This window comes from Streptomyces sp. NPDC058335 (assembly GCF_042723915.1).
Taxonomy (GTDB): domain Bacteria; phylum Actinomycetota; class Actinomycetes; order Streptomycetales; family Streptomycetaceae; genus Streptomyces.
On sequence record NZ_JBHXHX010000011.1, the window covers coordinates 212,288 to 299,101 of the forward strand.

Annotated in this window: 69 protein-coding genes and 8 pseudogenes; 34 read left to right on the forward strand and 43 right to left on the reverse strand. The window is 69.5% G+C overall.

The window, feature by feature from the left end:
- Together ACFWJX_RS23115 and ACFWJX_RS23120 are read right to left on the reverse strand one after the other, a co-directional pair.
- A partial coding sequence (locus ACFWJX_RS23115) for an RICIN domain-containing protein (RefSeq protein WP_383246202.1) occupies positions 1 to 1,281 on the reverse strand: 1,281 nt, incomplete at its 3' end.
- 67 nt (positions 1,282 to 1,348) lie between these two features.
- Positions 1,349 to 2,068, reverse strand: a complete 720-nt coding sequence (locus ACFWJX_RS23120) for a hypothetical protein (RefSeq protein ID WP_383246205.1) — start codon at positions 2,066 to 2,068, stop codon at positions 1,349 to 1,351.
- Positions 2,069 to 2,463: 395 nt separating this feature from the next.
- Here ACFWJX_RS23120 and ACFWJX_RS23125 point away from each other — a divergent pair, with 395 nt between their 5' ends.
- Both ACFWJX_RS23125 and ACFWJX_RS23130 read left to right on the forward strand, forming a co-directional pair.
- Positions 2,464 to 3,564: a hypothetical protein gene (locus ACFWJX_RS23125; RefSeq protein ID WP_383246208.1), complete on the forward strand. Its 1,101-nt coding sequence runs from the start codon at positions 2,464 to 2,466 to the stop codon at positions 3,562 to 3,564.
- Positions 3,565 to 3,607: 43 nt separating this feature from the next.
- On the forward strand, positions 3,608 to 4,111 hold the full coding sequence (locus ACFWJX_RS23130) for a hypothetical protein (RefSeq protein WP_383246211.1): 504 nt from the start codon (positions 3,608 to 3,610) through the stop codon (positions 4,109 to 4,111).
- Positions 4,112 to 4,162: 51 nt separating this feature from the next.
- Here the strand turns inward: ACFWJX_RS23130 and ACFWJX_RS23135 are convergent, their stop codons facing one another.
- The 3 genes from ACFWJX_RS23135 to ACFWJX_RS23145 all read right to left on the reverse strand — a co-directional run bounded on the left by ACFWJX_RS23135 (position 4,163) and on the right by ACFWJX_RS23145 (position 7,505).
- Positions 4,163 to 5,521 carry an RICIN domain-containing protein gene (locus tag ACFWJX_RS23135; protein ID WP_383246214.1) on the reverse strand — a complete coding sequence of 453 codons (1,359 nt, stop codon included), beginning with the start codon at positions 5,519 to 5,521 and terminating at the stop codon, positions 4,163 to 4,165.
- Between the two features lie 876 nt (positions 5,522 to 6,397).
- On the reverse strand, positions 6,398 to 6,736 hold the full coding sequence (locus ACFWJX_RS23140) for a thioredoxin family protein (RefSeq protein WP_383246216.1): 339 nt from the start codon (positions 6,734 to 6,736) through the stop codon (positions 6,398 to 6,400).
- Positions 6,737 to 7,136: 400 nt separating this feature from the next.
- Positions 7,137 to 7,505, reverse strand: a complete 369-nt coding sequence (locus ACFWJX_RS23145) for a hypothetical protein (protein ID WP_383246219.1) — start codon at positions 7,503 to 7,505, stop codon at positions 7,137 to 7,139.
- Between the two features lie 72 nt (positions 7,506 to 7,577).
- Here ACFWJX_RS23145 and ACFWJX_RS23150 point away from each other — a divergent pair, with 72 nt between their 5' ends.
- On the forward strand, positions 7,578 to 8,087 hold the full coding sequence (locus ACFWJX_RS23150; RefSeq protein ID WP_383246222.1) for a hypothetical protein: 510 nt from the start codon (positions 7,578 to 7,580) through the stop codon (positions 8,085 to 8,087).
- Between the two features lie 417 nt (positions 8,088 to 8,504).
- Here the strand turns inward: ACFWJX_RS23150 and ACFWJX_RS23155 are convergent.
- Both ACFWJX_RS23155 and ACFWJX_RS23160 read right to left on the reverse strand, forming a co-directional pair.
- A pseudogene (locus ACFWJX_RS23155) lies at positions 8,505 to 8,806 on the reverse strand (hypothetical protein); the annotation flags it as partial.
- Positions 8,800 to 8,937: pseudogene (locus tag ACFWJX_RS23160) on the reverse strand (XRE family transcriptional regulator); the annotation flags it as partial. The pseudogenes ACFWJX_RS23155 and ACFWJX_RS23160, both read right to left, overlap by 7 nt.
- A gap of 393 nt (positions 8,938 to 9,330) precedes the next feature.
- Between ACFWJX_RS23160 and ACFWJX_RS23165 the strand changes: the two are divergent.
- The gene (locus ACFWJX_RS23165) at positions 9,331 to 9,852 is read left to right on the forward strand and encodes an O-methyltransferase (RefSeq protein WP_383246225.1); all 522 of its coding nucleotides are present in this window, start codon (positions 9,331 to 9,333) and stop codon (positions 9,850 to 9,852) included.
- A 310-nt stretch (positions 9,853 to 10,162) separates the two neighbouring features.
- Here the strand turns inward: ACFWJX_RS23165 and ACFWJX_RS23170 are convergent, their stop codons facing one another.
- Both ACFWJX_RS23170 and ACFWJX_RS23175 read right to left on the reverse strand, forming a co-directional pair.
- On the reverse strand, positions 10,163 to 10,885 hold the full coding sequence (locus tag ACFWJX_RS23170; RefSeq protein WP_383246228.1) for a dienelactone hydrolase family protein: 723 nt from the start codon (positions 10,883 to 10,885) through the stop codon (positions 10,163 to 10,165).
- A gap of 565 nt (positions 10,886 to 11,450) precedes the next feature.
- Positions 11,451 to 15,032: an NACHT domain-containing protein gene (locus tag ACFWJX_RS23175; RefSeq protein WP_383246231.1), complete on the reverse strand. Its 3,582-nt coding sequence runs from the start codon at positions 15,030 to 15,032 to the stop codon at positions 11,451 to 11,453.
- Positions 15,033 to 15,839: 807 nt separating this feature from the next.
- Here ACFWJX_RS23175 and ACFWJX_RS23180 point away from each other — a divergent pair.
- Positions 15,840 to 17,231 carry a Mucin-2 gene (locus ACFWJX_RS23180; RefSeq protein ID WP_383246234.1) on the forward strand — a complete coding sequence of 464 codons (1,392 nt, stop codon included), beginning with the start codon at positions 15,840 to 15,842 and terminating at the stop codon, positions 17,229 to 17,231.
- A gap of 217 nt (positions 17,232 to 17,448) precedes the next feature.
- On the opposite strand, the pseudogene ACFWJX_RS23185 reads toward ACFWJX_RS23180, so the two are convergent.
- From ACFWJX_RS23185 to ACFWJX_RS23195, 3 genes and pseudogenes are all read right to left on the reverse strand, one after another.
- Positions 17,449 to 17,559: pseudogene (locus ACFWJX_RS23185) on the reverse strand (transposase); the annotation flags it as partial.
- A 106-nt stretch (positions 17,560 to 17,665) separates the two neighbouring features.
- Positions 17,666 to 19,105 carry a hydrolase gene (locus ACFWJX_RS23190; RefSeq protein WP_383246237.1) on the reverse strand — a complete coding sequence of 480 codons (1,440 nt, stop codon included), beginning with the start codon at positions 19,103 to 19,105 and terminating at the stop codon, positions 17,666 to 17,668.
- 143 nt (positions 19,106 to 19,248) lie between these two features.
- Positions 19,249 to 19,383 carry a hypothetical protein gene (locus ACFWJX_RS23195; RefSeq protein ID WP_383246240.1) on the reverse strand — a complete coding sequence of 45 codons (135 nt, stop codon included), beginning with the start codon at positions 19,381 to 19,383 and terminating at the stop codon, positions 19,249 to 19,251.
- A gap of 402 nt (positions 19,384 to 19,785) precedes the next feature.
- Between ACFWJX_RS23195 and ACFWJX_RS23200 the strand changes: the two genes are divergently transcribed.
- Positions 19,786 to 21,615 carry a subtype B tannase gene (locus tag ACFWJX_RS23200; protein WP_383246242.1) on the forward strand — a complete coding sequence of 610 codons (1,830 nt, stop codon included), beginning with the start codon at positions 19,786 to 19,788 and terminating at the stop codon, positions 21,613 to 21,615.
- A gap of 221 nt (positions 21,616 to 21,836) precedes the next feature.
- Here ACFWJX_RS23200 and ACFWJX_RS23205 read toward each other — a convergent pair whose 3' ends face one another.
- Positions 21,837 to 22,562 (reverse strand): hypothetical protein, encoded by a 726-nt coding sequence (locus ACFWJX_RS23205; RefSeq protein ID WP_383246245.1) that lies wholly within the window; start codon positions 22,560 to 22,562, stop codon positions 21,837 to 21,839.
- Positions 22,563 to 22,590: 28 nt separating this feature from the next.
- The gene (locus ACFWJX_RS23210) at positions 22,591 to 23,796 is read right to left on the reverse strand and encodes a macrolide family glycosyltransferase (RefSeq protein ID WP_383246248.1); all 1,206 of its coding nucleotides are present in this window, start codon (positions 23,794 to 23,796) and stop codon (positions 22,591 to 22,593) included.
- Between the two features lie 215 nt (positions 23,797 to 24,011).
- On the opposite strand from ACFWJX_RS23210, the gene ACFWJX_RS23215 reads away from it, so the two are divergent.
- From ACFWJX_RS23215 to ACFWJX_RS23230, 4 genes are read left to right on the forward strand one after another with little or no spacing between them, the layout of a single operon-like run.
- Entirely contained in the window at positions 24,012 to 24,944 is a 933-nt protein-coding gene (locus ACFWJX_RS23215) for an ABC transporter ATP-binding protein (RefSeq protein ID WP_383246251.1), read from the forward strand.
- A 5-nt stretch (positions 24,945 to 24,949) separates the two neighbouring features.
- Positions 24,950 to 25,726 carry an ABC transporter permease gene (locus tag ACFWJX_RS23220; protein WP_383246253.1) on the forward strand — a complete coding sequence of 259 codons (777 nt, stop codon included), beginning with the start codon at positions 24,950 to 24,952 and terminating at the stop codon, positions 25,724 to 25,726.
- 30 nt (positions 25,727 to 25,756) lie between these two features.
- Positions 25,757 to 26,542 (forward strand): ABC transporter permease, encoded by a 786-nt coding sequence (locus ACFWJX_RS23225; protein WP_383246256.1) that lies wholly within the window; start codon positions 25,757 to 25,759, stop codon positions 26,540 to 26,542.
- 43 nt (positions 26,543 to 26,585) lie between these two features.
- Positions 26,586 to 28,472 (forward strand): condensation domain-containing protein, encoded by a 1,887-nt coding sequence (locus tag ACFWJX_RS23230; protein WP_383246259.1) that lies wholly within the window; start codon positions 26,586 to 26,588, stop codon positions 28,470 to 28,472.
- Here the strand turns inward: ACFWJX_RS23230 and ACFWJX_RS23235 are convergent.
- The 4 genes and pseudogenes from ACFWJX_RS23235 to ACFWJX_RS23250 form a co-directional block, all read right to left on the reverse strand.
- Positions 28,445 to 30,094 carry a carbamoyltransferase C-terminal domain-containing protein gene (locus ACFWJX_RS23235; protein ID WP_383246262.1) on the reverse strand — a complete coding sequence of 550 codons (1,650 nt, stop codon included), beginning with the start codon at positions 30,092 to 30,094 and terminating at the stop codon, positions 28,445 to 28,447. The two genes, ACFWJX_RS23230 and ACFWJX_RS23235, sit on opposite strands and share 28 nt — an antisense overlap.
- Positions 30,095 to 30,175: 81 nt before the next feature.
- Entirely contained in the window at positions 30,176 to 32,062 is a 1,887-nt protein-coding gene (locus ACFWJX_RS23240) for a condensation domain-containing protein (protein WP_383246265.1), read from the reverse strand.
- Between the two features lie 644 nt (positions 32,063 to 32,706).
- Positions 32,707 to 32,934 carry a hypothetical protein gene (locus tag ACFWJX_RS23245; protein WP_383246423.1) on the reverse strand — a complete coding sequence of 76 codons (228 nt, stop codon included), beginning with the start codon at positions 32,932 to 32,934 and terminating at the stop codon, positions 32,707 to 32,709.
- Positions 32,908 to 33,091, reverse strand: a pseudogene (locus ACFWJX_RS23250) (AAA family ATPase); the annotation flags it as partial. The gene ACFWJX_RS23245 and the pseudogene ACFWJX_RS23250, both read right to left, overlap by 27 nt.
- A gap of 1,145 nt (positions 33,092 to 34,236) precedes the next feature.
- On the opposite strand from ACFWJX_RS23250, the gene ACFWJX_RS23255 reads away from it, so the two are divergent.
- Positions 34,237 to 37,152 carry a glycosyl hydrolase 115 family protein gene (locus ACFWJX_RS23255; protein WP_383246268.1) on the forward strand — a complete coding sequence of 972 codons (2,916 nt, stop codon included), beginning with the start codon at positions 34,237 to 34,239 and terminating at the stop codon, positions 37,150 to 37,152.
- Between the two features lie 266 nt (positions 37,153 to 37,418).
- On the opposite strand, the gene ACFWJX_RS23260 is transcribed toward ACFWJX_RS23255, so the two are convergent.
- The gene (locus ACFWJX_RS23260) at positions 37,419 to 38,366 is read right to left on the reverse strand and encodes a LysR family transcriptional regulator (protein ID WP_383246271.1); all 948 of its coding nucleotides are present in this window, start codon (positions 38,364 to 38,366) and stop codon (positions 37,419 to 37,421) included.
- Positions 38,367 to 38,668: 302 nt separating this feature from the next.
- Between ACFWJX_RS23260 and ACFWJX_RS23265 the strand changes: the two genes are divergently transcribed.
- Positions 38,669 to 38,971: a DUF6355 family natural product biosynthesis protein gene (locus tag ACFWJX_RS23265; protein ID WP_383246273.1), complete on the forward strand. Its 303-nt coding sequence runs from the start codon at positions 38,669 to 38,671 to the stop codon at positions 38,969 to 38,971.
- Between the two features lie 953 nt (positions 38,972 to 39,924).
- Here ACFWJX_RS23265 and ACFWJX_RS23270 read toward each other — a convergent pair.
- Positions 39,925 to 41,409 carry a peptidoglycan-binding protein gene (locus tag ACFWJX_RS23270; protein WP_383246275.1) on the reverse strand — a complete coding sequence of 495 codons (1,485 nt, stop codon included), beginning with the start codon at positions 41,407 to 41,409 and terminating at the stop codon, positions 39,925 to 39,927.
- A 452-nt stretch (positions 41,410 to 41,861) separates the two neighbouring features.
- Between ACFWJX_RS23270 and ACFWJX_RS23275 the strand changes: the two genes are divergently transcribed.
- Together ACFWJX_RS23275 and ACFWJX_RS23280 are read left to right on the forward strand one after the other, a co-directional pair.
- Positions 41,862 to 42,542, forward strand: coding sequence for a class I SAM-dependent methyltransferase (locus ACFWJX_RS23275; protein ID WP_383246278.1), 681 nt, complete (start codon positions 41,862 to 41,864; stop codon positions 42,540 to 42,542).
- 138 nt (positions 42,543 to 42,680) lie between these two features.
- A pseudogene (locus ACFWJX_RS23280) lies at positions 42,681 to 42,914 on the forward strand (ISAzo13 family transposase); the annotation flags it as partial.
- Between the two features lie 4 nt (positions 42,915 to 42,918).
- On the opposite strand, the gene ACFWJX_RS23285 reads toward ACFWJX_RS23280, so the two are convergent.
- Positions 42,919 to 43,815: a helix-turn-helix transcriptional regulator gene (locus ACFWJX_RS23285; RefSeq protein WP_383246281.1), complete on the reverse strand. Its 897-nt coding sequence runs from the start codon at positions 43,813 to 43,815 to the stop codon at positions 42,919 to 42,921.
- A gap of 232 nt (positions 43,816 to 44,047) precedes the next feature.
- Between ACFWJX_RS23285 and ACFWJX_RS23290 the strand changes: the two genes are divergently transcribed.
- From ACFWJX_RS23290 to ACFWJX_RS23305, 4 genes are all read left to right on the forward strand, one after another.
- Entirely contained in the window at positions 44,048 to 44,890 is an 843-nt protein-coding gene (locus ACFWJX_RS23290; RefSeq protein ID WP_383246407.1) for an SDR family oxidoreductase, read from the forward strand.
- A gap of 36 nt (positions 44,891 to 44,926) precedes the next feature.
- Positions 44,927 to 45,331, forward strand: a complete 405-nt coding sequence (locus ACFWJX_RS23295) for a cupin domain-containing protein (protein WP_383246284.1) — start codon at positions 44,927 to 44,929, stop codon at positions 45,329 to 45,331.
- 188 nt (positions 45,332 to 45,519) lie between these two features.
- Positions 45,520 to 45,846 (forward strand): carboxymuconolactone decarboxylase family protein, encoded by a 327-nt coding sequence (locus ACFWJX_RS23300; RefSeq protein ID WP_383246287.1) that lies wholly within the window; start codon positions 45,520 to 45,522, stop codon positions 45,844 to 45,846.
- A gap of 282 nt (positions 45,847 to 46,128) precedes the next feature.
- Positions 46,129 to 46,854, forward strand: a complete 726-nt coding sequence (locus ACFWJX_RS23305) for an SDR family NAD(P)-dependent oxidoreductase (protein WP_383246290.1) — start codon at positions 46,129 to 46,131, stop codon at positions 46,852 to 46,854.
- Positions 46,855 to 46,995: 141 nt separating this feature from the next.
- Here ACFWJX_RS23305 and ACFWJX_RS23310 read toward each other — a convergent pair whose 3' ends face one another.
- The 5 genes from ACFWJX_RS23310 to ACFWJX_RS23330 all read right to left on the reverse strand — a co-directional run bounded on the left by ACFWJX_RS23310 (position 46,996) and on the right by ACFWJX_RS23330 (position 52,804).
- Positions 46,996 to 47,166 (reverse strand): SDR family oxidoreductase, encoded by a 171-nt coding sequence (locus tag ACFWJX_RS23310; RefSeq protein WP_383246292.1) that lies wholly within the window; start codon positions 47,164 to 47,166, stop codon positions 46,996 to 46,998.
- A 758-nt stretch (positions 47,167 to 47,924) separates the two neighbouring features.
- Positions 47,925 to 49,367, reverse strand: a complete 1,443-nt coding sequence (locus tag ACFWJX_RS23315) for a GH1 family beta-glucosidase (RefSeq protein ID WP_383246295.1) — start codon at positions 49,365 to 49,367, stop codon at positions 47,925 to 47,927.
- A gap of 103 nt (positions 49,368 to 49,470) precedes the next feature.
- Complete coding sequence (locus ACFWJX_RS23320; protein WP_383246298.1) at positions 49,471 to 50,394, reverse strand: carbohydrate ABC transporter permease; 924 nt, start codon at positions 50,392 to 50,394, stop codon at positions 49,471 to 49,473.
- Between the two features lie 12 nt (positions 50,395 to 50,406).
- A complete protein-coding gene (locus ACFWJX_RS23325; RefSeq protein ID WP_383246301.1) occupies positions 50,407 to 51,402 on the reverse strand; it encodes a carbohydrate ABC transporter permease in 996 nt (331 codons plus the stop codon).
- An 88-nt stretch (positions 51,403 to 51,490) separates the two neighbouring features.
- Complete coding sequence (locus ACFWJX_RS23330; protein WP_383246304.1) at positions 51,491 to 52,804, reverse strand: ABC transporter substrate-binding protein; 1,314 nt, start codon at positions 52,802 to 52,804, stop codon at positions 51,491 to 51,493.
- A 303-nt stretch (positions 52,805 to 53,107) separates the two neighbouring features.
- Here ACFWJX_RS23330 and ACFWJX_RS23335 point away from each other — a divergent pair, with 303 nt between their 5' ends.
- Positions 53,108 to 54,121, forward strand: coding sequence for a LacI family DNA-binding transcriptional regulator (locus ACFWJX_RS23335; RefSeq protein WP_383246306.1), 1,014 nt, complete (start codon positions 53,108 to 53,110; stop codon positions 54,119 to 54,121).
- Positions 54,122 to 54,919: 798 nt separating this feature from the next.
- A complete protein-coding gene (locus tag ACFWJX_RS23340; RefSeq protein ID WP_383246410.1) occupies positions 54,920 to 55,483 on the forward strand; it encodes a cysteine hydrolase family protein in 564 nt (187 codons plus the stop codon).
- Between the two features lie 91 nt (positions 55,484 to 55,574).
- Here the strand turns inward: ACFWJX_RS23340 and ACFWJX_RS23345 are convergent, their stop codons facing one another.
- Positions 55,575 to 56,135 (reverse strand): hypothetical protein, encoded by a 561-nt coding sequence (locus tag ACFWJX_RS23345; RefSeq protein WP_383246309.1) that lies wholly within the window; start codon positions 56,133 to 56,135, stop codon positions 55,575 to 55,577.
- A 452-nt stretch (positions 56,136 to 56,587) separates the two neighbouring features.
- On the opposite strand from ACFWJX_RS23345, the gene ACFWJX_RS23350 reads away from it, so the two are divergent.
- Positions 56,588 to 57,463, forward strand: a complete 876-nt coding sequence (locus ACFWJX_RS23350) for an esterase/lipase family protein (RefSeq protein ID WP_383246312.1) — start codon at positions 56,588 to 56,590, stop codon at positions 57,461 to 57,463.
- A gap of 314 nt (positions 57,464 to 57,777) precedes the next feature.
- On the opposite strand, the pseudogene ACFWJX_RS23355 reads toward ACFWJX_RS23350, so the two are convergent.
- From ACFWJX_RS23355 to ACFWJX_RS23375, 5 genes and pseudogenes are all read right to left on the reverse strand, one after another.
- Positions 57,778 to 57,969, reverse strand: a pseudogene (locus ACFWJX_RS23355) (DUF6069 family protein); the annotation flags it as partial.
- Positions 57,970 to 58,314: 345 nt separating this feature from the next.
- Complete coding sequence (locus ACFWJX_RS23360) at positions 58,315 to 59,313, reverse strand: RNA polymerase subunit sigma-70 (protein WP_383246413.1); 999 nt, start codon at positions 59,311 to 59,313, stop codon at positions 58,315 to 58,317.
- A 72-nt stretch (positions 59,314 to 59,385) separates the two neighbouring features.
- Positions 59,386 to 59,741, reverse strand: a pseudogene (locus tag ACFWJX_RS23365) (transposase family protein); the annotation flags it as partial.
- A 23-nt stretch (positions 59,742 to 59,764) separates the two neighbouring features.
- Positions 59,765 to 60,439 carry a class F sortase gene (locus tag ACFWJX_RS23370; protein WP_383246314.1) on the reverse strand — a complete coding sequence of 225 codons (675 nt, stop codon included), beginning with the start codon at positions 60,437 to 60,439 and terminating at the stop codon, positions 59,765 to 59,767.
- 103 nt (positions 60,440 to 60,542) lie between these two features.
- Positions 60,543 to 61,034, reverse strand: a complete 492-nt coding sequence (locus tag ACFWJX_RS23375; RefSeq protein WP_383246317.1) for a sortase — start codon at positions 61,032 to 61,034, stop codon at positions 60,543 to 60,545.
- A gap of 855 nt (positions 61,035 to 61,889) precedes the next feature.
- On the opposite strand from ACFWJX_RS23375, the gene ACFWJX_RS23380 reads away from it, so the two are divergent.
- Positions 61,890 to 62,339, forward strand: coding sequence for a spore-associated protein (locus ACFWJX_RS23380; protein ID WP_383246320.1), 450 nt, complete (start codon positions 61,890 to 61,892; stop codon positions 62,337 to 62,339).
- Between the two features lie 300 nt (positions 62,340 to 62,639).
- Here ACFWJX_RS23380 and ACFWJX_RS23385 read toward each other — a convergent pair whose 3' ends face one another.
- Complete coding sequence (locus ACFWJX_RS23385; RefSeq protein WP_383246323.1) at positions 62,640 to 63,629, reverse strand: ornithine cyclodeaminase family protein; 990 nt, start codon at positions 63,627 to 63,629, stop codon at positions 62,640 to 62,642.
- Between the two features lie 535 nt (positions 63,630 to 64,164).
- Between ACFWJX_RS23385 and ACFWJX_RS23390 the strand changes: the two genes are divergently transcribed.
- Both ACFWJX_RS23390 and ACFWJX_RS23395 read left to right on the forward strand, forming a co-directional pair.
- A complete protein-coding gene (locus ACFWJX_RS23390; protein ID WP_383246326.1) occupies positions 64,165 to 65,238 on the forward strand; it encodes an arabinan endo-1,5-alpha-L-arabinosidase in 1,074 nt (357 codons plus the stop codon).
- A gap of 489 nt (positions 65,239 to 65,727) precedes the next feature.
- The gene (locus ACFWJX_RS23395; RefSeq protein ID WP_383246329.1) at positions 65,728 to 66,321 is read left to right on the forward strand and encodes a GNAT family N-acetyltransferase; all 594 of its coding nucleotides are present in this window, start codon (positions 65,728 to 65,730) and stop codon (positions 66,319 to 66,321) included.
- Between the two features lie 691 nt (positions 66,322 to 67,012).
- On the opposite strand, the gene ACFWJX_RS23400 is transcribed toward ACFWJX_RS23395, so the two are convergent.
- The 4 genes from ACFWJX_RS23400 to ACFWJX_RS23415 all read right to left on the reverse strand — a co-directional run bounded on the left by ACFWJX_RS23400 (position 67,013) and on the right by ACFWJX_RS23415 (position 70,308).
- Positions 67,013 to 67,846, reverse strand: a complete 834-nt coding sequence (locus ACFWJX_RS23400) for a PIG-L family deacetylase (protein WP_383246332.1) — start codon at positions 67,844 to 67,846, stop codon at positions 67,013 to 67,015.
- A gap of 563 nt (positions 67,847 to 68,409) precedes the next feature.
- Positions 68,410 to 69,198 (reverse strand): sulfite exporter TauE/SafE family protein, encoded by a 789-nt coding sequence (locus tag ACFWJX_RS23405; protein ID WP_383246335.1) that lies wholly within the window; start codon positions 69,196 to 69,198, stop codon positions 68,410 to 68,412.
- A 73-nt stretch (positions 69,199 to 69,271) separates the two neighbouring features.
- The gene (locus ACFWJX_RS23410; RefSeq protein WP_383246338.1) at positions 69,272 to 69,973 is read right to left on the reverse strand and encodes a cation transporter; all 702 of its coding nucleotides are present in this window, start codon (positions 69,971 to 69,973) and stop codon (positions 69,272 to 69,274) included.
- The gene (locus ACFWJX_RS23415) at positions 69,973 to 70,308 is read right to left on the reverse strand and encodes an ArsR/SmtB family transcription factor (RefSeq protein ID WP_383246341.1); all 336 of its coding nucleotides are present in this window, start codon (positions 70,306 to 70,308) and stop codon (positions 69,973 to 69,975) included. The genes ACFWJX_RS23410 and ACFWJX_RS23415 overlap by 1 nt, the downstream gene beginning before the upstream one ends.
- A 99-nt stretch (positions 70,309 to 70,407) precedes the next feature.
- Here ACFWJX_RS23415 and ACFWJX_RS23420 point away from each other — a divergent pair, with 99 nt between their 5' ends.
- The gene (locus ACFWJX_RS23420; protein ID WP_383246344.1) at positions 70,408 to 70,539 is read left to right on the forward strand and encodes a hypothetical protein; all 132 of its coding nucleotides are present in this window, start codon (positions 70,408 to 70,410) and stop codon (positions 70,537 to 70,539) included.
- A gap of 593 nt (positions 70,540 to 71,132) precedes the next feature.
- The gene (locus tag ACFWJX_RS23425) at positions 71,133 to 71,561 is read left to right on the forward strand and encodes a hypothetical protein (RefSeq protein WP_383246347.1); all 429 of its coding nucleotides are present in this window, start codon (positions 71,133 to 71,135) and stop codon (positions 71,559 to 71,561) included.
- 919 nt (positions 71,562 to 72,480) lie between these two features.
- On the opposite strand, the gene ACFWJX_RS23430 is transcribed toward ACFWJX_RS23425, so the two are convergent.
- Complete coding sequence (locus ACFWJX_RS23430) at positions 72,481 to 73,176, reverse strand: LysR substrate-binding domain-containing protein (protein ID WP_383246349.1); 696 nt, start codon at positions 73,174 to 73,176, stop codon at positions 72,481 to 72,483.
- A gap of 354 nt (positions 73,177 to 73,530) precedes the next feature.
- Between ACFWJX_RS23430 and ACFWJX_RS23435 the strand changes: the two genes are divergently transcribed.
- Both ACFWJX_RS23435 and ACFWJX_RS23440 read left to right on the forward strand, forming a co-directional pair.
- A complete protein-coding gene (locus ACFWJX_RS23435; protein WP_383246352.1) occupies positions 73,531 to 74,049 on the forward strand; it encodes an SRPBCC family protein in 519 nt (172 codons plus the stop codon).
- Positions 74,050 to 74,087: 38 nt separating this feature from the next.
- Positions 74,088 to 76,421, forward strand: a complete 2,334-nt coding sequence (locus ACFWJX_RS23440; protein WP_383246354.1) for an FdhF/YdeP family oxidoreductase — start codon at positions 74,088 to 74,090, stop codon at positions 76,419 to 76,421.
- Positions 76,422 to 76,805: 384 nt separating this feature from the next.
- Here the strand turns inward: ACFWJX_RS23440 and ACFWJX_RS23445 are convergent, their stop codons facing one another.
- Positions 76,806 to 77,549: an SDR family oxidoreductase gene (locus ACFWJX_RS23445; RefSeq protein ID WP_383246357.1), complete on the reverse strand. Its 744-nt coding sequence runs from the start codon at positions 77,547 to 77,549 to the stop codon at positions 76,806 to 76,808.
- A gap of 104 nt (positions 77,550 to 77,653) precedes the next feature.
- Here ACFWJX_RS23445 and ACFWJX_RS23450 point away from each other — a divergent pair, with 104 nt between their 5' ends.
- Complete coding sequence (locus ACFWJX_RS23450) at positions 77,654 to 78,502, forward strand: LysR family transcriptional regulator (RefSeq protein ID WP_383246360.1); 849 nt, start codon at positions 77,654 to 77,656, stop codon at positions 78,500 to 78,502.
- Positions 78,503 to 78,533: 31 nt separating this feature from the next.
- Here ACFWJX_RS23450 and ACFWJX_RS23455 read toward each other — a convergent pair whose 3' ends face one another.
- Positions 78,534 to 79,148, reverse strand: coding sequence for an aquaporin (locus tag ACFWJX_RS23455; RefSeq protein WP_383246362.1), 615 nt, complete (start codon positions 79,146 to 79,148; stop codon positions 78,534 to 78,536).
- Between the two features lie 334 nt (positions 79,149 to 79,482).
- Here ACFWJX_RS23455 and ACFWJX_RS23460 point away from each other — a divergent pair, with 334 nt between their 5' ends.
- The 4 genes from ACFWJX_RS23460 (at position 79,483) to ACFWJX_RS23475 (ending at position 81,999) form a co-directional block, all read left to right on the forward strand.
- The gene (locus ACFWJX_RS23460) at positions 79,483 to 80,826 is read left to right on the forward strand and encodes a YbfB/YjiJ family MFS transporter (protein WP_383246365.1); all 1,344 of its coding nucleotides are present in this window, start codon (positions 79,483 to 79,485) and stop codon (positions 80,824 to 80,826) included.
- A 9-nt stretch (positions 80,827 to 80,835) separates the two neighbouring features.
- Entirely contained in the window at positions 80,836 to 81,048 is a 213-nt protein-coding gene (locus ACFWJX_RS23465) for an OsmC family protein (protein ID WP_383246367.1), read from the forward strand.
- 13 nt (positions 81,049 to 81,061) lie between these two features.
- On the forward strand, positions 81,062 to 81,250 hold the full coding sequence (locus ACFWJX_RS23470) for a hypothetical protein (protein ID WP_383246371.1): 189 nt from the start codon (positions 81,062 to 81,064) through the stop codon (positions 81,248 to 81,250).
- A 101-nt stretch (positions 81,251 to 81,351) separates the two neighbouring features.
- The gene (locus tag ACFWJX_RS23475) at positions 81,352 to 81,999 is read left to right on the forward strand and encodes an HD domain-containing protein (protein ID WP_383246374.1); all 648 of its coding nucleotides are present in this window, start codon (positions 81,352 to 81,354) and stop codon (positions 81,997 to 81,999) included.
- A 75-nt stretch (positions 82,000 to 82,074) separates the two neighbouring features.
- On the opposite strand, the gene ACFWJX_RS23480 is transcribed toward ACFWJX_RS23475, so the two are convergent.
- Both ACFWJX_RS23480 and ACFWJX_RS23485 read right to left on the reverse strand, forming a co-directional pair.
- Positions 82,075 to 83,889 (reverse strand): glycoside hydrolase family 15 protein, encoded by a 1,815-nt coding sequence (locus ACFWJX_RS23480; RefSeq protein ID WP_383246377.1) that lies wholly within the window; start codon positions 83,887 to 83,889, stop codon positions 82,075 to 82,077.
- A 451-nt stretch (positions 83,890 to 84,340) separates the two neighbouring features.
- A complete protein-coding gene (locus ACFWJX_RS23485) occupies positions 84,341 to 85,315 on the reverse strand; it encodes a GlxA family transcriptional regulator (RefSeq protein WP_383246380.1) in 975 nt (324 codons plus the stop codon).
- A 427-nt stretch (positions 85,316 to 85,742) separates the two neighbouring features.
- Here ACFWJX_RS23485 and leuE point away from each other — a divergent pair, with 427 nt between their 5' ends.
- On the forward strand, positions 85,743 to 86,393 hold the full coding sequence (gene leuE, locus ACFWJX_RS23490; RefSeq protein WP_383246416.1) for a leucine efflux protein LeuE: 651 nt from the start codon (positions 85,743 to 85,745) through the stop codon (positions 86,391 to 86,393).
- 311 nt (positions 86,394 to 86,704) lie between these two features.
- On the opposite strand, the pseudogene ACFWJX_RS23495 reads toward leuE, so the two are convergent.
- Positions 86,705 to 86,814: pseudogene (locus ACFWJX_RS23495) on the reverse strand (MerR family transcriptional regulator); the annotation flags it as partial.

Below are 86,814 nucleotides of genomic sequence, written 5' to 3' on the forward strand. Positions count from 1 at the left end.
GCCGTCGTCGTGGCAGCCGACGATGTCGGCGCGTCCGTCACCGGTGGTGTCCGCGAGGAATCGGGGATGCTTGTCGGCAAGCCAACCACCTGCCTTCTCGTCGTGACCGAACGCCGGTAGAGCCGGTTCGTCGGCGAGTGGTGCGAACTTTCCTTCCTCGTCCTGGAGTGACACCCAGACGCCGTCGTCGTGGCAGCCGACGATGTCGGCGCGTCCGTCACCGGTGGTGTCCGCGAGGAATCGGGGATGCTTGTCGGCAAGCCAACCACCTGCCTGCTGGCCGTGTCCGAACGCCTTGAGGGCCGGCTCGCCGCCCGCAGGCGCGAACGTCCCGTCCTCCCCTTGCAGGGACACCCGGACACCGTCGGCACAGAGCATGACGACGTCGGGCCTGCCGTCGCCTGTCGTGTCCGCGAGGGTCCACAGGTCCTTGGGGCTCGGGGAGGGTGCGGGTGGGTGCAGGACGTGCTCTACGTCGTCGAACGTGCCGTCGCCTCGGGCTGAGGCCGTCACAGCCCCCGTCGCGGGTTTGAGTCCCACGATGTCCGCTCCTCCTGCTCCCGTGGTGTCGGCGAGGAACCGTTCACCGAGCCCGGCCCACCAGCCTGGCTTCCCGCTGTGAGAGTGGCCTGCTCCGGCGCTCTTCCACCCGCCGGCGTCCTGGTCGCTCCCGAACCGCTTGAGGACCAGCAGCATGTCGCTGAAGGAGGGCGTCGCGTCGGGTGCCGGCCGCAGCGCGGCCGTGCGGGCCAGCCGCCAGGACCGGCGGCCGTTCCAGTGGCTCAGGGGCACCCAGCGCAGCACGGGGTCGCTGGTGCGTTCGGGTGCGGCCGGGACGAACCGCCACCGCTGGCTCTCCGCGCTGTCGTCGTACGCGCGCAGGACGACCCGGGTGTCGTCCGCTCCTGGGTCGGCGAGGTCGAGAACGGTGCCGTCGGATGCGCCCTCGATGAAGTAGACGCCCGCTTCGCCCTCAACGGGGATGACGTGCCACTGCTGGCCCTTCTTGCCGGCGGTGGCGTCCCACTGGCGCAGACCGCGGTCCGCGGCGGCGGGGTTGTCGAGCACCTTGCCGCTGACCGCGTTGCGGATCACATAGGCCTGGTCGTCCTGCGTGGACTGTACGGCGGTGAGCTGCCACTGCTCCGGGCTCGGGCCGCCATCGGGGAAGTCTCGGACGACGAGCGCCCCGTCCGCGCTCGGCGCGGCCTTGGCGCCGAGGGTCTTCCCGGTGGCGGCGTTGACGATCTCCAGTTTCAGTTCTTCCGTGGGCACGGGCATCGTGGTGCCTCTTCCAGGCGGTGCGGGCGTTGGCCCGGGACGGATGTGGCGCGGCGGTGGCGGCGGATCACGTGAAGACGTGGTGGTACGGGACGTTCCACTCGTTGGGCAGCCGCGGGTAGAACGTGTTGATGACCGTCCCGGTGAAGTCCCCGCCCCAGTTGTAGGTCAGCCGCACCTCGCTGTCGGCCGTCACCGTGTGGTCCTTGAACCCGAGGATGGCGTCGGGGTGGGTGATCGGCACGAAGGTGATCCCGCCCCACGGCGTCACCGTGACGACCCAGAGCTGGCTGTCCTCGGGCGCGCCGTTCTTCCCGCGCCACTTGTCGCCGACCTTGTCGGGGAGGCCGACCTGAACGGTGTCGGCCGTGCTCTTGGGGGCCTCCTGGTGGACGGTGATGCGCCTGCGCTGCGGCTTGGGCACGCCGTCGTCACCCCGCCCCGCGTCGGCTGCGCCTGCACCGGAGGGTTTGGGCGGCACCTGACCCGCGGCGCTTTCGATGAAGTACAGCGGCCGTTGCCCGAAGAAGCCGGCGGGGGTGATGTGCCAGAGGTGGCCCTGCGCGTCCTTGGTGGCCGGGTCGAGCGCGGTGGCCAGCTTGACCCCCTTGTCGTGGCTGTCCTCCTTCAGCTCGGCGGGCCGCAGGTAGCCGCCGTTGAAGGCGTGGACGAGCATGACCGGCCGATTCTCGAGCAGCGCTGCCACGATGGCGTTGTCGTAGCTGTTCACCGCTACGGGGCCGCCGACTACCAAATTGGCCATCGTTGTGCGTTCTTGGGTGTACATCGCGGAAACCTCACCTGTTCTTGATGTGGAGGACATTGCGCCGGCGCTCAGCGCAGTGGTCCGTCGTGCGGCATTACCGCAAGCCCTATCGAGTTCGGCCGAAACGGCTCGAAAACGAATAGAAGACCGAAGCAAATAGCCCTCACCGAGGGTGCCAAAACCCGCAGGTGGGACTCTCGGAAAGCCATCGGTCGAGCAATCGGAAGGCTTCAACTTACCTTCCATTACTCCCAGTTGGGAGCGGACGGTGAACCTTTTTCACTCGAATGGGCGTGATGCGCAAAGACGCCTTCCCAGGCAATTTGGATCCTGCTAGCTTCGATTTTGGGAATGCGCGCAGATCACTGTTCCCATTCCACCAAATGCGGTTCTGCCGGATCAGCCAAGGATGGGGAATGCCTTCCAACGCGTACAACCTGGAACGGGTCAAGCGCCAGCCGCTGACGAAGAAGAACCTGCGAGAACTCGACATCGAGAAGACCTGGCAGTCGATCCTGAATCACCCCAACCTGGTCTACACCGACAACAACGGCGTGCAGCACAAGCCCGTCGGGTTCTCCATCAACAAGTTGAGCTTCGGCGCTTTCCCCGGCTCCGCGTTCGATCGGGGCTGGCTCGCCTATATGACCCTCGGGGAGCCCCTGATCGAGGAGCGGTGCGATATCACCCAGCCCCCGCCCGACACGTTCTCCTCACGCGCCTACGTCAACCGCAGCCAGACGTCTTCGATGACCTTCACCGACTCGGTCGATTTCACCGTGTCGAACGGGGTCACGTGGTCGCTCCACGGGGACGCCAAGCTCACCTTCGGCGGCAGCGTCGGCGCGCAGCTCCAGCTGCAACTGCAGAACCAGCTCAAGCTGGACCTCCAGGCGCAGCTCCAGACGCAGCTCCGGAACGACATGGCGAACAAGAACGCGAACACCCTGACCAACAAGAACAGCAAGGACAGCGTCGGGGTGGACAACGCCAACGCCACCGAAACGGCCGCGACGAATTCCGTGGGAAACACCGCGGCGAACTCGGTGACGAACTCGGTGGCGTTCACCACCCAGGGCAGCGCCACCGGAAACGCGTCGCTCAACGCGCAGTTGGCGCTGGGCATCGCGGCATCCGTCGGCGGCTCCCTGACCACCAGCTGGACCTCGAAATCGCAGATCTCCGGCCAGGTCCCGGCAAGCTCCCGCGTGGAGACCATCGCCACGCAGCGGCGCACCCACAAGCACTACACGTACGAGATCCCGGTGACCTTCTGCGGGTTCATCGCGGTGAAGTACGCCGTACCGGTGGCGGTCCTGTCTCCCCCGCAGTCCGGGAACCTCCCTGGCCTCGACCAGGTGGTCGCCCGCGACATCGGCGACATCGACCTGGCGGGCGGCGCCGGCTTCCGCATGAAGGGACTGGCCGAGGTCGTCTCCGCCCTGGAGGTCCACCACACGATGTTCGACGACGAGAGCCTGACCTACAGCCAACGAGCGCTGCACAAGGGGCCTTGACCGAGCGGTGCCACCGCCACGACGACGACCAGGGGTGATGACCATGGTGTTCGACAACATCTTCAAATTCGCGAACCAAGGCACGGGGCTCTTCTCCGTAAACACCGACGACGTCAAGTCGCAGCCGGGTGCGGACGTCGACTTCGAGGACGCCCAGGACGGCACATACGACGACAGGAGCACGAGCCTGTTCAGCAACGAGATCCACGGCGCTTCCACCCGGTCGAAGGTCGTGCAGGAGCAGTCGCCCGAAGCGCGGGCCGTCCTGGGCCTCCTCGGCTCCTTCATCCGGACCACCCAGGCATCGGCCGGTGCGCAGGCCCAGCACCCCCATGCCGGCTCAGTGTCCGAGGCAGCATCCGCCGGCATGAACCAGGCGAGTGCGACGGTGACGGATCACAGCGGCCTGCAGAAGGACGAGGACCTGGAGAACAGGCCGAAGAAGAGCGACTACGCCAAGCCCCCCAAGACTCCGGAAGCCCCCCAGGCCCCGGAAGCGCCCAAGGCGCCCAAGGCGACCGCCGAGACCCCGTCCAAATCCCAGTAACGCCCGGGTCACGAGGGGGCAGGGGCGAGACCGCCCCTGCCCCCTCGTGTGTCATACGGGAAGAAGCTGCCACTGCCGGTCCCGGTGATCGCCCTCCGCGTCGTCCTGCTTGATCACCGCACGGGCGTTGGTGTCGACCCGCAGCAGCAGACCGCTGTTCCGGTTCGCGATCTCGTACACCCGCGGGGTGTCCGTCACCGAGCCCATCGGGATCAGCCGCCACTGCTGGTGGTGTGCGTCGCCTCCCTCGTAGGCGCGTTGCGCGACCGCCGCCCCGGCCGCCTCGTGTGCTCCGACGACCTCCAGGACCTTGCCGCTGCGCACGTTCTCGAACCGGTACAGGACGTCGCCGTCGTCATGGCCCGCCGCGACCAGCCGCCACCGCTGGTGGTCCCTGGAGGCGGCGAGCAACTGGTGGATCTCGGCCCCGTCCCTGGTGGACTCGCGCAGGACCCCCATCCGCAGCCTGCTGCGGACGTTGGCCCAGAAGACCACCGTGCCCGACTCGGGCAGCCCGGCCATCTTCGCCGACGCGATCCTCCGCACCCGGTTGTTGACATGGTCGGCGATGTAGAGGGCGTCGACGCAGTCCACAGCGAGCCCGAACGGGTTGTACAGCTGGGCCGAAGCGGCCGGGCCGCCGTCACCGCCGAAGCCCGCAGCACCCGTGCCGGCCACCGTGGTGATCTTCCCGTCGGCCGCGACCTTCCGGACCCGGTGGTTACCACCATCGGCGATGTAGAGGCCGCCCGCGCGGTCCACCGCCACTGCGTACGGAGTCTTCAGCTGGGCTGCGACCGCTGGACCACCGTCTCCCGCGAATCCCGCGACCCCGGTCCCCGCGAGCGTGCTGATCTTCCCGTCAGTCGTGATCTTCCGGACACGGTGGTTGCCGTGGTCGGAGATGTAGAGGGTGCCGGTGCTGTCCACCGCCACCCCCAACGGGGTGTGCAACCGGGCGGCGGTGGCGGGCCCGTCGTCCCCGCCGAACGCCGCGGCGCCCGTGCCGGCGACCGTGCTGATCCTCCCGTCGGCCGTGATCTTCCGAACGCGGTGGTTGTTGGTATCAGCGATGTAGACGGCGCCTGTGCTGTCCACCGCGACCTCACGCGGGTAGTTCAACTGGGCCGAGACGGCAGGCCCGTTGTCCCCGCTGAATCCCGCGACCCCGGTCCCCGCGACCGTGCTGATCTTCCCGTCAGTCGTGATCTTCCGAACCCGATGGTTGTTGAAGTCGGAGAAGTAGAGAGTGCCGGTGCCGTCCACCGCAATCCCGTACGGACGGTTCAACTGAGCCGCAACAGCAGGCTCGTTGTCCCCTTTGAACCCCGCAGCCCCGGTCCCCGCCATCGTGCTGATCGTAGGAGCGTAGTGCTCGTCACCTGTAGTTCCCGCGTGGGCAGTGCTCATCTTCGTCCCTTCGCCGTTCACCCGACCGCCGACTTCGATGGTGACGGACAGCGGACAACCAGGGACGAAAAGCAGGACGCCAAATCACGCAATCGTCTGGAAAAGGAGCGTTTACCCATCTGCAGCTTTGGGACGCCTCCTCTACAGGGCGAACTTGTCGTCGGCATGCGACCGAAAGCCCAGCCACCCTCACGAGGTAACAGCAAGTATGACGTTGACGAGGCTGGGGTTTCAGTCGCTGTACGCGCCGCGGCATACGGCCGTGTCGACCATCCCCCATCACCGAAAGGTGATCGCCCTGCGGAGAGACGAGGACAGACCCAGCCCCAGCACTCCAACACCCTGCTCAACAAGGCCGCAGCCGGGGCTGTGCCCATCATGACAGCGACCTGACCGCGCCGGCCCCTGGCGCCGCACCGGCACATGCGAATTCGCCGCATCCGGGGCGCTGGCCGCGCGTCCGCAGCCCGCGGACGCGCGGCCACGCTCCGGCTGGGATCCCCGAGAACGCGGCGGAGACGCCCCGGTTGCGGTCGCCGCGAACACCGGCTGAAGTCGTCTGTGCCCCCGGCGTCGAAGACGCCCACCTCCTCGACGCCGTCTTCCAGGCCGACCTCGCTGCTTCGGCGGGCAGAGCCCCGAACTTGCCTCCCGTTACCGGGCCAACTGAACCAGCCCCATGTCGCCGGCGCCGGCCCTCCGGCCGGGGCCGGGTCGTTCCGGGCTCTGCCGGAGATGTGCCGACCGCCCGAGGGTCAGACCCGGGACGGCATCAACGTTGAGCGCCGAGGTGGCAGAGCGGAGCCCGTCGGAGCCCAGACAGCACGCCCACGGCTTGCGTGATGGGCGTCGCGCCCGCAGTGCCGCGGCGGCCGCTCAGAGGTGGCCGTCCAAGACCTCCCGTACCTCGGCGATGGTCATAGGCCCCGTGCCGTGCGCCACCGCCTCTCCCTCCTTCAGCAGGACGTAGGACGGGGCGCCGGTGATCCCGTATCGCTCGGTTGCGGCCGGACAGCGCGTGATGTCGGTGCGGACGGCCGTCAGGCGGCCCGTGTACTCGTCGGCGATGCCGCTCATGAGGAGGTCCATCGCCCGGCAGGGCTCGATCGCCTTGGGCCATGTCCCGGTGAAGTATGCGAGGACCGGAACTCCGCTCATCCCGAGGATGAAATCGAACTCCGCGTCCTCACGGGGTTGGTGAACCCGCTTCGCCATGGAAGCTCCTGACCTCGCGTTCCGTCATTCCCTCCCCATCATCCCCCGCGCGGTACGGCAGGCCTGCCCGGGTCGGTCGTCCGGCTGACCTGTTGTCGGGAGGGAGGGACGGGGCCGGCCGCGCGTGGTCCCTGGTTCTCGTAACGTCACAGCTCACGGCCGCGCTTTCGCGATCGCTGCCAGGGCGGGCGTGCGCCCGACATCCGGCATCGGTGATGTCCTGCGCGATGCGCTCGGCGTACTCAGTGTCAGCAAGGGCCAGCCCTATGGCCACGCCCTGTAGGGCGATCGCCTTGAACACGTCGTCGGTCATTCTTTCCGCGGTCCGCCTGGCGCGGTCGGCGTAGGCCGGTCTACGTTCGACGAGTCCGGCTTGTAGGCACGAGATCTCGAATGGCTGTCAGTCACGGTGCCTCGTGTCCTCGGGTGTCTGGCGAACGATGCGTTCGGCTTCGCGGGCGTAGACCGCCGCGCGGTCGGGATCGCTCTCGACCAGGGCCTTTCCGGTCTCCATCAGCGTCGCGGCGATCGCAATTCCCTCCGTGAGGCCCCGCCGACTCGCTCGACCCGCCCGGCCGAGTGTGAACCGCCCCGCAAGCGCGTCGTGCAGCCGGTGGCCGTCCGAGGTCGCTCGACAGCGGCCAAGGAAGACCACCACCAGGCGCACGAGCCCACCGCCGACTGAGCAGCAGAAGCCCAACTCACCAATGTCCCCGAGAAGCCCCAGGGCGGCAAGAAGAAGTGGGTCCGTAGCTGTGGCGTTCTTCACGGGCGAGGGCTTACGGGTGGGCTCAGGCCGTGCACGCCCGTCCCCCAGATCCACTGCGCTACGCTCCGCGCCATGAAGCTGAAGGCAGTGGCCACGATGATTCTCGTCGGGGCGGGCGGCATAGCCGTCCTCGCGGCAACGGGAGTGTGGGCGCTGTCGGGTGGGCTCTACGGCTGTACCAGGGCTGACGAAGAGCTCGCCCCCACCCTGGCGTCCCTGTCCATCCTCGACGCGCACCCGAGCCAGACGCAGCCCCAGGACGAGCGGTACTCCGGATGCGACGAGGATGACGGCTTCGCCTACGCCGGGCAGTACTACCGACTCACGACATCCCGAGCCGACGTGCTGACCTTCTATCGCCAGGCCGCCACAGAGGACGGCTGGCGAATCGAGAGCGCCAACCCTTCGCCGTCCCCTGCACCCGGTAACCTCGCGGTCGACATCTCGGCGCTCTGCTTTGAGAAGCCCGTCGCGGGCACCACCGCCCATCTCGCTGTGTGGTTCCCCAGCGATCTCGGGGAGAGCCCCGACGACTACGGCCTAGAAGTCACAGCCAGTCATGACGGCACCGCCTGGTGCTGACCCGGCATCGGCACGTTCGCGCGAACCGAGGCGATTCCTCCTCCCCCCCCCGGCCTGACAGCCGAACTCCCTGAGGTGCCTCTTGAAGTCGCCTCAAACGAGTAGTGGCAACAGTGATTGGGGCCGACAGTTCGGGCCGGGAATGAGAGCCGGCTCCCGCTGGAGGAGTTGTTGTTTTGCTGTAAGGCAGGCCAAGGGTGGATCTGGTCGACAAGCCGCTGAGGCCGGGTGACTTGGCAGCGGCCGAGGCCAGAAGCACCGTCGGCATGAGTGCCGTGACGGCGTAGGCGATGAACATGGCAGTACCTCAACTGTCTGACGGGGTGGAGTAGGTACGCAGCAGAAAACTGTTCGTGCTCCCCTTCGCTTGTCAGGCGTTCTCGAGCAGCAGGGCGCTGAGCTCCACGGTATTGGTGATCATGGAGTCGAGCTCCTCAGCCCCACCCGTCGCCCGGAGACGGCCAGCAGCAAGGATTGCGCGGGTCCCCTGACGTCCGGACCGTCTCCGATGGATGATGGACAGGGCCGGAGTCCACTGCCATGAGCCGGACACCGGCTGTCAGCTCCTTGGCTCCGCCGAAAGACGCAGGAGTACGACTTTGCAGGCGCAGCGATCGGGCAACAGCCTCCGGCGGGTAGGAGCGGGTGAGTCCCAACGGCCTGTGGACGACCTCCTCGACGAGTCGACTGCCCAGGGGCGCCGGAGGGGTCGACCCCCGCTACGCCACTTTTTGAACCCTTCGGCGATGATGCCGCGCAAGTCGTGATCACCGGCCCCGGCGTCACGGGCGTCGAAGAGTCGCTGCGCGTAGGCCGGGGGAAGGTGGACGGTGAGGCGGCTGAACCCTCCGGCCGGAGCAGGTCACAGCGTTGCGCAGACCGCCCCAGCGGTTGCGCAGCCACCAGCCGCAAGCAGTCGGCCGTCGGAGGCCCCGGCCGCTGAGGGTGCGGGCTGCTCAGGCCTTGAGCAACGACGAGGAGCGCGAGGGCAGCGGCGTTTGGTGTTCGATACAGCCGTGTCGGGCTGCCCGCGTCGCCTGACCGGCCCCTCCAGGGTGCCACCTGCCGTTTCCGATGCTTGGCTGTTCCTGACAGGGCCGGTCATGGGATTCCGTTCGAGTAAGCGCCGACGCATCAACCCCGATCCCTGAACCTGAACGCATACACGGCCGTGGTCTGTGCGCAGGCGTCGGCACCTCACCGCCCATGGGAGGTTCACATGCAATCTGCTGTGCACAGTTTGATGTTGGATCTCAAGGATGCCACTCTTGATCACCAGCGCACCCACGGATGCGGCTCGTACCCCTTCGGTGACGGCGCACAGCTGGCGGCCTGGGCCATAGAGGCAGGCGCGCGCAGCGCCGTGGAAATCGGTACTTCCCTTGGATACTCCGCCGCATGCCTGGCTAACGTCGGGATCCTCGTGCAGACCGTGGACCGCGACCCCGTCCACATCGAGCTCGCGCAACGGCATCTGAGCGAACGGGGTCTGGCCAACCGCGTGAACTGCATGACGGGCGAAGCCGTGGAAGTCCTCGCTGACCTGCCCGCGGGCGAGGCGGACCTCGCCTTCTTCGACGGCATGGAGGTGAGCGTCGCCGAAATCGAGGTACTGGCCAGGGCACTGCGCCCGGGCGGATTGCTGATTGTCAGCAACATGAAACTCGGTGGCGAGGCAGCCGAGGTCCGCGAGTTCATCGGCGGCTGGCAGCCCTGGGAGGACGGCGAGGAGTTGTTCGCCGTCAAGCCGCCGCAAGCATGGTGACAGGGCCCCGAAGACCAGAACCCACTTCGCCGTCATCCGCCAGAATCCGCTGCCCTGCCGGTACAGAACCCGTCGTTTCCCCGTCATCGCCATGCCCGCACGCTGTCCGCAGCCCCGCAACTCAGTGTAGGCGTCCTTCGCCACCGAGCGCGGCCCCGACCGGTCGGTGCCGCCGATGGCCGCTACCGCCGCGATCGGGCCGGTGTGCATCTGCCGGCCACCGCCATCGAGGAAGGGCGGGGACCTGACCTCGATGACGGCGTCCTGGCCGACATCGCCTACCGTCTGCTGCCCGCCGGACGGCCCAGCCTCACTTCAGGTGCCGGTCCAAGAACCGGCACCCGTCCTCCAGCTCGAACCACGGGGTGCCGGTGTGCCCGCCCAGATTCGCGTGCAGCGTCTTCTCCTTGCTGCCGAAAGCATCGAACAGGTCCAGGGCCCGCTGCCGGGGGTTGCCCTCGTCGTCCCACTGCAGCAGGAACAGCAGCGGAATGGTGACCTGCCGGGCCTCCTCGCGCTGGGCACGGGGCACGTACCCCCCGGCGAAGAAGCCGGCAGCCGCGATGCGCGGCTCGACCACCGCCAGCCGAATGCCGAGGGCGGTCCACCCCCCGGAGTACCCGACCGGGCCGCCGATCTCGGGCAGCTCAAGGAGGGCGTCCAAAGTGGTCTGCCATTCCGGGACCGCGTTGTCGACCAGCGGACCGATGAAGGACTCGAAGATGTCGTCGACCGGCTCGCCGGCCTGCATCGCACGCCGCAGGTCGGCGCGAGCCTGCTCGTCGGCGGCGGAACGGGGCCGGTCACCGCACCCGGCGGCGTCGATGGTGGCCACCGCGTAGCCGCGCGCCGCGGTGTACCGGGCCCGCGCGACCAGCCGGGGGTCCGCCTTGGGCAAACCGTTGTTGTGGGCCATCAGGACCAGCGGAGCGGGCCCGGATCCGGGCGTCCACAGGGTGCCGGGAATCTCACCGAGGGTGAATGCGCGCTCGAGAACGCCGTCGTCGAGACGCTGTTCAGACATGAACTGCATGGTCGTGCTCATTCCGGAGTGCTCAGAGTGGCGCTCCCGGACGACCTATCGCCCGACCGTGACCCCGGAGGGGAGCACCCATGTCGATACTGCGTTCACGGGTACCACCTCCTCGTTCTCTCGCACGGCCTCCCGGAGGCTAGCAACGGTCACCATGGTCCGCCAACGGGTTTTTACGAGGCTCCGTGGCCGGATGCCGCCTCATCGCACAGGACACGGTGGAGGCCGGCCCGGAAGGTGAAGGAGACCATTGGGCCCGGTCGCGGGCGCCGACTTTTCTCATGGTCGGGCCGCATGCGTCTCCACGGTGAACGGTGACACGGACATCTGGGCCGCGATCTCGTCACCGCCGCCACTTACGGACGGTGTCCGCGGTCACCCGCGGATTCCGGGCGACCGCGACAATCGGCGCTGCTTCCGGCCCCGCCCAGGCGCACGATCCGCGCCCGCAGAGCCAGGGCCCTCATGGATCGACCAGGTCGAGCGGTGATTCGGCTACCTCGCACACGTGATGATCCGCCGCGGCGCTCCCCCGCCTCTGCCGACGGATCTCTGGCGCAGGACGCTAGTCCCGTGTCCGTCTGGCCATCGCCTCCCAGAAGCGGTCCAGTTCGCGGACCCGCATGCCGACCCAGCGCGGGGTCTTCCTGCGCAGGCCCCGGGGCAGCCAGCGCCGTACGTTGCCGGGCAACAGGGCCTGTTGCTGGCGGCAGAACGGCTCGCGGATCTCTCCCCGCGGCAAACCGCCCCGGGGAGGGTACGGGCAGAGCTGGAACTTGCAGTCGGGCAGACAGGCCGACCCAGGCGCGGGCGGGGTGGACGTGCCGATGCGCAGTCCCGGCTGCAGCGGCTCCCGGTCCGTACGGATGCACGGCGGCAACGACATCCCAGGCTGCTCCATGCGGGCCAGGCGTTCCTCGACCTCGTCCGGGTGCCCGTCCCGTTCGACAAGGTTCAGCATCACCAGGACGTCGGCGACGAGCCGCTGGGCGCGCGGGTCGAGGGTGCTCCAGCCGACCGAGGGAGGAATCCACAGGCTGTGTCTTCGGTAACCCCCGATGTGGCCCGCGCGGGCGCCGATGTTGTCGGCGACACCCTTCTCGTCGATCCACAGGAACCGCTCGGGCTGTCCGGTCTCTAGGGCGAGGGCGACCAGGTCGCCGGCCTCGGCGACGAACGGATGCAGGCGCCGCCGGGCCGGTTCGCCGGGCTGGTCCGGTTGACCCGGCGCCGCGCTCCCCGTGCCCGCCATCGCCAGCCAGCGCTTCACCGTCCGTACGGCCGTGGCCCCGCCGATCGGCTGGAACGGCTGGTGCCCGTCGGGCCGGCCGCCGCCACCGTCCGGGAGTTCCCACAGGCACAGTGCCTGGAGCAGACTGAGCTGCGCGTACCAGCAGCGTGACTGCTGGAGCACGGTCTCCGCCTGACGGATCAGGTCGTTGCGGCCGCTCAGATAGGTGTGGGGATGTCGGTGGCGCCGGTTGGCCGCGTACTTGAAGCCCTGGGCCAGCGCGGCCTCCAGGGCGAGCGGCAGGTCGGGGGTGCCGCCGGTGAACTTGGGATCGAGGTGGCGCAGCCACTTGGTGAGGCGCTCCCGCGCCTCGTCGCGATGGGCCTCGTCGACGGAGCCCAGGAGCATCGGGAGCATCCAGGCCCGCATCACGAACTCCCGGAAGAGATCGACCCGCCGGTCTCGGTAGTGCCGGTTCAGTTCCCTGCGGTCCTCCTGCAACCTCCCGATGTCGTCGGCCGACGCGCCTCGCGCGGACGTACGGTCCCCCCGCGCCCTCCTCATACGCGCGGACCATGCCTCGTACTCCTGTCTCTTCCAGGCCTTGAGCCTGTCCAGCCGGTCGTTGTACTCCTGCACGGGGTCGCTGTTCAGGCCGACCCGCTCGCGGATCACAGCGAAGGCCGCGTTGCCGCCCGTGCCGAACTCCTGGGCCACCACCAGGCGGATCGAGTAGGAGGGTTCCTGGATGCCCAGTCGGAAGAGCTCCCAGTACAGCGGCGTGGTGTCGATCCGGTCGGAGACCTTCCGCAGCGCGGCACCCAGCTGTTTGAGCACTCTGCGCTTGGCGTCCCTCAGGGTGCGCCGGTCCCCCTTGATGCCGGCCCAGTGTTCGCGCACCGCGGTGACAATCTCACTCAGCTGCCTCGGGTCGTCCTCGGCGCTCGCGATCTCCAGGGCGGCCGCATAGAGGTCCAGGGCCTTGGGATCGTCGGTGCGGCGGCTCGCCATGGCGCACAGCCGGTGGGCGAGCGGGCGGCTCCCCACGGGCGCCTGCCGTACCAGTTCCGCGATCTCCTTGCGCATCTCGGCCCGCACACCCTGTCCCCGGGCCGGAGGGCTCGCCGCCCGACCCCGGGACAGCAGGACGAGGGCGATGAGCAGTTCGCGGCTGGGGCCGGGCGGCTGGAGCGCCTGCTCGGCCAGGTCCCCGGCGCCCCGCTCCCCCAGGTGGTCGAGCAGGCGACTGCCGAGATAGGCCTGGATGATGCTGTGCGGGAAACGGACCCTGTGCTCGAAGCTCTCCACCAATCTGAGCTTGCTCGCGTGGGCCGCCAAGCGGGCGAGGACAGCACGGCACTGGTCCATGTTGCCCTCGCGCAGCCGTCTGCGCTCCGCGTCGCCGAGCCGCTCGCACAGCGCGTCCCAGATCTGGTACCGATGCCAGTCGGTGAGGGTGTTACCGCGCTTGCCGTACCGGTCGAAACCGCGGCCGGCCCACACCTGCTCCGCTCGCACCCGTGCGCGCCGCGCCGGGCTGGGGTGCAGGACGTCGGGGTCCAGCAGCTCGGCGAAGCCGACCTCCAGCTTGTCCTGGAGCAGTCCGACACAGGCCAGCGCCGACACCACTTCGAGCGTGTCCCGGCGCTCCTGCGGGGCCAGCGCCACGTCCTCGCGCAGCTTGCCCTCGCACAGCGCCTCGGCCCAGGTCTCCAGCAGCCAGAGCCGCAGGGTGGCGCGGTCGCGGCTGCGGGTGTTCATGTGCCGCGGATCGTCGTCCGGGCGGTCGTGCTCGAGGATTCCCCGCCGGTGGAGTTCACGGGCGATATGGAGGTAGATCGGCGACTCGGTCACCTCAGCCGTCTCCACGATCCAGTCGACCCGGCGCTCGTCGGTCTCCGGCACGTCCGCCTCGACGAAGTGCAGCGCCTCCTCCTCGCTGAGCGGTTCCAGCACCACGATCGCGGCGGAGGTGGTCTCCAGCGGACTGTGCGGTCGGGAGGCGATGACCAGGGGCAGCTTCTCCTCGTGGGCGCGCTCGATGGCCCGGCGGATGACGTTGTCCCGGTTCTGCTGCCGGTCGTCGTCGAGCAGGGCCTCCTCCAGCCCGTCGGCGAGGACGACCGGCTTGTCGTCGGCGAGAAGCTGCTGCCACACCCGGTCGGTCTTGGTGCGCGCCAGAATGCCCTTGGGCGCCTCCTGGGCGAAGCGCTGCCTCGCCAGGCGTTCGAAGTTCAGGTCGGCGACGTCCGCCGCGTCCCTCAGTCTGACCGGCACCGGTACGGCGTTCTGGCGGGCCAGGAGTTCGGTGAGCCGTACGAGGACTGCGGTCTTCCCCGCTCCTACGCCGCCGACGAGCAGGTACGGGCGCCGGGTGTCTCGCTCCCGCAGCCGCTCGGCGATGACCTGGGCGATGTCGTCGCGGCCCACGATCTCGGAGGTGTCGTACCCGGCGGTGGACACCAGCCGGCGCGGATCCCGCAGCGCCTTGGTGAGGTAACGCCGTTTGGTCCAGCGGTACCACCAGAACAGGAAGAGCGCGGCGGCGATCGAGGCGGCGAGGATCGGACCGATGAACCTGAAGACGGTGTCGAATCCCGGGTTACCCTGCCGCCATTGCTCGAAGCCGGTCGTGTCGTCCGTGATGAGGATGAACAGACCCTCACCGACCCAGGCGAGCAGCGCCAGCACGGCGACCAACCAGATCACCCTGGTGACGTTGGCGTAGGAGAGCCATCGGCGCCACTTTCTGGGGCGGGTGGCGCCTCGGCGAGCCTCCAGACGGATCGTCAGGGAGTGCCACCGGCCGACGAACCCGTGTCCGACCCGGTTCGCCGTCCGTCGGAGGGCCAGTGTGGCCATCGGCGCGTCGCGCGGACGCTCCTTGCCGGGCGGATGGCGGACGACCCTCGTCATGGCGTTCTCCTTGCGAGTGCCTGGAGCGGACCCGGGACGGAGGACCCGCGGGACAGAGGATTCGCGCGGCGCCGACGGCTACTTCCATGGAATCACTCCCGGCACGCTCCGCAACCCGGGCATCCTGCGCACTCGGGGCCATGGACCAGGTGATACGGCAAGGCGCCCGGCGCAGGGCTTTCGACGAACAGGCCCGCAGCCCGTGGGTCTCCTCACCGACGGCCTCAACGCCCTGACCACCTGAGCGAGTAGAGGCAGGGTGAAGAGGCCATGCCGCACCGGCTACAACACCGGCATCTGGGAGATCGGCAACCGAGTTGCAGGTGAATCGACCAGAGATGCCGGACGATCGGGCACGGCGGGAGGTGACGGCGCTGGTGGAGGTCGCACGGATGTACTCACGGATGTATCCACGGGCAGGGCCCGATGTGCGCGCCCCGGGCTCCGTGGAGGAGATCCGGGAGGCGTTCGGATCGGCAGCGATGGCACAACAACGCATTTCAAGCGGGAGCGCCTGTTGTTCCTCGACGAACTGCTGGTGCCGCGGGACCCAGATCCCAGCAGGGTGGCCCACCCTGGGGCCCGGCCGTCCTGCAGTTGCCGGGGCAATGTGCTGGTGCTGTCCGGCCGGTCATGACGGCCCGACCGCCAGACGGCCTGATGGCCTGATGGCCTGATGGCCTGATGGCCTGATGGCCTGATGGCCTGATGGCCTGATGGCCTGATGGCCTGATGGCCTGATGGCCTGATGGGCGTAGGGGATCATGGTCGCGGACCAGCCGACGGAGACACAGGGGTAGGGGAATCATGGTCGCGTTCCACGCGTCCGCGCTGGACGGAGTCGCCCGTAATCCTGCGCTGCCGACACCGTTGCTGCTGCGCTTGCTCGCCTTCGACGGGGGCGGGGACGGCCCGCCCCGTCATGCCCTCCAGCGGGCTGGACTTCCCGAGCCGGCCGTTGCGGTGATCCTGGCTCACCCGAACCAGGGCGCTCGGATCGACTTCGCGATGAGCGCCAGGGCCGAGCCCGCGCATCGGGCCCGGCTCGTGGACGACCCTTCCCCCAAGGTGCGGGCCGCTCTCGCGTACGGACCCGAGTGGCGCGACCCGCGTACGACGGTCGCGCCGCTCCCGGACGACGTGTGCGCCCGCCTGCTCGCCGACCCCGACCCTTCCGTACGGGCGGCCCTGCTGGACTCGCCCCATCTGGTGCCGACGTTCGTGGCCTCGCTGGCCACGCACCGCGATCCGGCAGCGCGCCGGAGCGCGGTGCGCGCGTGGGAGAAGCTGCCGCCGGGCGAGCGGTCGTCGCTGCTTGCCGACCCCGACCCCGAGGTGCGGCGGGCCGCCGCGCTGTGGGAGTGCCGACGGGACGCACGCGTCACCGCCGAACTCCTGCGCGATCCGAAGTCCGCCGCCGAGGTTGTGCGTCGTGGGCTCTTCGACCGCGCCGACGCCGAACGCTGCGCCGCCGAGCGGACGCACCTGGCCGCCCTCGCCGAGAACCCGTCGCTGCCCATCGACCTCGTGGAGCGGCTCGCCGTCGACCCCGACGAGGCCGTACGGCTCACGGTCTCCCTCAGGCCTGAACTGGACGAGACACGACGCATGTCGATCGACTTCACAGTGGAGGCCTTCGCCAGGGGGGACGTGGAGTGGGTACGGGAGGGGCTCGCCGACCCCGAGGTGCTGCGACGGGCCGCGACCTCCGCCCATCCGCTGCTCCGGCGCACCGTCGCCCAGAGCCCTCACCTGCCGCCCGACCTCGTGCGCCTGCTCGCGCGCACCGAGGACCCGCTGGTGGAGGACCTCTTGGGCATGTATCACCCGGACACCCCGGAGGAGGTCCTGATGCGTGTGTACGCGCGGCTCGGCGGCACCTTCTCCGCCTGGATGGCGGAGACGCACCCCCGCTTCCCCCGTGAGGGTCTCGCCGCGCGCTACGCGGACCACCCGGACGGCAACTACCGTCGGCTGGCCGTCCGGGACCCGGCCGCCACGCCCACGCTGATCGAACGGCTCAGCCATGACCCCGCGGTCTGGACCCGCCAGGCGGCGGTCGGCGACCCGCGTCTCCCGCTCCACCGGCTCCGCGAGGCGCTTCATGTCCCCGAACTGGCCTCCAGCGCGGGTGCCAACCCGGCGCTCCCCGAGGATGAGATGGTCGCTGTCCTGGACCGGGCCTGCGTTCCCGCCTGACCGCCGAGCAGAACCGCCCGGCCCCGCGCCGCTTTCCCTACGGCTCAGTGGGGCGGCCACCACTGCTGACCGACTCCGAGTTTCGTCTGCCTCGCCGTGGCGCAAGCCCTGCTCCGCAGGTACAGGCCCAGCACGCCGCTCGCGCAGCGCGACGGCGAGGTCTTCTTCCCAGGTGTAGGCGCGAATGGTGCACACGGCGTCCGGGGGGCGTCCTCGGGTCCCATACGCCGGCCTCGTTCCAGGCGGCCAGGCGCCGCCGGCACGTCATGCCCGAGCCGAAGCCCAACTCCTGGGGCAGGTACTCCCACTGGATGCCGGTATGCAGCAGGTACAAGATCCGGCACAGGGCCTGCCGGTCCGGCGGTCAGACATCAACTGCCGGTCGCCCGCGCATGATGCGCGGGCGGCCGGCAGTTGTTGGTGCACGGTTCGGATCACACCGTGAGCCTGACCGCTTCGATCCACGAGTCGTTGTCGTGGGTGCCGGCGTACGTGAAGTCGTACCCGGCCCCGGGGTCATCGCATTCCAGGCCGAGCCAGGCGTCGTTGTGGACGTGGGCGGACTGGCAGACGGTGCCGTCGCCACCGCCGACGTTGATGGTGAACCCCAGCATGTCCGGGGCGTCCTCGTCGGTACTGCCGACGTAGTTGTCGATGCCGTCGGCGACACCCGCCCACGGATCGGGGAAGTGCCCCTCGCCATCGGTCGACGCGGGGTCGTGGACGAAGGCGGCGCTGGATGTGCCCTTGGTTCCGGACACGGCGATGTTGACGGCCTTGAGCGGCGTCCCCGCGCCCGCCGTGCCCGCTGTTTCGCCGTCGCACACGGCGTCGGTCCAGCCCTGGCCCGCCGCATAGACCCGGTAGCAGATGTGCCGTCCGCTCGGATCCTCCGCGGCCAGTTGCTGGACGGCGGTCGCCGCGGTCTTCTCCTGTGCCTTGGTCTCCTCCTCCTCGGAACCACCACCCCCCGCCCCGGCTCCATCTCCGGCTCCGCCGGCCTGCTGTGTCTCGGTCGCGGCCGGGGGTGCCGTGACGTCGGCGGACGGGGCCTTCGGCGCCTCGGGGGTCGGTGAGGCAGCGGGCGGCAGCGTGCTGATGCCGGCTTCCTGGAGCCTTTCGGCGGCGGCGCTGCGGACCTGGGGCTTGTAGGCGATCCACAGCATCACGAACGTGATCGCCAGCGCCATGAAGACACTGAGGAAACCCGCCAGCCAGCGCGGCAGGAAACCCCGCTGCACGTACGTGCCCTCCACGTCCAGCGGCGTCACACCCGACCGCTGCACCGCCAGGGTGTAGGGCCGGAGCTCCGCCGAACCGAACCAGATGATCTGCCGCGGCTTCAGCGTCATGTTCACGAACGCCGCACGGCCCGGCTCGATCTGCACATTGCTCGGATGTATGTCGTACGACAACTGATCACCGTTGTCGCTGCCGCTCACCGACGCCGTCAGTTTCGTATTGCCCAGGTTGTCCACGGCCAGTCTCGGACGGCCACGGAAACGGCCCTTCACCGTGGACGGCACCAACTCCGCCCGCAGTTCCGTGAACGGAGTAATGGTGAGGTTCCCCTCCGGAACCGTCGTCGCCTCCGGATGCTCCGTCGGCGTGATCCGCACCGCGTACGGATTCGGCCCCGCCGTCGCGTCCGGCGTACGCGGCGGAGCGAACGTCAGATCGACCGACCCCGTCGTCCCCGGATACAACCGCAGTGACTGCGGCTCCACGACGGTCCAAGGCGCGAGAGGGCCCACCGCCTCGAAGCGGTACTCGTCCACCACGTCACCGGTGTTGCGCAGACGCAGCCGCACAGTCGTACTACCACCCGGGTCCACGGTCGCGGAGGCGGGCTCGAGGGAAGTCCAGAGGTTCACTCCCGGACGTTAAACGCGGCAATGGCGCCGAGGCAGGAAGCCACGGGGCATGAAGAGTGCCCGAAGAGGCGGAACCGGCTGCCCCCGCTCCCCCAGGCCGTTGCGAACCCGGAATGCCTGGACTGGCCGCTGGTTGAAGGCGTTCACGATGGCCGGTAGGCGGTGGCCTGCTCGGGCGGAACGGTTTCGGCTCCGGCTGGTGCGAGTTCGGCGATGACTTTCCGGGTGGTGGCCAGGTCTGCAAGACGCGCTTCGGCCTCGGCGAGTGCGGCGGTCAAGTGCTCGATCCCGACTGCGGAGTTCGTCAGATCCTCAGTGCGGCGGACGACCCCGACGGTGCTGCCCGTCCGGGCGCCGTCGAGGTGACCAGTAGCACTCACGCTGGATCGCCGACGAGGGTCTGCACCATGAACTTCACCGTGAACAGCAGCGCGTCGGTGCGTGGGTGGCGGTCGGTGAGGTCCATGGCGGAGAACGGCCGTGGTGGATGCACAGGGCCGCACCCGTCCCGGGGTGCTGGTGAGGCGACAGTGCATCGCGCGCACGACGTGTGGACGGGGTGCATGCAACCCATTACCCGGCTCGAAAAATGCCCACGAGATTGCTGTGCATATTGTTAACAATATTGTAGCGTGCTTCACACCTCGACCCCGAGGCGTCAGCGAAGCACCTGGTGCTCGATGAGGGGAGACCCCGTGCAGCGACTCTTTGCGTCCTTCCAACGTGATGCGTCCACTCATCCGTCCGGTGGGAGGGCAGTACGTCCCGTTACCCGCACACACCTGCTGAGAGGCCTGGCGCTCGCAAGTTCCCTCGTTCTCACGGCCGTCGCGGTCCCGGCCTCCGTCGCAGCCGCCGCATCGGGCGCGGCCCCCTCACCGAGCCGTGGCCATGCCGCGGACCCCCAGGATTCCGCACTGGACTTCGACTCCGCCGCGTATACGACGATCACCGTCACGGTCGACGGCCGGCCGATGAACGTGCGCTGGTACAAGGAGATCTGCTACGTCGCCAACCCGGTCGCCGCGGCCGCACAGCAGCCCGGCGGCCCCGGCGGCGGCAGCACCACGATCCCCAACACCGCCTGCGGCTACCAGAGCATGAACGTCTTCGTCCCCGAGAGCGCCTTCGGCGACCAGCGCACGCCGGTCTACTTCGCGGTGAACAACAGCGGCTGGAAGGCCAGTTACCTACGGGCGAGCGTCACCGCCGGTACTTCTTACAGCAGCTCGACGAGCAACGTCGGTGCCGCCCTGAAGGCGGGTTACGTCTTCGTCGACGTCGCCAACCGCAGCCGCGGACTGGTCGGCGCCGACGGCTCGGCCCCCGGCAAGGCTCCCGCGGCCGTGGTCGACGCCAAGGCCGCCGTGCGCTACCTGCGCCTCAACGACGCCTCGATGCCCGGCAGCGCGGAGCGGATCGTCATCAACGGCACCAGCGGCGGCGGCGCACTGGTGTCGATCCTGGGCGCGTCCGGCAATAGCAGGGAGTACACCCCCTATCTCGCCGCGATCGGCGCCGCCGGCATCGACGCCAAAGGCCGCAGCACCCTGCGCGACGACGTCTTCGCCGTCAACGCGTACTGCCCGATCACCGACCTCGGCAACGCCGACGCGGCCTACGAGTGGCTGTACAACGTCCTCGCCACCCGCGACACCATCGGCTCGAACCCCTCACCCGAGGACGCCGCCGCGATCGCGGCACAGTTCGCCGCCTACGAGAACAGCCTCGGGCTGCGCGACCCGGACGGCTCCCGGCTCACCGCCGCCACCATGCTCGACACCATCAAGAAGGAGGTCATCCGCTCCGCCGAGACCTACCTGAAGGCGGCTCCCGCCCACACCATCCCGCCGTTGGGCGGCACCTTCGAGATCACCTCCGGCGCCCCTGGGGGCCCGCCCACCACCAAGTCGTACGTCAACGACTGGATCGACGTCGACACCGCCACCGACAAGGTGCGCTCCGTCGACATGGCGAAGTACCTCGCCTTCGTCGCCGTCCAGGCCACGCTCAAGACGACCCCCGCCTTCGATGCCGTGGGCGTCAACGGGAACACCACCAGCGGCACCGAGACCGACCTCTTCGGCCCGCCGTCCCGGAAGTACATGAACTACACCGAGTACAGCTGGAACCACAACGACGTCGCCGGCGACGGCAGCGGCCTCGACGACACCGGGCTGACCTGGGACCAGTACACCGCCAGGAAGGGCACCACCGTCGACGACCAGGTCCACCTCGTCAACCCGATGGACTTCGTCGGTACCAGCGCCGACACCGCGCCGAACTGGTACATCCGCCACGGCACCCGCGACCGGGACACCGCGTTCACCGTCTCGGTCAACCTCGACCGCGCGCTCGCCGCCGACCAGCAGGTCAAGGACCTGAACTACCAGCTCGCCTGGAACCAGCCGCACGCCGGCAACTACGACGTGCCCGAGGCCATGGCCTGGATCGCCGATGTCGTCCGCAAGGCCGGCAGCCCGCTCGGCTCCGGCCGCCGCACGGCGTGATCGGCGCCGACTCCCTACGCCCGCTCCCCCTCGACCTGAAGGAGCCGACTGACCGTCATTCCCGGTAGTCGGGGCAGCACCACGATATCGGGGGGGGGGCCGTCGCGGAGCTTGGCCCGGGTGAACATGTGCGCACGTCCTCGGAGTCGAAGGGGTCGAAGAAGTCGACACGGCAGCCTGCCGCCGACCGCGGCAATCGACCCCCGCCCCGTCGCCCCCCGTCACGTTCTTCCCGGTTCCGCAACGGCGCCGCCCGCTCCGGCCGTGTTGAAGTTGATGAACCCGGCCACCTCGACAGCGCTCGCCCCGACCAGCGGACTGTCCGGCCCCTTGATGGCGATCTCCGGGAGCCGGTGGGCCTGTCGAGGGCTCGCGACGACCGTCGCCCACGCGGCGTTGAAGCCGTCGGGGCACAGGGGTTTCTCCTCCGCCGCCAGCACCCTGGTGCCCGTCTCGTGCGCACCGAGCCTCAGCGCTCCCAGTTCGCACAGGGCGTCCGGGTCATGCCCTCTGGAAGCCACCACGCACCAGCCGGACGGCTCCGTCCTGCCCACCGCCTCCACGAGGCTCCGCTCACTGCCGGGACCTATGAGTGTGATGTCCGGCAGGACCAGGGCGACCCGCCCCTCGGCGAGCGGCAGGGCGGTGCGTATGGCCCCGCTGAGGTTGTCCTCCAGGGAATCGTCCTGGTACACGAAGACCATGTGGAGGTCTCGGGCATAGCTCGCGAGATGGCCGACGACATCCAGCTTGTGTGTCCTGAAGACCACGACCAGCCGGACCGTCAGTCCGGACCTGGCGAGCTCCACGACCGGCTCCAGGCTCCGGTCGATCACGCAGACACCGGGCTCCAGGGAGTGCAACTCCTTGGAGTACGGAGCGCCGAAACGCACCCCGAAGCCCGCGCAGGGGAGGATGACCGTGACATCGGGGGATGACGTACTCACTCATGGCCTCCCGGCTCGCCGTTCCGCTTCAGCGCAGTTCGGCCTCGATGAGTTCGACGGCCCGACGCGTGCCGCCCTCCTGGGCCATGCGCTCCTTGAGCCGGCCCAGACGATCGGCCACCCCAGGGTCCTCGACCAGCCCCGTCACCGCCGTGCGCAGCGCCTTCGCGGTCACCTCCTCGGCGGCGATCTCGCGGGCCACGCCGAGCTCCCGCAGGGTCTGCGAGTTGAGGAACTGATCGGCGCCCCTGGGAATGGTGACCATGGGTACCTCGCAGCTCAGCGCCTCCAGGACGGCCCCCATGCCGCCACGGCTGATGAAGGCGTCCGCCTGGCGCAGGATGGCCAACTGGGGAATACGGCCGTGCACCTCGAAATTGGCCGGCACCCTGTCCAGAGCAATGCGGTCGGCGTCCCGCCAGACATGCAGCACGACGTGCCAGCCTGGCAGGTTCCCGAACGCCTCGACGCAACTGTCGAAGAAGCCCGGCTCGTCCGAGTACGAGGTGCCGAGGGTGATGAGCAACAGCCGATCGGTCGCGGCGACCCCTGGCGGACGCTGCCACCGCCCCTGGTGGGACCGGTCTCCCAGGCACGCCCCGACGAACGTGTGCACCGCGGGGTCGATCCTGTCGGCGTGCGGCTGGAGGAATCGGGGGATGAGCCCGAGGGAGCGGTCCGGGCGGTTCGCGAACGTGTAGACGTCCATGTCGGTGAAGCCGTGCCGGTCCAGCCAGTCGCGATAGCGCCGTTCATGGGCCTCGTGGCGGGGGTCGGGCCGGAAGTCCCGGGCGGCCTCGGCCCGCTCCTCCTCCGTGGGTTCCCAGTCCGACATCTGGGCCAGCATCACGGCGGGCACACCCCACCTGCGGGCGAGGATGCGCGCATAGGGGGTGAGCCAGTCGTACAGAACGAGGTCCGGCGGGTCGTCCGCGTAGGCGGCGGCGAGCTGTGGGAGGGCCTGCATGCTGTCCGCCAGACCGGCCTCCATACAGCCGACCGGCCCCTTGTTCAGCCAGTCTCCCGAGTCCATGCCCAATACGCAGCGATACGGCCGGGGTTCCGCTCCCACCGAGGAGGCGAGGTCCGCATACTTTTCGGGTATGGCATAGGTAACCCGGTGGCCACGAGTGGCGAGCTCCCTGATGACTTCCAGGCTCGTATAAATGTGGCCAGGCGCCGCCGCATTGAACATCGCAATACGGGGCGGCCTTCCCAACCGCGATAAAAACATGCCGACATGCTAATCAGCGACAGTACCCGACGGCAAGGGTGCACGACCCCAATCCGCTTCTCTGACATGCCACTTGACCAGACGATGACGGACTATTGTGCCACCGCACGCAGCAGTCAAAACCGACGTCCATCGTCGAATAAATTCGACAACGACAGAACTCGTGGCTGCTGTTAGAGTCTCCGATCGGCATCTGGAATGAGGGGCGGAGCGTGATGGGAACCGGGGACGCACTGATATCTGCCCAGGGCCTGGTGAAGCGTTACGGTGATTTACTCGCGGTCGACGGCATCAACTTCGAGGTCCGGGCCGGCGAGGTCTTCTCGTTGCTGGGGCCCAACGGTGCCGGAAAAAGTTCCACGATGCGTATGCTCAGCGGCACTTCCACACCCAGTGGCGGAAGCCTGCGCATCCTCGGCATGAATCCCGTGAAGGACGGACCCGCCATCCGGGCACGGTTGGGCGTGGTGCCGCAGAAGGACAATCTCGACCGTGAACTGACGGTGCTGGAGAACCTGACGACGTATGCCCGGCTCTTCGGGATGAGCCGCCGAGCCGCCCGGAATCGCTCCACCGAACTTCTGGAGTTCGTCCGGCTCACGGACCGGGCGAATGACCTCATCGACTCGCTGTCGGGCGGGATGATGCGCCGACTGGCCATCGCCCGCGCGCTGGTGAACGAGCCGAGCATCGTCCTGCTGGACGAGCCCACCACCGGACTCGACCCGCAGGCCCGTCATCTGCTGTGGGACCGGCTGCGGGAGTTGAAAGGGAACGGCGCGACCGTGGTGCTCACCACCCATTACATGGACGAGGCCGAGCAGCTGAGCGACCGGATCATGATCGTGGACGAGGGCCGGATCGTGGCCATCGGCACACCCGGGCAGTTGCTGCGGGCCCATGGGACGCCCGAGGTCGTCGAACTGCGCTACGACGACGGCTTCGACACCGCGCACCTGCCGGCGCTCCGGTCACTGGCGGAGCGGCTCGAGGTCCTGGCGGGCCGGGTCCTTCTCTACGTGAAAAGCGCAGAGGAGACGGTGCAGGCGGTCCACCGCGCAGGACTGCGGCCGAGCGGAACACTCGAGCGCAGATGCACCCTGGAGGACGTCTTCCTGCGCCTGACCGGGCGCTCACTGGTGGAGTAGCGGCGATGCTGACCGGAACAGTGCGCGTCGTGCGTTTCCACCTCACGCTCTACCGCAGGACCTGGCGGACCGCGGTGTTCACCGGCTTCCTCATGCCGCTGCTGTACCTGGGGGTCGTCGGGATCGGAGCGGGCGGCTATGTGGAACAGGAGGTCGAGGGCCTGTCCTTCGTCCGGTTCCTGGCTCCTGGGCTCCTGGCCGTTGTCGCCTTCCAGACGGCTGCGGAGGAGGCGGGCTTCCCCCTCTACGCCGCGATCCGGCTGACCAACCGCTATCAGCGGATGCTCACGGCTCCCCTCAGCCTGGGCCAGGTGCTGGCGGGCCACCTGCTCTTCGTCACCGTCCGGGTGGCGGTGTCGGCCGTGGTCTTCTGCGCGGTGGCCGCACTGCTCGGTGTGTTCGACAGCTGGCTGTGTCTGCTGCTGGTGCCGGTGGCCATGCTGCTGGCGCTGTCGGCGGCGGCACCCCTCTTCGCCTTCACCGGCCGGCTCACCAGTTCGGCCAACCTCATGACCGTGTCCCGGCTGGTGGTACTGCCGCTGTCGATGTTCTCGGGGGTGTTCTTCCCGGTGGGAGACCTTCCGACCGCCCTGCAGCCACTGGTACGGATCTCTCCCCTGTGGCACGGAGTCGAGCTCTGCCGCGGCATCGCCGGCGAGTTCACGACCGGTTCCGGCCCGGCACCGCTGGCCCTCGCCGGCCACCTGGCCGTCCTTGTGCTGTGGGCGACGGCCGGCTTCGCCCTGACGCTGCTGGTGTTCCGGCGCCACCTTTCCGACTGACCGCATCCGACCAGAACCGGAGGTGCCGCCATGCCCAGCTCCGCGACAGCGCGCGCGAAGTTCCACCGCTCCAGCACGTTCGTGTTACGGGGGCTGATGCTGAACCGCCGTGCCTGGCCCAACTTCGTCTCCACACTCCTGGAACCGGTGATCCTGCTCATCGCCCTCGGCATGGGAATGGGCCGTCTGATCGGCGAGATCACCGTCGACGGGCGGATCATGAGCTACGAACAGTTCATCGCCCCGGCCATGCTGGCGACAGCCGCGGTCTCCGGCGTGGTCAACGAGACCACCTACTCCTTCTACGCCAAGCTCACCCAGCGTCTGTACGAGGGATATCTGGCCACTCCGCTGACGATCGGTGAACTGGCCGCGGGCGAGACCGCCTGGGCACTGCTGTGCGGAGGGGTCTACTCATCCGCGTTCCTGGTCTCCATGGTGGCTCTCGGCCTGGCGCCCTCGTGGTGGATTCTGCTGGCGTTGCCCGGCGCCGCGCTGATCAGCCTCGCCTTCGCGGCTGTCAGCATGGCCGCTACCACCTTCATGCGCCGGTGGGAGGACTTCGAGCACGTGAGCATCTGGATGTTCCTGATGACCATGTGCTCGGGAACGGTGTTCCCCATCGAGACCTACCCGGGCTGGGGACAGGTGGTCGTACGGCTGACCCCCCTCTACCAGGGAGTCGAGCTGCTGCGGGACCTGTCCGCCGGCCGCCTCACCCCGGGGACAGCGGGCCACGTCTGCTATCTGCTGGCCATGTCCGTGGCCGGATTCATGCTCGCCCGGCGCCGGTTGAGCCGGCTGCTGGCCAACTGATCGCCTGTCAGGGCGGGACGGCGAAGAGAACAGGGGACGCATCATGGCCGTGCTCGAGCGCTCCGGCCCCTTGCAGTCGGGGCTGTGTCAGGTGGAGTGGATGCACACCGTGTGCGAGGGGTGGGAGCCGTTCATGGGTCCTCGCTTCGACGTGGAACTTCCCGCCTCCCTCAGCGAGCGGCAGATGGAGGAGGCGGTCGGCCTCCTCGTCGCCCGTCACGAGGTTCTGCGCACCACCTTCACCAAGGACGAGAGCGGTCACGCCGTGCAGCACGTGTGGCGTCCGGAGCGTGTGCCGCTCCGGGAACCGGACGACACGCTGCGGGCGCCTTTCCGCATCGAGGAGGAGTGGCCGGTCAGGGCTGCTGTCACAGAACGAGGCGACGGCACACGGCAGTTGACCCTGGTGGTCGCTCATATCACGTGCGACGCCGGGGCGATGGACATCCTGCAGCGGGAGCTGCGGACGATACTGAACGCGATTGCGTGCGATGAACGGCCGGAGCTGCCTCCCGTGGAACACCACCCGGTCGACCAGGCACTGCTGGAGCGATCGGAGCACATGCGGGCCGTCCGGGCGCGGAATCTGCGCTTCTGGGAAGAGGAGTTCCGGCACCTTCCGAGCGGCCCGTTCGCCGTCCCGGTGATCCCGGCGGACGTCGGCTACCACCACGTCGTCCTGGACTCGTCGGCGCTGGGCCCCGCGCTCTCCCGCATCAGACGGCGACTGCCGGTGTCCTCCGCCTTCCTCGCGGCAGTCGCGCTGGCCGTGTCGGCCGTGTCCGGCCATGACCGCATCGCGCTCGCCACCTCGTGGTCGTCCCGGTCGAGCGAGCTCACTCGGCAGATGATCGGCTCCGTCATGAGGGACCTCGTTCTGGCCGTCGGCGTCCCCGGCAGCGGCCGGTTCCGGGACATGGCGGAGTCCGCCGTGCACGCCAGTCTGCGGGCCGCGAGACGAAGCGACTTCGACGTCCTGGAACTGCTGGAGGCCGAGGCGCGGGCCGGACGTCGCAGAGGGGCGCGCACCCACCCGGGGATGTATGTCAACTTCCACTACGACGCACCGGCGGAGGGCGCCGACGGCGACACCTCGGCCGACCTCTCCTCGTTGCTCCCCCGCGGCCGTACGGAGTACACGTACGTTCCCCCGGTGCCGTCCGAGCATGTCCCACACGTCCTGTACGTGTCGGCGGCTCCCGGTCCCGAGGGCCGTCCGCAGCTCTTCCTGTCCGCCAACGACGCCGTACTGAGCGCGGAGGACACCCGCGCCCTGATGCTGCGGATCGAGCGCATCCTGGTGCGGTTCGCCGAGGATCCCGGTCTCGACTGCGCCGAGTTCCTGCCGAACCCTCGCCTGCGGGACGGTGAGTGGGTCACGGTCGACGGGTCCTGGGCCGCACTCCGCCTGATCGAGGGGGCTCTGCGGGAACACCCCGCGGTCAGCGCTGTCCGGGCCTTCACCGATGACGGCGGTTCACTCTGTGCTGCCGTCACCGTCGCCGGTTCGGACACCGATGCCTACGCGCTGCGCAGGTTCCTGCTCAACAAGGTGGACCCGCTACACGCCCTGGTCGTTCCGGACCGCTTCCTGATCAACGGTGAACCCGCCGGAGGCGGGCGCGGAACCGAGCCCCGCTCGGCCCGCCCGGCCACCGACCGGGAACGGGCCCTGCACGACGCGGTGGTGCAGGCCAACGGCCTGGAAGAGGTGAGTGTGCACGACGGGTACGTGGAGGCGGGCGGACGCCTGGCCGACGTACCCAAGGTGCTGGAACTGCTCGCACGGCAGAAGCTCACGGGGCTGCGCTTCGACGACTTCCGGCGGCCCTGCGACCTTTCCGCCCTGGCGACGCGCCTGTCCTTCCAGGGCGCGCCGCCGGCCACGGCGAGCGCCGCCGGTCATCGCGCCCGGGGCGCCTTCCGGTAGAGCGCCTGGTCCAGGACGAGGAAGTCCAGGTCCATGGAGCGGAACGCGGCGAGGGCGTCCGCGGCACTGTTGACGATGGGCTCGCCCTTGTCGTTGAAGGACGTGTTGAGGAGTACGGGGGGCGCTCCCCGGCCCGCGAGCGTCTCCAGGATCGCCCCGACCGCCGGGGCCGCACCGGGAGCCAGAATCTGCGGGCGGGTGGTGCCGTCGACGTGCACGACCCCGGGAGCGACCCTGCGGGCCTCGTCGGTGACACGGGCCGCGCCGAGCATGTAGCGGCTGAGGTGCTCCTGCCGTTCCCACAGTCCGCCGCCGTACTCCGGGGAGGTGACCCCGGCGAAGGGTCGCCACTGCTCGCGGTGCTTGATCCGGTTGACCCGGGCGGACACCTCCACCGAGTCCGGCACTGCGAGGATGGAGCGGTGGCCCAGGGCGCGCGGGCCGATCTCGGCCCTCCCCTGAGCGACCGCGCCCACCTGTCCGTCGAGCAGAAGGTCCGTGACCTGGTCCGGATCGAAGTCGGTCCGCAGCAGACCGGACTCCGCCGCGTCCGCCGGACCGTGCGCCCGGACGTCCTCGCCCAGATAGGGGCTGATCGCCTCGCCCGGCCGGTTCGGAGGGCACACCGTCCACGCGGCGCCCAGGGCCACCCCGGCGTCGTGCGGGACGGGCGGGACGTACACGTTCGCGGGCAGCATGCCGTTGGCGCTGCAGTTGAGTGCCACACCTCCGGCCAGGCAGAGATCCGCCACACCCGCGAGTTGTCCGGCCGTGGCGGCGAGGGACGTCACCGCATCCTCGATCAGCCGCTGCGCGGTGTAGGCGACCAGCACGGCCGCCGGGTCCTCGGTCAGCCGGTGTGCCGGGCAGACAGGTCCTTCGGCCCCGGCAAGCTTGGCGTAGAGGTCGCGCCAGGAGCCCACCGTGGCTGCGTAGTGGCGCCCGATCTCGTCGATCGTCGCGCTTCCCCGGCTCTCCGGCAGCGCCGGGACCGCAAGCCGCAGGTCACCGCCGTCGGTGTCGACCAGTGTCTCCACCGAAAGTCCCAGCGCCCGTCCGTAGGCGGCCAGCCCCATGGTCTTGCCGGCGTTCAGATGGTGGAAGCCGAGCCACTCCGAGGCACCGTCGTACGCGTACCCCAGGGAGGCGGTGCGCGGCCATTCCCGTTTCGGTTCGGGCTCGCGGCCGTAAGCGAACGACCAGATGCTGGTCGACTCGTTCTCGCCGTTTCCGTCGACGACCAGGACGCCCGCCTCGGAGAACGGCGAGGCGTAGAAGGCCGAGGCGGCATGCGCTCGGTGGTGGGGCACGCGGACGATCTCGGGGAGCCGGCCGGGGAAGTCGAAGCCGGTGGCGTGCGTGGCCAGCTCGCGCTCATCCGCGAAGAACCCGGGGAACATCTGGTCGATGTTCCAGCCGATGGCGATCACGTCGACGTCGTCGATCGTGATTCCGGCCTGGTCCAGGCAGAACCGCGCGGCCCCGAGGGGCTTGTTGAACCCGTCACCTATCGCATGTCGGATTCTGTTGTGGCGCTCCTGCTCGGAGTAGGCGATGACGTTGCCGCCGCCGTCCACGAGGCAGGCGGCCGCGTCGTGCCACCCGGCGGGCGGGGCGTTCACACCAAGGATCCACATTTCGGTTCTCCCATGGCTCGTCGAAGTGGAACAGGGGCTGTGATCGCGGGAATCGGAGCCGTTCGCTCATTCCGGGGCGAACACCTGGCGCGGCGGTCGCAGCAGCGCGAGCGTGCGCAGGCTGCACGGCCGCAGGAAGTCACCGGCGACGAAGCCCTCCAGCCCTTGCTGCCGCAACCGGGCGAGAACCACCGGGACGCGTCTCAGCAGGCCGCCGGCTTCCGTATAGCTCAGGGACATGTCCACGTCGGCAAGGTCGTTGGCCGCCTCCACCGACGCCCGTACGGCTCGTTCCACCGCGTTCTCACCGGCCGCCGGGCGGACCCCGCCTCTTGACTCGGCGTGCTCGGGGACAACGACGCGCTCGGGCACCACCAGGGCATGCCGGAAGTCCAGATGCGCCAGGAGGAACTCGCGGAGTTCGCCAGGCGTCGGGCCCTCGGGATGGGTGAGGACGTAGGCGACCGTCGTTCCGTCCGCTTCCACCCGTGTACTCGCGGCGGCCACCCCGTCGTGGCTGCGCAATATCTCCTCGGTGAGACCGCGGTGGAACCACGACCCCTCGAGCGAGACCCAGCCCTCGCCGACGAACCGGGGTGTCAGGCCGCTCACCCGCTGTGCATCGGCCGTCGACAGGTGGCCGGCCAGGGCGAGTTCGACGAGGATCGCCTCGACACCCCGGGTGATACCGACGACCTCGGACTCGGCGAGGATCGCCTCGTGCGCCGTGAGGAAGATCTCCGGACAGCCACGTTCGCCCATGGCGAGCGACGTGTACAGGTTGAAGTCGTCGTAGTGTTCCTCGGGCCCCGTCTCGACCGTCACCGAACTGCCGCGGAGCAGCCCTCGCAGATCGGCGGCGTCCGGCTCCGACGCCCTGTGTGACCACAACGCGCCCGGGTCGGGTCCGAGGTTCACGAAAAGGGCGGACCGGCGCCAGGCGCCCCGCTGACGGTTGACCAGGGAGTCCGCCTGGAGGAGGGCGTAGACGTCGTATTGACTGTGCCGCGCGCCCGAACGCAACGCCTCATGGGTGCTGCGCACGGCCTCTTCGAAGGAGGGGGTGTCCGAGAGGTCGATGTTCAGGATGATGTCCCGCATCACCGACGCGACGAGTCTCCTCGTGCGCACGGGCTCGCGTGCCGGCCAGGTGTAGGAGAGAGGTATGACGGGCTGCCGGCAGACGGTGGCGAGGCAGCTGGCCAGTGCCGTGAGGAACACCGGCTCCGGCGGCAGACGGTGCTTGCGGTGAATGACATGGAGGGCCTCCCCGAGGGCCGGTGACAGCAGTCGCGCCCTCGTGTAGCGGACCCGTTCCGGAATGACCGCGGTGGGGAAGATACCCGCTGGTGCGGCGGAGATGACGCTCCGCCAGTGGTCGAGACTGCTGCCGTCGTCGGCGTCCGCTTCCGCGAGGGCGTGATCGAGTGGCTGGCATGCGACGGGAGGCAGCGCCATGGGTCGCCCGGACGCTGCCGCCAGCAGAGCCTCGGTCAGTTCTTCCCGAAGGACGTCCTGTCCCCGGTAGTCGATCGCGATATGGGCGATCACCAGCAGGAGTTGCCGACGCCCTTCGTCCCGCAGGACCACGGCGGCCCGCAGGGGCGGCACGGCGAAGACGTCGAACGGGGCATCGCAGAAGGCGTCCAGTTCCGCGGTCTGTGGGCGTGCCCCGGAGAGGTCGAACCACCGCAGGCGGACAGGAACCGGAGGCCAGACCATCTGCACCGGATCACCTTGGGAGTCGGCGGGGAAAGTGGTGCGCAGCACCTCGTGCCGCTCGACCATGAGGTCGACGGCTTCACCGGCCGCCTCGCGGGACAGCCCGGCGGGCAGATCCAGCCACAGGCACTGCCGTGGGTGGCGTGCCCTCCCGTGCTTCCGGTAGTAGAGCCACTCCTGCTGGGCGATGCCGTACTGAAGAGGGCCGCTGCGGACCGGGGTGTCGGTCATGACTGCCTCCATGCCTCGTCGAGGGGCCTGCGAGGACCGCGCGCTGAGGTGCGTGAGTTCGGGGATCCGTGGGACGTTCGGGCACCGCGGGAGTCGCGCCGGGCGACTGCCGACGGCGGCCCCGCGGCGGGCAGGGGCCGTCTGCGCCCGGCGTCCCGCGGCGGATGCGTCCCGGGTGCACGGGCCGAGCCGCTGGAACACACGGCCGGACGCCGTCGGCCCCGTGAGCCCCGAAAGGCGGCGGGTCTCCCGGCGCGACTCCACGCGAGAGGTCTCCCCCGCTGTCCTGTCGCGTCATCCCCGAACAGGTGGGTAAGGACGTACCGGCGCGATCACGGAGGGGCGTCCGACCGCCCACCACGGCCCGGGACCCGCACGTCCGGACCGAACTCTTCCGTGAACCATGTGCTCCACACCTCAGCTGGTCGTCACAGCCGTGCAAGATCGAGCGGCAAGTAGCCTGACACACCGAAGAGAGGCCCACAAGCGCTTTCTGGCGCGCGCACCCACGCACTGGCAGACGCAGCCGCCGACCACGCACCGGCCTGGTCCTCCCATCGCCTCGTCGACATGCGTGCGGCGGCGCGCGCCTGGCAGGTGGAGGTGATCACGGCAGCCGGCGAGCGCACATCCTCACCGGCATCTCAGGTGTCGGCCGGGGATTCGCGGGAGAAGGAAGCGGCCTTGATACGGCGCTCGGAACACCGTTCGCGGGCGGCGACGAGGGCGGTGATCGCGGACGGGGAGACCGGGTCGCCCTGTGCGTCGATCACGAAGCAGCGGTCCTCCCCAACCACGAGGCCAACCCCCTCGACCCCGCCGACCTCGTCGACCTCCAGAAGCGGGCGGACCCGGTCGTCGCACTCGGCCATCAGCAGCTCGGCCAGGAACGCCCGAGACGCCAGCTGGTCGCGGGCAGCGCCATCGGCCAGGTCGGGGAATGCGCCCGATGGAGGGCAGTCGCAGCAGGCGGCAGGCCTGGTCGATCGCGGAGACGACGGCTTCGTCGGTCAGTCCGCGTTTGCGCAGTGATGACCCCTCTTTGTCCCTTCCGGCCGTGCTGCCACGGTGTTGACGCAGGACCTGGTCGTAGCGCCACCGCCGGTAACGGCCGGTGGTGGGACGAGAGGTGGGACAGCTTCCAGTCGGACAGGAACGTCACCGTCGCCGCTGGCCCTTCAGCCGGGCCCGCGGGCCGGGGCGGCGGCAGCGTCTCGACGGTGTCGCCCTCGGCGGCCTTGCCGGCCTCCAGCGCTCGACCGTGTCCAGTGTCAGCGCGCCGGCCCGGTAGGCGGCGGCCAGACGGGCGACGACGTGTTCGTGCTTCACGTGGCGGGCCGGCAGCAGGACTTGGATCACCCTCGGTGGGTCTGGTTCAACTTCTTCCTGCTCACAGAGCTGATGGCCTGTCCCCATCACCGGGAACATGACGTCAGGAGGCTGCCACCGTCGGGTTGGTGCCTGTACCAGCGTCGGTTCCGCTCGGTCTTGCCAGGGCCGGAGACGGGCAGAAGCCGGAGCCTGGGCGAGGGTCGAGGCCAGGCGAGAGCCAGGGCACGGGCAGGGGCGGAGTCCAAACGGGGCCGGAGCCGGAGGGCGGCGAGGGGCCGGGGGCCCCGATCAGGGCCAGGGCGGCGCCAGGGTCAGGGCTGGTGTCGAGTTCAAGGCGGTCGCCGTGGCCCTCGGCCATGGTGGCGGCGACGGCGGGCCGAGTCCGCCGCCACCGTGGACGCGGGAGCGAAACGGGTCGGCCGGCAAGGGGCGTTCGAAGACGTGCTCGGCGTCGACAGGGTCGAGGCCCGGCCCTTCGTCCGCCACCTCGATGACACGGCACCGGCGGCCAGCCGCGGTCCCCGCCGCGGCGCGCGCGTCGGGCGCGCGCGTCGGGCACACCTCGGCGTGGGATCTTCGGAAAACGCGCCAAGGTGGCCGCGAGCGCGCCGATATCTGGACGTCCGGTCCGGCCTGACTTAGGGTGCCGCACGGTAAGCGCTTTCTGTCCTGACCATGCCAGCGCATCGGAAAGGTACTGCCTCGTGCCCCACAACGAGCCGCACAGACCGTCGCACGACGAGCCCCACAACGAGCCCCACAGACCGCCGCACGACGAGCCGCACAGCCAGTCACAGCACAGGCAGCCGCAGTCGTGGACCCGTAAGTCGTTCCTCCGGGGCATGGCGGCCGCCGGAGTGGCCCCCTTGCTCCCGAGCGTGCTACCCGCGGCCGCGCATGCCGCACCCTCCTCGGACCGGTCCGGCTTCCCCCTGGTGCTCGGCGGTGTCGCCGTCGATCTGTTCGTGGACACGGCGGACGACCCCGCCGTCGTCCGTACGGCCGGTGATCTGCGGGCGGACGTGGAACGGGTCAGCGGGGCGAAGCCACGGCTGCTGCACACCGTGCCGAAGAACGCCGAGCACGTGGTCCTCATGGGCACCATCGGCGCGAGCCCTGTCATCGACCGGCTCATCAAAGAAGGGCGCCTGGACACCTCCCGGGTGAAGGGCCGCTGGGAGGCGTCGGTGACCCAGGTCGTGGACCGTCCGCTGCCGGGGGTGAAACGCGCCCTGGTGATCGCCGGGAGCGACCGGCGCGGCACCGTCTACGGCATCTACGACACCTCGGAACGGATCGGCGTCTCGCCCTGGTACTGGTGGGCCGACGTGCCCGTCGAACGCCGCGACACCGTGACGGTCCCGGTCGGCCCTCTCAAGCGGTACGAACCGTCGGTCCGTTACCGGGGCATCTTCATCAACGACGAGCAGAACCTGACCACTTGGTCCCGCCGCACGCAGGAGCCGGACAAGAACATCGGCCCCGAGACGTACAAGCGCGTCTTCGAGTTGCTCCTCCGCCTCAAGGCCAACTACCTCTGGCCGGCCATGCACCCCTACTCCGACTTCTTCAACAAGCACCGCGAGAACCCCGAGCTGGCCGACCGCTACGGCATCGTGGTCGGCTCCAGCCACCCGGAGGCCGTGCTGCGCAACGGCGTGCACGAGTGGGGACCCTGGGCCGAGGAGCACCGGGGCGCGGACGGCAGCCTGCCGGTGTACGACTACACGGTGAACCCCGACGTCATCTCCGACTACTGGCGGGCGCGGGCACGGCAGAACGCCGCGTACGAGAGCAGTTGGACGCTCGGTATGCGCGGTCTGCACGACAGTGCGCTGGAGACCCGCCACGCCACCACGATTCCGGAGAAGGTCGTGGTGATGAACGACATCATCGCGGACCAGCGCCGGATCCTGGCCGAGGAGGTCGGCGCCGCGGTCACGCCGCAGATTTTCATCCCGTACAAGGAGGTCCTGGAGCTGTACAACGCGGGGGTCCGGGTCCCCGACGACGTCACGCTGATCTGGCCGGACGACAACCACGGCAACATGCGCCAGCTGCCCGACGAGGCGGAGCGGCGGCGACCGGGCGGCAACGGCATCTACTACCACCTGTCCTACTGGGGTCGCCCCAGAAGCTATCTCTGGCTGGACACCACGCAGTTGAGCAAGGTGTGGCAGGAACTGCGCCGGGTCTACGACCATCGGGCCGACCGGATGTGGATCTTCAACGTCGGTGACATCAAGTCGATCGAGAACGGGCTGTCGTTCTGCCTGGACATGGCCTGGGACGTGGACCGCTGGGGGCCGGACAACGTCGAGGAGTTCCTGGTCGAGTGGGCCGGACGGCAGTTCGGGCGGCGCCACGGCAGGGAGATCGCCGCGATCCGTACCGAGTACTACCGCCTCGCGGCGGAGCGGCGTCCCGAGTTCATCGACCGGGGCGTCTTCTCGACGGTCCACCACGGCGATGAGGCGGGCCGGCGGCTGGCCGCCTACGAGAGCCTGCTGGAGCAGACCCGGACGCTCGGCGCCAAGCTGCCCGACGCCTACCGGGACGCCTTCTACGAGCTGGTCGAATACCCCGTCCACGGCGCGTACTTGATGAACCTGAAGTTCTACTGGGCGGACCGCAACACACTCGCCGTCCGGCAGGGCCGGGGAGCCGGGACGAACCGCTTCGCTGATCTGGCCGAGGCCGCCCACGCCGAGGAACAGGCGATCACCAAGCGTTACAACACCGAGATCGCCGGCGGCAAATGGGACGGCATCGTCAACCCGTACCCCTCGCAGATACCCAAGGCGCCCGGCCGCCCCACCGTGGCCCGGGTCGCGGCGCAGGACACGTCGGGGCTGGGCGTGGCGGCCGAGGGCAACGACATCGGGGCGGACCGGCCGCTCTCCTTCTCCTCCTACACCCGGGACCAGCGCTTCGCCGATGTCTTCAACACCGGTTTCCTGCCGTTCGACTGGAGCGCGACGGCGAGCAGTCCCTGGATTCGGCTGAGCGCTTCGGGCGGCACGATCACCGACCAGACGCGGGTGTGGGTGGAGATCGACTGGGAGCGGGTGCCCGAGGGTTCGCACGAGGCGACGCTGACCGTCACCGGTGCCGGCCGCAGCGTCGACGTACCGCTGCGGGTGCGGGCCGACGGGGAGCGGACGCGCCGACGGGCTCGTGGATACGTCGAGTCGCACGGGTACGTCTCGATCGTCGCCGCCCACTTCGACGGCCGGGTGGCGCGCGGCGGGGCACGCTGGCAGACCGTGCGGGGGCTGGGCCGGCACCTGGCCGCGGTGGAGACGGTGCCGTCGACCGCGGCCCCCGTCACCTCGGATCACGCCACGCGGGCACCGGAGTTGCGGTACCAGGTGCGGTTCACCGGGAGCGGCACGTTCCCGGTGACCGTCTTCCGTCTCCCGTCCCTGGACGAGCGAGGACACCGCCGGGTGGCCGTCGGCCTCGACGACGGTCCGGTCACCGTCCTGTCGGGTCAGGCCGTCGCCACCGGCAACCGGGGCGACGCCTGGGCCCGTAACGTGGAGGAGGGCATCGAGAAACTGACCGGAACGGTGACCGTCACCGAGCCCGGTGAGCACGTCCTGCGCGTGTTCATGGCCGACGCCGCGATCGCCGTGGACCAGATCGTCGTCAACACCGGTGGTCTGCCCGTCAGTTACCTCGCACCGCCGGAAAGCTACCACCGCTTCCACAATCCGGATCCCGCTTACGGCCCGGCACGGCCGGACAACGCGTAGGTCGTCGACGCGTAGTCGGTCGACGGGCGGGGACACCGCCGAGGCCGGTGCGCGCCGGCCTCGGCGCGCACCGGCTGTCGTGTCCAGGACGTTCCCACACCATCTGTTCCACGTGCTCAGGCAGTTCGGCGAGCACCATCGCCGCCGCCGGCGACAGCCCTCTGGGGCGCACCGGTCACGGGCGGGCCCCGAAGGATGCCTTGCAGCCAGAGAAGTCGGCCGCGTCAGTGAGAACAGGACGCGGCCGCCGGCCGACGGATCCGCCGTTACGGGGTGGGGTTGCGGGTGAATGCGTGGGCGGCTTCCCGGATGGCGGTGATAGCGGGTTCGGCACGGCGGCTGGCGAGCCAGGCGAGTGCCGAGGTGGATGGCGTGAGGTCCGAGACGTCGACGTAGCGGATACCTGGGCGGGGATAGAAGTCGCGAGCTGCCGCCGGCAAAAAGCACATCGCTTCGCCGCGGGCCACCGTGTGCAGCAGCGCCTCTATGTCGGTGACGACCGGACCGTATCGCACAGAGCTGCCGTCGGGACGTGGATCCACAGCCCAGAAGTCCCACCAAACCCGTGGTACTTGCGCAGGCATGTTGACCACGGGGTAGCCAGCGAGCTGCGAGAGGGTGATCTGGGGCAGGGCGGCCAAGGGGTCATCGGCCGGAAGACACGCCACCCGGGGCTCGGTAGCCAGATGGTGCAACTCGATTCCCTCCGGAACTGGGGGACGCAGGAACATCACGTCGGCTTCCTGCCGGATGAGTGCGGTGCTGTGGTCGACAAGGTTCAAGCTGAGCACTTGAAGCCCCACCCGTGGGTGCCGGTCATGCAGCGCCTCTAACACGGCGCGGGTGCTGGGCATGGCAGCCTCAGCTCCGACAGTGCCGATCAACAGACAGCCAGAGAGCTGACGTACCTGCGCGTCGGCGGTCCGTCGCACCTGATCGACACCTGCAACCGCTTTCCGGGCTTCAGGAAACAACGCACGTCCAGCCGGAGTGAGATCGACCGTCCGGCTGGAACGCTCGAACAACCGCACACCTAACCGTTTCTCCAAGTCTCGGATCTGCTGACTCAGCGCGGACTGGGTAATGAACAGACGCGTGGCTGCGCGCCCGAAGTGCAGCTCCTCGCCCAGGGCTAGAAACAGGCGCAGCTGGTGAATGCTTGGTTCCGCAGCGCCCGCATCGGTATTGAAACCCTCTTGCCTGCCTGCAGTCATGAGCTTGACCTTATCGATCGAAGGGAATCGTGCATGGCCAGAGTTGCTGACAACAGTGCCACCGCTGTGTGAGTGTCTGAACGCCGCTCCGATCAGCCGGATGGGTCATTCCGGTCAACGGACGGACTGTGGTGTATCCGACACCGCGGGAACGGGGGTTCTTGTCCGTGAGCAGGTGGGCCGTGAGTGCCGTCGTGGCAGTCTCAGCCACCTTGCTTGCCGACTGTCGCCCGCAGAGAAAGCAATGCTCCACAAGCTGAAGCCGACTCCATCCGTCGACTTCCACAAGTGAGGAACCTTTCGTGCGGAAAAACTCAAGCAAACTCCGCCTCGTCGCGGCCGCGTTCAGCGCTGTTCTCCTCGCGGGCACCGCACTCTCCGGGGGTGCTCAGGCTGCAACAGGGGGGAATGTCTCCGCTCAGGGATGTGGCTACTACGAAGCAGGCGACTACGCCTACTACGGCCACTGCGGCAGCGGCAACGTGATCATCGAGATCGACTGGGACAGCAGCTGGGAGGAGAGCTGGTGGTGTGTCGGGCCCGGGGAGACGCAGCTCGGCAGGGCCGAGGACGTGGACTTCGCGCATTACGTCGGGAATTGCTGACCCCAACCTCGAACCGCCGTACTTATAGGACCCGCCCTCAACCATGGCATTCTGACGGTTGATTCGGGTCCTGCCATATCGCTCCGTCGAGTTGTTACTCGACGGAGCGATACCGTTTGCGAAGCTGGTTCGTGCAGAACATGGTGACGTTCTCGGGCTGCTTCAGGTGGCATCGTCGACGGGCGCGGCCACGGGGAAGACCAGGCGGCCTTGCTGAGTCGATCTTCGTGTCCAGCCAGGGACCTGGCGCCGACACCAACTACGCACCTGAGAAGGGGAACCACCGGTATTTTCACCACCACATCCTTGAACAGCAGCTCACAGGGACATACATGCTTGTCGACTTTCGGCCGAAAGTGCTGCTATCAGGCTGGTAACCGCACCCCGCTAGAGGTTGTCCCGTTGAGGTGAAGATCCTGCGAGCCCGGAAAGCCACGCCTCTCGACACCGATCGCGTCGTGACGGGCCGACCGGCACAGGACGAACGGCTCCACACCCCGAGATCGCCCTGGGATTCCTTGACTTCCTCTCCCTCGTGAACGAGGGGAGGAAGTCAATCGTCGTTAGGCCGCCCTCTGACGCCCCCTGACGCCGCCTCAGTGATAACGGTGACCTGTTCCACGCGATCAGCAACGGCAAGGCCGACATCGGGCGTGCTCCCGCTTCGTGGCCCTGCACATCCGCCCTGCCGGGCGCGACGTCCGCCGGGCCACCGACGGCCCGGAACTGCCCACGGTGGCCGACCCGCTGTGTCAAGGGAGTCTGGCCGCAACGCGTTCCGGGCAACGTACACGGCCGTCTCCGCGTCCACGGAGTGTGCACCCGCTTCAGCGCCGCGATCACGTCCACGTAGAGGTCGGAACCGCTCAGGTCGTCCGCGCCGTACTGCTGGTGGCTATGGAGGTCCGGCCAAGGTGAGAGAAGCAGGCGCTCGCCGCCGCGGCCGCAGTGCGTCAGGTCGGGCCGATCTGGGCGTGGAGGTGGGTGGCGTGCGCCTCACGGCCGTGCGGACCGCCGACGTCCGATGTGGGGTGGTCAGGCGACATGACACAGCTGGACTCACCCGGGGTCGTGAACGGCCCCGGGTCGAACGGCGTCTTCGTGCGGTCCTGGTACTGCGTGGCGAACCACACGTACAGGTCGAAGAAGAAGGACGTGACCGTCGTGTCGGCGGGGAGAATGCCGAGGTCGTCGACGGCGGCGAGGCGGTAGGCCAAGCGAGGCACGCTGCCGGAGGGCCACTGCGGAAGGATCCCGCTGGGTCTGCCCGGGGCGGGGACGGGCTTGCTCGCCCAGTGGTCGAAGACGTGGACGTCCCGGACCACGCCCGCGTCCGTGACACGGACGCCGACGAGGTCGATCGCCCGTCCGTCCGTGTGGCAGTCGGTCCGTACGGCGCCGCCGCTGATGCCGGCGTGGTGCACCTCGCTGACATTCCAGTCCGCAGCGAGAAACTGTGCCAGCCGCACCAGACCGGCCGCATGCCGGACGTCCAAGGCCGCCAGGACGGGAGTCGAGGAACCGACGGCAACTCTCCGGGCCGACGGGTCAGGTGTGAAGCGGAAGGTGACACCCGCGATGACATGATGCAGCGTCACACGAGGTATCGGCGTGGGCACGATCACTCCGCCCGCTGCTGAGAGGGCCGGTGCCGGCGACATCACAACCGTCCCCGCCACATGGTGGCCGGCCACTTCGCGGTAGGCCATGTCGGGTGTGAGCGCGCGGACGGGAGGAGGTGGCGGACCGAACGGGAGCGTGGCCAGGGACAGGGGTTGCCCCACGAGAGCGGCTGCCGCCTGCTGGGCCAGCCACTGGCTACCCGTGTCGACCGAGGCCAGGGCGGCCGGCCAGTCGGCGAGCACCGGCTGGGCCAGCAGGGAGCTCAGCTGATCCCCCAGGCGTACGGCCGGAGCGGTGGGTCCCGCGAAGGCCTGGTCCGGGGCGGCCAGGGCGTCGCGCGCGGCCTCAGCCGTGACGGGTGCGTCCACGCCGAGCAGCTGCGCGGGCGTGTGGGCGGTGACCGTCCCTCCCTCACTCACTTCCAGGAGAGCGTTCAGCCCGACTGCGGACAGCAGCAGGTTCACGTCTTCATGGGTGACGCCGTTCAAGGATATTGCGGGTCCTTCGGGCCCGACGCAGCCGGCGACGCCCTCCGGCTCGGTGGCGAACGCGTCGTCCAGGGCCCTCATGGTGTGCATGCCGACCTTGCCGTCCGCACCGAGCCCCGGCGTGTTCTGCTGGAAGATTTGCACGGACTCCGCAGTGAGGGGGCCGTAGAATCCGTCGACCTCGACGAACACCCCCAGATCGGCGAGCGCCTGCTGCACCAGGCTGACGAAATAGCCTTTCTGGTTGGGCTGTTGCAGGAGCAGTACGCGGCTGCCGGCCAGGCACTCCTCCAGTTCGGTGGTTCCATCGAATCTGATGCTCTTCATCGGCGTCTCCGTCCGGCCTGCCGGTTCCGGCCGCAGCAGGGCCCTGTTCCCCGGACATCCCGTGCGCGGAGATCCGCAGCGGCACACGCCGCATCGGCTACTTCTGGCCGGCACCGTGCAGGCCCCCGAGCGGTGATGTGACAGGCGACCGGGAAAGGCGCTGCTTCCTCGGGCACTGCCGTGACAGTGATCAAGCACGTGCGGCCGCCATTCGGCACCGCGGGTACCTTCCAGCCTAGGACTCCCTGGGGCAGGTCGCAGCTTCGACCAGCCGGGCCGAACGCGGCTTTCACACAGCGCCGCCGGGCGGGCGGGCCCCCTGCACTGGACCCTCTTCTCGCCGCGGCTGCGCCCAGCGGCAGGCGCCGGCACCCGGTTCTCTGGCGCCGGATTGTTTTGCCGGACCGGCAACAGGAGTGGCAGACCAGGACACGGTGAGCGACCGTGGGCCCGTGACCGACGACATCGCAGCAGAATCGCCCGCGTCCGGCAACCCCTCGCCTGCCGACGGATACCTCGGAGACCCCGCAGTGCGGGCGGAGTGGGACGACCGGTACGCCGACCGACAACAGCTGTGGAGCGGCCAGCCCAACGGTGCGCTCGTAGCCGAGGTCGCCGGGCTCACACCTGGGCGAGTGCTCGACGTCGGCTGCGGCGAGGGCGCGGACGCCGTCTGGCTGGCGCGCGGAGGCTGGGACGTGACCGCGCTCGAGGTCTCGGGCGTGGCGCTGGAGCGGGCGGCCGGACACGCGCGGGACGCCGGCCTCGCGATTCACTGGGTACATGCCGAACTCACCGAGGCGGCACTCCCGCCGGCCTCCTTCGACCTGGTCTCCGCGCAGTACCCGGCCTTGCTGCGCACCCCCGACGCCGCGGCCGAGCGAGCGCTGCTCGCGGCCGTCGCGCCCGGCGGCGTGCTACTGCTCGTACACCACGCGGGGATGGACACCCAGCAGGCGCACGACAGCGGCTTCGATCCTGCTGACTACGTCTGGCCGTCGATGATCGCCGATCTGCTCAACGAAGACTGGGAGACAGAGGTGGACGAGCAGCGGCCACGCGTGGCACCCGACGGCGGCGCCGGCGCGCACCATACCGACGACCTGGTGCTGCGCGTACGCCGACTGCGCTGAGACCCCCTCGACCAGCAGCAGGCCCGGCAACCGGGCGGACGCGATCGGCATGAGCGGGTCGGATGGGCAACGAGACCTACTGGCAGCCAAGTTCGGGGCGATGTGCCGCATCTCGACGAGCGGCAGCGTCGCCTGCTGATGGGGGCTGAGGGTCTGCCGGAGTGGTAGAACGCGACTTCGGAGAGGCCCCGTTGGGACGGATCCGCCAGCCGGTGCCGGCCGCGAACGCGTCGTCCCGGAAGCCGGCCGTCCGGCGTGCACTCCTCGCGCTGATCGAGTCCAGTTTCCACGGAGATCCCCATGTCGCCGCTGCGCTGGATCACCGAATCCACCCGCGGGCTGGCCGTGCAGCTGACCCGGCAGGGCCACCGGACGGTCAACTGTGCGGGGCGGTTCCGCGGATGCCGTGGCTGGTGGGCAGAAGCCGGTCGTGGGTGACGGCCCAGTTGGCGAGGAGTTGCAGGGCGTCGTAGTCGGGTGTGTTGGGGGCAGCGTTGTAGGCGGTGAGAGTGAGGCCGGGCTGTGCGGGCAGCTCCATGGCGTCGAAGTCGAGGGTGATGACGCCGACGGCCGGGTGGCGGAAGGATTTGCGGCCGGTGCGGTGCAGACGCACGTTGTGCTTGGCCCAGGCGGTGCGGAACTCGTCGCTGCGAGTGACGAGTTCGCCGATGAGACCGGTCAGCTCGCCGTCATGGGGGGCTCGGCCGGCTTCAGTGCGCAGTAGGGACACCGTGGTGTTCAGGGATTCTTCCCAGTCGGGAAAGAAGTCGTGGCCGTGCGGATCGAGGAACTGGAAGCGGGCGATGTTGGCGGTCGGGGTGGTGGGGTCGCGGAAGATCGGGGAGTAGAGGGCGCGGCCGAGGCCGTTGGTGGCGAGGATGTCGAGGCGGCCGTTGCGGATGAAGGCCGGGGAGTCGGTCATGGAGTTCAGTACCCGCAGGATGCTGTCGGGCAGCGGGCCGCGGGACCGTTTGGTGCGGCGGGCGGGACGCCTGGCGGCGCGGGCCAGGTCGTAGAGGTGGGCGCGTTCGGCGTCGTCGAGCTTGAGGGCGTTCGCGACGGCGTCGAGGACTTCTTCCGAGGCTCCGGCGAGGTGGCCGCGTTCCAGGCGGACGTAGTAGTCGATGCTGACGCCGGCGAGGAGGGCGACTTCTTCGCGGCGCAGACCCGGTACGCGCCGGTTGCCTCCGTAGGCGGGCAGGCCGGCCTGCTGAGGGGTGATCTTGGCGCGGCGGGAGGCCAGGAACTCGCGGATGTCGCTCTCGGTACTCACACGTTCAAGGCTAGGCCGGAGGATGCACCTGTGGGGGGTTCTGTCAGTACCTGTAATCGCAGGCCCTTCTTCAGCTCGCGGGCCTGCGGTTTCCTGGATGACGAAGCGGTCGGCGGCATTCGGCGCCCACGTGGGCCCCGGTTGCTGCGGCCGCCGAACATCCCAGTGGGTCACGGACTGTCATGAGCTGGTCTCCCCCATTCACCGTCCCGGCTTGGAGCGCATCTACGTCATGAGCAAGGTCTTCTTCATCACCGGCGCCGGACGCGGCCTGGGAACGGACATCGCCCGTCAGGCCCTTGCCGCCGGCCATCAGGTCGTGGCCACCGGCCGCCGTCCCGAGCGTGTCGTTGACGCGCTGGGCGGCGAGCAGGACAACCTGCTGGCCGCCGCCCTGGACATCACCGACCCGGCTGCGGCCGCAGCGGCCGTAGAGGCGGCCGTGGCCCGGTTCGGCCGGATCGACGTCCTGATCAACAACGCCGCGAACTTCTACGCGGGGTACTTCGAGGAGCTGTCCGAGGCGCAGGTACGCGCCCAGGTCGAGACGAACCTGTTCGGTCCGATGAACGTCACGCGCGCCGTCCTGCCGGTCATGCGCAAGCAGCGGTCCGGGCATGTCATCACCGTCTCGTCCCTGGCGGGCGCGGTCGGCGTCGACTTCTGCGTCGCCTACTCGGCGGCCAAGTTCGGTGTCGAGGGCTTCATGGAGTCCCTGCACCACGATGTGGAGCCGTTCGGGATCCGCACCACGATCGTCGAGCCGGGCTTCTTCCGCACCGAACTGCTGATGGACGCCTCCACCACCTGGGCAGAGGGCTCCGTCGACGACTACGCCGAGCGCACCGCCGCCACCAAGAAGCAGTGGGAGTCGATGAACGGGCAGCAGGGCGGAGACCCCGCAAAGCTCGCCGACGCCCTGCTGAAGGTCGCCGACCTGGAGGAGCCCCCGCTGCGGTTCGTCGCCGGGGACGACTGCCTCGCCGCTGTCGAGGCCAAGGCCCAGCAACTCCTCGCGCAGGTCGGCGCCTCCCGCGAGCTGGGCTCCGGCCTCGCCCACACCGACGCCGCCTGACCCACCCCGCACAACGCACCTGAGAAAGGGAACACCATGGAATTCGTCAAGCAGCAGGCCACCGTCAAGGCTCCGGCCGACTGGTTCACCGGCGACGTCTGGTTCGACGTGATCTACGCAGGCCAGGAGCCGTCCCGGATGCGCGCCAACATGGTCCGCTTCTCGCCCGGCGCCCGTACCCACTGGCACTCCCACGTCCTGGGCCAGACCCTCCACGTGGTCTCCGGCACCGCCCTGATCGGCACCCGCGACGGCACCGTCTTCGAGGCCCGTCCCGGCCAGACCGTCACCTGCCCTCCGGGCGAGGAGCACTGGCACGGCGCCACCCCCGACCGCTTCATGGAACACATCGCCATGTGGGAAGGCGCGGGCGACCCCAGCGCCGAGACCACATGGAACGAGCCCGTCACCGACGAGCAGTACAGCCGCCCCTCTCACTGACCGGACAACCCCAGTGCCTGCCGAACCTCCCCCGCGGAGCCCGCAGGCAACCCTGCTCGGCACCGGCGGTTCCCGGACGCCGCGACCAGCCGGCACGGCACTCACCCACCGACGACGACACGTGGCGGTCCGCACCGGGAGCGGGGCCTGATCGGCCCGTGACCTGTGGGTCAGCGAGAGGAATGTGCATGACTGAGCAGCAGAAGCAGATCGGCGGCGGACGCCGGACGATCGGTGACTTCTCCCCGAAACTCGCCGAGCTGACCGACGACATCCTGTTCGATGACGTGTGGAACCGCGCCGGGCTGGCCGCCCGGGACCGCAGCCTGATCACCGTTGCCGTACTCATCGCCGGCGGTGACGCCGACCAGCTCGGCTTCCACCTCCGACGCGCGAAGGAGAACGGCGTCACCGAGACCGAGCTGATCGAGGCGATCACCCACCTCGCCTTCTCCGCCGGCCGGCTCGAGGCCATGACCGCGATCACGGTCGCTAAGCAGGTCCTCGCAGCCTGAGTGCCGGATGGGCAAGAGCCGCCAAGGCTCCTCCGCCCACGGCACCGGGCCGCGGCCTTCACCGGTCCTGCCCACACTTGAGCAGACGACCATGAACGAGGAGGGAGACCTCATGCGACATGTCATGCATGGTGACGGCGATGTCGGCGCTGGGCAGCAGGACACGACGATCGTCCGAACGCCTGACGGCGTGACCACGCTGCGAGCCGCGGCACACACGGCGCTGATGCCTGGATCCGGGGGGCAAGCCCGGACGGGGTGGGCCCGAGGGGCGGTGCGCTCGTGAGCCGCATCCTCGTGACCGGTTCCGCGGACGGTCTCGGACGCGCTGCCGCGGCTACGCTGCTGTCCCAGGGACACCACGTCGTCGTGCACGCCCGGAACCAGGAGCGTGCAGCGGCCCTGGAAGCGCTGGTCGACCGTGGAGCAGACCTCGTGACAGGGGACTTCATGGAGCGGGATGCCGTACGGCGTATCGCCGCCGAGCTGAACGACGCCGAGCCTCTGGACGCAGTGATCCACAACGCCGGCGTGTGGAGCGGACCGGCGGTCATGCCAGTCAACATCATCGCCCCGTACCTGCTCACGGCCCTGCTGCACCGGCCGCGCCGGCTGGTGTACCTCAGCAGCGGCTCGCACTTCAGCGGACGTCCCCGGCTCGGCGGGGTCGACTGGCGGGGCAGGAGCCCTGGCTCGTACGCCGACAGCAAGCTGTACGTCACGGCGCTGGCTGCCGCGGTGGCCCGTCTGCGCCCCAGGGTGCTGAGCAACGCGGTGGATCCGGGATGGGTGCCGACCAGGATGGGCGGGCCCGGCGCGCCGGACGACCTGGAGCTCGGGCACCGGACACAGGAGTGGCTCGCCTCCAGCGACGATCCCCAGTCGCTGACCACCGGCGGGTACTGGTATCACCAGCAGCAGACGCAGCCGCACCGCGCCGTCCACGACCAAGCGTTCCAGGACCGCCTCCTGCAGACGCTGGCCGAAGAGACGGGTAGCGAGTTCTGAACGATGCAGGAGTGGCCGCCATCCCTCTTTGCCACCACGCGCGCGGGTGACGGGCACGTGGGTGGAGAAGCCTTCCGGTAGATGCCAAGAGGCTTCTCACGCTGCCCGCGCCCCGGAGCGAGGGCCGGCTCGCGTCCGTCGTCACCCGATGAGCCTGCCTCCGTCGGCAACGACGATGGCGCCGGTCACGCAGCTCGCGGCGTCGCTCGCCAGGAGCAGCTCGACTTTCGCGATGCCGTCGGGCGCTCCGAGACGCCGCAGCGGGACGCGTTCGGTGTTCTGGTCGACGTTCTCCGTCGATGAGTCGTCCATCGCACCCACGGCGGCAGAGCTCCCCGTTCGCTGGCCAGGAGCGCATCCGCTGCGGCTGCCTGGAGTGGATCGCACGCGCGATCGACGAGGGCGCCGACGTGCGCGGCCACCACCTGTGGTCCCTCATGTCCAACTACGCGCCCCCGGGCCCCACCGCCGGTGCGGTGCGGGGACCACACTGACTACACCGCCGAGCCCGGCAGCACCTCCGAGGACCGCCTCAAGTTCCTCGCCAGCTGGGCAGCGACCGGCGTCCCGGAGCAGGGCCCCAGCAGTCACAGGAGTCCTTGATCCGGGCTCTGAGAGTACGAAGGATCGACGGCCGCCGTCCGGCACATCCGCTTTTCCCGGCGCGACCGGGACGGCCAGCACATCCGCCGTCACGGCGCGGTAGCCCATCAGGGCCGAGCGTGACGACTCCGGCATTCGGCCGCCTGCGTGCCACCGAGACGGCCAGGAGCCGCAGGTCCTCACCGCACCGCCACAGGACGGCAACGGCTACGGCCACCAGGCCCGTGAGGTGATGCGGTGCCTGCGTGCGGGCATGGCCGAGTGACCGTTGGTGCCGCCGGCCGGCACGCTCGCGGTCATGGACACCCTGCACCCGGTCCGCTCACGGATCGGCGTGCGTCACCCCCGGGGAGTGAGCTACGGGAAGCGACAAGCCCGCCCCCGGCTCCCCGGGAGACCGGGGCGCGGGGGCGGGCTCATGGTGCGGCACCGTGCGGGGCGGCGATGTGATGCCGCACCAGGCTCGGTCAGGCGCCGGGCAGGATGCCGGTGCGGGCCACCTCGGAGTACCAGCGGGCGCTTGCCTTGGGGATGCGGGTGCCGGTCGGGTAGTCGACGTAGACAGCGCCGAAGCGCTTGCTGTAGCCGTGTGCCCACTCGAAGTTGTCCAGCAGCGACCACAGGAAGTAGCCGCGTACGTCCGCGCCGTCCGCGATGGCCTGGTGGACGGCGGCCAGGTGGCCTCGCAGGTAGGCGATCCGGGCGGGGTCGTTGACGTTGCCGGAGGGGTCGGCGTAGTCGTCGAACGCGGCGCCGTTCTCGGTGATGACCAGCGGCAGCCGGGGGAAGTCGGACGCCAGCCGGCCCAGCAGGTCGTACAGGCCGCTCGGGTCCACGGCCCAGCCCATGGCGGTGGTGTCCCCCGGGGGCTGGTGGAAGGCGACCTCGTCGGCGGCCGGCCACGGGCTGTGGGCACTCCTGCCGTGCCCGTCCGAGGTATGGGTCCCGCTGCCGTCGGCCCGGGAGACGACGGTGGGCGTGTAGTAGTTGACGCCGAGGAAGTCCAGCGGCCGGCGGATCTGCTGGAGGTCGCCGTCGTGGACGAAGGACCAGTCGGTCAGCGCCGCCGTGTCCTTGAGCAGGTCCTCGGGGTAGGCGCCCTGCAGCATCGGTCCGGTGAAGACCCGGTTGGCCAGCGCGTCGATGCGACGGACCGCGTCAGCGTCGGCCTCGTCCCCGGTGAGCGGTCGGACATGGTGGACGTTGAGCGTCACCGAACACTGGGCGAAAGCGGGGATGCGGTCGCGGAGCGCCTGGACGGCCAGGCCGTGACCCAGGTTGAGGTGGTGGGCGGCGCGCAGGGCGGCGACAGGGTCGGTGCGGCCCGGGGCGTGCACGCCGGAGCCGTAACCGAGGAAGGCGCTGCACCAAGGCTCGTTGAGGGTGGTCCAGGTCTTCACCCGGTCACCGAGGGCGTCCCCGGCGAGGGCGGCGTACTCGGCGAACCGCTCGGCGGTGGCGCGTTCCGGCCAGCCGCCCGCGTCCTCCAGCTCCTGCGGCAGGTCCCAGTGGTAGAGGGTGGCGACGGGCTGGATGCCCTTTTCCAACAGCTCGTCGACGAGACGCCGGTAGAAGTCGAGCCCCTTCTGGACGGCGGGACCGCGGCCGGTGGGCTGGATCCGCGGCCAGGCGAGGGAGAAGCGGTAGGCGCCGATGCCGAGGTCGGCCATGAGGGCGACGTCCTCGCGCCAGCGGTGGTAGTGGTCGGTGGCGACGTCACCGGTGTCGCCGTTACGGACCCGGCCTGGGGTGCGGGCGTAGGTGTCCCAGATGGACGGTGTGCGACCGTCTTCCGCGGCGGCCCCCTCGATCTGGTACGAGGCGGTCGCGGATCCCCAGAGAAAGCCCTTGGGGAAGGTGCGGGGGGCCTCCGAGGCGGAAGCGGTCTGCTGCTGTGCTGCGGTGACCACGAAAGTCCTTTCCGGGTGCGTGGGTTCGGTGGTTGGCGGCGGGTGGCGTGCGCGGGCCGGGTACGGGCGGAGCCGGTGGCTGCCCTTGGGGCGGTGCGGCCGGTCAGCCCTTGACGGCGCCGGCCATGATGCCGCTGACGATCTGGCGGCCGAAGACGACGAACATCGCCAGCAACGGCAGGGTGCCGAGGAGCGCGCCTGCCATGATCAGGGACTGGTCGCGGACGTATCCGGCACTCAGCTGGGTGAGGGCGACGGGGACCGTGGGGTTGGTCATGTCTAGCACCACGAAGGGCCAGAAGAAGTCGTTCCAGGCGTGCACGAACGTGATCATGAACAGGACGGCCATCGCGGGGCGCGCCACGGGCAGCACGATGCTCCAGAAGATGCGCAGCGAGTGCGCTCCATCGACCCGGGCCGCCTCGACCAGCTCGTCCGGCAGCGCCTCCGACAGGTACTGCCGCATGAAGAACACGCCGACCGCGCTGACCAGGGTGGGGAAGATGACGGCGGGCAGTTCCTGCGACCAGCCCAGCTCCGACATCATCATGAACAGCGGTACGACACCGAGTTGCGGCGGCACCATCATCGTGCCGATCACCAGCATGAGCAGCACGTTGCGGCCCTTGAACCGCAGCTTGGCGAAGGCGAAACCGGCCAGCGTCGCGAACATGACCGTGGACAGGGCGATGACACCGGCCACGATCAGGCTGTTGATCATGGCCTTGCCCATCGCCGCCTCGTCCCAGGCGCGGGCGAGGTTGCTGAACAGGTTCGGGCCGGGCAGGAACGGCGGCGGCGTCTGGCTGACGCGGGTGTTGTCGGTCGAGGCCGCCACCATCGTCCAGTACAACGGGAAGATCGAGACGATCGCCGTGATCGCGAGCAGGACATAGGCGAGCGGGCCCGCGTGGTGCTGACGGCCCGCGCGCTGGCCCAGCATCCGGCGGCCGCCGCGGGCAGCGGTCTTCTTCGAGGCGCTCCGGGCCGGCGCGTCCGTCCGGACCGGGAGGCTTTCTGTGGTCATGGAGACTCCAGATCAGGACGTGCGGGAGCGCAGGCGCTTGATCAGGCGCTGCGCCACGAAGACGATGACGAGCAGCAGGAACATCGCCCAGGCAACGGTCGCCGAGCGGCCCATCTGGTAGTTCTTCCAGCCCTCCTCGTAAAGCAGCAGACCCAGCGTCTGGTACTGGTTGTCCGCTCCGCCCGTCACACCGTTGGGGCCCTGACCGAAGATCAGCGGCTCACCGAACAGCTGCGTCGCTCCGATCGTGGAGAGCACGATGGTGAAGACGATGGTGGAACGGATTCCCGGCACGGTGACGTTGGTGAACTGCTTCCAGCGGGAGGCCCCGTCGATAGCTGCGGCCTCGTAGCGGTCGGCGGGGATGGCCTGCATGGCGGCCAGGTACAGCAGCGCGTTGTACCCGGTCCAGCGCCAGATGACGATCGTGGAGATCGCGACCTGGGCCGGCCACTTGTCCGCCTCCCAGTTCACCGGGTCCATGCCGACCAGACCGAGCATCCAGTTGATCATGCCGAAGTCGCGTTCGAAGATCATCGTGAACACCAGGGCGGCGGCGCCGACAGAGGTGGCGTAGGGGACGAGCGAGGCGATGCGGAAGAAGAGCGAGCCGCGCATCTTGTAGTTGAGCAGGTGGGCCAGGCCGAGTGCCATCAGCAGCTGCGGCACGGTGGAGATGACGCCGATGGTGATGGTGTTCGCCAGGGCGTTCCAGAAGCGGCTGTCGTTCCAGAGCGCGACGTAGTTGTCGAAGCCCACCCACTCCATGACGTCGAGGGTGGCCAGTTCGACCCGGTGCAGGGAGATCCAGGAGGTGTAGATGAGGGGGTAGAAGCTGAAGGCGGCGAACACGACGAAGAATGGGGCGACGAACGCGTAGGGCGCGCCCTTGACGTCCAGCCGGTGCAGGAGCGCGCCGAGCCTCCGGCCCGCGCCTTCGCCGCCCGGCCTGGGCGACGGTCCCCGACGTCCCTCGCCGATCTGGGCCTTGGTGGTGGAGGTGGCCACCGGAGTTCCTTCCTGAGAGCAGGGGTATGGGCCGGCCCCCGGGCCCGCCGTCGATGGGCGGGCGGGCCCGGGACCGGAAGCGGGACGGTCAGCCGACAGCCTTCTCGATGCGCCCCGCGGTGGTCTTCCAGGCCTCGTCACGCGAGGCGCCCTGCTGCTCGATCAGGGTCAGGCCCTGGGAGAAGGTGTCCTTGATCGTGCCGTCCTTGCGGCCGAGGACCTGCTTGTCCGGGATCTCCTGGGCTGCCGCTCCGAAGATCTGGCCGATCGGGGCGTTGTTGAAGTACTCGGAGGTGACGTTCTGGACCTCGGGGGTCTCCAGCGCCTGCTGCGAGGACGGGACGCTTCCCTGCTTCTGGAAGATGTGCGCCTGCTGTTCAGGCGCGGTCAGCCAGGCGACGAGCTTCTTGGCCTCCTCCTGCACCGGGCTCTGCTCGACCACGCCCAGGAAGGAACCGCCCCAGTTCGCGCCCTTGGGCGCCTTGGCGACGTCCCACTTGCCCTTGTTCGCCGCGCCGGCCTTCTCACCGATATGGCCGAGCATCCAGGCCGGGCAGACGGCCGTGGCGAACGTGCCGTTGGCGAGTCCGGGGTCCCAACCGGGCTGGAACTGGCGGAGCTTGGCGGTCAGGTCGGCCTCCGCGGCGTCGGCGGCGAGGTTCCAGGCCTCCTTGACGGCGGGGTTCTCGTCGTAGATCAGGTCGCCCTTGGCGTTGTAGTACTGCTCGGGGTAGCCATACACCATCGCGTTGAACAGGCCGCTGGCCGCGTCCATGTAGGCCACCTTGCCGCCCTTGAAGTCCTTCTTGAAGGTGCGGCCGACGTCGACGTACTTCTTCCAGTCACCGGCCCACAGCTTGGCCACCTCCTCGCGGTCGGTGGGCAGGCCGGCTTTCTCGAAGTAGTCCTTGCGGTAGCAGACGGCCATCGGACCGATGTCGGTGCCGAGACCGAGGACCTTGCCGTCCGCGGTGGTGATCTGGGACTGCTTCCACGGCAGGAAGTGATCGGTGCCCGTCACGTCGGAGAAGTCCGCGAACTTGTCGGCCTGGGTGTCGACGATCTCCTTCGCCCGGCCGATCTCGATGCCCTGGATGTCCTTCAGGCCCTTGCCGGCGGCCAGCCGCGTCTGCAGGGCCGTGTAGTAGGTCTGCTCGTCACCGGCTATCTCGGCCTTGATGTCGACGTTCGGGTTCTCCTTCTCGTACTGCTCCAGGAGGCCCGTCTCCTTGAAGCCCATCACCCCGTACATGCCCATGGTGATGGTGACCTTGCCGTCCTTCTTGCCGCCGCCCGTCGCCGAGTCGTCACTGCCTCCACAGCCGACGACGAGCGCGAGCGCACCGGCGGCCGCGACGACCGCGGCCACTCTCGTGCGCGGTGACCTGTGAACAGTGCTCATGAAGTTCCTCCTAGCGGCGGCGCTGACGCACCGGAGTGGCGATGCAAGGCATGGGGGTACGGCGGGCAGGACAGGTCGATGGGAACGTGCCCATCGGTGGGTGGGAACGTTCCCACCGGCGGATGGAAGACTTGTAGCAGCGAACGGCTATGTCAATAACTTGAAAACAAATCGTTGCCGAAACGGTCGCTCGGCGTTCGCTTCGTGGCATCGGGAGGGTGATGCCACGACCGTGGCGTCTGCCACAATTGCCGCTGGTCACGTCCGCGGCGATGCCGCCGCGGTAGCCGCCCGGAGGAGCACATGACAGGGAACCGCCAGCCCACGATCAAAACGGTCGCCGCCCGCGCCGGGGTAGGGCGGACCACGGTGTCCCGCGTCATCAACGGGTCCGACCTCGTCAGCGCGGACGCCCGCCAGCGGGTCCTGGCGGCGATCAAGGAGCTGAACTACGTCCCCAACTCCGTCGCCCGCGGCCTGGTGACCAGCCGCACCGACTCGGTGGCCCTGGTGATCCCGGAGTCGGAGAGCCGGCTCGGCTCGGAGCCGTTCTTCGCCGCCCTGATCCGCGGCGTGAGCGCGGCGCTCGCCGAGACCCGCACCCAGCTGCAGCTGACGCTCGTCCGCGACCAGTTCGAGCGCGACCAGCTGACCACGTCGGTGGCGACCCGCAGGGTCGACGGCGTACTGCTGGTCTCCGTCCACGCGAACGACCGACTGCCGGGCATGCTGGAGGAGATGGGGCTGCCCACCGTGCTGGCCGGCCGACGGGACGAGAAGGAGCGGCTCAGCTACGTCGACTCCGACAACTCCGGAGGCGCCGCCGCGGCCGTCCGGCATCTGCTGGACAGAGGCCGCCGCCGCATCGCCACCATCACCGGGGCACTCGACATGGACGTCGGCCGCAGCAGGCTCGCCGGCTGGCGCGACGCCCACCGCGAGGCCGGGGTGCAGCCCGACGAACTCCTGGTCGAGGGCGGCGACTTCACCGAGGAGGGAGGCCGTCGAGCGATGCGTTCGCTTCTTGAACGTGCACCGGACCTGGACGCCGTGTTCGCCGCCTCGGACCTCATGGCCGTCGGCGCCCTGGCCGAACTGCGCCGCCAGAAGCGGCGGGTGCCGGGCGATGTGGCCGTCGTCGGATTCGAGGACTCCGTCCTCGCCCGTCACACCAACCCGCCGCTGACGACGGTGCGTCAGCCGGTCGAGGAACTGGGCCGCACGATGGCCCGGATCCTGACGGACATCACCCGGCACGGCGCGGCCCGGCAGCAGTTGACGCTGCCGACCGAGCTGGTGGTGCGCGAGTCCTCCTGATACGCGTCGCGCGAACCGGACCAGGTCGGCTACGGGGCGCGGTGTGGTGGTTCACGGGCGGGCGCAATGTATCCCTCCCGCACTCTCTCTTCGGCTGACGGTGGACGACCTCCCACCGGGTCACTCCAAAACCTGTTGCGTGTGCGAACCCTTGGTTGCGGACCACCTTGCGGCCCACCTGGTCGGGCAGCCAGCTGGCCTGTCCGCGACACGGCAGGCGGCGCTGTGCGATGTCGGTCGGCAGAGGCGCCGGGCGGTCGAGGTGAGGCGACGGACGGCACAACGCCGGCCGTCCCTGGCCGCTCACCGGGACGACGAGCTGAGGGGCGGGGCGGTGGCTGCCCACGGGCAGCGAGCTGGACACCGGAGGCGACGTCGTGGAGGGACTCCATCGGCGGCCGCGTGGGCAGCGCGGCGGGGAGCGGGCCCGGAGCTCCTGCCCGGCAGTGGCGACAGCGGTCTCGGCACGGGGCAGCTCTGCGGCCAGGACGCCCAGCTGGCATGGCGGTGGCTGCGGCGGAAGGACACGACGCCCGTAGCCCGGCCTGCGCCCGCGCCAATCTGCGGCACCGGTCTCGGCACCCGGAAGTGCTTTGCTGCCGGAACGGCCGCGGCCACCGCTTTCACCGAGTGCGGACAGCACTTGGCGATCACAGGACACGAAGATGTCGATGCGAACTGACACCGGTCATGGGCGCACGGCGACTCGACGCTGATGAGGATCTCCGAAACCTCCACCGAGGCTTGGCTGATCCACCAGACTTGCTCTGGTTTCCCAACGGAGAAGGGACGGCAAGCATGCCGAACAGCGCACTTCTGGTGATGGACGTCCAACGGGACGTCGTGGCCATCGCCGACGACGGGTCCGGATATCTGCCGCGCTTGCGCGGGGCGATCGACGGTGCCCGGGTTGCCGGCATCCCCGTGATCTACGTGGTGATGGTCTTACGGCCGGGCGATCCACAAGTCAGCCCTCGCAACAAGGTGATCACAAACGCCGTGCGGGCCGGCCTGTTCACCGAGGGCGCCCCTGGCACCGATATCCATCCCGACGTCGCGCCCCAGCCAGGTGACGTCGTGGTCACCAAGAGGCGGGGAAGCGCGTTCTCGGGCAGCGACCTCGACCTGGTGCTCAGGGCCCGCGATATCGACAGCCTCGTCCTCACCGGCATCGCCACCAGTGCTGTCGTCCTGTCCACCCTGTGGCGCGCCATCGACCTGGACTTCGGCCTCACCGTCCTGGCGGATGCCTGCCTCGACACCGACGCGGAGGTACACCAGATGCTCACCGAAAAGCTGTTCCCGCAGTGGGCGGATGTCCTGGCCGTCGAGGACTGGATCAAAGCCGTCGCACCGCAGTAGCGGGAGTCCGACCACACCCTCGCGTGCGGGGGCCCGCAGGTCTTCAATGACGGCCAGGTCGGCCGCGGCCCGTTCCGGCAGCGCGGCAGAGTCACGGGTGATGCTGCCGGTGCCCACCATGGTGAGCGTGGCGAGCAAGGTGTCGTGCAACAGCCGCTGCTGGGCAGTTCGTCGGTGCGGGCGGCGGACCGGGCCCGCACGACGCGCGCGCCGACGCCTCCTCGGACAGTGCGAAGTCCGCCCTACGCGCTCCTCGTCGCAGCAGGATCATGACAGCGGCGGCGAGCAGCCCCTGGAGCACCAGGACGACGGAAGCCTCTCGTAAGCCGGCGCCCACCGCATGGGCCGCCGCGATGGCGATCGCCGCAGCCATCGCCAGGGGCTGACGCAGCATGAATTGTGCGATGAAGACACCGGTTCCGGCGACAACGTCGATCCATCCGGAGCCCGCACTCGCTCCCAGGACCTCGGCCGGGACCAGGTTGCCCTGCGCCAGGCAGAGCACGAGAACGACGGCAACATCACCGGCGTAGAGCCAGGGACGAGGTTCTGGCCTGAGCGTCAGAACGGTGAACAGGCCGCTCCACAGCAGCAGCCCGACGACCGCGACGCCCACCCAGAGCGCGCGGGCGGGCGGTGCGAAACCGACCACGGCGACGAGGGCTGCTCCGACGGCACTGGTTGCTCTCAGCACAGCAGCCAGGCGCGCGGACCTGCGACGAAGTTGGAGTTGGGCGGGTCCTTGCGTCAATACGCTGCTCCCGCGAAAGGAATTCCCAATTCCGCCGAGAAGGACAGGGGATTCCGCCGTATTTCCCACAGTGATGCCCCCCGCACACAGTTGAGACCCACGCCCCAATCCAGACGACCGCGACCGCGACCGACAGGGGGTCAGGTGCGGTACGCGGCCGATCCTGCCACGCGGGCAGCGAACACGACGCCCGCGCTGTCACGTGTTCGCGTGACGTGTTTTTCGCCGGTCCGGCCCGTAATCTTCGGGGCGGACCGGGAAGTGCGATTCCGCATCGGGCATTAATTCCGGTTCAGAGTGTCGGAAAGATGCGCATCCGGCACAAGAATCCAACTCACATACGGGGGGCATTCATGTCCAAAACGCAGAGAAGAATCTCCCTTTTCCTCTCCGTGCTGCTGGCGGCCGTACTCACGACTCTCACGACGGCCACGCCGGCCAGCGCGGCGCCGTCCCGGTCGACCACGAACACCAATCCGGTGATCTTCGTGCACGGGATCCAGGGCAATCCGGTCAAGAGTGGACACGACTGCGCCGCTTCCTGGTCCGCCGCCCGTAACCACTTCAAAGACAAGGGGTGGCGCGGAAACCTTCTGACCTTCGGCTACTACGCGGGCAACACGAACTGCAGCCACGAGTACGGCGGCGACAGGGACACGCCGATCAAGACGGTGGCCAAGGCATTCGCCAACTACGTCTACAACAACTTCTCAAGGTCCTCGAAGGGGAGCAAGAAGATCGACGTCGTCGCCCACTCCATGGGTGGTCTCGTCGTCCGTGCCGCGCTGTACCACACCCTGAAGGGCACCTCGGGCTTCCCGCCGTACCTCTACATCGAGGACGTCGCGACGCTCGCCACCCCGCACGGCGGCAGCACCAACGACGCCTTCTGCAGGCTCTGGTGGCAGCAGTGCAAGGACATGCGGCCGGGAAGCGCGTTCCTCGATTCGCTCCCCAGCACCATGCCCAACTCCGGGATGGGTACTGACTGGACCACCATGTCGGCCTACCACGACGGCTACGTGTCGGAGTCCTCCGGTATCGCAGGCACCGCGGAGCATGAGATTCAGTACAACGACGACCGGGTTGGTCACGTGAGCTTCCCCAAACTCACCAACGGAACGTACAACTCCCGGATCAAGAACAACTCCACATGGACCAGTTGGAACCGGTACGCCGCTCCTGTGGAGATGGCACGCATAGCGATGTACCGCCCGTCCACGGCCTGAGCCCCGCAGCCGACGAGCGTCAGGAAGCCGACGGCAACACGCAGTAGACGAGGGGCGGTTGTCGTGCTGATGGCGACCGCCCCTCTTGCGTTCCCTCCACAACCCGGCCCAGCGCCCTGGCACCCTTCGCGACCAAGCGGAGACCAGGGCTACCCGCAGGTCGGTCGGGGTGAACGCAACCGGGGTACCTGGTGCGCCCCGGCAGAAGCGGGTGGCGTTCGGTCTTCATGCCGGAATGGAGGGCGGCAGCACCGGGGACCACGTCAGTGCGCCGCACATGCCCTCGCGCCGCGCATTGTCCCGTTGCGGGAGCGTCAATCGGTCCGGGTGCGGAGGCTCCGAGCCAGGGCGGGGATCATCACCGTCGCAGTGAGGAGGTGTAGCCCGAGAAGGGCGGTGGTGGTAGCGGTGTTTGCCCCGGAGAGGAGGGGCGGTACCAACCAGATCGCGGTCAGCGACACCGCCGTCCACACGAATCGCTCGGCGGGGCGAGCGCTCCAACGAAGAAGATCGACGGCAAATGACGATGCCCACGACCGAGGAGAAGCCGGTCACCACGGCGAACCCGGACGACGGGATCGTCTCGCGACCATCGGGGACCTCGTAGTCGACGCCGATGGCCTGGGGCGAGCGCCGCGGCGAGGGTGGTGGCCACCACCGCTGCGAGGGTGACGACAAGCCTCACGTTACCCAGTGCGCCAGATGCCTGTGAAACCCCACCGGGCCGGGTTCGCCGTCGTGCAGCTCCAGCGGCACCCGCCCGCGGGTGACGACGCCGGACGCGTCGCACCACTCCGCCGCGACCACCGCGACACGCGCGCCACCGCGCAGCGTGAGCGGCCACACCCGGACTACTCCGTGCCGTCCGCCGGCAGGCGCTCCGGTAGGCCGAGCCGCAGGAACTGGTCGTCGTGGAACGTGACGATCTCCGTGATCACCCCGCCGGTGACGCGCAGGACGTCGATCGTCAGCGGCAGGTACGCGCCCTCCCGCTTCCGCCAGAGGTAGAAGGCGACGGCGGGCTGCCGGTTGACGGAGGTGAGGACGGCGCGCAGGCCCTTCATGCCCTCGAAGCCGCTCTCGACCCAGTCGTTCACCACCGCGTCGCGGCCGACGTACAGGCCCGGCGTGGGCGGCATCGAGCAGCGGACGTCGTCCCGCAGCAGTGCGGCGAGCCCGTCGACGTCCGTGGCCACGCTGGCGTCGGTGTAGCGGCGCACCAGCTCGCGCGTCCCGGCGTCCTGTTCGCCGCCGGTCCAGTCCTGCCGTTCGGCGGGGAGGTGCTCCCGCATGCCGGCGCGGGCCCGCTGCAGCGCGCTGTTCACGGAATTGACGGAGTCCCCGAGCACCTCCGCGACGTCCTTCGCCGGCCAGCCGAGCACGTCCCGCAGGATCAGCACGGCCCGCGGGCGGGGCGCGAGGTGCTGGACTGCGACGAGGTACGCCAGCTCGATCGTCTCCCGCGCGACGGCGACGGTCTCCGGCTCGTCCGCGTCGCCCGCGGGCATCTCGTCGAGCAGCCGGTCCGGGTAGGGCTGCAGCCACAGCACCTCGCCGCCGGTCGCAGGCTCCGGGCGGCACTTGGCGAGCAGGTCCAGGCAGGCGTTGGTGGCGATCCGGTACAGCCAGGCCCGGAACGTCGACCGCCCCTCGAAGGTCTCGCGCCGCCGCCAGGCACGGAGGAACGTTTCCTGCACGGTGTCCTCGGCGTCCTCGAACGACCCGAGCATCCGGTAACAGTGCACGTGCAGCTCCCGCCGGTGCCGCTCCGCCAGCCTCGAGAACGCCGGCTCGTCGACCTGGCCCAGCCCGCTCACGCCCAGCTCCTCCAGCCGCGTGTCCGCACTCATCACGTCATCCTTCCGCCTCGTCGTGTCCCGTCGTAGGTGTGACGGGTGCGGACGCGAAAACTCATCACTGAGGTCGGTCGGGTTCAGCGTGGCGTCGAGGATGACGTAGTCCAGCAGCTGGATCCTGGTCATCGCCTGGTGCAGGTCGTTGGCGGTCGCGGCGGGCAAGGTGATCGCCCGGCGGATATCGAGCAAGGTGACCGCCTCGCGGATATGGCGCCAGGCGGTGGCAACGCCGATCCGGAATCCGGCGGCCAGGCGGGTGAGCGTGTCGCCGTTGCGCAGGTGGGTCAGGACGATCAGGGCCTGCCGGCCGGGCCGATTCGCCGCCAGCGGGATCCTCGCTGGTGGCGGTGGGTGCGGATTAGGTCGGCGAGGTGGTTCAGCGATCGGGTGGACAGCGGGATCGAGGCGGGGTGAGTCAGCAACGAGAGGTGTTGTCAGCGCGTGTCTATCTCACCGCGGTGAGTGTGGCGTAGACGACGACATTGCCCTGGTATCCGTCGTTCTTGGTGTAGCCGCCGCCGCAGGTGATCACGCGTAGTTCGGCCCGGTCGGAACCGCCGTAGACCTTGTCGTCGGGAAAACGTTCCTTGTCGTAGACCTCGACGGCGTCGACGGTGAAAACGGCTGTCCGCCGGTCCGCCCGGTCGATCTCGACCGTGTCGCCTTTGGTGACAGAGCCGAGGCTGTAGAAGACCCCGGGGTCGCCGGTGGGCAGATCCACGTGTCCCGTGGTGACGGCTGTCCCGACGGATCCGGGGGACGTGCCCCCGCCATACCAGCCGGCGACGCTGGGGGTGTCGGCTGGTGGGGGCTGTAGTGCCCCCGCCGCGTCGAGGTCCAGCTTGCTCACCGATGCGTCCACACCGATGGCGGGAATACGCAGCCGCAGTGGTGGTGAGGGCCGCAGCGGCTGAACGGCGGAGCCTGCTGCTCGGGCAGTGTGGCCGACGGTCGGAGCTGCCGGGGTGGAGAAGGCCTGGCCCGCTGAAGGCTGCGGTGGCTGCCCGTCGTGCAGCGCACCGGCCACCAGCAGAGTGCCTGCCACCAGTGTCCAGGTGAGAAGTTTCACCGAAGGGATGTACGGGGGCGCGGAAACGCGGTCTTGTTGCCCGGGAGCCATCGTGTTCGAGCCTCTTGCTCATAACCGGGAGAGACGAAAAGCCATGTCCTGGCAGCTCCTTGTGAGGGGGCTACCAGGAACCGGTGCGACGACACACGAGCGGTCAGGTGCGTTGCGCGTGCGAGCGGTTGCGTACCCGCACCAGCCAACCGGCAGCACCTGCGGCGATCAGCACCCCGCCCACGGCGAGGTGCGGAGCTGTGCTGTCGGTGTCCCCGAAGCCGGCCTCGACGGCACCATTGGGCTGGCGCGCCGTAAGCGAGTACGAATCCGTGAGCTTGACCCGCGGTGGGCATTTCACGGTGACGGTGTCGGTGGTGGCCTCGGTTCCTGCCGGCACCGTGAAATGGCCAGTGAGTACGCCCTTCCTCTCGCCTTCGAAGAGGTGGAATGCCCCTGCCACCTCGGACTCGCCCTTGCCGTAGGTCACGCTCTCGCCGCACGCGGCGGTACTGACGGTGACCGTGGAGCCGGGAGAGCCCGCCCTCGCCCGGATGTCGAGACTTGAGTCACCGGCTGCGGCAGCGGCCGGAATTTGCAGCGCCAGGCCACCGACCAGCAGTCCGATACCGACGCCAACATGTGTGTAGCCCACGGAGTCCTCCAGTAATACTGCGTCCGGTATTTCTGTACGGCACCTCTATTCCATTCCACTGATGAAATGATTCACGCACCGCCACCTCCGCAACGCGGCAGCTGGACACATATTTCACTCGGCAGGCGTAGCGATCACCTCACCACGAGCACTTCTGTAGCCACCTGGAGCGAAGTCAGGGCTGAGTTGTCCCGTAATCCACGAAGCTGAGGGTCATGCTGTGTCCGGGCCGGCGTCGACGGCACCGGCCGAGCGAAGCGATCGCCCGAGGTCGCCGGTGAGAATGCGGGGGGGGGGCGCCACCACCCCAGGTCGGAGCCGGGCAGCCTGTGGAACTGGTCAAGTGCTTGGCCGTCGTCGTCGACGGTCACGTCCCTGTACCGATCGTCCAGAGTTTTGATCTGCGGGGTCCAGAGCCCTTTCAGCGACCGTGAATGCCATCCGCAGCCCCGCAGGTGCAACAGCTCTCCCACCTCGGACAGCGCGACTATCGCCGCCGAGGCGGCCGCGTTGGGTCTGATCGACGAGCCGCACTGAGGACGAACGCCAGAGCGACCGGCAACGAGCCGCCCGAGACAACGTGTCCTGACCCGCCCCGTTCCTCAACCCGCCTGCAGCAGTTCCTGCCCGGTGCATCGACGCCGTCACACCGCTCACCGCGTCGCCAGGAAACGGTGAGCCCACGCAGCCCGCACCTGGCACGCACCGCTCACGCCTCTCCGGTTGCGTCCCAACTCGGCCAAATCCGGCGCCAGTTATGACCGAAAATGCCGCTAACTCCGGCACAACCATCCCAAGGCCCCGCCCGTCACATAAGGCAGGAGCAACCAACTCCTAAACACACAAGGGGGAAATATGCGCTTCATCCACTCCATGCTGGGCGCCGCCGCACTGGCCGCCCTGTCGGTAGGGGCCACCACCGCCCTGGCGGCTCCCGCCTCAGCGGCACCCAACACCACCCCACAGAAAGTCTGCGGAAGTGGCTACAAGACCGTGAACTCCGCTGCCATCGGCTCGCTGGGCACCGTCTACCTCGCCTACAACGCCACCAACGGCAACAACTGCGTCGTCACCATCCGCAACAACCCCGGCACCGCCATGGACATGTCCGCCTGGATCTATGTTCCCGACACCAACGAAGGCGACAGTGACTACGGGCGCTACACCTCGTACGCAGGACCCTCGTACGTCATCGGCAAAGGCTACTGCGTCGACTGGGGCGGCGGGATCGCCAACACCCATGTGCAGGTGACCGGCTCCAACTGCGCCTCGCTCAAAGAACACCGGACCACCTACGCCCGCTGATCGACCCGCCACCACACCTGGCGAACGGCCAGCCGCGTATTGCGACTGCCGACCGCAACGCCCGCCGACCGTCAGGCCGGACAATGCCGGGGCCGACCGGAAGGCGCCGTGGTACAGGACACGCAAAGGGCCGTAACAGTCCGGCCCGCCCTGGCGGAACCCACCCGGCTCCGCCAGGGCAACCACGCAGGTTCCGCCGGCCGTGGTTGGGCGGCCGGCCGTGTCCGGTCCCCGGCCGCGGCCTTTCTGCCCGCCAGGCGGTCAGGACCGGCTCGAGCGGAAAGCCCTTATCCAGCGGCATCACCGCAGGGTGATCTCCTCGCCGATCGACTGCGCGCGGGCGGTGGCGACGACCAGGGCCGTGGCCGCGGCGTCCTGCGCTGCCACGCCGACGGACTTGTAGAGGGTGATCTGGTCTCGTGTGGTGCGCCCGGGTCTGCTGCCGGCAATGAGTTCGCCCAGTTCGGCGTGCACGTGATCGGCTGTGATGAGGCCGGCGCGGATCGGCATGAGCAGGTCGTTGCTGCCCGCGGGGAGCGGGGCAAGCACGGCCTGGCGCGATTCGACGCACACCAGTGCCTCGGTGACCGTGGCGTCGTCGATCTCGCGGCCGGCCGGGTTGTATCCCACGGACGTGATGTGCACCCCGGGTGTCAGCCAGCAACGGCGGATCACGGGTTCGAGGGCGTGCGTCGTCGCGGCGGCGATGTCCGCGCCGTCGAGTGCCTCGGCGTAGCTGGACACGGCCTGGACGTCGCCCTCCAGTACGGCGGAGAGTTCCTCGGCCAGGGCGGCGGCCTTCGCCGGCTCCCGGCCGGCGACACGGATCTGCCTGATCGGGCGGACCCGACAGATCGCGCGGGCGTGGGACCGGGCCTGCACGCCGGTGCCCAGCACTGCCAGCACGGTCGCGTCCTCGCGGGACAGCAGCCGCGCCGACAGCGCGGAGCAGGCGCCGGTCCGCGCTGCGGTGATGGCCGTACCGTCCAGCAGCGCTACGGGCTCACCGGTGTCCGGATCGAACGCCACGATCAGCGCCTGGTGTGTGGGCAGCCGTGTCCCCTCGTTGCGCGGGAAGAGTGACACCAGTTTGGTCATGAGGACCCCGGCCGACGGCAGGAAGCCCGGCATGGCCGCCAGGAATCCATCCCGTTCGGGCACCAGGGCGGCGACGCGGTCAGGTACCGAGGCGCGGCCCGCACTGAGGTCTGCCATCGCCGAGGCAAGGGCATCGATCAGCGCGTCCACGTCGAGCAGGGCCTCGACCTGCGAACGACCCAGAAACAGCATGCGCCTCAACCTCCTCATGCCCATCATCCGGCAAGCGACCGCATCCGCACAGCGACAAGGGCCAACCGCAGCCCTTGTTGCTCCCGCGGTGACACACAGCCCTTTCTCAGCGTGTTCCGCAATCGCTCCGGGGCTGATGGAGTCTCCATCAGCCCCGGAGCGGTCCACTGAGGAGGACCGAGCTGTCGGCGCACAGGCAGCGATCGGGTTCACACGGCTGATCACCATCCGAGCTCGACTCTGACGCCGCTGCAGACTTGACGATCGTGCCGTGAGCGACGAACTCGGCGCAGGCGCCGCCCAAGACCACCTACTCCGGACCGCCCTCGTGCAGGACTTCGAGCAGGCCCGGCGCTCGCGAAACCATTCCTGACGCCGGCATTTCAGGCGACGCTCCACTGCTGAGCGTTGTTGCCGTTGCAGGTCCACTGCCGCGCTTCAGCGCAACCAATGGCCCTGCAACAACCGGCGCCGACACCCGAACAGCTCACACGATGTCCGTCCGTCCCCCACGGCGGAAGAAGGAGACACACCCGTGAAAGAGCGATCCAAGAACCGGTCCGCACAACCGACCCGACGCCGGCTCCTGGGCAGCCTGGCGACCGCGGGAGCACTGGCCCTGACATCCCTCATCGGCACCACCGGGCAACAAGCCGCCGCCGACGTCCGGGCTGCCGCGGCCTATCCCTCTCCCGGATACGTCACCGGGGACATCGGGGTGCACGACCCCAGCTTCGTCAAACGGCCGGACGGGAGTTACCTGGTCGCACACACCGGCGACGACATCATGCTGAAGACTTCGACCGACCGGACCACCTTCCGCAACGCCGAAGTCGCTTTCCCCGGCGGAGCGCCCTGGACCACCACCTACACCGCCGGCGGACGCAGCCTCTGGGCGCCGGACCTGTCGTACCAGAACGGCCACTACTACATGTACTACTCGGCCTCCACCTTCGGCTCCAACCGGTCGGGAATCTTCCTGGCCACCAGCACCAGCGGTGACTCCGGCACCTGGACCAACCACGGCCTGGTGATCGAGTCACGGCAGTCGGACAACCACAACGCCATCGACCCCAACCTCGTCGTGCACGACCAGGGCCGCTGGTGGCTGTCGTTCGGCTCCTTCTGGTCCGGCATCAAGATGATCCAGATCGATCCGTCCACCGGGAAGCGGACCGGCACCACCATGCACTCCATCGCCGGACGCGGGGGCGGCGCGATCGAGGCACCGACCATCGTCAAACACGGTTCCTACTACTACCTCTACGTCTCGTTCGACCTGTGCTGCCGAGGCGCGGTGAGCACCTACCGGGTCATGGCCGGCCGCTCCACCAACGTCACCGGCCCGTACTACGACCGCAACGGCATCCCGATGTCCTCGGGCGGCGGCACGGAGGTGCTGGCCGGACAGGGCAGCATCCACGGTCCCGGCCATCAGGACGTGTTCACCGACACCGACAGCGACAGCGACAGCGACACCGACACCGACACCGACACCGACACCGACACCGACAGCCTGTCGTACCACTACTACAGCCACAACGGAACACCGCTGCTGGACATCAACTGGCTCGCCTATGACTCGGCAGGCTGGCCCTACGTCCACTGACCGGCCTTGACCCGACTCGGCAGCCGACGGAGGAGATCGAGTCGGGCTTCGCGCTCGTCGGTCCAGGCACTGCGGCCCTGACGTGTTTCCCGCTTACAGGTCGCGTTGAAGCGCCCAGGCGGCACCCGGCCCGGCCGGCGCCGCGGTCGCCCTGCGCGCCGTCCTCCCGCAGACCGCCGCACTGATCGTGGGCGAGCGCGGCCTGCCCACGGAGTGGCTCGACCGCAGCGCCAGACGCTGATCCCGCCTCCTCACCTGTCCTCGGCGGCGTCCGCGGCAGGTCGGGCAATGCCTGGCGCCACGGCACGGACTGCGGCCCGAGCCTGGGCGCGACAGCGGAACGGGGAGCCATGGCGACCAGCAGGCACACAGACGGCCTGGGCGTGACGGCGTGAGGGTTGACGTGTCGCGCGGTCGGCACGCTATTGGAAATCGTTTTCACCTAGCTGTTATGGTGGGCCGGACCACGCACCCATCAGGAGAACCCCCTTGAGCCACCACCTGCCCCGCGGATACGTCGTGCGCCCCGCGACACCGGCCGACGCGGACGGCGCACGCCGCGTCATGCTCGACACCCTCTACAACGAGTTCGGATACGGGTACGTACCCCACTGGCACCGCGACACGGTGGACATCGAGGGCACGTACATCGAGCATCCCCGTCACCTGCTCCTCGTCGCCGTCCATCACGGCGAGGTGGTCGCCACGACCGGGGTGCGATCGACGGGTCCCGCGCACCCGCCGCATCCGCGATGGCTCGCCGAAAGCTACCCTTCGGGAACCACCGCCCAGTTGGTCCGCGTATACGTACAGCCCGGCCACCGACGCCGAGGGCTCGCTCGCACCCTGGTCGACACGGCCTGCGACTTCATCGCGAACACGCCCGGCTACGAACGCATCTACCTCCACACCAACGTCGACATCGAAGGCTCGGAAGCCTTCTGGCGGAGCCTGTCCAAGGAGGTGTGCGACGCCCGTACCACGGGCGAACACGGGCCGGGTGTCGCCACGGTGCACTTCGAGATCCCCATGCCGCACCGACCGGACAGCGGAGTAGGAGCCAGGGCCTGGGCCGAGGTATGAAGAGGCGCCGCTGATCAGCGGCGAGGCGGCGGAGTGTCCGGGCCCCGGCTGCGCACCGTTCGGCGAAACCAGCCCGGTGCGGCGCAGGTGCCGTCACACAGCGGTCTATTTCTCCAGGCCCCCCTTCGGCGGAACGACGCACTGGAGATTCAGGGACTCACCAAACCGCGGCTCACGGGCGATGGCCAAGCCGCTCTGCCGCGGGCTGTCGGAGACGCCCCGTATGAGGTTGGTGAAGCCGGCGACGCGTGAACTTCCGCCTGGCCGACGAGTCCGGCCGGAGCAGTGGCAACGGCTGGACGAAATCCCCCTGCCGCCGACCGTCCCGGCCGCCTGGCACCGCTCGTAGGGACGCGGTCCCGCTCGCCCGCGGGCGCGGGGAGCAGGACGTGGCCGTGGTCTTGGTCCACACCTCTACCGGACCATAACCGCAGGCGCGGGGAGCAGCAGGATGCGCGGGGTGGGTCGGATGCTCGGGGCACCGTCCCCGCAGGCGCGGGGTGTCCCTGCGACCGCGCGTTTCGAGGTGGTCACGGTGGGCTGCTCCCCGCACGGTCAAGGATGGCCCTGCTCCCGCTGTCCCGGTGACACCTGTCCACGCCCGCGCGGGCGTGGACAGGCCTCCGGATGTGTGACCCGCTCGATCGGCCGTGCTGTCGACGAGCTTTCCGGGACCGGTCGAACAGGCGGATCAGCGCAGTCCGGCGAAGAGATCGTTCTCGGGAACGGCCGCGCCGGTGGCGTCCTGGACACGTACGAAGGTCTCCATGCCCATCAACTCGCCGAACCTCTCCTTGCCCATCTTGAGGAAGAAGATGTTCTCGCCCTGACTGGCGTGCGCGGCCAACGCGTCGAACTTCTGACCGCTGAACGCGGTGGTGTCCACCCACGTGGTGATCTCATCGTCGGGAAGGCCGATCTCGGCCATCGCGGTGGCCTCGGCAGGATCCGGCTCCGGCATGTCCTCATGGAACTCGCGCATGATCTCGCCGAACCGCTGCATCATCGAGCGGGGCATCGTGGTCCAGTACACCTTCGGTGTCAGCGCGGTCATCTCCAGCGCCGCCATCGTGATGCGGTGGGCCTGGATGTGGTCGGGGTGGCCGTAGAAGCCGTTCTCGTCGTAGGTGACGACCACATCAGGTCGGTAGTGCCGCATAAGTTCCGCGAGTCGGGCCGCGCCTTCCTGCACGGGGGTCTGCCAGAAGGATCCGGGGCTGTCGTTGCTCGGCCAGCCCATCATCCCGGAGTCGGCATAGTCCAGCATCTCCAGATCGCTCACCTTCAGGACGTCACAGCTCGCCTCGAGTTCTTGACGGCGCATCAAGGCGACGCTCGCCGGATCGTGCCCGGGATCGCCCGGCTTGGTACCCCCCGGTCCGTCACCGCAACCGCCGTCGGTACACGTCACGAGGACCGTGCGGATGCCTTCCGCCGCGTACCGCGCTAGGACCCCTCCGGTTCCGGTGGCCTCGTCGTCGGGGTGGGCGTGTACTGCCATGAGCGTCAAGGGCCGGTCATGCATGAAACAGTCCTCCTGCAGAAATACGTCTTGGTCCGAGTTCGCGGCGGACGTACCGCGATCCTGGGGCCCGGATCCTGGGGGGCGGACGACCTTGTGGTCTCCGTGTTCCCCGCCCGTACGGCGCCGGTCCCTCGGTCAATGCAACCGCGCCGGCCGGACCGGCTGTTCCCGCGCGGCCGCTTGGCCTTCCAGGCGTCGGCGTTTCGACGCGGACGAGGACCGACAAGACACCGCCCCCCGCCGGCACCCGCCGGGCTCACCGCCACGGACGGCCCGCCGGCTATCGCCGTGGCCTTGCAGCCGGTCACGGGTGCCGCGCGCTACGACGTCTACCGGGCGAGCCAGATCATGGACGACCACTCGACCCCGGTCTACAGCAAGGTCGCCGCGGTCACCGCGCCTCCTGGACCGACTCAACCCGCCCTTCGAGCCGTACGTCGATACGACCGGAAACCGTCCCACCTTCCGCAGCCGGTACCTCGATCGGCTTGAGCAACGCGAGAGGGCGGCTCCCTGCGCCGACGGACGGGGCCTCCGTCGTAGGGTCTCCAACCGGCCTGGGCTCAGCTCAGTGTCTGGGTTGTGTACAGGGCACCGACGGCTGTGGCGAGGGCGCCGAGCAGGAGGCGTAGGACTCGTTCGGGCAGGCGGGGTTGGAGGCGGGCGCCGAGGTAGCCGCCGATCAGTCCGCCGGTGCCGCACGCGAGGCCGAGCCACCAGTCGGGGGCGACGTCTGCGGAGCTGACGAGCGACAGCAGTGCGTAGGTGGCGGCGCCGACGAGGGATGTGGCGAACGTGGCCGCGAGCGCGGCCGGGGCGACGCGTGCGACGGGCAGGCCGCGTCCGGCGAGGATCGGGCCGAGGAGGGAGCCGCCGCCGATGCCGTAGATGCCACCGACCACGCCGACTGCCAGGGCGAGGCTGGTCAGTGTGCGTGGGGGCAACTCGTCTGCGGGCGGCGGCCGGTGGTGTGTCGGGGTGAGGGCGCGCAGGCTCAACCACAGGCCGAGGGGCAGCAGCAGGGCGGCGATCAGGAGCCGGAAGATGTCGGGGCCGGGGAGGACGAAGACGCGGATCGCGGCGCCGAGTACGACGCCGGGCAGTGTGCCCAGCACCAGGCGGCGGGCGAGGTCGCCGCGCAGGGCACCGTCGTGGCGGTAGCGCCACAGGGCGCCAGGTCCGGCGACGACGTTGAACAGCAGGTTCGTCGGGGTGACCGCCGGGTTCGGGACGCCGAAGACGGTCAGTTGGACCGGGAGGAGGAACACAGCGCCGGACACGCCGACAGGGGCGGTCACGGTCGCGATCAGCAGACCGGCAGCGAACCCTCCCGCCACAATCCAGTCCACCATCGCCCCCGCTCGTCGATCACCCGGTCAGTATCAACGCTTCGGACGGTGACGGGGGCGGCCCGCAACGAGATGTTCATGAGCAACAGTCGCAGCCGGGCCGGCAGTCACACGCGTCCGCGTCGTCGCTCGACGGAGCTGCCGTGGGGGCGCAACAGCCTCTGCCCTGCCAGGCGTCGCGGCCTTCCTTGACGGCGATGACGGCGATTGCGAGGGCGGCGACGGGATCGGCCCAAGACCAGCCAAGGGCGGCGTTGAGGACCAGGCCGGCCAGGAGCACGGCCGACAGGTAGGTGCACAGCAAGGTCTGCTTGGAGTCGGCGACCGCAGAGGCCGAGCCGAGTTCCCGTCCGGTGCGCCGTTGGGCAGCGGACAGAAATGGCATCACCGCGAGGGACAGGGCGGCGAGCGCGATGCCCGGCAGGGAGCGGTCTGCCTCGCCGGTGCCGGCCAGGGCGCGGACGGCGTCGATGGTCACGTACGCGGCGAGCGCGAAGAACGAGACCGAGATGATCCGCAGCGTCTTCTGCTCGCGCGCCTGCCGCGCGGCGTGGTCGTGGGCGGAGAACTGCCAGGCGAGCGCGCCGGCGGAGGAAATCTCGATGACGGAGTCCAGGCCGAAGCCGATCAGCGCGGTGGACGAGGCGATCGTGCCCGCGGTCAGGGCCGCGATGGCCTCGATGACGTTGTAGGTGATCGTCGCGGCGACCAGCAGCCGTATCCGACGGGCGAGCGCCTCACGGCGGGCCGGGGAGGGCCCGAGGGATATCGCGGTCATCAGCAGCAACCCTTCGAGTCCGTGTCGGGGCAGGTCTTCTCGGCTTCCACCGCCACCACGGCGGTGCGCAGGTCGTCGAGGGCGTGGCCGAGACGTTCGTCGGCGAGTTCGTAGCGGGTGCGGCGGCCGTCGGGCGCGGTGACGACCAGGCCACAGTCGCGCAGACAGGCCAGGTGGTTGGACAGCCGGGTACGGGAGATGCCGAGCTGGTCGGCGAGGTCGGCCGGGTAGGCAGGGGCCTGGCGCAGGGCGAGCAGGATCCGGCAGCGGATGGGGTCGGCGAGCGCGCGGCCGAAACGGACCAGCACGTCGACATCTGAGGCAACAGTCAGCACACCATGAGAGTACAGATAATCCTGAATTCAGGGAAACGTGGATTAGGTTGGAGTGGCGAGCACGGGCCGGCTCGGCTCACCCTGGAGAGGACGAGGTTCGTGACGGACGACGGGCAGGACCTGGCTGACGCGCAGCTTGCGCACTGGCAGCACGCCTACGCCGCCCGCCCCGGCATGTACGAGAAGGTGCCGTCGACCGCCGTCGGCGTCTTCCGCCGCCGGGGCCCGTGACGTCGTCGAGCTCGGCGCCGGGCATGGCGTAAGCCCTCTACTTTGCCCGCGAGGGCTTCACCGTCCAGGCCACCGACTTCTCCGCCACCGATCTCGACCAACCGCGCACCGCAGCCCGGCTGCAGGGCCTGGCCGATCGCGTGACCGCCGTCGTGCACGACGTACGCGACCCGCTGCCCCTGCCCGACGTCTCGGTGTTCGCGGTGTTCGCGGTGTTCGCGGGTCGAGGCCCTGGCCGACGGCTGGACGCTCAACGAGGTCTACGCCTTCGACGAAGGTGAGCTGCCGCGCCGGCTGTGGCGCGTCACGCAGATCCTGCCCCGGTGATGACCGAGGTCAGTGGGCTGCCCGAGCAGCGGGGCGTTGTCGTGTGTCCAGATCGCCCTTGACGGGGTTCGTCCATGGCTCCACCGGTGACCTGCTCGGGCCATGGCTCCCCATCGCGGCAGGGCACCTTGAGACGCAGGGCTAAGCGACTCTGGACGGAGCGCCAATGACACGTTCAAGGCGGCCCGACATCCTTTCACTGATTCGACCATTTCTGCTCCGCTCGCCGGACTGCGCGAGCGAGCATAAGGAGGGGGGCACACGAGATGCGCCACAAGATCGCGGCCTTGGCCGCAACCACCGTTTTCCTTGCCGGCGGGGCACTCGCCACCGCGACGTCGGCGTCGGCGGTTATTGATCCGCCCAGCGGCGGTTGGGACCACACGTGGACCACATCGGACTCCAACCCGGGTGGCACGGTCTACATCGCTGAGCACGGCGACATCGTCTCGCTCTGCGACACGGACGCCGACGGATACGCTCCGCGGGTCCAAATCGCCGCCCAGGCGAGCAGCGGCGCCTATCACATCCGCTACACCCTCACCGCCTCGGGCGGAGAGGGAGCATGCGCCACGGCCCGTGCTTCACAGGGGGGCGTATACGACCTCCCTGAGAACACGTCGATCGGCGTCACGATCTGGCTGGGTCCGGACCGCGACTACCAGACGACGCACTATTACCTCAACGACCACTAGCCGGTACGCAGGGGCGGATGTGCCCCTGCACCCGTACGTGGTTAACGCGCCGAAGAGGCCGGCGACCGTCAGTGGCCCGTTCGTCCCACTTCACCGTGTTGGACGAACGGGCTGCGTCGCCTCCCGTCGCTGACGGCTTCCCTCCGGATCACCACTGGATGGACTGCTCGGTGACCTGACGCCATGGAGGCACTGGCCGACACGGAGAAGTGGATCCGGAAGCCGTGGAGTTCAGCATCTACATCGCTGAGAGCCTGGGCTGGCTCAAGGACCGGACTGACGCAAGACCTCGGCTTGTGGGTCGCCGTCCTCCGTGAAATGGAAAGCCCGGTGACAGACCCGGCCCGTGACGACGAGACGCTCTCGCCGACGGCGTGGCAGAGGCGCTGGGGCCCCGACGGTTGTGGTGGTCTCCGTGGTGCTCATGGGTTCGGCGCTGCCCGCCGCGCGGATATCGCCCACGTGCCCCGCCCGAGCAAGCAGCTCAGCGCCCAGGTGTGCGTCCGCGCACGTATGCACGCAGCCCTCAGAGGTCTTCGATTCACGTCTGGCATGCGGCTGCGACCAACGCGGTTTTCCTCTGCGGGGGTTGAGTTTCTGGATGCGCGCCGGCCCCGGCTGATTGAGGTGGTGTCGCCGCTGCTGACCCCCGAGGAGGAGCGGGCCGGACAGGCCACCCTCGGCACCGAGGACATGCGACCGCACCGGCTCGACGAAGTCGAGTGACACCCCGCTTCACACCGTATGCGCCGCTACACATCCTGCAGTCCTGACATGAAAGCGATCGGCCTGATCGAGTACGGAAGCCCCGAGCCAGGCCGGGCGACTGGCTGACCCTGGCGTGGGTCACCACGCTCGGACTGCTCGCCGTCGTACCGCTGGGCGCGGCCGTGGGAGCGCTGCGGACCTGCCCGCGCAGCTACGCGTGGCGGGCGTTGTCATTGCGCTGGTGCCATGCGAGGTAGATGGGGATGGCGGGCATCGTCAGCGGCAGAGGCCGGGTGCGGAGGCCGGAATTGGCCATGAGAGGACGGTTGATCGGTTCGGGGACTGCCGCGACAAGGTCGTGATGACGGACGAACTGCATGGCGGTGGCGTTGGTCGGGGCGGCGGCCACCACCTGTCGGCTCACGCCCTGGGCCTCCAGTGCGTCCCCGACAGGCTCGCAGCCGTCCCCGGCGGGAGACGGTGATCTGTTCGGCGGCCGCGCAGTCCTCAAGGGTGAGCGGTCCGCGGCACAGGGGAGGGGCGGGGCGCAGGGCGAGGACGATCCGGTCGTGGCCCACCATCTCGTGGCGGATCTCGGCGAGGAGGGTTGGCTGGATACGGCTTCGGGGTCGATTTCTCCTCGTCGCGGGTCCTGGGCGTCGGTACTGGCTTCGGCCAGGAAGCGCAGACGCACTCCGGGTGCCTCGACGCACAAGCAGTGGAGCAGTGCGGGGCCGGCTGCCGCGGCCAGGGCGTCGTGCCATTTCAGGATGAAGGTCCGCTTCAGGGCTGCCAGGTCGACTTCTGTGTGGGCGGAGAGGATCACCTGGGCCTGCTGGGCCAGAGGTGTCCTCCTCGGCCTGGCAGCCGCCCTCTGCTGCCACGAGCGCCTCGTCCGCCTCACCACATCGGAAACACGGTCTTCGCTGGCCTTCTGGCGCTGCCTGAGTCCGTGAACGCCGGTGGTGAGGGTGCCGTCCTGCCGACGTTAGGGGGCTTGCATGAGGGGTAATCGAATGCCTGGCAGCGCAGGGGGGAGGCAGTCGCTCGAAGCGCAGGGCGGTGCGAGTCACACGTGGGGACTCGGCGCGCAGCGGCGGCGCTCACCTTCCCTCGGGGACAACCAGCAGCGGTCACCGTCGGCGTGCCGCATTGGGGTGTGGCGCACGCCCCGGCCATCGGCTGTGTGAGGGGTGGTGTGTGGCGACCAGCCGCGTGTGCGGTGAGACTGGGGCAAACGGCGGCTGACGATAGGTGGGCCATGCATACCGTAGAGGAAACGATCGAGGTCGCGGTTCCGGTGAGTACCGCGTACAACCAGTGGACGCAGTTCAAGAGCTTCCCTCGGTTCATGACCGTGGTGAAGGAGGTCGACCAGGTCAGGCCGGCCCTCACCACGTGGACCATGGCGGTCGGACCGGTGCGCCGTGAGTTCCAGGCCGAGATCGTGGAACAGGAACCCGACTCGCACGTGGCCTGGCGAACCCTCGGGCGGCACCCCGCCCACCGGGGCGAAGTGACGTTCCGGCCCACGGCGGCGGACCGCACGGAGGTCACCGTGCGGATCCACATCGAACCGCGCGGCGCCGTGGGCATGCTCTCCGGCGTCCCCAGGCTGGCCGGCCGTGTCCTACGAGACGAGCTGCGGCACTTCAAGGCGTACATCGAGGGCCTGGGAGAAGCGACCGGGGCCTGGAGGGGCACCATCCGCGACGGACGTGTACGGCCGCAAGAACCCAAGCCGCACAGGAGCCGGGTGGCCCGCTGGCCCGTCGGCTGATTCCGCGAGCGGCAGCAGCGTGAGTGAGAGGCAACCTGATGACGAAGGCACCCGGCGACGAGCCGAACGAGGCTCTGACCGTGACCCCGCCCAAGAAGTGGGCCGCGGGCGTGCCCGCGGTGGTCCATGCGATGGAGTACTCCCTGCAGGAGACCTCCCCCCGCAACGCCGGGCACACGCTGTTGACCATGAACCAGGTGGGCGGCATCGACTGTCCCGGCTGCGCCTGGGCGGACCCCGCGCCGGGCCACCGGCACCGCAACGAGTACTGCGAGAACGGCGCCAAGCACATCAACGACGAGGCGACGACGCGGCGCATCACCGCCGACTTCTTCCGCACGTACTCGGTTGCCGAGCTGGGCCGGCGCTCCGACGCGTGGCTGAACCAGCAGGGGCGGCTCACCGAACCGATGGTCAAGCGGCCGGGATCCGATCACTACCAGCCCATCAGCTGGAACGACGCCCTCGGCCTGCTCGCCTCTGAGCTGACGTCACTCGACTCCCCCGACGAAGCCGTGTTCTACACCTCCGGCCGGGCCAGTAACGAGGCCGCGTTCGTCCTCCAGTTGTTCGCCAGGGCGCTGGGCACCAACAACCTGCCCGACTGCAGCAACCTGTGCCACGAATCCAGCGGTTACGCCCTGCACGAGACCCTGGGCACAGGCAAGGGAACGGTCAGCCTCGATGACCTGCACCACGCGGATCTGATCTTCGTCGTAGGGCAGAATCCCGGAAGCAACCACCCGCGGCAGCTCTCCGCGCTGGAGCAGGCCAAGCTCAACGGCGCACGGGTCATCGCGGTGAACCCCCTGCCGGAAGCCGGCCTGCTGAGGTTCAAGAACCCGCAGACAGCCCGGGGCGTGATCGGACAGGGCGTTCAGATCGCCGACCGGTTCCTCCACATCCGCAACGGTGGCGACCTCGCGCTGTTCCAGGGGCTCAACCGGCTCCTGCTGGAGGCGGAGGACGCCCGGCCGGGCCAGGTGCTCGCCCGCGACTTCATCGAGACCGACACCAAGGGCTTCGAGGAGTTCGCCGAGCATGCCCGCACCATCGACTGGAACGACATCCTCGCCGCAACCGGTCTGACGCGCGAGGAGATCGATCAGGTCCGGGACGAGGTGCTGCGCAGCGACCGCGTCATCGTCTGCTGGGCGATGGGGATCACGCAGCACAAGCACGCCGTCCCCACCGTCCGCGAGATCGTGAACTTCCTGCTGCTGCGCGGGAACGTCGGCCGGGCCGGCACCGGCGCCTGCCCGGTACGCGGGCACAGCAACGTGCAGGGCGACCGCACGATGGGCATCTGGGAACAGATGCCGGACGAGTTCCTCGACGCGCTCCAGGAAGAGTTCGGCTTCGATCCGCCGCGCGCCCACGGGCTGGACTCCGTCAACTCGATCAAGGCGATGCGCGAAGGCCGCATCAAGTTCTTCCTCGCCCTGGCCGGCAACTTCGTCCGCGCCGCACCGGACAGCGCGATCACGGAGGAGGCCATGCGCAGCTGTCGTATGACCGCCCACATCTCCACCAAGCTCAACCGGTCCCACACCGTCTGCGGCGAGACCGCGCTCATCCTGCCGACCCTCGGTCGCACCGAACGGGACGTCCAGGCCGACGGGGAGCAGTTCGTCACCGTCGAGAACTCGATGAGCGAGGTGCACACCTCCCATGGCCGCCTCCAGCCGGCTTCTCCCCTGCTGCTCAGCGAAGTCGCCATTCTGTGCCGGCTCGCCCGCCGCACCCTTGCCGAGGGCACGGCCGACATCGCCTGGAAGCGGTTCGAGGCGGACTACGGCGTCATCCGTGACAGCATCTCCCGCGTCGTCCCGGGCCTGCACGACTTCAACCGGCGTGTGACGCGTCCCGGCGGCATCCAGCTGCCGAACCCGGTCAACGAGGGCGTGTACCACAACGACGTCGGCAAGGCGCTGTTCACCCGGAACGCCTGGGAGATGCTGCACGCTCCCGAAGGGCACCTGTTGCTGCAGACCCTGCGCTCGCACGACCAGTGGAACACCGTCCCCTACACGTCGAACGACCGCTACCGGGGCATCCACGGGAGCCGCCGGGTGGTGCTCGTCAACCCGGAGGACATCACCGGGCTCGGCCTGGCCGAGGGGCAGCGCGTCGACCTGGTCAGTGTGTGGGAGGACAACGCCGAGCGCCGTGCCGAGGGCTTCCGTGTGGTCCCGTACCCGACCACGCGCGGCTGTGCCGCCGCTTACTACCCCGAGACCAACGTCCTGGTACCGCTGGAGAGTGTGGCCGACAAGAGCAACCAACCGACGTCGAAGGGGATCGTGGTCCGGCTGGATCCTGCCCCTGCCCCTGCCCCTGCCGCGCCCCAAGCGGAGACGGGTCGGAACTGATCTCCCGCCGGCTCGTCTTCACCAGGACCATGGCCAGGTCCTGCCGCGTTCGGTCACGTCCGGTCGGTGGTGGAAGTCGACGTCGCCGCAGCGCCTCCGGCCGATGGCGGCGCTCCGCACGCCGGTACCGCGCCCGCCCCGGCCTCTCCCCCGCCGACGTTCCCGGCCTGACCTCGCCGCCGCGCTGACGGAGACAAGCGCGGACGCCCCGCCAACACGCCGTACGAGCTTCAGGACGTCGGCGGAGGCGTCGGCGCGGGCGAGCCCGACCACTTCGTGGTCCGCCAGTAGCTCGGCTGCGACGGCCGAACCGATCCAGCCGAAGGCATGGTCACCTGGACGCGCACGCGCCACCTCTCCGGGGTGGCGTGGGCCACCGGGGCATCACCAGGGCACCTCGCCCTCGTCGTCGAAGAAGCGGCCTGTCGGCCCCCCGGTCGGCACGGTGGCCAGGCGGATCGCGGAGGCCGCGCCCTGTCGCGGGGTGCGTACTCCCCGGAAGCCGTTGAGGTCGGTCGCCGTGAAGCCGGGGCAGACGGCGTTGACCAGGACGTTCGTGTCGGCCAACTCCTTGGCGTACTGCACGGTGACGGCGTTGAGGAATGTCTTCGACGCCGCGTAGGCGACGGCGATCGGGCCTGTCTCGGCGCCAGCGGTGGTCTGGAGCGTGAGGGAGCCGACGCTACTGGAGACGTTCACGATCCGCGGCGACGGCGACCGGCGCAGCAGCGGCAGCAGGGCGTTGGTGACGCGGATGACGCCGATCACGTTGGTCTCCACTGCCGCCCGCACCCGGTTCACGTCGACCGTGGTGGGCTCCTGCGGTCCGCCGCCGGTGATCCCCGCGTTGTTGACCAGCGCGTCGAGCCGTCCTGCCCGTTCCTCGATCAGGCGGGCCGCCGCGTTCACGGTCGCGTCGTCGGTCACGTCCAGCGGCACGCCGAACGCGTCGACGCCGGCCGCGCGCAGCTTCTCCACGGCGGCCTCGCGCCGCTCCTCGTCGCGCGCGCCGATCCCGACCGACCAGCCCAGGGCGCCGAGCCCGGCGGCGATCTCGTACCCGATGCCCTTGTTGGCCCCGGTCACCAGTGCGACCTTGTGTTCGTTCACGATGTTCGTCTCACTCATGGCACCGATGTTTCTCCCTCGCCCAGCAGGGCGTCCAAGACCGATCGGGTGGACGGCGATACCGTCCGGGTATCGCTCCAGGACAGCCCCGTTACGCTCGCGGGATGGAGACACGTGAGTTGCGGTACTTCGTCGCGGTCGCCGAGGAGCTGCACTTCGGCCGGGCCGCGCAGCGGCTCGGGATCGCCCAGCCCCCGCTGTCGCGGGCGATCGGCGGGCTGGAACGGCGCCTGGGCGCCGCCCTCCTGACGCGTGGCAGCCGGGGCGTCGCCCTGACCGAAGCCGGGGCGGTACTGCTGCGGGAGGCGCGGGCAGCATTGGACGCCGTCGAGGCCGCCGAGCGGCGTACCCGCAGGGCCGCCCTCGCCGCGACCGGCCGCCCGGCCGTGGTCCTCGCAGCGAAGGCGGGCGCCTCCGGCGAACTGCTGGCGAAGCTGCTCGACGCCTACGCCGCCGAGCCCGCCGCCGTCGCCGTGGACGTCGTGCTGTGCGGGCCGGGCGAGCAGGCAGGGGTGCTGCGCGATGGAAGGGCCGACGTGGCTCTGCTGCACCGGCCGTTCGACGACACAGCCGGTTTCGACACCGAGGACCTGCACACCGAGGGTCAGGTCGCGATCCTCCCGGCGGGCCACCCTCTCAGCGTCCGAGCCCACCTGCGGCTCGCCGAGGTCACCGATCTTCCCGACCTGCCCCTGCCCCGCTGGCCGCGTCCCGACGGCACCTTCCCGGACGGCCCCGGCCCGCAGGTACGTGACCACACGCAGCTCACCCAGCTCATCGCCCTCGGCCGCGCCTGCGCGGTCGTCCCGGAGTCGGGCCGCACCGAGCTGCGCGACACCCTCGCCGCCGTGCCGGTCATCGACGCTCCCCGCGTCACCACGGTCATCGCCTGGCCCCCACACAGCCGCTCGACGGCGGTCGCGGGTCTGGTCCGTGTGGCCACCGCCCTGTAACCGACGTAACCGACGGCGATATTTGCCGGGCTCAGCGAAATGGACACCCAGCCACGGTCCGTCCGGCGGCCGCGGAGCGGCACAGCGCGCGAACCAAGGACGTACGGCGGGCCATGCCAGGTCCGCCTGGCCACGCGGACGGCCGGGCCGGGAGCAACCCGGCGGCACGGGGACAGAGGGGGAGTTGGCGGCGCGGGGAGGTCCAGCAGATCAGCTCGGCGCAGCTCGCTCGGGCGTAACGGCACCAGTCGGCCCGCGACCGTGCCCAGCACGGATCCCAGGAGCTGGGCCGAGACGCAGAACGGCACCTGACGGCTGACAGGCGGCGTACGGCCCATAGGGCGATGGTGACCGCCGGGTTCATGTGGGCGCCTCTGATCCGGCCGAGAGGCGAGGCGTTAAGGAGGGCTACGACACCTCCGCTGATCACGGCGTCCACGAGCACACTGGCGTGCGCCGAGGCCAGTCGGTCGTGCAGCCGGGACTCCCGGCGAGCAAGAGCGGTCACGGCGAGCAACATCAGCGCCGTGCCCAGGCCGCGTCCGACGCCCACCGGGCCGCCGCCGGACGCGGCCTGGGCACGGAACCAGGGACATATCCGGTGGACGGGGACGCTGCACCCACGTCGGCCGGCTCCTTGTCGCACGGTGCCCGCGGTATGCAGACAGGAACCGGGTGAGGGCTGCGGCGCGTCGCCGCCGCGTGGGACGGGCCACCCTCGATTCCGGACACGGGCGCAGGACTCAGTCGGTCAACGGCGTGCACGCGCCGCCCGGACGGGGCCGCCGGTGCCCGAGGTCTTCGCGCCCGCCGTTCGGTGCCGGCCCTGACGGTGTCCCGATACGAGGGCCACGTGTCCCGAAGGACGGTCATGGCCACGGACGCTCCTCTGGTTGATTCGGGTGTACGGCGCCGCAAGGACCGTATCAAGGCCGCCGAACGGCGGCGCCGAGGACGTCCGACTTCGCGAGGAAGAGACCATGGACACGCTGGAGGCTGGCGCGGTTCGCCCGCGTTCGGAATACCTGATCGCGCTGGGACTGGCCGCGGGGCCCGTCGTGGCACTGGGCTTCACGCGCTTCGCCTACGCGCTACTGCTGCCCTCCATGCGTTCCGAGCTGGACTGGAGCTACACGGCGGCGGGCGGCCTGAACACCGCGAACGCACTGGGCTACATCATCGGCGCGGGCAGCGCCGCCTGGTGGTCGAAGCGCCTGGGCGCCGGCCGCAGTTTCGTCCTGGGCATCCTCATCAGCGCCCTGGCACTGCTCGCCTCGGCTCTGACCAGCGACTTCACCTCCCTGTCGGTGCTGCGTTTCGTCGGCGGCCTGAGCACGGCGGTCACCTTCGTCGTCGGTTCGGCCCTGGCGTCGCGCGTCCACGCGGGCGGGCGTCAGCAGCGCTCGGCGGTCCTCGTGGGCGTCTACATGGCCGGTGTCGGCATCGGCGTCGTCCTGTCCGGAATCGTCGTACCCGCCGCGCTCACCACGTGGGGGTCCCCGGGATGGCAGGCCGGCTGGCTCTTGATGGGCCTGCTCGCGCTGCTCGCTGCAGGTCCCGCCACCTGGGCCGCCAGGGCCGTGCCCCCGGCCGCGCCGGCCGGCGCGACGCAGGGAGGAAGGTCCGGTCTGGGCCGCATGACGCCGTCGTTCATCTGGTACGTCCTGTTCGGCGCGGGCTACGTCTCGTACATGACCTTCGTGATCGCGCTGCTGCACGATCAGGGTCTGAGCACCTGGAACACGGCCGGATTCTTCATCGTGCTGGGCTCGGCCAGCGCCCTGGCCACGCTGCTGGTATGGGGCCGCGTCATCGGGCGGCTGCGCGGCGGCACGGCTCCGGCGCTGGTCTCCGTCGTCGTGCTGGTGGGCGTACTGCCCGTGCTGCTGTTCGACGGGCTGGCAGCGGCGATCGTCTCGGCGGTCGTCTTCGGTTCCGCCTTCATGGCCGGCCCGACCGCGATCACGGTTCTGGCCCGCCGGATGCTGCCGCAGCACGCCTGGACGTCCGGCATCGCCTGGCTGACCGTCGCCTTCAGTGTCGGGCAGGCCGTCGGACCGCTGATATCGGGCGTCCTGTCCGACTCCGAGGGCGGTATCGCCAAGGGACTATGGCTGTCCGTCATCCTGCTCGTCGTCTCCGCGGCCGTCGCACTCACCCAGCGCGAACGCCCGGCCGCAGCCCAGGACGAGCCGGTCAGCGCACCCGCCACCACGCCGGCCTCCACCGAGACCATCCCCCATTGCACCTCCACCGAGGCCGCCACCCCGCGCGCCTCCGCCGAAGCCGACGCCGCGCACCGCGCCCCCGTCGAACAGCGGTGAAGCCGGGCGGTGGGAAAGGAGACACACCATGTCCGGAAGGACTGTCCACGTCCGCGAGAACGGCATCGGCGGGCCGGCCGCACGATCGAGATCGGCGCACACCGGCTGGCCGCCGACGAGCCCGGCCCGATCGGCACCGAGACCGGCCCCACTCCGGTCGAACCGCTCCTCGCCGGCCTCGGCGCCCGCACGTCGGGCTGGGTCTCACCGGCGTCGAGGTGAGTACTCCACGTACGTGGAGTATCGGAGCGGTCCGCGCGGACAGGTCGTCAAGGAGGCCGAACCCTCCGGCGATCTGGACGAGGAGCGGGCCCACCGGCTCGCGACCACAGCCCAGCGCTCTCCCGTGCTGCGCATGCTCGGCGACTCGGTGCATGTCCGCACCCGTACGACCGTCCGGCCCGCCACGGCGGCCACGGGCTGACCCACGAGGGGTGGCCGGCCCCGGCCAGACTGTGCCGGTGCCGGCCACCCCACCTCCCGCCCGTCCTCATCTCTCCCCACCACTCGTCACAGGAGGAACACATGCCCACTGCCCCGACCACGGTGGCCGGCATCACCGTGCCCGACAGCACACTGGTCAATGAGGCCACCGAGTTGGTCCGCGAGGCGGCATCGCCGACCGTCTTCCACCACTCCCGGCGCGTCTTCTTCTGGGGATCACTGCGCGGTCAGGCCCGCGGGCTGCACGCGGACGCGGAACTCCTCTACGTCGGCGCCCTCTTCCACGACCTCGGCCTGACGGAGCGGTACCGCCGCGCCGATCAGCGGTTCGAGATCGATGGCGCGGACGAGGCGCGCCGTTTTCTCCAGCAGCACGGCATCGGCCCCGACGACCGCCAGCTGGTGTGGGAGGGCATCGCGCTCCACACCACCCCTGAGATCCCCTGGCACATGGCACCCGAGGTCGCGCTCGTCACCGCCGGGGTGGAGGCCGATGTCCTGGGCATGGGCCTGGACGAGATCGGGACGGCCGCTCGCACGGAGGTCGTCGCCGTGCACCCGCGCCCCGGCTTCAAGCAGCAGATCCTCAAGGAGTTCACCGCGGGCACGGTCCACCGTCCGCACACGACGTTCGGCAACGTCAAAGCCGATGTGCTGGAGCGGTACGCACCCGGGTACCGGCGCGAGAACTTCGTCGACATCATCCTGGGATCCGACTGGCCCGAGTGAGCGGGCGCCACGACGCGCCGTCAGGCAGGGACGTGCCCTGGGCCCGAGGGCCCGGAGCAGGTCCCCTCTCTCGCATCAGCGCCCGGACGACGTGGCCTGGCCGATGGCCCAGGCGGCGTTCACGAGGCCGATGTGACTGAACGCCTGCGGGAAGTTGCCGAGCAGTTCCCCCCCGACCGGGTCGACCTCCTCGGCGAGGAGACCGACGTCGTTGGCACAGCCCGCCGCCCGCTCGAAGACGTCACGGGCCGCCTCCGGCTCCCCCGCCAGGGCGAGGGCATGGGCCAGCCAGAACGTACAGAGCAGGAAGGTGCCTTCGTCGCCGGGCAGGCCGTCGTCCGTGGCCAGATACCGGTAGACGAGGCCGTCCGGGCCGGTGAGCCGCTCGCGTACGGCGTCGATGGTGGCCCTCATCCGCGGTGCGTCGGCGGCGACGAACCCGACGATCGGCATCGTCAGCACCGACGCGTCCAGGACGTCGGAGCCGAAGGCCTGCGCGAAGGCGCCGGCCTTGTCGCTCCAGCCGTGCTGTTCGATCGCCGCGCGGATCTCTTCCCGGGCACGGCACCAGTCCCCCACCCGCTCGCCGGCGTCGAGTTCGTCGGCCAGCCGGATCGCGCGGTCGACGGCGACCCAGCACATGAGCTTGGAGTACACGAAGTGCCGTGGTCCGCTGCGGACTTCCCAGATGCCCTGGTCGGGTGACTTCCAGTGGGTGGCCGCGGCGTCGGCGCAGCCCGCGAGGAACGCCTTGGTCGGGGCGTCCAGGCCGCCGAGGTACTGGTGGAGCCGGTGGGCGGCGGACAGCAGTTCGCCGTACACGTCGAGCTGGCTCTGCTGCCAGGCGCCGTTGCCGACGCGGACCGGGCGGCTGCCCCGCCAGCCGGGCAGATGCGGCAGTTCACGTTCACTGAGGTCGCGTTCGCCGCGGATGCCGAACATGATCTGCATCGAGGAGCAGTGGCGAGGATCGCTCGCGGCGACCTGCGCCATCCACTGGAAGAACGCCTCGGCCTCGTCCGGGCAGGCCGCCACCCACAGCGCGTCCAAGGTGAAGGAGGCGTCCCGGACCCAGGCGAAACGGTAGTCCCAGTTGCGTACGCCACCGACGGATTCCGGCAGCGAGGTGGTCGGCGCCGCGACGATCGCACCGGTCGGCTGGAAGGTGAGTCCTTGAAGGACACGGCCGCTGTGGTGGACGAGCTCTGCCCAGGGACCTTCGTAGGACTGGTGGAGTTCCGACCAGGAACGCCAGCTGCGGACGGTGTCGCGCAGGTGCACGAGGATGTCCTCCTGGGACGAGAGCACCGGGCCGCTGCCTGCGGGCACCTGTTGCAGCGCGAACCCCACGGTCTCACCGCCGCGCAGCCTGCACCGGCCGCGGGCCATGTCCGTGATCTCCAACGGCACCGGCCAGCACAGCCCCAGAGTGTCGGGGCCGCCGTGGCAGTGCAGTCCGCCCTCCTGCGCGATGAGCAGTGGACGGACCACCCCGTACTCCGGTCTCGGCGCGAACTCGATGTCGACGTCCACCTCGCCCTCGACGCACTCCAGCACCCGCAGCAGCAGATGCGGCGCACGCCGGCCCAGGTCATGGCCGCGATCGTTGAGCCCGGAGGCCAAGGCGTCCGTAACCGTGACCAGGCCGTCGGCGGTACGGAACTCGGTCCGCAGCACCAGGGTGCGGTCCAGATACTCGCGCCGTGAGGTGTACGGGCCGGCGGGCCGGATCGACCAGTGACCCGCGTCGGGACCGAGCAGCCGCCCCAGCAGCGACCGGGAGTCGAAGTGCGGAAGACACAGCCAGTCGACGGAGCCGTCCCGGCTCACCAGCGCGGCGGTCTGGCAGTCGGAGAGCAGCGCGTAATCGGCGATCGGACGGTCGCTCATGCCGGTCACTCCTCCAGTGTGTGGCGAGACGGCCCGCCGGGCAGCACCGAACGGCCTCCCGGCCTGTCGCTGCCAGGTCCCCTGGGGGGCGGCTGCGCTGCGGCCGGGCCTTCCCTGAGCCGGGTGGCGACCTGCGTGACGCACCTCGCGGGCGCGCGCCACATCGGCAGCAGGCTCCCGACGCGGCTATTGCCTCGGCCGTCGGTGTGGGCGACGCCGTGGGGGTCCGCACCGGCCGTGGCGGCGGCTTCGGGCACCGCTAGGGCGAGGGCGTGCACATGGCCCGTCGACGAATGGTGATTGACGGCAACCCTGACCTGGTGGGTCACCCTGACCTGGTGGGTCACGGTGTCCTGCCTTCTTCCGGGTGCTCGCGGCACCGGAGTGGTGCCGCGCGCGGTGCGGGCGGGCTCCCTGCGCTCGGCATGCAGCCCGCCCGCACCGCGTTCCTTCACGCCTGGTGAGTGGTGCGGAACCGGTCCCGATAGGCACCGGGGGTGATGCCGAGGATGCGCTGGAACGCCCGCCGCAGGGTCTCCACCGAACCGAACCCGCTGGCGCGGGCGACGTGGTCGAGTGGGTCGCTGCCGCTCTCGAGCAGCGCCTGGGCGGCCTCCAGCCGGACGCGTTCGACGAACTGGGCGGCGGTCATGCCGGTCTCCGCACGGAACAGGCGGGTGAGGTGGCGTTCACTCACCCCGGCGCGGCGGGCCATGGCTGTCAGCGTGTGGTCCGCGCGGGGATCGGCCGTCACCGCGTCGAGGACCTGCCGGAGCACGGAGTCCGTGCCGTACTTGGCGTTCTGCCGCACCGAGAACTGGGACTGCCCGCCGGGGCGCGCCATGAAGACGACCAGGTACTTCGCCGCGGCGCGGGCGATGTCCGCGCCGAGGTCGGCCTCGACCAGGGACAGGGCCAGGTCGATGCCCGCGGTGATGCCCGCCGACGTGATGTAGCGCCCGTCGCGGACGAAGATGGCGTCGCTGTCGACGTCGATCCGCGGATAACGCGCGGCCAGGTCCGCGGCGAGCCGCCAGTGGGTGGCGGCCTTGCGTCCGTCCAGCAGACCGGTGGCGGCCAGTGGAAAGGCCCCGGCGCAGATGGCTGCCACCGTGTCGGCACCGGTGGCGAGACGGGCGACACGTTCGATGAGTGGGGTGTCGGACACCGCCGCCCACCAGTCGGGGCGGCCGGGGACCATCAGGGTGTCGACGGCGAAGTCGACATCGCTCAGCGCCAGGTCGGGGACCAGTCGCACGCCGGCGGTGGCGGTGACGGGTTTTCCGTCGAGGGAGGCGGTGCTGATCCGGTAGTTGCCGCCGTGGACGTTGGCCGCGGCGTAGACCTCCAGCGGGCCGGTCACGTCCAGAAGCTGAACACCGTCGAAGACCACCATGAGGATCTGGTGGGGCCGACGGGTGTTCATGAGGAGAAGCCTTGTCCTTCGAGGAGCGTGGGGCAAGCGGGTGGCACGGCGGCAGGGGCCGATCCGTGCACCACCGACCGAGCGTGCCATGGCTCGCGGCGGCCGCACACCACCCAGGCGGACACGGCACGCTCACATACGGACATGCCCGGGTCGCCCGGTGGCCGGCGCATGCCACGGCAGGCTCACGGCTGCGGGGCTCCGGCGGCCGGAGGCGTCCGTGAGAGCGCCGGTGTGACCGTTCGTAGTCGCTCGCCCGGTGCGCAGGGGGCGTCCCCCTGACGACGGCCGTGGTCACATCGCCTCACCGTCGGCCAAGACGCCAAGGGTGGCAGAGGAAGGCTGACACCAGGCCGAGCCGGCATGGCGGAGCGTGCACGCCAACCGGCCCTGGGAAGTGCCGCAATTGCGTGCGACACTTCCTGCCATGTTCGGCGTCAACGACCTCCCCACCTACCTGGCGGGCCTCGCCCTGATCATCCTGCTGCCCGGCCCGAACTCGCTGTACGTTCTCTCTGTGGCCGCCCGGCGCGGGGTGCGGCCCGGCTACACCGCCGCAGCCGGTGTTTGGTGCGGCGACGCCGTGCTGATGACCCTCTCCGCCGCCGGTGTCGCCTCGCTGCTTCAGGGCAACGCCGTGCTCTTCGGCATCGTGAAATACGCAGGTGCCGGGTACCTGACGTGGCTGGCCATCGGGATGCTCCGGGCCGCGTGGGGGATGTGGCGCAGCCGACGGGAACGGACCACGCCCGGCGTGCCGTCCGCCGCCGTCGCCGACGAGCGGCCTTTCCTGCGGGCTTTGGTCATCAGCCTCTTCAACCCCAAGGCGATCTTGTTCTTCGTCGCCTTCTTCGTGCAGTTCGTCGATCCCGGATACTCGCACCCGGCCCTGTCGTTCGTCGTCCTCGGCATGTTCGCGCAGCTGGCGAGCGTGCTGTACCTCAGCGCGCTGATCTTCAGCGGGACGCGCCTGGCGGCAGCGTTCCGGCGGCGCAAGCGGCTGGCAGCAGGTGCCACATCGGCCGCGGGTGCACTTTTCCTCGGGTTCGCCCTCAAACTGTCGCTGGCCGGCACCTGAGCCGGGGCGCGTCACCCTCGCTGCGGCGGCGGGCCCGGGTCGTGCGCGATCTACTGCCGAACCCGACGGATCCTCCCTGACCGCTGCGGCCGCACGGGGGAAGGCCGGGAGAGTGAACGGCCGACGATGGTGCACGCCGTTCTCCACGGCAGCAAGGAAACGCGTTCCCAGGCGGTACGGCCCCGCTCCCGCGGGGGACAGCCCGCACCATCCGCGTCAGGGACCGCCCCGTGAGGAAGGACCGACCTGGCCCTCCAGGTCGGTTGCGGTGGCGGGGTGCGGGCCCTGTGCGTCACCGCCCCGATGGCGGGTCAGATGCCGGCCGGGTGCCGGGATGCGGTGCGGCGGTACTCGGCGTTGAGACGCTGGGCTTCTTCGAGCTGGTCCTCGAGGATGATGATGCGGCAGGCGGCCTCGACGG

Excerpts from the sequence above, each read along its gene's own strand:
- ACFWJX_RS23120 (WP_383246205.1), bottom strand. The coding sequence starts at position 2,068 with ATGTACACCCAAGAACGCACAACGATGGCCAATTTGGTAGTCGGCGGC.
- ACFWJX_RS23125 (WP_383246208.1), top strand. The coding sequence starts at position 2,464 with ATGCCTTCCAACGCGTACAACCTGGAACGGGTCAAGCGCCAGCCGCTG.
- ACFWJX_RS23130 (WP_383246211.1), top strand. The coding sequence starts at position 3,608 with ATGGTGTTCGACAACATCTTCAAATTCGCGAACCAAGGCACGGGGCTC.
- ACFWJX_RS23135 (WP_383246214.1), bottom strand. The coding sequence starts at position 5,521 with ATGAGCACTGCCCACGCGGGAACTACAGGTGACGAGCACTACGCTCCT.
- ACFWJX_RS23140 (WP_383246216.1), bottom strand. The coding sequence starts at position 6,736 with ATGGCGAAGCGGGTTCACCAACCCCGTGAGGACGCGGAGTTCGATTTC.
- ACFWJX_RS23150 (WP_383246222.1), top strand. The coding sequence starts at position 7,578 with ATGAAGCTGAAGGCAGTGGCCACGATGATTCTCGTCGGGGCGGGCGGC.
- ACFWJX_RS23165 (WP_383246225.1), top strand. The coding sequence starts at position 9,331 with ATGTTGGATCTCAAGGATGCCACTCTTGATCACCAGCGCACCCACGGA.
- ACFWJX_RS23170 (WP_383246228.1), bottom strand. The coding sequence starts at position 10,885 with ATGCAGTTCATGTCTGAACAGCGTCTCGACGACGGCGTTCTCGAGCGC.
- ACFWJX_RS23175 (WP_383246231.1), bottom strand. The coding sequence starts at position 15,032 with ATGACGAGGGTCGTCCGCCATCCGCCCGGCAAGGAGCGTCCGCGCGAC.
- ACFWJX_RS23180 (WP_383246234.1), top strand. The coding sequence starts at position 15,840 with ATGGTCGCGTTCCACGCGTCCGCGCTGGACGGAGTCGCCCGTAATCCT.
- ACFWJX_RS23200 (WP_383246242.1), top strand. The coding sequence starts at position 19,786 with ATGAGGGGAGACCCCGTGCAGCGACTCTTTGCGTCCTTCCAACGTGAT.
- ACFWJX_RS23210 (WP_383246248.1), bottom strand. The coding sequence starts at position 23,796 with ATGTTTTTATCGCGGTTGGGAAGGCCGCCCCGTATTGCGATGTTCAAT.
- ACFWJX_RS23215 (WP_383246251.1), top strand. The coding sequence starts at position 24,012 with ATGGGAACCGGGGACGCACTGATATCTGCCCAGGGCCTGGTGAAGCGT.
- ACFWJX_RS23220 (WP_383246253.1), top strand. The coding sequence starts at position 24,950 with ATGCTGACCGGAACAGTGCGCGTCGTGCGTTTCCACCTCACGCTCTAC.
- ACFWJX_RS23225 (WP_383246256.1), top strand. The coding sequence starts at position 25,757 with ATGCCCAGCTCCGCGACAGCGCGCGCGAAGTTCCACCGCTCCAGCACG.
- ACFWJX_RS23230 (WP_383246259.1), top strand. The coding sequence starts at position 26,586 with ATGGCCGTGCTCGAGCGCTCCGGCCCCTTGCAGTCGGGGCTGTGTCAG.
- ACFWJX_RS23240 (WP_383246265.1), bottom strand. The coding sequence starts at position 32,062 with ATGACCGACACCCCGGTCCGCAGCGGCCCTCTTCAGTACGGCATCGCC.
- ACFWJX_RS23245 (WP_383246423.1), bottom strand. The coding sequence starts at position 32,934 with ATGGCCGAGTGCGACGACCGGGTCCGCCCGCTTCTGGAGGTCGACGAG.
- ACFWJX_RS23255 (WP_383246268.1), top strand. The coding sequence starts at position 34,237 with ATGGCGGCCGCCGGAGTGGCCCCCTTGCTCCCGAGCGTGCTACCCGCG.
- ACFWJX_RS23260 (WP_383246271.1), bottom strand. The coding sequence starts at position 38,366 with ATGACTGCAGGCAGGCAAGAGGGTTTCAATACCGATGCGGGCGCTGCG.
- ACFWJX_RS23270 (WP_383246275.1), bottom strand. The coding sequence starts at position 41,409 with ATGAAGAGCATCAGATTCGATGGAACCACCGAACTGGAGGAGTGCCTG.
- ACFWJX_RS23290 (WP_383246407.1), top strand. The coding sequence starts at position 44,048 with ATGAGCAAGGTCTTCTTCATCACCGGCGCCGGACGCGGCCTGGGAACG.
- ACFWJX_RS23295 (WP_383246284.1), top strand. The coding sequence starts at position 44,927 with ATGGAATTCGTCAAGCAGCAGGCCACCGTCAAGGCTCCGGCCGACTGG.
- ACFWJX_RS23300 (WP_383246287.1), top strand. The coding sequence starts at position 45,520 with ATGACTGAGCAGCAGAAGCAGATCGGCGGCGGACGCCGGACGATCGGT.
- ACFWJX_RS23310 (WP_383246292.1), bottom strand. The coding sequence starts at position 47,166 with ATGGACGACTCATCGACGGAGAACGTCGACCAGAACACCGAACGCGTC.
- ACFWJX_RS23320 (WP_383246298.1), bottom strand. The coding sequence starts at position 50,394 with ATGACCACAGAAAGCCTCCCGGTCCGGACGGACGCGCCGGCCCGGAGC.
- ACFWJX_RS23330 (WP_383246304.1), bottom strand. The coding sequence starts at position 52,804 with ATGAGCACTGTTCACAGGTCACCGCGCACGAGAGTGGCCGCGGTCGTC.
- ACFWJX_RS23335 (WP_383246306.1), top strand. The coding sequence starts at position 53,108 with ATGACAGGGAACCGCCAGCCCACGATCAAAACGGTCGCCGCCCGCGCC.
- ACFWJX_RS23340 (WP_383246410.1), top strand. The coding sequence starts at position 54,920 with ATGCCGAACAGCGCACTTCTGGTGATGGACGTCCAACGGGACGTCGTG.
- ACFWJX_RS23350 (WP_383246312.1), top strand. The coding sequence starts at position 56,588 with ATGTCCAAAACGCAGAGAAGAATCTCCCTTTTCCTCTCCGTGCTGCTG.
- ACFWJX_RS23360 (WP_383246413.1), bottom strand. The coding sequence starts at position 59,313 with ATGAGTGCGGACACGCGGCTGGAGGAGCTGGGCGTGAGCGGGCTGGGC.
- ACFWJX_RS23370 (WP_383246314.1), bottom strand. The coding sequence starts at position 60,439 with ATGGCTCCCGGGCAACAAGACCGCGTTTCCGCGCCCCCGTACATCCCT.
- ACFWJX_RS23380 (WP_383246320.1), top strand. The coding sequence starts at position 61,890 with ATGCGCTTCATCCACTCCATGCTGGGCGCCGCCGCACTGGCCGCCCTG.
- ACFWJX_RS23385 (WP_383246323.1), bottom strand. The coding sequence starts at position 63,629 with ATGCTGTTTCTGGGTCGTTCGCAGGTCGAGGCCCTGCTCGACGTGGAC.
- ACFWJX_RS23400 (WP_383246332.1), bottom strand. The coding sequence starts at position 67,846 with ATGCATGACCGGCCCTTGACGCTCATGGCAGTACACGCCCACCCCGAC.
- ACFWJX_RS23405 (WP_383246335.1), bottom strand. The coding sequence starts at position 69,198 with ATGGTGGACTGGATTGTGGCGGGAGGGTTCGCTGCCGGTCTGCTGATC.
- ACFWJX_RS23410 (WP_383246338.1), bottom strand. The coding sequence starts at position 69,973 with ATGACCGCGATATCCCTCGGGCCCTCCCCGGCCCGCCGTGAGGCGCTC.
- ACFWJX_RS23425 (WP_383246347.1), top strand. The coding sequence starts at position 71,133 with ATGCGCCACAAGATCGCGGCCTTGGCCGCAACCACCGTTTTCCTTGCC.
- ACFWJX_RS23435 (WP_383246352.1), top strand. The coding sequence starts at position 73,531 with ATGCATACCGTAGAGGAAACGATCGAGGTCGCGGTTCCGGTGAGTACC.
- ACFWJX_RS23440 (WP_383246354.1), top strand. The coding sequence starts at position 74,088 with ATGACGAAGGCACCCGGCGACGAGCCGAACGAGGCTCTGACCGTGACC.
- ACFWJX_RS23445 (WP_383246357.1), bottom strand. The coding sequence starts at position 77,549 with ATGAGTGAGACGAACATCGTGAACGAACACAAGGTCGCACTGGTGACC.
- ACFWJX_RS23450 (WP_383246360.1), top strand. The coding sequence starts at position 77,654 with ATGGAGACACGTGAGTTGCGGTACTTCGTCGCGGTCGCCGAGGAGCTG.
- ACFWJX_RS23460 (WP_383246365.1), top strand. The coding sequence starts at position 79,483 with ATGGACACGCTGGAGGCTGGCGCGGTTCGCCCGCGTTCGGAATACCTG.
- ACFWJX_RS23475 (WP_383246374.1), top strand. The coding sequence starts at position 81,352 with ATGCCCACTGCCCCGACCACGGTGGCCGGCATCACCGTGCCCGACAGC.
- ACFWJX_RS23480 (WP_383246377.1), bottom strand. The coding sequence starts at position 83,889 with ATGAGCGACCGTCCGATCGCCGATTACGCGCTGCTCTCCGACTGCCAG.
- ACFWJX_RS23485 (WP_383246380.1), bottom strand. The coding sequence starts at position 85,315 with ATGAACACCCGTCGGCCCCACCAGATCCTCATGGTGGTCTTCGACGGT.
- leuE (WP_383246416.1), top strand. The coding sequence starts at position 85,743 with ATGTTCGGCGTCAACGACCTCCCCACCTACCTGGCGGGCCTCGCCCTG.